106 protein-coding genes and 1 riboswitch are annotated in these 112,666 nt (G+C 64.1%); of the genes, 56 read left to right on the forward strand and 50 right to left on the reverse strand.

Going from position 1 to position 112,666, the window contains the following annotated elements; genetic code table 11:
- Positions 1–8: 8 nt before the first annotated feature.
- On the reverse strand, positions 9–2,357 hold the full coding sequence (gene treF, locus KSAC_RS09895) for an alpha,alpha-trehalase TreF (protein ID WP_243705368.1): 2,349 nt from the start codon (positions 2,355–2,357) through the stop codon (positions 9–11).
- Positions 2,358–3,162: 805 nt separating this feature from the next.
- Here treF and tldD point away from each other — a divergent pair.
- On the forward strand, positions 3,163–4,623 hold the full coding sequence (gene tldD, locus KSAC_RS09900; protein WP_132305261.1) for a metalloprotease TldD: 1,461 nt from the start codon (positions 3,163–3,165) through the stop codon (positions 4,621–4,623).
- Between the two features lie 103 nt (positions 4,624–4,726).
- Here tldD and KSAC_RS09905 read toward each other — a convergent pair whose 3' ends face one another.
- The 4 genes from KSAC_RS09905 to KSAC_RS09920 form a co-directional block, all read right to left on the reverse strand.
- The gene (locus KSAC_RS09905) at positions 4,727–5,473 is read right to left on the reverse strand and encodes a pyridoxine 5'-phosphate synthase (RefSeq protein ID WP_132305263.1); all 747 of its coding nucleotides are present in this window, start codon (positions 5,471–5,473) and stop codon (positions 4,727–4,729) included.
- The gene (gene pdxA, locus KSAC_RS09910; RefSeq protein ID WP_132305265.1) at positions 5,470–6,459 is read right to left on the reverse strand and encodes a 4-hydroxythreonine-4-phosphate dehydrogenase PdxA; all 990 of its coding nucleotides are present in this window, start codon (positions 6,457–6,459) and stop codon (positions 5,470–5,472) included. The genes KSAC_RS09905 and pdxA overlap by 4 nt, the downstream gene beginning before the upstream one ends.
- Positions 6,452–7,858: a M20/M25/M40 family metallo-hydrolase gene (locus tag KSAC_RS09915; protein ID WP_132305267.1), complete on the reverse strand. Its 1,407-nt coding sequence runs from the start codon at positions 7,856–7,858 to the stop codon at positions 6,452–6,454. The genes pdxA and KSAC_RS09915 overlap by 8 nt, the downstream gene beginning before the upstream one ends.
- Positions 7,859–7,942: 84 nt before the next feature.
- Entirely contained in the window at positions 7,943–8,227 is a 285-nt protein-coding gene (locus tag KSAC_RS09920) for a hypothetical protein (protein ID WP_102325020.1), read from the reverse strand.
- A 143-nt stretch (positions 8,228–8,370) separates the two neighbouring features.
- On the opposite strand from KSAC_RS09920, the gene KSAC_RS09925 reads away from it, so the two are divergent.
- The 3 genes from KSAC_RS09925 to KSAC_RS09935 are packed head-to-tail and all read left to right on the forward strand — an operon-like array spanning position 8,371 to position 10,200.
- Positions 8,371–8,796, forward strand: coding sequence for a LapA family protein (locus KSAC_RS09925; protein ID WP_132305269.1), 426 nt, complete (start codon positions 8,371–8,373; stop codon positions 8,794–8,796).
- 43 nt (positions 8,797–8,839) lie between these two features.
- The gene (gene pyrF / locus KSAC_RS09930) at positions 8,840–9,547 is read left to right on the forward strand and encodes an orotidine-5'-phosphate decarboxylase (RefSeq protein WP_132305271.1); all 708 of its coding nucleotides are present in this window, start codon (positions 8,840–8,842) and stop codon (positions 9,545–9,547) included.
- A gap of 23 nt (positions 9,548–9,570) precedes the next feature.
- Complete coding sequence (locus tag KSAC_RS09935) at positions 9,571–10,200, forward strand: phosphoribosylanthranilate isomerase (protein ID WP_132305273.1); 630 nt, start codon at positions 9,571–9,573, stop codon at positions 10,198–10,200.
- Here KSAC_RS09935 and KSAC_RS09940 read toward each other — a convergent pair.
- The gene (locus tag KSAC_RS09940) at positions 10,197–10,532 is read right to left on the reverse strand and encodes a hypothetical protein (RefSeq protein WP_102325024.1); all 336 of its coding nucleotides are present in this window, start codon (positions 10,530–10,532) and stop codon (positions 10,197–10,199) included. The genes KSAC_RS09935 and KSAC_RS09940 overlap by 4 nt on opposite strands.
- A gap of 194 nt (positions 10,533–10,726) precedes the next feature.
- Positions 10,727–11,233, reverse strand: a complete 507-nt coding sequence (locus KSAC_RS09945) for a DUF721 domain-containing protein (protein WP_132305275.1) — start codon at positions 11,231–11,233, stop codon at positions 10,727–10,729.
- A gap of 10 nt (positions 11,234–11,243) precedes the next feature.
- On the opposite strand from KSAC_RS09945, the gene KSAC_RS09950 reads away from it, so the two are divergent.
- The 3 genes from KSAC_RS09950 to hemH all read left to right on the forward strand — a co-directional run bounded on the left by KSAC_RS09950 (position 11,244) and on the right by hemH (position 13,645).
- Positions 11,244–12,323, forward strand: coding sequence for an A/G-specific adenine glycosylase (locus tag KSAC_RS09950; protein ID WP_165927310.1), 1,080 nt, complete (start codon positions 11,244–11,246; stop codon positions 12,321–12,323).
- Positions 12,324–12,376: 53 nt separating this feature from the next.
- Positions 12,377–12,502, forward strand: coding sequence for a hypothetical protein (locus KSAC_RS17725; RefSeq protein ID WP_257997641.1), 126 nt, complete (start codon positions 12,377–12,379; stop codon positions 12,500–12,502).
- Between the two features lie 78 nt (positions 12,503–12,580).
- A complete protein-coding gene (gene hemH / locus KSAC_RS09955; protein ID WP_102325027.1) occupies positions 12,581–13,645 on the forward strand; it encodes a ferrochelatase in 1,065 nt (354 codons plus the stop codon).
- A gap of 94 nt (positions 13,646–13,739) precedes the next feature.
- Here hemH and KSAC_RS09960 read toward each other — a convergent pair whose 3' ends face one another.
- Positions 13,740–14,141: a hypothetical protein gene (locus KSAC_RS09960; protein ID WP_243705185.1), complete on the reverse strand. Its 402-nt coding sequence runs from the start codon at positions 14,139–14,141 to the stop codon at positions 13,740–13,742.
- 35 nt (positions 14,142–14,176) lie between these two features.
- Here KSAC_RS09960 and KSAC_RS17525 point away from each other — a divergent pair, with 35 nt between their 5' ends.
- Entirely contained in the window at positions 14,177–14,344 is a 168-nt protein-coding gene (locus tag KSAC_RS17525) for a hypothetical protein (protein WP_243705186.1), read from the forward strand.
- A gap of 518 nt (positions 14,345–14,862) precedes the next feature.
- Positions 14,863–16,251, forward strand: coding sequence for a hypothetical protein (locus KSAC_RS09965; RefSeq protein ID WP_243705187.1), 1,389 nt, complete (start codon positions 14,863–14,865; stop codon positions 16,249–16,251).
- 56 nt (positions 16,252–16,307) lie between these two features.
- On the opposite strand, the gene KSAC_RS09970 is transcribed toward KSAC_RS09965, so the two are convergent.
- On the reverse strand, positions 16,308–17,348 hold the full coding sequence (locus KSAC_RS09970; RefSeq protein ID WP_174234140.1) for a COX15/CtaA family protein: 1,041 nt from the start codon (positions 17,346–17,348) through the stop codon (positions 16,308–16,310).
- Between the two features lie 144 nt (positions 17,349–17,492).
- On the opposite strand from KSAC_RS09970, the gene KSAC_RS09975 reads away from it, so the two are divergent.
- The 4 genes from KSAC_RS09975 (at position 17,493) to KSAC_RS09990 (ending at position 22,636) form a co-directional block, all read left to right on the forward strand.
- On the forward strand, positions 17,493–18,176 hold the full coding sequence (locus tag KSAC_RS09975) for a TVP38/TMEM64 family protein (RefSeq protein ID WP_132305279.1): 684 nt from the start codon (positions 17,493–17,495) through the stop codon (positions 18,174–18,176).
- 96 nt (positions 18,177–18,272) lie between these two features.
- Positions 18,273–19,562, forward strand: a complete 1,290-nt coding sequence (locus KSAC_RS09980) for a multidrug effflux MFS transporter (RefSeq protein WP_102325030.1) — start codon at positions 18,273–18,275, stop codon at positions 19,560–19,562.
- A 184-nt stretch (positions 19,563–19,746) separates the two neighbouring features.
- Positions 19,747–20,277: an adenine phosphoribosyltransferase gene (locus KSAC_RS09985; RefSeq protein ID WP_118962627.1), complete on the forward strand. Its 531-nt coding sequence runs from the start codon at positions 19,747–19,749 to the stop codon at positions 20,275–20,277.
- A gap of 124 nt (positions 20,278–20,401) precedes the next feature.
- A complete protein-coding gene (locus tag KSAC_RS09990) occupies positions 20,402–22,636 on the forward strand; it encodes an FUSC family protein (protein ID WP_102325032.1) in 2,235 nt (744 codons plus the stop codon).
- Between the two features lie 144 nt (positions 22,637–22,780).
- On the opposite strand, the gene accC is transcribed toward KSAC_RS09990, so the two are convergent.
- Genes accC through aroQ form a run of 3 tightly spaced genes read right to left on the reverse strand, consistent with a single transcriptional unit; the run spans position 22,781 to position 25,034 of the window.
- Positions 22,781–24,127, reverse strand: a complete 1,347-nt coding sequence (accC, locus tag KSAC_RS09995; protein ID WP_102325033.1) for an acetyl-CoA carboxylase biotin carboxylase subunit — start codon at positions 24,125–24,127, stop codon at positions 22,781–22,783.
- On the reverse strand, positions 24,127–24,582 hold the full coding sequence (locus KSAC_RS10000; protein WP_102325034.1) for an acetyl-CoA carboxylase biotin carboxyl carrier protein: 456 nt from the start codon (positions 24,580–24,582) through the stop codon (positions 24,127–24,129). The genes accC and KSAC_RS10000 overlap by 1 nt, the downstream gene beginning before the upstream one ends.
- Entirely contained in the window at positions 24,579–25,034 is a 456-nt protein-coding gene (aroQ, locus tag KSAC_RS10005; protein ID WP_102325035.1) for a type II 3-dehydroquinate dehydratase, read from the reverse strand. Before aroQ ends, KSAC_RS10000 begins: the two co-directional genes overlap by 4 nt.
- A 161-nt stretch (positions 25,035–25,195) precedes the next feature.
- Between aroQ and KSAC_RS10010 the strand changes: the two genes are divergently transcribed.
- Positions 25,196–25,711, forward strand: a complete 516-nt coding sequence (locus KSAC_RS10010; protein ID WP_102325036.1) for a septal ring lytic transglycosylase RlpA family protein — start codon at positions 25,196–25,198, stop codon at positions 25,709–25,711.
- Between the two features lie 236 nt (positions 25,712–25,947).
- Here the strand turns inward: KSAC_RS10010 and KSAC_RS10015 are convergent, their stop codons facing one another.
- Complete coding sequence (locus KSAC_RS10015; protein ID WP_102325282.1) at positions 25,948–26,889, reverse strand: YihY/virulence factor BrkB family protein; 942 nt, start codon at positions 26,887–26,889, stop codon at positions 25,948–25,950.
- Positions 26,890–27,283: 394 nt separating this feature from the next.
- Between KSAC_RS10015 and KSAC_RS10020 the strand changes: the two genes are divergently transcribed.
- Both KSAC_RS10020 and KSAC_RS10025 read left to right on the forward strand, forming a co-directional pair.
- Entirely contained in the window at positions 27,284–28,414 is a 1,131-nt protein-coding gene (locus KSAC_RS10020; RefSeq protein WP_102325037.1) for a type III PLP-dependent enzyme, read from the forward strand.
- 121 nt (positions 28,415–28,535) lie between these two features.
- Positions 28,536–28,934, forward strand: coding sequence for a copper resistance CopC family protein (locus KSAC_RS10025; RefSeq protein ID WP_243705188.1), 399 nt, complete (start codon positions 28,536–28,538; stop codon positions 28,932–28,934).
- Positions 28,935–28,952: 18 nt separating this feature from the next.
- Here KSAC_RS10025 and ccmB read toward each other — a convergent pair whose 3' ends face one another.
- Positions 28,953–29,606: a heme exporter protein CcmB gene (gene ccmB / locus KSAC_RS10030; protein ID WP_174234139.1), complete on the reverse strand. Its 654-nt coding sequence runs from the start codon at positions 29,604–29,606 to the stop codon at positions 28,953–28,955.
- Positions 29,607–29,629: 23 nt separating this feature from the next.
- Positions 29,630–30,274, reverse strand: a complete 645-nt coding sequence (gene ccmA, locus KSAC_RS10035; RefSeq protein ID WP_174234138.1) for a heme ABC exporter ATP-binding protein CcmA — start codon at positions 30,272–30,274, stop codon at positions 29,630–29,632.
- Positions 30,275–30,551: 277 nt separating this feature from the next.
- Between ccmA and acnA the strand changes: the two genes are divergently transcribed.
- Both acnA and KSAC_RS10045 read left to right on the forward strand, forming a co-directional pair.
- The gene (gene acnA, locus KSAC_RS10040; protein ID WP_132305283.1) at positions 30,552–33,245 is read left to right on the forward strand and encodes an aconitate hydratase AcnA; all 2,694 of its coding nucleotides are present in this window, start codon (positions 30,552–30,554) and stop codon (positions 33,243–33,245) included.
- 221 nt (positions 33,246–33,466) lie between these two features.
- The gene (locus tag KSAC_RS10045; protein WP_110546781.1) at positions 33,467–34,363 is read left to right on the forward strand and encodes a LysR family transcriptional regulator; all 897 of its coding nucleotides are present in this window, start codon (positions 33,467–33,469) and stop codon (positions 34,361–34,363) included.
- A 56-nt stretch (positions 34,364–34,419) separates the two neighbouring features.
- Here KSAC_RS10045 and KSAC_RS10050 read toward each other — a convergent pair whose 3' ends face one another.
- The 3 genes from KSAC_RS10050 to KSAC_RS10060 all read right to left on the reverse strand — a co-directional run bounded on the left by KSAC_RS10050 (position 34,420) and on the right by KSAC_RS10060 (position 37,406).
- Positions 34,420–35,379, reverse strand: a complete 960-nt coding sequence (locus KSAC_RS10050; RefSeq protein WP_102325043.1) for a hypothetical protein — start codon at positions 35,377–35,379, stop codon at positions 34,420–34,422.
- 120 nt (positions 35,380–35,499) lie between these two features.
- Positions 35,500–36,771: an AAA family ATPase gene (locus KSAC_RS10055; RefSeq protein ID WP_102325044.1), complete on the reverse strand. Its 1,272-nt coding sequence runs from the start codon at positions 36,769–36,771 to the stop codon at positions 35,500–35,502.
- Positions 36,768–37,406, reverse strand: coding sequence for a hypothetical protein (locus KSAC_RS10060; protein ID WP_243705189.1), 639 nt, complete (start codon positions 37,404–37,406; stop codon positions 36,768–36,770). The genes KSAC_RS10055 and KSAC_RS10060 overlap by 4 nt, the downstream gene beginning before the upstream one ends.
- Before the next feature lie 178 nt (positions 37,407–37,584).
- On the opposite strand from KSAC_RS10060, the gene rimP reads away from it, so the two are divergent.
- The 5 genes from rimP to rbfA are packed head-to-tail and all read left to right on the forward strand — an operon-like array spanning position 37,585 to position 43,552.
- Positions 37,585–38,190, forward strand: a complete 606-nt coding sequence (gene rimP / locus KSAC_RS10065) for a ribosome maturation factor RimP (RefSeq protein ID WP_132305285.1) — start codon at positions 37,585–37,587, stop codon at positions 38,188–38,190.
- Positions 38,191–38,210: 20 nt separating this feature from the next.
- Positions 38,211–39,746: a transcription termination factor NusA gene (gene nusA, locus KSAC_RS10070; protein WP_132305287.1), complete on the forward strand. Its 1,536-nt coding sequence runs from the start codon at positions 38,211–38,213 to the stop codon at positions 39,744–39,746.
- A gap of 34 nt (positions 39,747–39,780) precedes the next feature.
- Positions 39,781–40,413 carry an RNA-binding protein gene (locus KSAC_RS10075; RefSeq protein ID WP_243705370.1) on the forward strand — a complete coding sequence of 211 codons (633 nt, stop codon included), beginning with the start codon at positions 39,781–39,783 and terminating at the stop codon, positions 40,411–40,413.
- Entirely contained in the window at positions 40,410–43,115 is a 2,706-nt protein-coding gene (infB, locus tag KSAC_RS10080; RefSeq protein ID WP_102325047.1) for a translation initiation factor IF-2, read from the forward strand. Before KSAC_RS10075 ends, infB begins: the two co-directional genes overlap by 4 nt.
- A 23-nt stretch (positions 43,116–43,138) precedes the next feature.
- Positions 43,139–43,552, forward strand: coding sequence for a 30S ribosome-binding factor RbfA (rbfA, locus tag KSAC_RS10085; RefSeq protein ID WP_132306226.1), 414 nt, complete (start codon positions 43,139–43,141; stop codon positions 43,550–43,552).
- Positions 43,553–43,636: 84 nt separating this feature from the next.
- On the opposite strand, the gene KSAC_RS10090 is transcribed toward rbfA, so the two are convergent.
- A complete protein-coding gene (locus tag KSAC_RS10090; RefSeq protein WP_132305289.1) occupies positions 43,637–44,608 on the reverse strand; it encodes an MlaD family protein in 972 nt (323 codons plus the stop codon).
- 257 nt (positions 44,609–44,865) lie between these two features.
- Between KSAC_RS10090 and truB the strand changes: the two genes are divergently transcribed.
- The 4 genes from truB to KSAC_RS10110 all read left to right on the forward strand — a co-directional run bounded on the left by truB (position 44,866) and on the right by KSAC_RS10110 (position 50,025).
- Positions 44,866–45,786 carry a tRNA pseudouridine(55) synthase TruB gene (gene truB / locus KSAC_RS10095; protein WP_132305291.1) on the forward strand — a complete coding sequence of 307 codons (921 nt, stop codon included), beginning with the start codon at positions 44,866–44,868 and terminating at the stop codon, positions 45,784–45,786.
- A 31-nt stretch (positions 45,787–45,817) separates the two neighbouring features.
- A complete protein-coding gene (gene rpsO / locus KSAC_RS10100) occupies positions 45,818–46,087 on the forward strand; it encodes a 30S ribosomal protein S15 (RefSeq protein ID WP_034927253.1) in 270 nt (89 codons plus the stop codon).
- A gap of 298 nt (positions 46,088–46,385) precedes the next feature.
- Positions 46,386–48,524: a polyribonucleotide nucleotidyltransferase gene (gene pnp, locus KSAC_RS10105; RefSeq protein WP_132305293.1), complete on the forward strand. Its 2,139-nt coding sequence runs from the start codon at positions 46,386–46,388 to the stop codon at positions 48,522–48,524.
- A gap of 82 nt (positions 48,525–48,606) precedes the next feature.
- Positions 48,607–50,025, forward strand: coding sequence for an NAD(P)H-dependent flavin oxidoreductase (locus tag KSAC_RS10110; RefSeq protein WP_102325285.1), 1,419 nt, complete (start codon positions 48,607–48,609; stop codon positions 50,023–50,025).
- Positions 50,026–50,096: 71 nt separating this feature from the next.
- Here KSAC_RS10110 and rdgB read toward each other — a convergent pair whose 3' ends face one another.
- Both rdgB and rph read right to left on the reverse strand, forming a co-directional pair.
- On the reverse strand, positions 50,097–50,714 hold the full coding sequence (gene rdgB, locus KSAC_RS10115; RefSeq protein ID WP_132305295.1) for an RdgB/HAM1 family non-canonical purine NTP pyrophosphatase: 618 nt from the start codon (positions 50,712–50,714) through the stop codon (positions 50,097–50,099).
- Positions 50,711–51,439, reverse strand: coding sequence for a ribonuclease PH (rph, locus tag KSAC_RS10120; RefSeq protein ID WP_102325286.1), 729 nt, complete (start codon positions 51,437–51,439; stop codon positions 50,711–50,713). Before rph ends, rdgB begins: the two co-directional genes overlap by 4 nt.
- A gap of 145 nt (positions 51,440–51,584) precedes the next feature.
- On the opposite strand from rph, the gene hrcA reads away from it, so the two are divergent.
- The 13 genes from hrcA (at position 51,585) to rimI (ending at position 65,208) form a co-directional block, all read left to right on the forward strand.
- The gene (hrcA, locus tag KSAC_RS10125) at positions 51,585–52,664 is read left to right on the forward strand and encodes a heat-inducible transcriptional repressor HrcA (protein WP_371207395.1); all 1,080 of its coding nucleotides are present in this window, start codon (positions 51,585–51,587) and stop codon (positions 52,662–52,664) included.
- A 117-nt stretch (positions 52,665–52,781) separates the two neighbouring features.
- Complete coding sequence (locus KSAC_RS10130; protein ID WP_110546775.1) at positions 52,782–53,669, forward strand: aldo/keto reductase; 888 nt, start codon at positions 52,782–52,784, stop codon at positions 53,667–53,669.
- A gap of 109 nt (positions 53,670–53,778) precedes the next feature.
- Positions 53,779–56,343 (forward strand): penicillin-binding protein 1A, encoded by a 2,565-nt coding sequence (locus tag KSAC_RS10135; RefSeq protein ID WP_132305297.1) that lies wholly within the window; start codon positions 53,779–53,781, stop codon positions 56,341–56,343.
- A 68-nt stretch (positions 56,344–56,411) separates the two neighbouring features.
- Positions 56,412–57,543, forward strand: a protein-coding gene (gene prfB / locus KSAC_RS10140; RefSeq protein ID WP_102325056.1) for a peptide chain release factor 2 whose coding sequence is annotated in 2 segments (ribosomal slippage) — positions 56,412–56,480 and positions 56,482–57,543 — 1,131 coding nt in all. Because the reading frame shifts where the segments join, the coding sequence is not laid out codon by codon here.
- 222 nt (positions 57,544–57,765) lie between these two features.
- A complete protein-coding gene (locus KSAC_RS10145) occupies positions 57,766–58,116 on the forward strand; it encodes a hypothetical protein (protein ID WP_243705190.1) in 351 nt (116 codons plus the stop codon).
- 88 nt (positions 58,117–58,204) lie between these two features.
- Positions 58,205–58,972 (forward strand): MotA/TolQ/ExbB proton channel family protein, encoded by a 768-nt coding sequence (locus KSAC_RS10150; RefSeq protein WP_102325057.1) that lies wholly within the window; start codon positions 58,205–58,207, stop codon positions 58,970–58,972.
- A 112-nt stretch (positions 58,973–59,084) separates the two neighbouring features.
- Positions 59,085–60,395 (forward strand): tetratricopeptide repeat protein, encoded by a 1,311-nt coding sequence (locus KSAC_RS10155; RefSeq protein WP_132305299.1) that lies wholly within the window; start codon positions 59,085–59,087, stop codon positions 60,393–60,395.
- A gap of 183 nt (positions 60,396–60,578) precedes the next feature.
- Entirely contained in the window at positions 60,579–61,352 is a 774-nt protein-coding gene (locus tag KSAC_RS10160) for a response regulator transcription factor (protein WP_102325059.1), read from the forward strand.
- A gap of 8 nt (positions 61,353–61,360) precedes the next feature.
- Positions 61,361–62,740: an ATP-binding protein gene (locus KSAC_RS10165; RefSeq protein ID WP_102325060.1), complete on the forward strand. Its 1,380-nt coding sequence runs from the start codon at positions 61,361–61,363 to the stop codon at positions 62,738–62,740.
- A gap of 114 nt (positions 62,741–62,854) precedes the next feature.
- Entirely contained in the window at positions 62,855–63,418 is a 564-nt protein-coding gene (locus tag KSAC_RS10170) for a NifU family protein (RefSeq protein WP_102325061.1), read from the forward strand.
- Positions 63,419–63,451: 33 nt separating this feature from the next.
- Complete coding sequence (locus tag KSAC_RS10175) at positions 63,452–64,036, forward strand: malonic semialdehyde reductase (RefSeq protein ID WP_118962617.1); 585 nt, start codon at positions 63,452–63,454, stop codon at positions 64,034–64,036.
- 3 nt (positions 64,037–64,039) lie between these two features.
- Complete coding sequence (tsaB, locus tag KSAC_RS10180; RefSeq protein ID WP_132305301.1) at positions 64,040–64,753, forward strand: tRNA (adenosine(37)-N6)-threonylcarbamoyltransferase complex dimerization subunit type 1 TsaB; 714 nt, start codon at positions 64,040–64,042, stop codon at positions 64,751–64,753.
- Complete coding sequence (rimI, locus tag KSAC_RS10185; protein WP_243705192.1) at positions 64,750–65,208, forward strand: ribosomal protein S18-alanine N-acetyltransferase; 459 nt, start codon at positions 64,750–64,752, stop codon at positions 65,206–65,208. Before tsaB ends, rimI begins: the two co-directional genes overlap by 4 nt.
- Here the strand turns inward: rimI and KSAC_RS10190 are convergent.
- Positions 65,189–65,437 carry a sulfurtransferase TusA family protein gene (locus tag KSAC_RS10190; RefSeq protein WP_102325064.1) on the reverse strand — a complete coding sequence of 83 codons (249 nt, stop codon included), beginning with the start codon at positions 65,435–65,437 and terminating at the stop codon, positions 65,189–65,191. The genes rimI and KSAC_RS10190 overlap by 20 nt on opposite strands.
- A gap of 93 nt (positions 65,438–65,530) precedes the next feature.
- On the opposite strand from KSAC_RS10190, the gene KSAC_RS10195 reads away from it, so the two are divergent.
- The 5 genes from KSAC_RS10195 to KSAC_RS10215 all read left to right on the forward strand — a co-directional run bounded on the left by KSAC_RS10195 (position 65,531) and on the right by KSAC_RS10215 (position 69,642).
- On the forward strand, positions 65,531–65,935 hold the full coding sequence (locus KSAC_RS10195; protein ID WP_102325065.1) for a MucR family transcriptional regulator: 405 nt from the start codon (positions 65,531–65,533) through the stop codon (positions 65,933–65,935).
- Positions 65,936–65,993: 58 nt separating this feature from the next.
- Complete coding sequence (locus KSAC_RS10200) at positions 65,994–66,485, forward strand: Fur family transcriptional regulator (RefSeq protein ID WP_102325066.1); 492 nt, start codon at positions 65,994–65,996, stop codon at positions 66,483–66,485.
- A complete protein-coding gene (locus KSAC_RS10205; protein WP_102325067.1) occupies positions 66,482–67,327 on the forward strand; it encodes a GNAT family N-acetyltransferase in 846 nt (281 codons plus the stop codon). Before KSAC_RS10200 ends, KSAC_RS10205 begins: the two co-directional genes overlap by 4 nt.
- 39 nt (positions 67,328–67,366) lie before the next feature.
- A complete protein-coding gene (gene lnt, locus KSAC_RS10210; protein ID WP_132305303.1) occupies positions 67,367–68,905 on the forward strand; it encodes an apolipoprotein N-acyltransferase in 1,539 nt (512 codons plus the stop codon).
- A 272-nt stretch (positions 68,906–69,177) separates the two neighbouring features.
- Positions 69,178–69,642, forward strand: coding sequence for a helix-turn-helix domain-containing protein (locus KSAC_RS10215; protein WP_110546769.1), 465 nt, complete (start codon positions 69,178–69,180; stop codon positions 69,640–69,642).
- 9 nt (positions 69,643–69,651) lie between these two features.
- Here KSAC_RS10215 and KSAC_RS10220 read toward each other — a convergent pair whose 3' ends face one another.
- The 6 genes from KSAC_RS10220 to KSAC_RS10245 all read right to left on the reverse strand — a co-directional run bounded on the left by KSAC_RS10220 (position 69,652) and on the right by KSAC_RS10245 (position 75,231).
- Positions 69,652–70,314: a tyrosine-protein phosphatase gene (locus KSAC_RS10220; protein ID WP_132305305.1), complete on the reverse strand. Its 663-nt coding sequence runs from the start codon at positions 70,312–70,314 to the stop codon at positions 69,652–69,654.
- A 97-nt stretch (positions 70,315–70,411) separates the two neighbouring features.
- Positions 70,412–71,194 (reverse strand): succinate dehydrogenase iron-sulfur subunit, encoded by a 783-nt coding sequence (locus KSAC_RS10225; protein WP_102325071.1) that lies wholly within the window; start codon positions 71,192–71,194, stop codon positions 70,412–70,414.
- Positions 71,195–71,220: 26 nt separating this feature from the next.
- A complete protein-coding gene (sdhA, locus tag KSAC_RS10230) occupies positions 71,221–73,032 on the reverse strand; it encodes a succinate dehydrogenase flavoprotein subunit (protein WP_102325288.1) in 1,812 nt (603 codons plus the stop codon).
- Positions 73,033–73,131: 99 nt separating this feature from the next.
- On the reverse strand, positions 73,132–73,563 hold the full coding sequence (gene sdhD, locus KSAC_RS10235) for a succinate dehydrogenase, hydrophobic membrane anchor protein (RefSeq protein WP_102325072.1): 432 nt from the start codon (positions 73,561–73,563) through the stop codon (positions 73,132–73,134).
- Positions 73,564–73,565: 2 nt separating this feature from the next.
- The gene (gene sdhC / locus KSAC_RS10240) at positions 73,566–73,958 is read right to left on the reverse strand and encodes a succinate dehydrogenase, cytochrome b556 subunit (RefSeq protein WP_102325073.1); all 393 of its coding nucleotides are present in this window, start codon (positions 73,956–73,958) and stop codon (positions 73,566–73,568) included.
- A 253-nt stretch (positions 73,959–74,211) separates the two neighbouring features.
- The gene (locus KSAC_RS10245; protein WP_102325074.1) at positions 74,212–75,231 is read right to left on the reverse strand and encodes an aspartate-semialdehyde dehydrogenase; all 1,020 of its coding nucleotides are present in this window, start codon (positions 75,229–75,231) and stop codon (positions 74,212–74,214) included.
- Between the two features lie 281 nt (positions 75,232–75,512).
- Here KSAC_RS10245 and zwf point away from each other — a divergent pair, with 281 nt between their 5' ends.
- Positions 75,513–77,063, forward strand: coding sequence for a glucose-6-phosphate dehydrogenase (gene zwf / locus KSAC_RS10250; RefSeq protein ID WP_165927311.1), 1,551 nt, complete (start codon positions 75,513–75,515; stop codon positions 77,061–77,063).
- 121 nt (positions 77,064–77,184) lie between these two features.
- On the opposite strand, the gene KSAC_RS10255 is transcribed toward zwf, so the two are convergent.
- From KSAC_RS10255 to KSAC_RS10270, 4 genes are all read right to left on the reverse strand, one after another.
- Complete coding sequence (locus KSAC_RS10255) at positions 77,185–77,745, reverse strand: Spy/CpxP family protein refolding chaperone (RefSeq protein WP_132305307.1); 561 nt, start codon at positions 77,743–77,745, stop codon at positions 77,185–77,187.
- A 63-nt stretch (positions 77,746–77,808) separates the two neighbouring features.
- Positions 77,809–78,156: a hypothetical protein gene (locus tag KSAC_RS10260; protein WP_102325076.1), complete on the reverse strand. Its 348-nt coding sequence runs from the start codon at positions 78,154–78,156 to the stop codon at positions 77,809–77,811.
- Positions 78,157–78,269: 113 nt separating this feature from the next.
- Positions 78,270–78,914: a 2OG-Fe(II) oxygenase family protein gene (locus KSAC_RS10265; protein WP_102325290.1), complete on the reverse strand. Its 645-nt coding sequence runs from the start codon at positions 78,912–78,914 to the stop codon at positions 78,270–78,272.
- An 81-nt stretch (positions 78,915–78,995) separates the two neighbouring features.
- Positions 78,996–79,334, reverse strand: coding sequence for a carboxymuconolactone decarboxylase family protein (locus KSAC_RS10270; RefSeq protein WP_102325077.1), 339 nt, complete (start codon positions 79,332–79,334; stop codon positions 78,996–78,998).
- Between the two features lie 120 nt (positions 79,335–79,454).
- Between KSAC_RS10270 and zapE the strand changes: the two genes are divergently transcribed.
- The 4 genes from zapE to lpdA all read left to right on the forward strand — a co-directional run bounded on the left by zapE (position 79,455) and on the right by lpdA (position 87,056).
- Positions 79,455–80,657 (forward strand): cell division protein ZapE, encoded by a 1,203-nt coding sequence (zapE, locus tag KSAC_RS10275; RefSeq protein ID WP_110546765.1) that lies wholly within the window; start codon positions 79,455–79,457, stop codon positions 80,655–80,657.
- A 346-nt stretch (positions 80,658–81,003) separates the two neighbouring features.
- Positions 81,004–83,877: a 2-oxoglutarate dehydrogenase E1 component gene (locus tag KSAC_RS10280; RefSeq protein ID WP_102325079.1), complete on the forward strand. Its 2,874-nt coding sequence runs from the start codon at positions 81,004–81,006 to the stop codon at positions 83,875–83,877.
- 120 nt (positions 83,878–83,997) lie between these two features.
- The gene (gene odhB, locus KSAC_RS10285; protein ID WP_102325080.1) at positions 83,998–85,248 is read left to right on the forward strand and encodes a 2-oxoglutarate dehydrogenase complex dihydrolipoyllysine-residue succinyltransferase; all 1,251 of its coding nucleotides are present in this window, start codon (positions 83,998–84,000) and stop codon (positions 85,246–85,248) included.
- Positions 85,249–85,319: 71 nt separating this feature from the next.
- Positions 85,320–87,056: a dihydrolipoyl dehydrogenase gene (gene lpdA, locus KSAC_RS10290; RefSeq protein WP_102325081.1), complete on the forward strand. Its 1,737-nt coding sequence runs from the start codon at positions 85,320–85,322 to the stop codon at positions 87,054–87,056.
- A 76-nt stretch (positions 87,057–87,132) separates the two neighbouring features.
- Here the strand turns inward: lpdA and KSAC_RS10295 are convergent, their stop codons facing one another.
- The 6 genes from KSAC_RS10295 to KSAC_RS10320 all read right to left on the reverse strand — a co-directional run bounded on the left by KSAC_RS10295 (position 87,133) and on the right by KSAC_RS10320 (position 95,208).
- Positions 87,133–88,860 (reverse strand): putative bifunctional diguanylate cyclase/phosphodiesterase, encoded by a 1,728-nt coding sequence (locus KSAC_RS10295; protein ID WP_132305309.1) that lies wholly within the window; start codon positions 88,858–88,860, stop codon positions 87,133–87,135.
- A gap of 48 nt (positions 88,861–88,908) precedes the next feature.
- Positions 88,909–91,128 carry an EAL domain-containing protein gene (locus KSAC_RS10300; RefSeq protein ID WP_132305311.1) on the reverse strand — a complete coding sequence of 740 codons (2,220 nt, stop codon included), beginning with the start codon at positions 91,126–91,128 and terminating at the stop codon, positions 88,909–88,911.
- Positions 91,129–91,405: 277 nt separating this feature from the next.
- A complete protein-coding gene (locus KSAC_RS10305) occupies positions 91,406–91,669 on the reverse strand; it encodes a DUF6587 family protein (protein ID WP_132305313.1) in 264 nt (87 codons plus the stop codon).
- A complete protein-coding gene (feoB, locus tag KSAC_RS10310) occupies positions 91,669–93,504 on the reverse strand; it encodes a ferrous iron transport protein B (protein ID WP_132305315.1) in 1,836 nt (611 codons plus the stop codon). Before feoB ends, KSAC_RS10305 begins: the two co-directional genes overlap by 1 nt.
- Positions 93,501–93,749, reverse strand: coding sequence for a FeoA family protein (locus KSAC_RS10315; protein ID WP_132305317.1), 249 nt, complete (start codon positions 93,747–93,749; stop codon positions 93,501–93,503). The genes feoB and KSAC_RS10315 overlap by 4 nt, the downstream gene beginning before the upstream one ends.
- A 139-nt stretch (positions 93,750–93,888) precedes the next feature.
- A complete protein-coding gene (locus tag KSAC_RS10320; protein WP_243705371.1) occupies positions 93,889–95,208 on the reverse strand; it encodes a cobyrinate a,c-diamide synthase in 1,320 nt (439 codons plus the stop codon).
- A gap of 88 nt (positions 95,209–95,296) precedes the next feature.
- Here KSAC_RS10320 and KSAC_RS10325 point away from each other — a divergent pair, with 88 nt between their 5' ends.
- Entirely contained in the window at positions 95,297–96,388 is a 1,092-nt protein-coding gene (locus KSAC_RS10325) for a cobalt-precorrin-5B (C(1))-methyltransferase (protein WP_132305319.1), read from the forward strand.
- A 13-nt stretch (positions 96,389–96,401) separates the two neighbouring features.
- Here the strand turns inward: KSAC_RS10325 and cobM are convergent, their stop codons facing one another.
- From cobM to cbiE, 3 genes are read right to left on the reverse strand one after another with little or no spacing between them, the layout of a single operon-like run.
- On the reverse strand, positions 96,402–97,154 hold the full coding sequence (gene cobM, locus KSAC_RS10330) for a precorrin-4 C(11)-methyltransferase (protein WP_110548018.1): 753 nt from the start codon (positions 97,152–97,154) through the stop codon (positions 96,402–96,404).
- Positions 97,151–97,525 (reverse strand): cobalamin biosynthesis protein, encoded by a 375-nt coding sequence (locus KSAC_RS10335; RefSeq protein ID WP_132305320.1) that lies wholly within the window; start codon positions 97,523–97,525, stop codon positions 97,151–97,153. Before KSAC_RS10335 ends, cobM begins: the two co-directional genes overlap by 4 nt.
- Positions 97,522–98,772: a precorrin-6y C5,15-methyltransferase (decarboxylating) subunit CbiE gene (cbiE, locus tag KSAC_RS10340; protein ID WP_132305321.1), complete on the reverse strand. Its 1,251-nt coding sequence runs from the start codon at positions 98,770–98,772 to the stop codon at positions 97,522–97,524. Before cbiE ends, KSAC_RS10335 begins: the two co-directional genes overlap by 4 nt.
- Before the next feature lie 32 nt (positions 98,773–98,804).
- On the opposite strand from cbiE, the gene KSAC_RS10345 reads away from it, so the two are divergent.
- Complete coding sequence (locus KSAC_RS10345) at positions 98,805–99,575, forward strand: cobalt-precorrin-6A reductase (RefSeq protein WP_132305322.1); 771 nt, start codon at positions 98,805–98,807, stop codon at positions 99,573–99,575.
- Here KSAC_RS10345 and cobJ read toward each other — a convergent pair.
- The 7 genes from cobJ to KSAC_RS10380 are packed head-to-tail and all read right to left on the reverse strand — an operon-like array spanning position 99,545 to position 107,760.
- The gene (gene cobJ, locus KSAC_RS10350) at positions 99,545–100,312 is read right to left on the reverse strand and encodes a precorrin-3B C(17)-methyltransferase (RefSeq protein ID WP_132305323.1); all 768 of its coding nucleotides are present in this window, start codon (positions 100,310–100,312) and stop codon (positions 99,545–99,547) included. The two genes, KSAC_RS10345 and cobJ, sit on opposite strands and share 31 nt — an antisense overlap.
- Complete coding sequence (locus KSAC_RS10355) at positions 100,309–101,034, reverse strand: precorrin-2 C(20)-methyltransferase (RefSeq protein WP_102325092.1); 726 nt, start codon at positions 101,032–101,034, stop codon at positions 100,309–100,311. The genes cobJ and KSAC_RS10355 overlap by 4 nt, the downstream gene beginning before the upstream one ends.
- Positions 101,031–101,672: a precorrin-8X methylmutase gene (locus tag KSAC_RS10360; RefSeq protein ID WP_132305324.1), complete on the reverse strand. Its 642-nt coding sequence runs from the start codon at positions 101,670–101,672 to the stop codon at positions 101,031–101,033. The genes KSAC_RS10355 and KSAC_RS10360 overlap by 4 nt, the downstream gene beginning before the upstream one ends.
- Positions 101,669–102,904, reverse strand: coding sequence for a precorrin-3B synthase (cobG, locus tag KSAC_RS10365; RefSeq protein WP_132305325.1), 1,236 nt, complete (start codon positions 102,902–102,904; stop codon positions 101,669–101,671). The genes KSAC_RS10360 and cobG overlap by 4 nt, the downstream gene beginning before the upstream one ends.
- Positions 102,901–106,272, reverse strand: coding sequence for a cobaltochelatase subunit CobN (gene cobN / locus KSAC_RS10370; RefSeq protein WP_132305326.1), 3,372 nt, complete (start codon positions 106,270–106,272; stop codon positions 102,901–102,903). The genes cobG and cobN overlap by 4 nt, the downstream gene beginning before the upstream one ends.
- A 31-nt stretch (positions 106,273–106,303) precedes the next feature.
- Entirely contained in the window at positions 106,304–107,356 is a 1,053-nt protein-coding gene (gene cobW / locus KSAC_RS10375; RefSeq protein ID WP_102325096.1) for a cobalamin biosynthesis protein CobW, read from the reverse strand.
- Positions 107,357–107,361: 5 nt separating this feature from the next.
- On the reverse strand, positions 107,362–107,760 hold the full coding sequence (locus KSAC_RS10380) for a DUF1636 family protein (protein ID WP_102325293.1): 399 nt from the start codon (positions 107,758–107,760) through the stop codon (positions 107,362–107,364).
- Between KSAC_RS10380 and KSAC_RS17300 the strand changes: the two genes are divergently transcribed.
- Complete coding sequence (locus KSAC_RS17300) at positions 107,759–107,938, forward strand: hypothetical protein (protein ID WP_165927312.1); 180 nt, start codon at positions 107,759–107,761, stop codon at positions 107,936–107,938. The two genes, KSAC_RS10380 and KSAC_RS17300, sit on opposite strands and share 2 nt — an antisense overlap.
- A riboswitch (cobalamin riboswitch) is annotated at positions 107,923–108,156 on the reverse strand. (Overlaps the previous gene by 16 nt.)
- A gap of 55 nt (positions 108,157–108,211) precedes the next feature.
- Here KSAC_RS17300 and KSAC_RS10385 read toward each other — a convergent pair.
- Complete coding sequence (locus KSAC_RS10385) at positions 108,212–108,745, reverse strand: histidine phosphatase family protein (protein WP_132305327.1); 534 nt, start codon at positions 108,743–108,745, stop codon at positions 108,212–108,214.
- A gap of 169 nt (positions 108,746–108,914) precedes the next feature.
- Here KSAC_RS10385 and KSAC_RS10390 point away from each other — a divergent pair, with 169 nt between their 5' ends.
- The gene (locus KSAC_RS10390; RefSeq protein WP_102325294.1) at positions 108,915–109,139 is read left to right on the forward strand and encodes a CbtB domain-containing protein; all 225 of its coding nucleotides are present in this window, start codon (positions 108,915–108,917) and stop codon (positions 109,137–109,139) included.
- A gap of 92 nt (positions 109,140–109,231) precedes the next feature.
- Here the strand turns inward: KSAC_RS10390 and acuI are convergent, their stop codons facing one another.
- Complete coding sequence (gene acuI, locus KSAC_RS10395) at positions 109,232–110,212, reverse strand: acrylyl-CoA reductase (NADPH) (protein WP_132305328.1); 981 nt, start codon at positions 110,210–110,212, stop codon at positions 109,232–109,234.
- A gap of 329 nt (positions 110,213–110,541) precedes the next feature.
- Here acuI and KSAC_RS10400 point away from each other — a divergent pair, with 329 nt between their 5' ends.
- A complete protein-coding gene (locus KSAC_RS10400) occupies positions 110,542–111,408 on the forward strand; it encodes a nitroreductase family protein (RefSeq protein ID WP_132305329.1) in 867 nt (288 codons plus the stop codon).
- A gap of 143 nt (positions 111,409–111,551) precedes the next feature.
- Positions 111,552–112,643 (forward strand): branched-chain amino acid aminotransferase, encoded by a 1,092-nt coding sequence (locus KSAC_RS10405; RefSeq protein ID WP_110548009.1) that lies wholly within the window; start codon positions 111,552–111,554, stop codon positions 112,641–112,643.
- Positions 112,644–112,666 lie beyond the last annotated feature (23 nt).

The following is a 112,666-nucleotide window of genomic DNA, read 5'->3' on the forward strand; positions in this document are numbered from 1 at the left end:
CCCTTTTCTTATTTGGGCTGGGATACGTTTTCGCCTGTGGCGGGGGCGGCCTTCTGTTCCATCTGGCCTGAACCGGTATCAGGCGGGACCGGCCGGGCTGCAGGCTGCTCCACCTGCGCGGGCGCAGGTGTGGACGGTGTAGATGGCGTGGTGGTGCCCGAGGCGTTGTCGGCAGGCTGCGCCGGTGTTTCCACCTTCGGTGGCGCGGCTTGCGGTGTGGCCGCCGTGTTCTGGGTCGCCGCAGGCGCTATTGCGGCGGTATCCGTCGTCGGCGTGGATGCAGATGCAGGTGCAGGTGCCTGTTGCGGAGTTGCCGGGGTGGCCTGCGCGGCAGTGCTGCCTGCGTCCTGCTGCTGTTGTGCTGGCGTGGTCGGTGTGGCTGCCGGTGTCGCTTCGGACTGGGCAGGGGGCGATACAGGGGCGGGGGCAGGGATCTGCGTGGCCGATGTTGGGGCGCTGGCCCCCACGGTGGACATCTGCGGCAGCGCCGGGGTCGGTGCCACCGGACGTGGCGTCAGGTCCAGTGTGGGCAGGCTGTAGCGGCTCAGCGTATCCGCATCGGTCTGGACGCCATAGGCGTTCATGGGCGGAAGCGGCTGGGGTGAAGGCTGGTCAGCCGCCGGGTTGCGGTCAAGCACTACGCGGGTGTTCTGCGGGTAACGGTTCATGAAGCCCAGCAGCGTGCCATTGGTCCAGCCAAAGCCAATCTGCATCGGGTATTCGCCGCCGCCCTTGCCGCCTTTGGGATTGATGTAGGGATTGACCACATCATATTTTTCCAGAAGCACGCCGGATTTTTCGTAGGTGCCGATCACGCGCCCCATCCAGCGCGCTGCAATATCGCTGGCGAGCGTATCATAACCGTATTCGTTGAAGCCCTTTACCGCCATCCACTGTAGCGGGGCCCAGCCATTGGGGGCATCCCACTGCTGTCCGCTGGTGCGTTCGGTGGCGATCAGGCCGCCGACCTGAAGCAGGTTCTTTCTTACGGTTTCCGATACCGCCTTTGCCTGTTCCGGTGTCGCCATCTGCAGGAACAGCGGCATGACGGTCGCCCCGGACAGGATGGAGGTCGATTCGCCCTTCTTCCAGTCATAATCAATGTATGCGGCCCTGCGCTCGTCCCACAGGACGCGGCGGACCGCTTCAATGCGTTCTTCCGCCAGACGCGCATAGCGCGCTGCCGCTTCCTTGTCGCCTTTCAGCTCATAGGCATGGGCCAGTGTCTGCTGCAGGTGCGGGATCAGGCAGTTCAGTTCGACCGTAAGCAGGTCCGTCGTGTGGATGGTGGACAGGGTATGTCCGTCCGCCAGCCAGCGGGAGGAGAAATCCCACCCCGTTTCCGATCCCGCCCGCAGGTCACGGTAGACCTCTTCCTTCGGTCGGTCGGAATGGGCGGCGGTGGCCACGTCCTGCGGATAGCTTTCGTCGCGCGGGGTGTCGCGGTCATCCCAGTGGCGGTTCATGACCGTCCCGTCCGGCAAGCGCACCACGCGGCGGTAGGCTCCGCCGGGGGGCACGGAATCCTGCCCGTCCATCCAGTAATCGTATTCAGCCTGCAGTTCGGGCAGGAAGGTGGTGTAGGCCAGTTGCCCGTCATGCATGGCCAGAAGATCGACCATGAGCGAGAAGAACGGCGGTTCCGACCGGCTGAGGTAATAGGTTCGGCTACCGTTGGGAATATGGCCATACCGGTCGATCATCGCCGCCATGTCGCGCACCATGTCGCGCATGAGATCGATTTTCTGGTTTTCATACAGCCCGATCATCGTGAAGTAGCTGTCCCAGTAATAAAGTTCACTGAAACGGCCACCGGGCACGACATAGGTGTAGGGCAGCGGGAGCTGGGATGAATAGGCAACCGCCATGTCCGGCGGGCGGCTCAGCACTTCCCACATGCCGTTGATGTAGTCGCGCACGTTTTCATCCGGGCTGCGCTGGTAAGACACGGTCTTGCGTTCGGGCAGGGTGAAGTGCTGCGCCACGAAATCCTTGAGCGAGAAATCAGGACGCAGCCGCGCGATCTTGTACTCGGCCAGCAGGTCCGCCGGGGCTTCATCGGGTATGGCGTCGGCGGCGGTCTTGGCGTCGGTATAGATATGGGCCTCACCAATGGCCTGGAACAGGCCGTCCAGTGCAATGGACGGTGGACGCAGGTCCTCGACGGGGGCCAGTGGCACGCCTGCCGCGTGGGGCTGCGTGGTTGCGGCCTGTGCCGCATCCTTCGGCGCAGGGCTGGTGCTGCCTGCCTGTGCCTGACCTGCTGGCGGTGCGGCAGCCGGTTGCGCGGCGGCAGGGGCGGACGCATTGCCCGGAGCTGCCGGAACGCTATTGGCCGTAGGTCCGCTTGCCGGCATGGGCGTGGCGGGAGCAGGGGTGGCAGGCCGGGCCGCTGCTGTGGGGGCAGTGGTTGCGGACGCATCAGGGCGCGCGGGTGGCTCCACCGCCGTCGGGGCTGGTGTGGGCGCGGCAGCGGGGGGTGTGGCTGTTGTCGTGGTGTTGCCCGTACCGGACCCGTCCGCTGTGGCGGGTGACGGGGCAACGGGCGGCGTATCGGTGCTGGCGGGGCCAGCCGCCGGAGTCGTGACGGGTGATGCAGACGGCATGGTTCCGCTCCCAGACAGCGGTTCAGGCGTTGGCACCGAAGGCGTCTGTTCCCCCTGTTTCGCGGGTGTGGCCGCTGTACTGTCAGTCGGGGCGGGAACGGTGGCGGAAGGTGCCGCTGCTGTCCGTTCCGCACCGGCGGGGGGCGCGGACGGGACGGCAGCGGAGGGCTGCGCGGGGGACGTGGCCTGTTGGGCGGCAGGTTCTGTCTGGGCCAGGGCCGGGGTCCCTGCGTAAAGCAGACCGGCCAGAAGAAGCCCGGCATGACGGGGAAGGGACCGGGAGAGACTTGAACCACACAGAAGGGAAATTTTCACGAGACGCCGTTTCTTCGAACAATGGATACCCAATTCTTGCACAATGCCCTGCCTTTCCTGCCTATCACAAAGGGAAACCTTCCAGATGGAGGGAAGTTCATTTTCACGTATGGCACCGGTCACGAAGGCTCCCCAACTTTCCCATGGGGGCAAAGCGGGCTATGCTGCCCGCCCCCTGCCGGGCTGAGCGGCCTGAGCGTTTCGTGTCCCTTACCTGTTCCGCCAACCGGAGTTGCCATTCATGCCCGCATCCCTTCAGGGTCTTTCCCCGCTGGCTGCAACCGATGCCCTGTTTTTCGAGCGCGCGAGCGCCCGCCTGGGCCGCCCCGATGCCGAACGCCTTGTCCAGCAGGCGCTGGAGGGCATGGACGATGGGGAACTCTTTCTGGAATATCGTGAAAGTGAGGCCATCTCCCTTGATGAGGGCGTGATCCGTTCCGCCACCTTCGACACATCTTCCGGCTTTGGCCTGCGTGCCGTGCTGGAGGAGGAAACCGGTTTTGCCCATTCCGATGAAATAAGCGAAAGCGCCATCCGGCGCGCGGCTGAAACCGTAACCCAGATACGCGCTGGCCGCACGGGCACGCTGGCGACGGGGCCGCGTTCGACCAATCACCGCCTGTATCCGGACATCAACCCGCTGGGGGAAGGTGCGTTCGCCACCCGTGCGGCCATGCTGTCGGAACTTGATACCTATGCCCGGGGGCGGGATGCGCGCGTGGTGCAGGTGATGGCGTCCATTTCGGCGGAATGGCAGGCAATCCAGATCCTGCGCCCCGACGGGCAGCGCATGGCTGACATCCGCCCGCTGGTCCGCATGAATGTATCGGTCGTGGTGGAACAGGACGGACGGCGTGAGAGCGGCGGCCACGGACTGGGTGGCCGCTATTCCTATTCCCGGCTTCTCGCGCCGCAGGTGTGGAAGAACGCGGTGGATGAGGCGCTGCGCATGGCGCTGGTCAATCTCGATGCCCGCCCCGCCCCGGCGGGGGAGATGGAAGTGGTGCTGGGGGCCGGGTGGCCCGGCATCCTGCTGCATGAAGCCGTGGGCCACGGGCTGGAAGGCGATTTCAACCGCAAGGGTACCTCCGCCTTCGCGGGGCTTATGGGCAAGCGTGTCGCGGCCCCCGGTGTGACGGTGGTGGATGACGGCACCCTGCCCGAACGGCGCGGCAGCCTGACCATTGACGATGAAGGCACCCCCACGGGTCGCACCGTAATGATCGAGGACGGAATCCTGACCGGCTATCTGCAGGATCGTCTCAATGCCCGCCTCATGGGCGTGGCCCCCACGGGTAACGGGCGGCGGCAGTCCTACGCCCATGCGCCCATGCCGCGGATGACCAACACCATCATGCTTGGCGGTGACGCCACGACGGAAGACATGATCCGCACCACGAAGCGCGGCCTCTACGCCGTCAATTTCGGTGGGGGACAGGTGGACATCACTTCGGGAAAATTCGTGTTCGCCGCATCCGAAGCCTATCTGATCGAAGACGGCCGCATCACCGCCCCCGTGCGGGGGGCAACGCTGATCGGTAACGGTGCGGACGCCATGACCAAGGTGATCATGATCGGTGGCGAACCCGCGCTGGACCCCGGCATCGGCACCTGCGGCAAGGCCGGTCAGGGCGTGCCGGTGGGCGTGGGCCAGCCGACCCTTAAAATGACCGGCCTGACGGTAGGTGGCACGGGGGGCTGAGGCCCCCGTCAAAACCATGGAACAGGCCGCGTCGTGGTGATCGGCGTCGTGTAATGCCTTACCCTTCCGCCCCGCCGTAACCGGTGGGGGCGGAGGGCGGTGTTCAGCTACGCGCCGCCGCCATCAGCTCCTTCATGTGGCGGATGACGGCGGGCAGGCCGTCAAAAATGGCCTGACCGATCAGGAAGTGACCGATATTGAGTTCAGTCACCTGCGGCAGTGCTGCAACGGGCGTCACGTTGTCATAGGTCAGCCCGTGGCCCGCATGGACTTCCAGCCCGCATCGCGCGGCATGGGCGGCGCCCGTGGTCAGGCGGCCCAGTTCCACGGCCCTCGCCGCTTCATCCGTGGCGTCGGCATAGGCGCCGGTATGCAGTTCCACGACTGCTGCGCCCAGTTTCGCCGCCGTTTCGATCTGGGCTGCGTCCGGGTCGATGAACAGCGAGACCCGGATGCCCGCGTCCCGCATGCGCGCAATGCGCGGGGCAAGCATGGTGGCCTGCCCGCGTACATCCAGCCCGCCTTCGGTCGTGACCTCCTGCCTGCGCTCGGGCACGAGGCAGCACGCATGGGGGCGCAGGCGGGTGGCGATAGCGGTCATTTCCTCCGTCGCGGCCATTTCCATGTTCAGCGGAATGCGCAGTTCACCGCGCAGGCGCTCAAGGTCGGCATCGCGGATATGGCGGCGGTCTTCACGCAGATGGGCGGTGATGCCGTCCGCGCCCGTGTCCTGCGCCAGCAGGGCAGCGCGGACCGGGTCGGGGTGGTGGCCGCCGCGCGCGTTGCGCACGGTTGCGACGTGATCGATGTTGACCCCCAGCCGGATCGTGGCGGGACGGGATGTATTCATGACCTGTTCCTGTGTTCGGCCATCTGCATGGCCATGCGCAAGGCGGCGACAAGGCTGGACGGATCGGCTACGCCACGCCCCGCGATGTCGAAGGCGGTGCCGTGATCGGGCGATGTGCGGATGATGGGCAGGCCCAGCGTGATATTGACCCCCTGCGTCATGTCGATGGTCTTGAGCGGGATCAGCGCCTGATCGTGATACATGCACATCGCTACATCGTATCGCGCCCGTGCCGCGGGGGTGAACATGGTATCGGGGGGCCACGGGCCGCTTATATCCATGCCATCGGCACGCAGGGCCTCCAGCGCGGGGGCGATGACCGTCTGCTCCTCCGTGCCCATGCTGCCGCTTTCGCCCGCGTGGGGGTTCAGCCCGGCGATGGCGATGCGCGGGGAAGCAATGCCAAAATCCCGGCGCAGCGCCGCATGGGTGGTGCGTGTCGCGGCGATGATGCCTGCCGTATCCAGTTCATCCAGCGCGCGGCGCAGGCTGACATGGATGGTCACCGGCACTACACGCAGTTCGGGGCAGGCCAGCATCATGACCTCCGCGCCGGAGACGTCGCACAGGGCTGCGAGGTATTCCGTATGGCCCGGATAGGGGAAGCCTGCGTTTTTCAGCACGATCTTGCTGATGGGGCAGGTGACGACCGCCGCCGCCTGTCCCGTGCGGGCCAGTTCCACCGCCCGCGCGATGCTGGCGGTGATCGCCCCGGCATTGCGACTGTCCGGCTGACCGGGCGTGGGGGGCACAGGCAGGCTGACCGGCAGCACCGGCACGGCATCGGCAAACACACCGGCGGCCTGTGCGATGGTGTCGATCTCACGCACCGGCACGTCGTACTGCCCGATCGCCTGCGCATCCCCGATAACGGCGAAATGCCCCGCCCCATGGCGCATGGCCCGCCACGCACCTGCCGTGATCTCCGGCCCGATGCCCGCCGGGTCGCCCATGGTCAGGGCCAGCGGCAGTTCACCTTCATGCATCGGGGGTGGCCATGGCGTGCAGGATACGGACCCACGACCGGATGCCCTTGTGGAAGGATGTCAGTTCATACTTCTCGTTGGGGGAATGGGCGCGGTCGTCATCCAGTGCGAAACCCACCAGAAGCGCCGACATGCCCAGTATGCGCTGCATGTCCCCCGCCACGGGAATCGAGCCGCCACAGCCAATGGTCACCGCAGGCGTGCCCCATTCATCCCCCAGCGCGGCAAGCGCTGGCTGCAGGCCGAACGCCTGCTCAGGCACGGTGCAGGCAGGCGAGCCGCCGGCCTGGGCAAAGGTAACGGTGCAGTCTTCGGGCAGCATGCTGCGGACATGGCTGCAGAAAGCCTGACGGATGCGGACAGGGTCCTGCCCCGCCACCAGCCGGAACGAAACCTTGGCCACCGCCTCACCGGGCAGCACTGTCTTGAACCCTTCACCGGTGTAACCGCTGGAAATGCCGTTGATCTCGAAGCTGGGGCGGCACCATGTCTGTTCGATGGCGGTATAGCCCTTCTCCCCCGCGGGAACCGAAAGCCCGACCTCGCCAAGGAATGTGGCGTCATCCGGCGCGATTTCACGCCACCGATCACGCAGCGCCTGCGGCGGGGCCTGCACGCCCGCGTAGAATCCCGGCAGCGTCACGCGCCCCGTTTCGGGATCGCGGATGGAGGACAGGATCTGGCACAGCAGTTCCGCCGGGTTGCGCGCGGCATTGCCATAAACACCGGAATGCAGGTCGCGCCGGGCGCAGCGCAGGTGGACTTCCTCGCCCACCATGCCGCGCAGGGCGGTGGTGATGGCGGGCACGCCGGGCAGCATGGCGGTATCGCAGATCAGCCCAACATCGGCGCGCAGTTCCTCGCGATGGGCTTCCATGAAGGGAACGAGGTTGGGGCCGCCGCATTCTTCCTCCCCTTCGATCAGCAGGGAGATGCGCACCGGCATCGTGCCCTGTGTCGCGCGGATGGCGCGTATGGCCTCGATAAAGGTCATGACCTGCCCCTTATCATCCGATGCGCCACGGGCGACGATACGCTGCGTGCCGTCTTCCGCCGTGTCCATGACCGGCTCGAACGGGCCACTGTTCCACAGTTCCAGCGGATCGACGGGCTGCACGTCGTAATGGCCATAGAACAGCACATGCGGCCCTTCTGGCGGGGTGCGGTCATGGGCGATCAGGATGGGATGGCCAGCGGTTTCGCATATCCGCGCGTCAAAGCCGAGACTGTCGAGTTCGTCATGCAGCCACTTCGCCGCGCGCGCGCAGTCCGCCGCGTGTTCGGGCTGGGTGGAAATGCTGGGTATGCGCAGGAAGGCGAACAGCCGATCGACAGCGGCATCAAGCGTGCGGTCCGCCTGCTCCAGAACGGGAGAAAGGGCGGAAGGGGTATCGGTCATGGGGTCTCCGTTTGCAGTCGGCAGCCGCGCGGGCCGGATCGTGATTTTGCCCGCCAGCGGATCAAAAGCAACTTAATCCATGCCTCAGCATTGCCCGTGCAGGAACCCCAGCGCGGGCAGGGGCCGCCATGCGCGCGGCAGGTCCGCCCTGCGGTAGGGCCGGATGCTGTAATGGGGCACGGCCACGTTGTTGCGTTCCAGAAAGCCACGATAGGCCGCAACCTGCCTGCTACGCCATTCGCAGTCGGCTTCGGCCGCATTCCGCGTGGGATAGATGCTGGCGACGCGCGTGTCGCGCCCGGTGCGTGCGATCACGGCCCAGGATTCATCACGCCGCGCCGTAGTACGAAAAATGACGACCTTGCCCATTGTTTCGCCCCCGTGCCGGTCGCAACGGCGCTGTCGCGGCCTGTACCTACAGGCAACCACGGCTGCCGTGCGCGATCAAGCAGTGCGCCGGATGAATTGATTTTCTTGCAGGTCCCCGTGGTTGGCGGTAGGGAAACAGGATCATGATACGTCTTTTCATCACCCTGCCCGTGATCGTGGCGCTGATCATTTTCGCCGCCTGTAATCAGGCGCCGGTGGAACTGTCATGGCTGCAGTGGAAATGGACGTCATCGCCCGGCGTGCTGGCGCTGCTGGTCGCGGCCCTGCTCTATGCCACGGGATCGGCCAGCGTATGGATCGTGGTGCTGCGCCAGATGCGGCGCGCCCGCCGCGCCGAACAGGAAGTGCGCACCCTGCGCGCCCGTCTGGACAGCACGGATGAAACCGCTCCGCGTGCTCCCGGCCTGACGTCGGCGCCTGCCGACTCGCCCATGCTGCGGGCCTATGCGGCGCAGCCTGCGGCCCCCGTGGCGCCGCCCGCCGTAACGGAAACGCCCCCGGCCCCCGTGCCGGATGCCTCCGGCGGCACGGAACGTTCCGGTTCCTGAACCTTTTCCTTACGCCCCATAGCCTGCACCGGAGTTACCGCCAATGCGTGGACGGTCCACCCGCCTGATTGTTGCCCTCGATACCAAGGACACGGCGCAGGCCGTGCGCTGGCGGCACGAAACCGCCGGACATGCCGGGGCGGTCAAGCTGGGGCTTGAGTTTACCTATGCCTGCGGGCTGGACGCCGTGCGTGAGGCGGCGGGGGACAGTCCGCTGTTCCTTGACCTGAAACTGCACGATATCCCCAACACCGTCGCATCCGCCATTGGCAGCCTTGCCGCACTGCGTCCCGCCATGCTGACCATCCATGCGTCAGGTGGCCGGGCCATGATCGCGGCGGCTCGCGTTGCGGTGAACGAGACCTTCCCCGAAAATGTACGTCCCCTGCTGCTGGCCGTCACCGTCCTGACCAGCATGGATGCCGGTGCCCTGCATGAAACCGGGGTTGAGGGCAGCGTGGAAGCACAGGTCGTGCGGCTGGGCCGTCTGGCCATTGAATCCGGCGCGGACGGGCTTGTCTGTTCTTCGCATGAGATCGCGCCCCTGCGGCAGGCGCTGGGCGACGAGCCGGTGCTGGTCGTGCCCGGTATCCGTCCGGCAGGCAGTGCGCCGGGGGACCAGAAACGGGTCATGACCCCCACCCAGGCACGCGATGCCGGGGCGGACTGGATTGTGGTGGGTCGCCCCATTACCCGTGCATCCGATCCCGCCGCCGCCGCCGCCGCGATTGCGGCTGAACTGTCTGCCTGAACCGGGTCGAGGGCACGGGTCATATGGCGGTCAGGGTCAAGATATGCGGTATCCGTGATCGGATCGGGCTGGATGCAGCCTGTGCCGCAGGGGCGGACTGGATCGGATTCGTGTTTTTCGGCCGTTCTCCGCGCCATGTAACGCCGGATGTGGCCGGAGAGCTGGCGCGTGGCATGATGTCCGCTGGCCCGCAGCGCATCGGACTGTTTGTCCGGCCCACGGATGACGAGATCCGCACCGTGCTGGATCATGTGCCGCTTGATGGATTGCAGATCTATGATGATGGTCCCCGCGCCGCCGTTATCCGCGCGCGGTTCGGCCTGCCGGTATGGCAGGCGGCCGGGATTGCCGCTGCTGCTGACTTGCCCCGAAACTGTGCGGTGGATGGGCTGGTCATCGAATCCCGTGCGCCTGCCGGTTCCGATCGGCCCGGTGGCAATGCCCATGCCTTTGACTGGACCCTGACCAAAGGCTGGCAGGCCCCCGTCCCGTGGCTGCTGGCCGGGGGCCTGACGCCTGACAATGTACAGCGCGCCTTAGATCAGAGCGGCACGCGTGCCGTAGATGTGTCATCCGGGGTGGAGTCCGCCCCCGGCGTCAAATCCGCAGCACTGATCCACGCTTTCGTACAGGCCGCGCGGGGCGCGCCTTAACGGTAATATCCGCCGTAATAGGCCGGTGGCGGCGGTGGAGGCGGCGGCGGATAGGCATAAACCGGATAGGGCGGCGGATAACCGTAGCCATAGACCGGGTAGCGATAGCCGTAACCATAAGGTCCGTAGCGGTAAGGGGACATGGCGACACCCAGTGCGGTCCCGGCGGCGATGCCCATGCCGAAGCCACCCCAGCCCCAGCCACCACGCCAGCCGCCGCCGTGCCAGCCGGGGCCACCCCATCCGCCCCCACGCCATGCATAGGCGGAAGGTGCGGGCAACGCGCCGACCAGTCCCACGGACACGGCCAGCAACAGGGCCAATTTACGCATGTGGTCAGTTTCCTTTATCTGACATCCTGCCATCGGATATTGGTGCCTTCCGGCCAGATATCCAGCCTTGGGCACCTGTCATTATGTGACAGATCATTCACGATCATGCGTAAGGCGTTTTCATGGCAGGCATCGCCCTGTCTGTAACCGGGGCCGTTTTCCTCCGTCTGGCGGAAGGGGAGTGGTCAGGGCACCTATTGCCGGGTTTTCGGGTCGCGGGATGCGTTCAGCCAGCCGCCCAGACGGCCAAGTGCTTCCTTCAGCGGGCCATCGGGCATGTCGTCGATCTGAACGGGCGCAGGTGCCGTGCGCGGGGCGGGCCGGGCGACGGGGCGGGGCGTCATGGTCAGGTCCTGAACCATTCTCAGGCGTTTGACCACGCCCTGTCCGCATGTGGTGTTGATGCGGGCGATGACGGCGGGCGCAAGATGCTGCAGTTCCATCGCCACCGGCCCTGAACAGGCCACGGTCAGTGTCCCGGCAGCCAGTCTGCGCGGTACGGTCGTGGCGGCCAGATGGGGGCCGACTATATCAGGCCAGTCCGACATGACCTGCACGGCGGCGGGGGACTGCTTGCGAAAAACCGGCCTGCTGATATGGGGCAGAAGGGCCGCCATGCTGCGCGTGCGGAACGACCGGGGCGGCGGTTCCGTGGGGGTGGTGGCGTTCTTTCGCTTGCTGTCGGGGGGCGGGTTCGTCATAAACGGGTCCGTGTTACCTTCTGCCGCTGATCTGTTACGCTGGTATGACTGGCACCGTCGCACTCTGCCATGGCGCGCGCTGCCCGGCCAGAGCGCAGATCCCTATCGGGTCTGGCTGAGCGAGATCATGCTGCAGCAGACCACCGTTACGGCGGTCATTCCCTATTTTGAACGGTTTGTGGACGCGTTCCCCGATGTGAACGCGCTGGCCCGCGCCCCGCAGGATCAGGTCATGACCATGTGGGCCGGACTTGGCTATTACGCACGGGCACGCAACCTGCATGCCTGCGCCCGTGCAGTGGCGGCGCGGGGCGGCGTGTTTCCCGATACCGTGGCTGGGCTGCTGGAACTGCCGGGAATCGGGGCCTATACCGCTGCGGCCATAGCCGCCATTGCCTTTGGTCGTCCGGTCGTGCCGGTGGACGGGAATGTGGAACGCGTGACGGCGCGCCTGTTCGCCCTGACGGACCCGCTGCCCGGCGCGCGCAAGGCTATCGCCCGTCAGGCCATGATCCTTAACGCGGATGCCCCGGCGCAGGGCCGACCATCCGATTTCGCGCAGGCGCTGTTTGATCTGGGGGCCGGTATCTGCACCCCGCGCGCGCCGGCCTGCGCGCTGTGTCCATGGCGTGACGCCTGTGCGGGTAACCGGCAGGGAATCGCCGCCACCCTGCCGCGTCGCGCGGCGAAGGTGGCCCGTCCCGTGCGCTATGGCGTGCATTTCTGCATGATGGATGCGGCAGGCGGCATGCTGCTGGTCCGGCGGCCGGAAAAGGGCCTGCTGGGCGGCATGATGGGCCTGCCCGGCCCGGTATGGCGCGATACCCCCTGGACGGAGGGGGAGGCGATGGAGCATGCGCCCGACGCACCCCGGCTGCGCGCGAAATGGCATGGAACGGGGCAGGTGAAGCATGTCTTCACGCATTTCACATTGCTGGTGGACGTGTATGCGGCGCAAATTTCCGCCTTTCCCAACAGTATCGCGGGACAGGGTGGGGAAGTGAATTACGCGGGGGAGGAAGCCGTGGCCCTGCCATCGCTCATGCGCAAATGTGTCGCGCTGGCGCGCGCCAGTCACGTTTTTGATTGACGTGGGCATGATACGCGCTGTTGACTGACGGAAGTCCGATCAGGAAAGGGACCGTGATGCTCACCTTTGTCCAGATGCTTTCCCCTGTTGTCGCCCTGCTGGGGCTTGTCGGTATGGCGCGTTGTCTCAACGCCCCGGTCCGGGCCATGCAGCCGGTCCGGGTACGCACCCGACGCTGACTGAACTTCTGACCTGAAGGCAGGACCCCATCTCCTGTTCCTTTGCATCCATACGCGGCTTCATGTAGCAGCCGTGTCATGACATTCATTACCGTACATCGCGCGGCGCGGCAGGAAGTTGCGTCCGCGCGCGCCGGGGTGCTTCTGAGCAATCTGGGCACCCCGGATGGAACCGGTTACGCCGCTGTCCGGCGTTATCTGGCGGAATTCCTTTCGGACCGGCGTATCATCGAAGCCAGTCCCCTGATCTGGAAGCCCATCCTGTACGGCCCGGTGCTGACATTTCGCCCCCGCCGGTCGGGGGAAGCCTATCATCGCATCTGGCATCATGACCGCGATGAAAGCCCCCTTCGCACCTATACCCGCAATCAGGCTGCCGGGCTGGCCGAACGTCTGGCGGCGGATGGCGTGCCGGTGGCATGGGGCATGCGTTATGGCAGGCCCTCCATCAGGCAGGGCGTGCATGATCTGGTGCAGCAGGGATGCGACCGTATCCTGCTGGCCCCGCTCTATCCGCAGTACAGCGCTACCACGACGGCCACTGCCAACGATCAGGCCTTTCGCGCGCTTATGCGCATGCGCAACCAGCCTGCCATCCGCACCCTGCCGCCCTTTGCCGATCATCCGGCCTATATCGCCGCGCTGGCCCGTTCCATTACCGCGCGACTCCAGACACTGGATTTCAGGCCGCAGATGATCGTGGCGTCCTTTCACGGGCTGCCGAAGGTTTATGTGGAAAAGGGCGACAGCTATCAGGCGGAATGCGAACGCACCATCGCCGCCCTGCGTCAGGCGATGGGATATGACGGGCAGATGATGCCGCTGACCTTCCAGTCACGTTTTGGCCCGGCCAAATGGCTTGAACCCTATACCGCGCCCTTTATCGAATCCCTGCCCGCGCGCGGGATTACCCGGATTGCCGTGATCACGCCGGGCTTCATCGCTGACTGCATCGAAACGCTGGATGAAATCGGCAATGAAGCCGGTGCAGCCTTCGTCAAGGCGGGTGGCGAGGAACTGGCGCTGATCCCGTGCCTGAACGACTCGCCCGATGCCATCGACCTGCTTGAAACCCTTGTGCGGGAGGAACTGCAGGGCTGGGTGCCACAGCCGGGGCAGGAAAAAGCCATCGACGCACCCTGACCGGCCCGGATGAAGGGCGGCCGTAATGCCAGCCCGCTTCCGGTGGGGGGAAACATACATCCCCCCATGCCGGTTGCCCGATCCCGGTCGCCGCTTATGGCCGGTCGCAGCTTTCAGTCAGGTCATTATAGACCTGTCCCGCCGGACAGGAACGGGACGGTTTCGGCTGCGCGGGGGCCTGCGTCGGGACTGGCGCAGGCTGGGGGTTGACCAGCGTGGACAGATCCTTGTCATAGATGGTGTCGTCTTCCGGCGTGGTATTGCCCGTGCCGCTATAGACTTCCGGTGCGGCCTGATAGCTGGCCCCGGCTGCGGCGGCACCCATTGCACCCCCATGGCCATGCCGGGCCATCCCCAGCCCCAGCCGCCCCACGGGTATCCCCAGCCACCCCAGCCGACATAGGCAGGGTAGTAGCCGCCGCCCCAGCCACCATTCCAGCCCCATCCGCCCCAGCCCCAGTTGCCGCGCCAGTGGCCCGAACGCCCGCCGTCCCATCCGCCACCGCGGCCTGCATTGTTCCAGCCTCCACCATGGCCTCCGCCATAGCCACCGCCGCCCGGACCACCCCGACCGCCACCGCCGCCGCCATGTGGTTCGGCATGGGCGTGCGGAGCCACCGGCCCGCATGCGATCAGTGCCAGCATCATTCCGGTCGCCACATGTTTCAGCTTGTGCATCTTCCATTCCTGCATGTCTGAAGAGGGTTTATCGCAGAAAATAGTCCGTTCGGGAAAGGCGTGGCGCGCATCATACCGCCCGATGGTGCGATAACGCATGGCCTGCCGGATCGGATGCCCCGGCGCACCCATCGCCACCGGATCGTGCGCGGTATCCCGTTGAGGGGCTGCCTGTGGATCATAGAGGTATTTCTGCCCGCTCCGCACCAATGCGCAAGCGGGAAGGGCGCGAAAGATCCCCGGAAAACGGCCCGTGTAACATTCTGAATTATAAAGCCACATTCCGGTGTTATTCCCCGCCCGTGGGGCACGCTAGGATGCCCCGCCCGGACGGAGGCATTGACCGGGGCCGGATGGGCGTCTGATATGAAATGCAGGACCATCCGCATATCTGATCCGGGGCAGGCAGCCGTGCAGACCCCGAATAATTAAGTATTCGGAACGGAAGAAGCCGCTTTTCATATATGAATACCATACCAAGAGTATCAGGAACGATTGGCAGGTTATGGATCTGTGCCGGGATATTTCTGGCGACCTGTATGCTTGCCCCGCATATTGCGGTTATCGGGTATCATGTCTCCCTGTCCAGTAACGAGGGATGGAATGCCTATCAGGCCCGGCATGCCATGGGGATGGGGGACGCCAGCCTGTACCCGCCGCCGGGCGGCATGGTGTTCAACAACTATCCGCCCAGTTCCTTTTACGTGGTGGGTGCGCTCGGTTGGCTGCTGGGGGACATGATCCTCGCGGGGCGCATCGTCTCGTTATTCGCCATGCTTTTCTGCGCTTTTGCAACCGGCCGGATCGTCACCATCATGGGGGGCACGCGCGCCGCCGCATGGTTCGCGGGTCTGCTGGTCATATTCTACGCGGCGGTTTTCTATAGCGATTACGTGGTTATGAATGATCCGCAATGGCTGGCGGAAGCCATTATCATGGCCGGTTTTGTACTGCTGCTGGGGAACCGGGGCAATGCACGCGACGGCATGCCTGCGTGGCGGGCGTTCTGTGCCGGTCTTGTCATGGTGGCGGGACTGACCTTCAAGCACAATATCCTTGCCCTGCCGCTTGCGATCACCCTGTGGCTGCTTGTGACCGACCGGCGTGGCGGGCTGGCATGGATGCTGGGCGGGGTCGTGGGTGTGTCCGTTCTGGGCGGCCTGTTTTATGCCTGTTTCGGCCCGGATTTCATCCATGGCGTTTTCGGGCACAAGCGCATTTTCCAGATACATGGGGCCGTGAAGGGAGTGGGCAACGTGCTGGGGCTGGGGGGCATGATGGTCTCCGCGCTGCTTCTGCCCCGGCTGGGCCTGCGCAACCGGATGGGTCTGCTGCTGGGGACTTACCTGTTCTGGTCCGTCCTGTCGGTGGTGATCCAGCGCACGGGTGCTGGTGTTACACATAATGCGTGTTTTGAAGCCCTGATCGCAGCCGCGTTATGTGCCGGGCTGGCCGTATCGGGGATGGAAAGGGGTATGATCCCGCCCGACCGGGTGCCTGCGTGGATGGGTGTTGTCATGCTGGCGGGGCTGGACCTGCTGCCCATCGTGGCCTGTGCGCCGGTTTACGTGCCCTTTCTGTATCGCAGCACGGCGGAGGTCATGGCCCACGAACCCGCATGGCGCGAAACGATCGGGGCGGTCCGGCATATGGATGGCAATGTCGGGTGCGAGACGCTGGCCATCTGCTACTGGGCGGGCAAGCCCGTGGTCATGGATTTTTTCAATTATTCCCAGCATGTGGCCGTCACGCATGACGCCACGGCCCTGCGCCAGGCCCTGGACAGTCATGGTATCGTGGCCTTTGTCAGCAGTTCACGCTTCCTGCCGCCGCGTTATGTCTGGGAATATTCCAGCCTGTGGGCCATCATCCGCGACCGCTACACACATGTGCAACCGCGGGGTGTGGCCTATATCGTAACCCCCTGAATGGGGAGGCCATTCGCCCCCGGTGGCCGGTGTGCCGGGAGCGGATGGAACGTGGTTCAGGGGCGTCCGACCCCACGCAGGCGGTGCAGCGTCACAATGGCCGCCGTCAGCACAAGGGCGGCGCAGGTCTGGTGCACGGTGCCTGCCCAGACCGGCACGACCAGCAGCAGCGTGGTGATGCCCAGCGCGTATTGCAGCAGCACCAGCCAGCCCAGAACCATCAGCGCATCATGCACGTCCTTGCCCAGATTGGCCGTGCGCAGTCCCAGCACGATGGTAAGGCCGATCAGCAGCGCCGTGCCGGTCGCCAGCAGGCGGTGGTCGAACTGGACCGCCGGAATGTTCTGGAACCAGTTCAGCCAGAAGGGATGCAGCCGTGCGTAGCCACGGGGGATCAGGTGACCATCCATGAGCGGGAAGGTATTATAGGCAAATCCGGCATGCGTGCCTGCGGTAAAGCCGCCCGCAATGACGGTGATGCCCACCAGACAGCATATGGTCCATACCAGCCGGTGGATGCGCACCACTGCGGTCGTGGCCGGGATGAAGGCTGGGCGCGGCGTGCGTACCGAAAGGGCTGTCCACAGAATGGCGATATACAGCGCAAAGGCGCAGCACAGGTGCAGTACCAGCCGCACCGGGGCGACGGCGGTGCTGTCCGGATTGAACCCCGATGCCACCATGAACCACCCGATGGCCCCCTGAAGCCCGCCCAGTACGAAAAACAGGATCAGCCGCAGCATGAGCCGCCGGTCCAGCGCACCGGTGATGGAAAACCACACCAGCGGCACCAGCAGCACGAGGCCCATGAGCCGGCCCCAGAAACGGTGCGTCCATTCTGCCCAGAAAATCTGCTGGAAACCCGAAAGGCCGAAGCCGTCATGCAGGATCTTGTACTGGGGAATGGTTTTGTACAGTTCGAACTGCCGTTCCCATTCCGCATGGCTTAGCGGCGGGATCATGCCGGTAATGGGCCGCCAGTCCATGATGGACAGGCCCGACCCGGTCAGGCGCGTATAGCCGCCAAGTGCGATCATGCCGATCAGCATGAAGCAGATTGCGAACAGCCACGTGGAAATACGCTTCCTGTTGCGCATTTCCTGCGCGGAAGGCGGCGTGCGGCCCAGCAGGGAGCCATGGGGAGAATATGCGGACATAATCGGATTTAGACCGCCCTTGCAGTCCGCCGCAAGGCGATGCTAGGCGCGGTGTATATAATTACTGCCGGACGGGACGCACGCATGACATTACCGCACGCCGTACCGCCCCCGTCGTCTCCTGCGGCTTCGCTGCGCATGCTGGTGCGGCCGGTGCTGCTGCTGGCGGTTTTTGCCGTTCTGGCGGTGGCGGTCAGCCGTATGCCGGGACTGCGGCATATGCTTGCGGCGGGACCGGCACTTCATTCCGGGGTGCGGGGTGTCGTGCTGTTCGTTGCGGTGGCCAGCCTGTCCTGCGCGGTCGGGCTGCCGCGACAGATGGTGTGTTTTGCTGCTGGCGCCGCCTACGGAATCGGTGCGGGCTGCGTGCTTGCGACACTGGCGACCGTTGCCGGCGCCCTGTGCGGTTACGGCTGGGGGCGGTGGGCTGGCGGGGCACGCATGCCCGCGCGACTGGATGCAGTCATGGCGCGGCTGGATGCGTTGGTGGGGCGCGAACCCTTTGCCGCCGTGCTGATGCTGCGCCTCATGCCGGTGGGCTCGGCACTGCTGCTCAGTCTGGCGTCGGGCATGCTGGGCGTGCGGGTCGCGCCCTTCATGTTCGCCACGTTGCTGGGCAGCCTGCCGCAGACGGTCGTATTCGTGCTGGTTGGTGCGGGCACGCGGCTGGATGGAGGGCTGCGCATCGGTATCGCCACCGTCCTGTTCGGCCTGTCCGCGCTGGTGGGACTGTGGCTTATGCGGCGTATGCGAAACCGGGCGGTATAGGAATAACGAATTGCAGAAATGCCGCAATTAGGTGGTGAAAAGCAGGGCCGTGCTGGTCTACTAGTCCCGACAAGTCTTTTAATACTGGAGCGCCTCATGGGCTCATCCGCAATGGCGGGCCGTTCAGCAGAAACCCCCGCGCCGGAAACGGCTGTCCGCCCCATGGGCTGGATCGCCATCCTGCTTGGTTTCCTGACGGCGGTCGGTCCCGTATCGACCGACATATACCTGCCTGCCTTCCCCGAACTGGAACACACGCTGCACGGACGCGCCGGGTCGGCGCAGATGACGCTGGCCGTGTGGTTCGTCGGGCTGGCGATCGGCCAGATCACCATGGGGCCGCTTTCGGACCGTTTCGGACGGCGTGTGCCCATGCTGGTGGGTACGTTCGTGTATACGCTGGCATCGGTCGGGTGTGCGGTGGCGCAGGATATCTTCACCTTTTCCGCGTTTCGCCTCATTGCCTCGCTGGGGGCATCGGCCAGTCTCATCATTCCCAGCGCCTGCGTGCGCGACATGTCGCATGGCAATGAATCCGCGCGTCTCATGTCGCGGCTGGTGCTGGTGATGGGGGTCGTGCCCATTCTGGCACCCACGCTGGGTGGCATGGTGCTGTCGATCGCATCGTGGCGGTCCATCTTCTGGGCTTCTGCCGTGTATGGCCTGATCTGCATCGTGCTGATCTGGCGTGTCCTGCCCGAGACGCTGCGGCCTGCGAACCGCAGTGAGTTTTCGCCTGTAACCCTGTTCAGCCGTTATGTGATGCTGGCGCGCGATCGCGGTTTCATCACGCATGCGATGATCGCGGGGTTCGCCTGTTTCATGTCCTTCACCTACCTGTCCGCCGCCCCTTCGGTGTTCATCAACCAGTTCGGGCTGTCGCCTGCGCATTTCGGCATGATGTTCGGGGTCTTCGCGGTGTGCATGATCGGGGCGTCGCAGCTTAACGGCCTGCTGGTGGGGCGGATCGATGCGGGCCGCATCCTTGGCGTGGCGGTGGGTGTCGCGGTTGCGGGCACCATCGCCATGACGGCGATGGCCATCGTCATCGCCTTCGCCATGCAGCATGGCGGTCATCCCCCCCTGTGGATGCTGGGCTGCCTGATCCTGTCGATGATGGTTTCACTGGGCACCACGGGCATTGTCGGCCCCAACGCCACCGTTGGCGCGCTGGCGGATCATCCGCGCTTCGCGGGCAGTGCCTCGGCCTTCGTGGGCACGCTGCAATACGTGCTGGGTGCCGTGGCGGGTGCGTTCGTGGGCATGCTGCCCGCCAATTCCCCCATACCGATGGCCGGTGTCATGCTGATGGGGGCCGCAATCATGATGGTCATGGTGGTGCTGCGCCCGGCCCGTCCGCCCGCCACGGCGGAGACGGAGGAATAAAATCTCCCGTTATGACAAAACGCGCGGGGCGCATATCAAAGCATGTGCAACATGGGCCGATGGGCTTGTCCCCCCGCCGCGTGGCGGCTACAGCGGGGAGCCGTCTGCAAGGGCGACATTTTCGTGAACGGGGCACGCCTGTCCCGGATTTATATGACCACGCAACGGGGACTGCGCACCGATCATGACGACCGCCAAGATCGATCTGAAACAATACATCCGTAACATTCCGGATTTCCCCAAGCCCGGTATCCTGTTTTACGACATTTCCACCCTGATGCGCGACGCCGATGCGTGGCAGATCGCCATGGGCCGTCTGGCCGCCGCCGTCGCACCCTGGGCGCCTGACGTGCTTGCCGCCATCGAATCGCGCGGATTCCTGACCGCGGCCCCCCTGGCCAGCCGTCTGGGCTGCGGGCTGGTGATGCTGCGCAAGCCGGGCAAGCTGCCGGGTGAGACGGTGTCCTACAGCTACGATCTGGAATACGGGTCCGATTCGCTGCACATCCAGTCCGATGCGATCCAGCCCGGCCAGCGTGTGGTGGTGATGGATGACCTGCTGGCCACGGGTGGCACGCTGGTCGCCTCCATTTCCCTGCTGCGCAAGGTCGGGGCTAATGTGGTGGGGGCTGCGACCATGATCGAACTGACGGGGCTTGGTGGCCGCAACCGTCTGGATATTCCGGTCAAGACCCTCGTCTCCTACGAGGAATAGGAACTGCGCCGGGTGCGCGTGGCATGGCGTACACGCTGCCACCCGGCTGTGGCCCTGTTCGTTCGGGCCGTATGATGTAACAGTATGCGTGGATCGTGTTTGACAGGGGAGGCTGAACGCCAGGATGAAAGGTCTTGAGCTTTCCCTGATCCGCTTCCAGGATCAGGTCCGCGATTTTTTCAGGCGCCTGTGGCCGCCGGGCATGACCCCGCGGCAGGATCATCTGCGCTGGCTGTACGCACCCGGTATCTTCACATTCGGTTATGCGCTGCGCACGACCATCACCTCGCTCATCGCGCTGGGCATTGCCCTGTGGTGGGAACTGGGTAGCCCGCAATGGGCGGCGCTGACGGTATGGATGGTGGCGCAGGGCACGCGCGGCAAGAGCGTGGCCAAGGCGCGATGGCATCTGTTCGGCATGGTGGTGGGCACGATATGCGCCGTCATGCTGGTTGCGGCCTTTCCACAGGCCCCGGTCATGTTCATCCTGATGCTTGCCGCCGGGATCGGACTGTTCTGTTTCATCGGCACGCTGCTGCCCGGCCCCGCCACCATGACCAATTACCGTATCCACGGCATGCGGGCGAGCGGGTTCACCTACGCCATCATCTCGCTTGACGGGATAGCCGACCCCCAGCACATCTTCATGACGGCAATGGCGCGCGCGACCTATATCGTGCTGGGCATCGTGCTGGAGACGACCGTGTCCTCCCTGTTCCAGTTCCGGCTGGAGGAGCGCGCACAGGACCGTCTGGCCCATAATTTCCTGACAGCCATCGACGGCGCGGGCCAGACGCTGGCCGCCCTGCTGTCGGGCGATGCCCAGATCCTGCGCAAGGCGCGCGGCGTCTTTACCAATATCACCACGCTGAGCGACCAGATCGAGTTTGCCGAAGTCGAGATGGGCTCCCATCGCGGGCATGAAGGCGACCATGCGCGTGCGGCCCTTGCGCGGGTGGCGATGCTGCTGTCACGCGGGCTGGATCTTGCTGCCCTCATGAACGGGCCGGGGGGCACGCCGGGAGCCGCTTTCCGGGCGACATCGAGCAAGGTGCAGGCCTTTCTGAAGGACATGGCCCCGCAACTGGACGCCAGCGATGACATATCGCCCGTGCTGGCCCGTCTGGCCGACCTGCAGGCCGCCTGCAGGCAGAGCGTGACCGATTCCCTTGATGAGGAAATGGGTACTCCCGGCAGCCTGCCACCCGATCCGCAACTGGTGGAGATGCTGTCGCAGCAGCGCATGCTCAATCATGCGCTGGGCGTCATGCTGGACGAACTGGAACAGGCGCTGCTTCAGTTCGATGCCAGCCGCCATCCGTTGCTGCACGATCATTTCCATTACCGGCTCAAGACCTTCCGGGACTGGCAGCAGGCTTTCACCAACAGCCTGCGGGCCTCCGTCACCGTTTTCGGGTCAGGCGTCATCTGGATCACCACGTCATGGTCGGCGGGGCTGACCTTCATGATGTTCGTCTCGATCGTATGCAGCCTGTTTTCCACGCTGGAAAAGCCAGCGCTGGCCACCCGCGCCTTTCTGGGCGGGGCCATCATTGCCTCCCTCATGGCGGGTGTACTGGTGCTGTGGCGGCTGGCGTCGCCCACTACGTACGAAATTATGGCCGCATGCCTGTTCCTGCCCATGCTGGCGGGCGGGCTGGCCTTTGCCTATCCGGCGCTGGTGCTGGGTGCGGTCTCCTATAACCTGTTCCTGCCGATCCTGCTGGGACCGGGCAATCAGTCCCGGCTGGATGAAGTGGCGTTTTTCAACACCGCCATGCCGCTGATCCTTGGTCTGTGGTACGCCATGTGGGCCTTCCGGCTGATCCTGCCGTTCGATACCAATGACATGCGCTGGCAGATGCGTACCGGCATCCTGCGTGGCCTGCGCTATGTCGCGCGTGCGCGCGTGCTGCCGACTACCCTGTATGTGGTCGAGCATAATGTAGACCGCTTCGTGCGGCTGCTGACCAATGCGGAGGATACGCCCGATACGATCATCGATGCCTACCTGCAGGGCATCCTGTCCGCCATGACCATCGGGCTGAACGTAATCCGCCTGCGCACCATTCTGGAACGCCACCAGCTACCGCCAGAGGCCCAGCGCGTGGTCAGCGACATGATGGGACGCATGGCGCAGTTCAGTGGACGTTACGGTGGCCATTATGGCCGGACCGCGCGTTCCGCCAAATTCGCCATCGTCCATTTGCAGGAAATGGCGGGGAAGGCGGACAATCTGGGCGTGCGTCTGGAAATCGACCGGGCATTGAGCTGCATGTACGTGATTTCGTATGAACTGGATCACAACCAGAAGTTCTTCGATGCTTCCAGCCCCTATCTCGACCCGGTCATGGCCTGAACGGGCAGGCGCGGAAAATCCGTAACCGGGGGGGCGGTCGGGTATCCGTCTTGCATGCCGCGCATGATGTGGCGATACAGAAAAGGGGGCATATCCGCATTGGACATGCCCCCTTTCCTATGACCTGTGGCCGTGAAAGCGTTCCTAGCCCTGCTGCCGGGCCACGAAATTTTCCAGCCAGTGGATGGTGTAGTCACCCTTGCGGAACTGGGGGTCATCCAGAATCCTGCGGTGTAGCGGGATGACGGTCTTGACCCCTTCGATCACGAATTCATCCAGAGCCCGACGCATGCGTTCGATGGCTTCCAGCCGTGTCGGCGCACGCACGATCAGCTTGGCGATCATGCTGTCGTAATAGGGGGGAACGCGATAGCCCGCGTAAAGCGCGCTGTCGATTCGTACGCCCAGTCCACCCGGCGGATGATAGACGGTGATCGTGCCCGGAGTGGGCATGAAGCTCTGCGGATCTTCCGCGTTGATGCGGCATTCGATCGCATGGCCGGAGAAATGGATGTCCGACTGGCTGTAACCCATGGGTTCGCCCGCCGCGATGCGGATCTGTTCCCGCACCAGATCCACGTCGCACACCATTTCCGTCACCGGATGTTCCACCTGCAGGCGGGTATTCATCTCGATGAAGCAGAACTGTCCATCCTGATACAGGAATTCCAGCGTTCCGGCGTTGCGGTAACCCAGCCTGGTCAGGGCGGATGTCGCGATTTCCCCGATCTCGTCACGCTGCTGCGCGGTCAGGGCGGGAGACCCCGCCTCTTCGAGCAGCTTCTGGTGGCGGCGCTGGAGCGAACAGTCACGTTCGCCAAAATGCACCACGTTGCCATGCGTGTCGGCCATGATCTGGAGTTCGATATGGCGCGGCTTGTCGAGGTATTTTTCGAGATAGACCTCGTCATTGCCGAAGGCTGCGCGGGCTTCGGTGCGCGCAACGCTCCATGCCTCTTCCAGATCGGCTTCGGTGGGGGCGACCTTCATGCCACGTCCACCGCCGCCTGCCGCCGCCTTGATCAGCACGGGATACCCCACGCGGGCGGCGACTTCGCGCGCCTGCTCAAGGTTTTCCAGCGCGCCATCCGATCCGGGGACCAGCGGCACGCCCAGCGCCATCATGGTGGTCTTGGCGGTGATCTTGTCGCCCATCATGCGGATATGCTCGGCCGTCGGGCCGATGAAGGTGATGCCGTGGGCTTCCACCGTTTCCGCGAAGTCGGCATTTTCCGACAGGAAGCCGTAACCCGGATGGATGGCGTCCGCGCCGGTAATGGTGGCTGCCGACAGGATGGCCGCGACATTCAGATACGAGTCGCGGCTGGCTGGCGGCCCGATGCACACGGCTTCATCCGCCAGACGGACATGCATGGCGTCCGCATCAGCCGTGGAATGGACGGCTACGGTCGGAATGCCCAGTTCGCGGCAGGCCCGCAGGATGCGCAGGGCGATCTCGCCGCGATTGGCGATCAGGATCTTGGAAAACATTACTCTATGATGACCAGCGCTTCGCCGAACTCGACCGGGTCACCCGACTGGACCAGAATCCGGCTCAGCGTGCCCGCGCGCGGGGCCTTGATCTGATTGAAGGTTTTCATCGCCTCGATCAGCAGCAGCGTCTGGCCCGCGCTGACCTGCTGGCCTTCCGTCACGAACGGCGGGGAGGACGGGTCGGGCGCAAGATAGGCCACGCCCACCATCGGGCTGGTCACGGCGCCGGGATGCTTGGACGGGTCGGTGACGGGCGCTGGCGCCGGGGTCGCAACCGCGACCGGTGCGGCGACAGGGGCCGGGGCGGGCACGGCATGCGCCACCGGGGCGGCTGCGCGGACAACGCGGATGCGGTTGTCCTTTTCCGCGATTTCGATTTCGGTCAGGCCGGTATCGGTCAGAATTTCGGCCAATGCCCGAATGGCATCCGCATCCACGAGCAGTCGGCTCATTGATCGTCCTCGTCCAGAATCATGTCTGTCATGGCCTGAAGCGCAAGCGCATAGCCCCGTACGCCAAGCCCGCAGATAACGCCAATGGCGGCGCGGGAAACGTAGGAGTGATGACGGAAGGCTTCACGGCGGTGAATATTGGAAATGTGCACCTCGATCACCGGCAGATCAACGGCAAGCAGCGCGTCGAGCAGGGCAACGGAAGTGTGGGAGTAGGCAGCCGGGTTGATGATGATGCCGCGCGCGCGGCCCCGGCATTCCTGTATCCAGGATACGAGTTCCCCCTCGCCATTGGTCTGGCGGAAATCAATGGCGACATCCAGGCGTTCGGCAGCCTGGACGCAGACCTGTTCCACGTCATCAAGCGTGGCGTGACCATAGACCTCGGGCTGTCGCAGTCCGAGCATGTTCAGGTTGGGGCCGTTCAGCACGGCAATGAGAGGGCGCTCCATGATGCACGCGCCTAGCACGCCCGCACTCCGGTTCCAAGTCCGTTCGTGCCTGCGCGCCCGCAGGGTCCATGCCGGCGGCTTCCGCGCCATGCGGGAATCCGTCCCGCAGGGGGGAGGCGAAGATGGTAGGATATCGGTGCTGACTGTGCTATACGGCACGAATGACAGGGTATCCCGATCACCGGCGTGGTGATGAGGAGGCGAGTCACGGCGCGGCGCGGTTTGTGTGTTCGGTTGTGGTTACATGTCTTCTGTTCGTTGCGTCGGGCACCGAGCATGCTGCCTGTGCAACGACGCATGAACATGCGCGGGGCGTGGTCCGGTCGCCTGTGATGACATCCGTTCCCGAAAACTGGCACCAGCATGGCATGGCAAGCTGGTATGGTACGGGTGGAAAAATGTCCCGTGCCACGGCATCGGGTGAAACATTCGATCCTGATGCGCTGACGGCGGCGCACCCCCTGCTGCCACTCGGTACCCGTCTGCGCGTGCGTTCCATGCGGACGGGGCGTTCGGTGGTGGTCCGGGTGAATGATCGCGGGCCGTTTCATGGCCACCGCATCATTGATCTCTCACCGGAGGCTGCGCGCCAGCTTGGCATGCTGGGCGCTGGCACATCGCCCGTCGCCATAGAACCCGCACGACCTGAGGATGAAGTCGCCAGCGCACCGCGCTGAAGCGTCCGTGGTGTGCTGGTAGCGGGATTTTTCACGTTTCCTGAATGGCAGCCGGTTTTCAGGTCTGTCCTGTTCCGCTTCGTACATCACCTTCCGCTTCGTACATCACCGATTTCAGGTGGCCGGTGGGTAAGCTGGCTGCAAAGAGCCGTGGATGGACCGCGCAGGCAGATATTCCGGTCCTGCCCGGACCGGACCGGCCTGCCCCCGGCGGGTGCCGTGAAGCCGCCCGGCTGTTACAGGCGCTGGTGCTTTGTCCAGCCTTCCATCGTCTTTTCAGGTGAGCAGCGCAGCTTCAGTTCGATTTCCAGCCCCGCGTTCAGTTCCGCGCCCAGCAGCACGACATAGGCCGATACGTAAAACCACATCATGATGGCGATGAACGCCCCCAGCGGCCCATAGGTCACGCTGTAGCCCGCGATGTGGCTGACGTAATAGGAAAAACCCACCGATGACAGCAGCCACAGCACCGTCGCCCCGACCGAACCGGGCAGGATGCAGCGCCAGTAGGTATGGGGCCGGTTGGGTCCGAATCGGTACAGGACCGAACACAGCGACAGCACGAACAGCAGCATGAGGATCGGGCCACCCATCCGCACCAGCAGTTCCACCGAACCCGGCGGGGCCGCCAGATTCAGCCGCTGCGGCAGGTAATCCAGAAGGAACGGCAGCGCCACCATCAGCGCCAGTGTCAGGATGCCGCCACAGATGGAGCAGAACGTCAGCGCCATGCCCATGGCCTGGAACCGCAGGAAGCTTCGGGTTTCCGGGGTGTTGTAGGCAACATTCATCGCCATGATGAGCGAGCGCGTGGCAGCCGATGCCGACCATGTGGCGATGGTGGTCGATACGATCAGGTTGAGCGTGAGCGAGGAATGCGATTCGGCCACCAGAAGGTGGATGCGCGCGCCGATCATGTCATAGGCGGAAGGCGGCAGCAGGTTGCGCAGCACCACAAGCTGCGGTTCCACCGTCTGCGGATCGAACAGCAGCCCGTACAGCGAGATCAGCGTACTCATGGCAGGAAACAGCGAAAGCGTGGCGTAGAAGGCGCACCCCGCCGCTGCCAGCGTGATCTGGTCGGATATGATGTTGCGCAGCACCTGCCGCAGCACCTTCCTGACCTGCTGCATGGAGAAATTGGGCAGCGATGGGGCGGGCGGGGGCATGTCCGTCATATCAATCTGGGTAGAGGAGGAACCAATCAATGCGGGCTTCGTGTCCTGTATGCTGGTAATTGACCCGTCAGGCCGTGCAGGCGATCGGGTGGGTGGCGGCTGTGGAGATTGTGCCACGATCTCCCGACCCTAAATGAAAAACCTTCCATAGGAATAATTTTTCTATTGCGTCACGCGCGTATTGTCCGCATATGCGCTCCCTACGCAACAACGCACGTGCCACTGGCCCTCTGAGGTTACGCAACGACGTCAAGCGTTCTGGCAATCGGGCTGCCACGCAGGTGGGGGTCCTTATTGGTCGCTGGTCCGTTAGACCGTTTCGCAACATCTGTCCGTTTGTGCAATTCCAGAATTGTATTCATCCGGGCGGCAGAACAGAAGGGATTTGGGTGCGATGACTCCCAAAATCGCTCGTTATCTGGCTGAGCAGGCTCCTGCAACGCCATGCCTTGTCGTTGACGTTGACCGGGTGGAAGAACGCTATCGCGCGCTGCGCGAAGCGCTGCCGCTGGCCCGGATCTACTACGCCGTCAAGGCCAATCCCGCCAACGCCATCCTGCGCCGCCTCGTGGGGCTGGGGTCGGCATTCGACGCCGCTTCGTGGGAAGAGATTTCCATGTGCCTCGAAGCCGGTGCCCGCGCGGCCGACATCTCGTTCGGCAACACGGTCAAGAAGGCCAGCAACATCGCCCGCGCCTATCAGGCGGGGGTGGACATGTTCGCCTTTGACTGCGCGGAAGAACTGGACAAGCTGGCCCGCCATGCGCCGGGGTCCCGCGTCTACTGCCGCCTGATCGTGGAAAACGAGGGTGCGGACTGGCCGCTGTCACGCAAGTTCGGCACCACGCTGGACAATGCGCGCGACCTCATGCTGCGTGCCCGTGACCTTGGTCTGGACCCGTATGGCCTGTCCTTCCATGTCGGTAGCCAGCAGACGGAAACCGGTGCCTATGAAGCGGCGATCGCCCGCGTGGGCATGCTGTTTACCGACCTGAAGGCAGCCGGACTGGACCTGCGTATGGTCAATCTGGGCGGTGGATTCCCCATCCGCTACCGTGATGACGTGCCGGGCATCGACCGTTTCGCGCTGGCGATCAGCCACGCCATGACCGAGCATTTCGGCAATGACCTGCCGGAAATGATCGTGGAGCCGGGCCGTTTCATGGTGGGTGACGCGGGCGTCGTTTCCTCGGAAGTGGTGCTGGTCAGCCGTCGCGGCATGAATGACGGCGTGCGCTGGGTCTATCTCGATATCGGTCGTTTTGGCGGCCTGGCCGAGACCGAGGGCGAAGCCATCCGCTACGGTATCCGCACGTCGCATGACGGTATGGAAACCGGTCCCGTCGCCATTGCAGGCCCGACCTGTGACGGTGCGGACATCATGTATGAAAAGACCCCCTACGCCCTGCCGCTGGCGCTGGAGTCGGGGGACCGGATCGAACTGCTGTCCACCGGGGCGTATGTCTCCACCTACTGCTCGACCGGTTTCAATGGCCTGAAGCCGATTCAGGAACACTATATCTGACAGGGTTGCGACCCGTCTTAAGAACCCGCGACCATCAGGGCGGCAGGACGAAGGTCTTGCCGCCCTGCCTGTATCGGGGGGATACACACGGCAGTTCAATCCGTGCCGGAGGTGCCTGCCCATGTCTTTTTCCATAATATCGCGTGTACTGGGCCTGTCCGCCGTGATTCTGTGCGGTACGGGAGTGGTGCAGGCTATCGCAGCACCCGTGCTGGTACAGGCGCAACCGGCGGCGGGACAGAAAGTGGCGGCGGGCAATGTGGCGGTCAGGCTGTCCTTCGATGGCGTGATCGACCCGTTCCGTGCCCGACTGCTGCTGCTGGGGCCGGATGGTGCGCCGCGGCTGCTGCCCGCGTCACCCATTGATGATGAACAGCATGCCATCGCCACGACCGTGGCGCTGACGCCGGGGCATTACGTGCTGCAATGGCGCATGGCCACGCGCGGCGGCAGCGCGGGGCAGGGGACGCTGCCCTTCGATGTCGGCGGGGTTGATTCTTCCCCCACCAGACACCCGTAAAAAGGTTGCGCGACGGCCTTATTCCACCGCCGCGCGCAGCCCGGCCCCGGCCGCCAGCGGGCATAGCGGGATCGCCGCGGCAAGGAAGGCGCCCAGCAGTTCCAGATCCGGCCCCCATGACAGGCCCGTCTGCGCCGCATCCAGCGCGGCGGCGCCAAAAATAAGCGCGGGCGTGGTCAGCGGCAGCACCAGTAGCGGCAGCAGCACCCCGCCGCGCCGCGCGCCCAGCACGACGGATGCCGCCATCCCCCCGATCAGCGACAGGATGAGCGTGCCAAGGAACAGTCCCGTCAGCAGCACCACCATGCTGCCTGCGGGCATGCCCAGCATGATCGCCAGCGGTCCCGCCGCCAGCAGGAGCGGCACGCCGGTGGTCAGCCAGTGCGCGATCATCTTGGCCAGCGCGATGAGGGGGGACGGCAGCCCGGTCATGAGGAGCTGGTCAAGCGACCCATCCTCCAGCTCCGACCCGAACAGCCGGTCCAGCGGCAGCAGGGCCGCCAGCAGGGCGCAGACCCACACGATACCCGGCGCCATGCGGCGCAGCAGTTCGGGCGATGGTCCCAGCGCCAGCGGGAACAGCGCCCCGGCAAGAATAAAGAACAGCACGGCCCCCAGCGTGTCCGCCCCATGGCGCAACGCCAGGCGCAGGTCACGTTCCAGTATGGCCATGATGAGGGAGGGAATCTGGAATTTCACAGCAGGTCGTCCTCGGGGAAATCTTCCATCGGCTGTGGGATGTCGGATTCGTTCAGGCCCGGCAGCGCCAGCGTCCGGGGGTTGGGCAGGGGCAGCGGAACGTGGGTGGTTGCAATCACAATTCCGCCAGCCTGCCGGTGGGCGGCAAACAGGGTGCCAAGCAGGCCCATCGTGCTGGTATCCAGCCCCAGGCTGGGTTCATCCAGCAGCCATAAGGGGGCCTGCGCCAGCAGGACGCGCGCCAGTGCCGCGCGGCGTTTCTGCCCCGCCGACAGCATGCGCGCGGGCAGGTCGGCCAGTCCGAGAATATTGAGTGATTTCATACACGAATCAGGATCTCCGCCCCCGGATCGCGCGGCCAGTGTCAGGTTTTCGCGCAATGTCAGGCCCAGCTTCAGCGCGTCCTGATGGCCAAGATAGGCAACCCGTCCCGCATGCTGGCTGCGGTCGGCCAGGGTATCCACGCCTGACCACAGGACATGGCCGCCTTCAGGTTTGCGCAAACCCGCAAGCACCCGCAGCAGCGTCGATTTGCCCGCCCCGTTCGGACCGGTCAGAAGCAGGGCGTCGCCTGCGTCAAGCGTGAATCCGACCCGATCGAGAACCAGCCGTTCACCGCGGAAAACCGAGATATTTTCCACTTCCAGCAAGGGGCGGCCGGGGGGAGTAAAGGCAGGAATGACGGAAATCCTCCGATCAGGGGTGACAGGGCGCGGGGGCGAAAAAAACGTCTGCTCCCGCTTTCTTGTTACCGGGGCCAGCTTGTGTCGCAACCGCGTCCGGGTATGTTCTACCCCCGTTGGGAGATCAAGCCGGTTGTCCCTGACAAGGTCGCAAACCCCGTACCGCAGAACCGGATTGCGGGGACACGATCATACGGGATGATCCGTTGCTGATGCCTCGGAGGAAACAAAGCCAATGAAGACGGTTGGGCACGACTCACTGAAAACGGGCCGTACACTGAATGTGGACGGCAAGACCTATCATTATTTCTCAATCCCGGAAGCTGAAAAGACCATCGGCTCCGTAAGCCGCCTGCCGGTCAGCCTGAAAGTGCTGCTGGAGAACGTGCTGCGGTTCGAGGACGGGCATTCCTACTCGGTAGAGGACGCCAAGGCCATCGCCGAATGGCTGAAGGAAGGGCGCAGCACGAAGGAAGTTCCCTTCAAGCCCGCGCGTATCCTCATGCAGGATTTCACCGGCGTTCCCGCCGTGGTCGATCTGGCCGCGATGCGTGACGGTATCCTCAAGCTCAAGGGCGACCCGCAGAAGGTGAACCCGCTGGTTCCCGTCAATCTTGTGATCGATCACTCGGTCATGGTGGACGTGGCGGGCTCGCCCGAAGCGCTGCAGGACAACGTGACCATCGAGTTCGAGCGCAACGGCGAACGTTACGCCTTCCTGCGCTGGGGTCAGGAAGCGTTCGAAAACTTCTCCGTCGTCCCGCCGGGCACGGGTATCTGCCACCAGGTGAACCTTGAATATATCGCGCAGGCGGTATGGACGGCGAACGTGGGCGGCAAGGATTATGCCTATCCCGACACCCTGTTCGGCACCGACAGCCACACCACCATGGTGAACGGCATGGGCGTGCTGGGCTGGGGCGTTGGCGGGATCGAGGCGGAAGCCGCGATGCTGGGCCAGCCCATCGCCATGCTGATCCCCGACGTGATCGGCTTCAAGATGACGGGCAAGCTGCCCGAAGGGGCGACGGCGACCGATCTGGTGCTGACCGTGACCCAGATGCTGCGCAAGAAGGGCGTTGTCGGCAAGTTCGTCGAGTTCTTCGGCCCCGCCCTTGACCATCTGCCGGTGGCCGACCGCGCGACCATCGCCAACATGGCCCCGGAATATGGCGCGACCTGCGGCTTCTTCCCTGTTGATGACCTGACGCTGGATTACCTGCGCCAGACCGGTCGTGAAGAACACCGCATCAAGCTGACGGAAGAATACCTGAAGGCGCAGGAAATGTTCCGTCACGCCCATTCGGAACACCCCGTCTTTACCGATACGCTGGAACTGGACCTGTCCACCATCGTGCCGTCCATCGCAGGCCCCAAGCGCCCGCAGGACCGCGTCGTGCTGAAGGGTGCGGACAAGGCGTTCGAGACCGAGCTGACCGGTAGCCTTGGCGTGCCCGCAGCCGAGAAGGACAAGAAGGCGAAGGTTGCTGGCACGAATTACGAGATCGGCCATGGCGACGTGGTGATCGCGGCCATTACCTCGTGCACCAACACCTCCAACCCCGCCGTGCTGATCGCGGCTGGTCTGGTGGCGAAAAAGGCGCGTGCGCTGGGCCTGAAGCCCAAGCCGTGGGTCAAGACCTCGCTCGCACCCGGATCGCAGGTGGTGACGGATTACCTGAACCGTGCCGGCCTGCAGGATGAGCTGGACGCGATGGGCTTCAACACAGTCGGTTATGGCTGCACGACCTGTATCGGTAACTCCGGCCCGCTGGAAGATCACATCGTCGATGCGATCGAGAACAACAAGCTGGTCGCGGTTTCGGTTCTGTCCGGCAACCGTAACTTCGAAGGGCGTATCTCGCCCAACGTGCGGGCCAACTATCTGGCCAGCCCGCCGCTGGTTGTCGCCTACTCCCTGCTGGGCACGATGCGTGAGGACATCACCACCGCGCCGCTGGGCACTTCCAGGGATGGCAAGCCGGTGTACCTGAAGGACATCTGGCCGACCAACCACGAGATCGCCGCCCTGATGGGTTCCGCGATCACGCGCGAAGAGTTCATCAACCGCTACAAGCACGTAAGCCAGGGGACGAAGGAATGGCAGGCGCTGAAAGTCGCCACCGGTTCCGAGACCTACAAGTGGGATGCGTCCTCCACCTATGTGCAGGACCCGCCGTATTTCCAGGACATCACCCCCGAGCCCAAGCCGCGTGGTGACATTGTCGGTGCGCGCCTGCTGGCCCTGCTGGGTGACAACATCACGACCGACCACATCTCGCCTGCCGGCGCGATCAAGGAAAGCTCGCCTGCGGGCAAGTATCTTGAAGCCCATGGCGTGGCCAAGAAGGACTTCAACTCCTACGGTTCGCGTCGCGGCAATGACCGCGTGATGGTGCGTGGCACCTTCGCCAACATCCGCATCAAGAACGAGATGGTGCCCGGAACCGAAGGGGGCGTGTCCAAGCACTTCCCGGACGGGAAGGAAGCCTCCATCTATGATGTGGCGATGGAATACAAGAAAGAGAGCGTGCCCCTGGTCGTGATCGGCGGCAAGGAATACGGCATGGGTTCCTCGCGTGACTGGGCGGCCAAGGGCACCCTGCTGCTGGGCGTGCGCGCCGTGGTTGCGGAAAGCTTCGAGCGTATCCACCGTTCCAACCTGGTGGGCATGGGCGTGCTGCCGCTGCTGTTCCAGGAAGGCACGACGCGCAAGACGCTGGGCCTGAAGGGCGATGAAACCTTCGAAATCCGCGGTCTGGACAAGATCACGCCGCGCATGACGATGACGATGACCATCACCCGCGCCGATGGCTCCAGGCAGGACGTTCCCCTGCTGTGCCGTGTCGATACGCTGGACGAGGTGGAGTATTTCCGCAATGGCGGCATTCTCCAGACCGTGCTGCGTGGCATGACGCAGGCGGCCTGACCATCCGGCCCATTCCGGTCCCTGCCGGAATGAAGTAACAGAACGGCGGTCCGTATCATGCGGGCCGCCGTTTTTTTGTCAGAAACCATCTATGCGCGGAAAGCATAGGTACCGTTGCGTTACACACATATCCGCGGTGTCTTTTCTCTGTATTGTGTATAAATCAGATGCCGTTTAAAGCTATGTTTATGTAATAACATATCCGGATGTGATGGGGCCTCATGGATCTGCTTTCTGCTTTGCACAGCTTTGTCCGTGTAGCGGCGACGGGATCGTTCTCTGCTGTTTCGCGGGAAACTGGGGCCAGTCAGCCGACCATTTCGCGTCATATCGCCCTGCTTGAGGCCCATTACGGCGCAACGCTGTTCGCCCGCACCACGCGCAGCCTGATGATGACGGAAGACGGGCGCAGCCTGCTGCCCCATGCCTATGAAGTGCTGGAAATCCTTGAAACGGCGGAAACGGCGCTGGGCCGCCGCCGGGCTTCGGTTTCGGGGCTGGTGCGGCTGGGTGTTACAACGGCATTTGGCCTGTACCTGACCAGTCGGCTTGGCAGATTGCTGGAAGAACATCCCGACCTGTCGGTCGAACTGGTCATGCGTGACGGATTCGGTGACCTTGTGGAGGAGGGACTCGATCTTGCTGTCCGTATCGGCTCCATCGCGGAAGGGTCACTGATCGCCCGTCGTCTGGGGTCCGTGCATCGTTGCGTGATCGCTTCCACCGATTATCTGGCCCGCCGTGGCACGCCCGAACATCCGCGCGACCTGCTCAACCATCCCTGTATTGCCTACAGCTATGGCGGCACGCGCCATGACTGGCAGTTTGCGCGCAAGGGGGAAAGCGAGACCACGGTTGCGGCCAGCGGTCCCTTCCGCGCCAATAGCAGCGAAGCGGTTCTGCAGGCCGTCCGGGCGGGTCTTGGCATCGGCATGTTGCCTGCCTTCCAGGTGGAAGAAGATATTGCGGCGGGGCGGCTGAAATGCCTGCTGCCGGAATGGACGATTCCCGAACTGCCCTTTTATGCGGTGCATACCGGGCCGCGTACGCTGCCGCTGCGCACCCGCACCGTTCTGGATTTCCTGATCGAGATATCGGACGTATTGCGACAGGGCTGAGGCGGTTATTCCCACCCGGCTTCCGTCGTAACGTCGCGCCGGGCGGGTTCAGGCGATCAGTCCAGCGGGCTGCCCTGTCCGGGTAACGGGGCGGCCGGATCGCGCGACAGGCGGGCGCGCTGCGCCTCATTGGTGGCCAGCATGTCGCCATTGAAGCCATCATGCAGCACCGGTGCCCAGGCCGCGATCCATGTGTCCGTACGCTTTACGAAATCACTGGCCGCCGGTTGCTGGGCAAGGTTTTCCTTCGTCCAGCTTTCCGGTGATCGAAGCGCCTTGGTGGCGTCCGTGTTGACGGGGTTGAGGAACATCGTCACCGTCTCGACATTGACGTTATGGTCCCCGGCGGGCTGGCTGTAACTCCACCCGGTTTTCAGGAAGACCGGCGGCAGGATGAACCCTTCTTCCTTCAGGCGGTTGGCGATGACAGCCGTACGGTTGATGGAAGAGGGATAGACTGCGGCGGTGAACCAGCATTCCATGGCCGGGGGATGGGCCGAGATCACGCGGGACATGAAATTGCGGTCGTCATGACACGTTGAATCGATGTTGGTGATCGCGGATTCGGGCACGGGCTGGATATTGCCTTCCGCGCCGATCAACCCGGTCACGACATGGCCTTCGACCCGGACCAGAATATTTTCCAGCACCTCGCCATGCGGGCCGTTAACCACGCTCATGACCGGATGCCACACACCCGCCGGTAACGGCAGGACGCGCCCGGCAAACGGGATGGAGTTTGTCAGGCGATCGGTAATGGGCAGCATGGTGACCGCGCCGTCGCCACCACCGCCGTTTCCGCCGCCGCCATCGGCTGCGGCATTATCGGTTGCCGGTGGCTCATCCACCATGCCCAGATGGTTATGGATGCTGGCGGTGATCGGCTTCAGCGCGGGTAGCAGGCGGATCAGATAGGCAGGCGGAAAAATGACCGCCAGCAGCAGGAAGGGGAAGATGGTGTAAAGGCTCATCCGCCACAGGGGCGCGCGATGCCATAAACGCGAAAAAGCAGACATTCAGCAGTCCATGCCGCAGGTAGCCATGCCCGTCATCCGGTCGGGGCAGGAAAATGTTGTAAAAAGCCGACCAGCCCCATCGTCGGGTAAAGGCAACGGGCTGGACGGCGCGGGCATGGATCAGGAACTGACCCGCGCGCGCTGGCCATTGGCTTCATCGGCGATTTCGGCCGTGATCCCGTCCTCGTTTTTCACCACGCGCACCAGCTTCGCACCCTGCTGGCGGGCGGTGATGAGCGAGTCGCTTATCATGTCCTCGATGGAGCGGGCCAGATCACGCGCACTGGCGGCCGGTCCCATGCGGTCCTGCCGGCGCATGACCTCGAACAGCAGGGCCGGGTCGATGCCGCCGGTTTCCACTTTCAGCCCGTAGCTGTCGATCATCGCTTCGATCTCGAGGGCCGATACGCGCGCGATATCGAGTCCCTCCAGCGGGCGGAATACGAAAATGCGGTCCAGACGGTTCAGAACTTCGGGCGCGAACCCGGCCTGACGCAGGGCCTCCACCGATTCGGCACGCATCTTGTCCGGCTCGTCCGCCAGCCGATCCGCGATCTCGGACAGGGCATCGGTGGCGATGTTGGATGTCAGGATGAAGATGCATCGCACGGTCGAGATCTGCTGGCCCGTCGATGCCTCGGTTACGTGGCCATCATTCCATGCGGTCAGGAATTTCTTGAAAACGTCGGGATGCGCCTTCTCGATTTCATCCAGAAGCACCACCGCATCGGGCTTTTCCTTCAGCCCGCCCGTCAGCTTGCCGTAGGTGTCCGAGCCGACATATCCCTTGGGCGATCCGAAAAGCTGGGTCGCGGCATGGGGCGAACTCATCTGCGTCATGTCGAAATTGAGCAGCGGACGGTCAAGCTGGCGGGCAAGCTGCTTGGCCAGATAGGTCTTGCCCGTGCCGGGCGGCCCCGCCAGCAGGAATATCCCCACCGGCTTGCCGCGCACCTGCAGCGCCAGGCGGCGGCGTAGCTGGGTCGCCACGTCCTCGCATACCTGATCCTGCCCGATCACGCGCGCGCGCAGGCTTGCCGCCAGCTCCTCCGCGTCGATCACGGTTTCCTTCTGCTCACGCGCGAGCATTTCCTCCAGCGCGTTGCGATTGGTCAGCCTGGCCAGTACGTCCATCATCCATCCCCGTCTGCGTCGAATTCCCTTGCGGGCCAGTTTTTCGGCCCGGCTCTCGAACAACAGCCCGGCCAGCGCCAGCAAGGCGCTGCCCGCAGCCACGACCGGATATGCCGGGGCACACCATTCCATGAAATGCCGCAGGCTGGCGAGTGAAAGATGCAGCGCCATCGCCGCCTGCAGGCTGCCCAGCACCAGAAAGATGACCATGATGAACGGCACCAGCCGTTCCATCAGGGCCGGATAGAGCGGTTTCATTGTACCACAACCCCGATCACGATCTCAGTATCCCGCAGCAGTACCGGCAGTGGCGTGGGGCCGGGCACGAATACCGCCCCCGTCCGTATGCCCGTGGGACCCGGATCGGTGGCCGGGGCCACCGTCACGTTTCCCGCAATGCGGATCGGCAGGATCACGCTTTTGGGCTGCGGACCGAGATGCACCGTCTGGACCAGCCCCAGTGACTGAACGTTCACCACCGCGCCGGTTCCCGACATGTCATACATGGGCATATCCGCCAGAACGATTTCACGCCGCTTCAGCGCCGCCATGATCTCACCCTTCTGTTCGGGTGTGTAGGATGTCTGGCTCAGCATTTCTTCCGCCCTGTCGGCGGCGATCATGGGCATCTGGCCCATCATGTCCGGCCTGTTCTGGACCGGTGCATTAAGCTGGAGATGGCCGCCATTGTCCGTGCCACGTCCACCCGCTTCCGCCGCCACCGGGGGCGTGGCGCTGCCGTTCCCCCCTTCGCGTGGCGTAAGAAAACCACCGGAACCGAGGCCGCCCGCCGCCACTACGGCCGCGATCAGGCCCACCACGACCAGCCTGCGGCTGCCTGGGCGTGCGCTGCGTTCCCGTGTCGCTTCCGGCGGTGTGGGCAAGGGCGTCATGCGCGCATAATGTGGGCGATGTGAAGGATATGGCAAGATGATAAGTAGAGAGGAAATGTAACCCCGCCGCCTGCATATAGTCCTTGCGGTCAGGGGTGGCGTGACCTATGTTACGGACAATTCCTTCATTTCCGGTTTTTTTTCTTTGGGGGGTGGCCGCAGGGCTGCCTTTTTTGCATTGGACGCTGATCTGCCTTTCCTGACGGGCCTTGATGCCCGCATAGCCGCCATGATCGCGCCCGCGCTGGCCGATATGGGGTTTGAACTCGTACGGGTAGCGGTGCTGGGGCGTGAATCGCCCACGGTGCAGATCATGGCGGACCGGGCCGATGGCTCGCTTATCGCCATTGAGGACTGCGAACAGATCAGCCATGCGGTGGGCGCGATCCTGGACGTGGAAGACCCGCTGCCGGGTGCATGGACGCTGGAAGTCTCGTCGGCCGGTATCGACCGGCCGCTGACCCGCGCCAAGGACTGGGACCGTTTCGCCGGGCATCTCGCCCGCGCCGAAATGAACATGCCGATTGATGGCCGCAAGCGCTTTGCCGGTATCGTGCTGGGCGCACGGGACGGTCATGGCCTGATGCGGCTTGACGACGGGACCGAGGTTGCGCTGCCTTTTGCCGAAATGCGCAAGGCGCGCCTGGTCCTGACGGACGAACTGATCGAGGTGAGCGCCCGGATGATGCAGCCGGGCGCTGTGGCTGACGAAAACGGGCCGGCGGAGGATTCCCCGGCTGAAACGCATAAGGCCAGTGGCAAGCCGGGCCGCCGCGCCAACTGAACGATGTTGTGGAGACACTGATGGATACGTCCGTTGCCCGTCCCGAACTGCTGCTGGTGGCCGATGCCGTAGCGCGGGAAAAGTCGATCGACCGCGAGGAAGTGCTGGAAGCGATGGAGCAGGCCATCCAGAAGGCCGGTCGCGCCAAATACGGTCATGAAAAGGATATCCGCGCCACGATCGACCGCAAGACCGGGGATGTGCGTCTTTCGCGCTGGACCGAAGCGGTCGAGGCGGTGGAAAATGAAGAAACGCAGATTCCGCTGTACATCGCGCGCAAGTTCAAGCCGGAAATCCAGCTTGGCGAATACCTGATCGATCCGCTGCCGCCCATCGATTTCGGGCGTATCGCCGCCCAGACGGCAAAGCAGGTGATTGTCCAGCGCGTGCGCGAATACGAGCGTCGCCGCCAGTTCAATGACTTCAAGGACCGCGTGGGCGAAATCGTCAACGGGACCATCAAGCGCACGGAATACGGCAACCTGCTGGTCGAAATCGGTGATGCAGAAGCCCTGCTGCGCCGTGATGAGCTGATCCCGCGCGAAAGCTTCCGCAATTCCGATCGCGTCCGCGCCTATATCTACGATGTGCGCGACGAACCCCGTGGCCCGCAGGTCTTCCTGTCCCGCACGCATCCGGCATTCCTTGCCAAGCTGTTCGCGCAGGAAGTGCCCGAGATCTATGATGGCATCATCGAGATCAAGGCCGTGGCCCGCGATCCCGGTTCGCGCGCGAAAATGGCTGTCATTTCACGCGATGCCTCGATCGATCCGGTCGGCGCGTGCGTGGGTGTGCGTGGCCGCCGCGTGCAGGAAGTGGTGAAGGAACTTCAGGGCGAGAAGATCGATATCATCCCCTGGAGCCCGCAGGCCGCGACCTTCGTTGTCAACGCCCTTGCCCCGGCTGAAGTCAGCAAGGTGGTGATGGATGAGGAAGCCGGTCGTGTCGAGGTTGTAGTGCCCGATGATCAGCTCAGCCTCGCCATCGGGCGGCGCGGGCAGAACGTCCGCCTTGCCAGCCAGTTGACGCGCTGGGATATCGACATCCTGACCGAGGCCGAGGAATCGGAGCGCCGGCAGGAAGAATTCCGTCGCCGCAGCAACCTGTTTGTCGAAGCACTGGACGTTGACGATGTCATCGCCGGGCTGCTGGTGACCGAAGGCTTCCATTCCATCGAGGAACTGGCATTCGCCGATCCCGATGAACTGGCCAACATCGAAGGCTTTGACGAAGACGTGGCCGGTGAACTGGTCCGTCGCGCCGAAGGCTACCTTGCGGGGCAGGAAGAGGAACTGGACAACAAGCGCCGTGAGCTTGGCGTCACGGACGACATCGCCGTGCTGGGCGTGTTCACCAACCAGATGCTGGTGACGCTGGGTGAAAAGGGCGTGAAGACGCTTGATGACCTGGCCGACCTTGCCGGTGACGAACTGGTTGAAATCCTTGGCAGCGATGCCATTGATGAAGATGCGGCCAACGAAATCATCATGGCGGCGCGCGCGCACTGGTTCGATGGTGATGAAAACGCGGCCCCGCAGGAGACGTCCGACGTCTGAGCAGGATAACACGCACGCGCAGGACGCGGATGACATCACACAGGAAGAGCGCGGTCCGCTGCGCCGCTGTGTCGTCACCCGTGTCCGGTTGCCCAAGGAGGAAATGATCAGATTCGTCATTTCCCCCGATGGAGTCGTGATCCCTGATCTTTCCGCACGTCTGCCCGGACGGGGAATTTGGTTGAGCGCACGCGCGGATGTGTTAGAAACAGCACGCACACGTGGCGTATTCGCCCGCGCGGCACGGGGAAGGGTTGTTATTCCCCCTGACCTGACCCATCTTGTAGTAGACGGGTTGCTGCGGCGGATGATGGATGTCGCGGGGCTGGCACGGCGGGCCGGGCAGATTGTCTGCGGTTTCGCCAAGGTGCGTGAGTGGGTTGTGGGCGGTCGCGCCGGTCTGGTCATCCAGGCGGCCGATGGCAGTCCCGACGAGAGGAAGAGAGTTTTGTCCGGTGCACGGGACCTTCCGGTTACGGTTGTTCCTACGGCATCGGGTCTGGGTGCGGCATTTGGCCGTGACCATGTTGTTCATGCAGCGATGCTGCATGGTGAACTGGCACGCCGTTTCCGTATCGAGAGTGAACGTTTTGCGGGTTTGTCCGGCAGGACTGGCCCGAATTCGGCGGAGCGGTCCGCCGGACGGTGTGAACAGGCGGGTACATGAGCGAAGGCAACGATCAGGATCAGGGTAAGGGACGCTTGTCCCTGCGGCCGGCGGGCCGGAGGGAAGTCGGACGGACGGTGGATGCCGGTTCCGTGCGGCAGAGCTTCAGCCATGGTCGATCAAAGGTAGTCCAGGTCGAGGTGCGCAAGAAGCGCGGGGCCGGGGCTGCGGGTAATGGATCGGGGCCCGCTGGCGGTCGCGCCGGTGGACGGGGCGGTCGCGCCCTGACGGCGGCCGAACTGGCGACCCGCCAGCGTGTGCTGGAAGAACAGCGTCGCGAAGCTGTTCAGCGCGAGAAAGATCTGCGCGAGCAGGAAAAGATCACGATTCTCTCCGCTGCGGAAGAAGCCCGCAGGCAGGAAGAGGAAAATGCCCGCCGTGCCGAAGAAGAGGCACAGGCTCAGGCAGATGCCGCAGCGCAGGAGGAAGCCCGCAAGCGGGAAGCCCAGAGCGCGGCTAAGGCCTCGGCACCTGAAGCTGTCGAGCCTGCTGGCCCGGTCGTTTCTTCCGTGCCGATTCCCGGTGAGGTCACGCTGGCCCCGCCGATGCAGCGCCTGCGTCCTCTGGCCGAACGGGCGATCATGCCCGCACAGCCGGTGCGTCCGTCGCGTCCGGCTGGTGGTGGCGCTTCGACCGCCCGCGCCCCGGGTGCCGGAGCCGGAGCCGGTGCGGGTGAGACACTGCGCCTGCGCACCGGTCGTGCGGAAGGGGGCGAGGAAGAACGTCGTCCCAGCCGTCGTCCCGGTGGGAATGCCGTGCCGAACCGCCGTCCCTCGGGCGGCGCAAAGAAAAGCAATGACAGCCGTCGCGCCGGGCGCATTGACGTGCAGGCCGCGATCGAGGGGGATGACGACAAGACCCGCTCGCTCGCCTCGGTCCGCCGCCAGCGTGAACGTGAGCGCCGTCAGGCCGAACTGGAGCGCCTGCGTTCCGATCAGGTCCGTGTGGTGCGTGACGTGATCCTGCCCGAGACCATTACGGTGCAGGAACTGGCCAACCGTATGGCCGCCCGTCAGGGCGAGGTCATCAAGGCGCTGATGAAGATGGGCGTCATGGCGACCGTCACCCAGTCGCTTGATGCCGACACGGCGGAACTGGTCGTGCAGGAATTCGGCCATCGTGTGCGCCGTGTCGCCGATAGCGATGTCGAGATCGGAATCGAGGGTATCGAGGATCAGGCTGAAGATCTCAAGCCGCGTCCGCCGGTCGTGACCGTCATGGGTCACGTCGATCACGGCAAGACCTCGCTGCTGGATGCGCTGCGCACGACCGATGTCGCCAATGCCGAAGCCGGGGGCATCACCCAGCATATCGGTGCGTATCAGGTGTCGCTGGCCTCTGGCGCGAAGATCACCTTCATCGATACGCCGGGCCATGAAGCCTTCACCGCCATGCGTGCCCGTGGCGCCTCCGTCACCGACGTGGTGGTGCTGGTGGTTGCGGCGGATGATGGCGTGATGCCGCAGACGATCGAAGCCATAAAGCACGCCAAGGCGGCTGATGCCCCGATCATCGTGGCCATCAACAAGTGCGACAAGCCCGACGCCAATCCCGACCGGGTGCGTCAGGAACTGCTGAACCACGAAATCGTGGTGGAAAGCATGGGTGGCGACACGCAGGATGTCGAAGTCTCGGCGCTGAAGCGCACCGGGCTGGACAAGCTTGAAGAAGCGATCCTGCTGCAGGCTGAAATCCTTGACCTGAAAGCCAACCCGGACCGGGTGGCGGAAGGTTCCGTGATCGAAAGCCGTCTGGATCGTGGACGTGGTCCGGTTGCAACCGTTCTGGTCCAGAAAGGCACCCTGCGTCGTTCCGACATCGTGGTGGCCGGGGCCGAATGGGGCCGTGTGCGCGCCATGATTGACGACCGTAACCGCCAGTTGGCGGAAGCAGGTCCGTCCATGCCGGTTGAAATCCTGGGCATCACCGGGGTTCCGGGTGCGGGTGAGCCGTTCGTGGTGGTGGAAAACGAGAATCGCGCCCGCGAAATCTCCGAGTTCCGCCAGCGCGTGATCAAGGATCGCATGGCTGCGGGCCAGACTGCCGCACGCGGCACGCTGGATCAGATGCTTGCCCGTATCCAGGCAGGTGCGCAGAAGGAAGTCGCGGTCCTTATCAAGGCGGACGTGCAGGGTTCGGCTGAAGCCCTTGAGGCGACGGTGCAGAAGCTGGAGCATGAGGAAGTCAAGATCCGCGTGCTGAATGCCACGGTCGGCCAGATCACGGAAAGTGATGTGCAGCTTGCCAAGGCATCGGGTGCGGTCGTGATCGCCTTCAATGTCCGTGCCACGACGCAGGCCCGTGAACTGGCCCAGCGCGAGGGTGTGGATATCCGCTACTACTCCATCATCTATCAGGTGGCGGACGATGTGGAACAGCTTGTGCGTGGCAAGATCGCGCCGAAGCATCGCGAGAAGTTCCTTGGCTATGCCGAAATCCGCAAGGTTTTCGAAATTACCAAGGTCGGCAAGGTCGCCGGTTGCTACGTCACCGAAGGCGTGGTCAAGCGCGGCTGTGGTGTCCGTCTGCTGCGTGACAACGTCGTGATCCATGAAGGCGATCTGAGCCAGCTCAAGCGCTTCAAGGACGACGTGAAGGAAGTGGCGCGCGGTTACGAATGCGGCCTGTCCTTCGCAGGGTATAATGACCTGCGTGAGGGCGACGTTGTCGAATGTTATGAAATGGAACTCGTCCCGGCATGAGCCGTAATTCATCCAGAAAAGGGATGAGCGAGAGCGGGCCGGCAGGGAATCTTGCCGGCCATTCCGCATCAGGTCCCTCGCAGCGCCAGTTGCGCGTGGCGGAAGAAGTGCGTCGCGTACTGGCGGAAATATTTGCCCGTACCGAATTCCGCGACCCGGATCTGGCCGATGTCCATATCACCGTTACCGAAGTCCGCATCTCACCCGACCTGAAGCACGCGACGGTATTCGTAGCGCGGCTGGGGCGTAGTGACGTGGCGGAACTGCTGCCTGCCCTCAAGCGTGTAAGCCCGTTCCTGCGGACACGTCTGTCCCATGCGCTCAGGTTGCGCGGGGTGCCGGACCTGCATTTCCAGCCTGATACGGCGCTGGATTATGCGATGGAGGTCGACAGCATGCTCCGTCAGCCGGAAGTAAGGCGCGATCTGGAAGACTGATCCGTCATGCGGACTGACTGAAAAAGGCCGGTCTGGCGAAATGCCAGACCGGCCTTTTCTGTAAATGTCAGATGCGCGGGCAGGTCAGTTACGACGTCCCATAAGCAGCAGTTGCGGGTTGCGTTCCACATCGGTTGCGAAACCGCGCAGGGCCGCTGCCGCTGCGGCAAGGTCGCGCAGGGACGAATCGATATTGGAACGGTCAGCGGAACTGGGGGCCGTGATGTCGTGCAGCCCGGCCAGCGCGCCTCTGGCCTCGGTGACCGTATCATTGGAATTGACCAGAAGCGTGTGCAGTTCGCTGCCCCGCGCATCAAGCTGGGCCGTGCCCGTATTGGCCAGATGGTCGATGGAGGCCAGCGTCGTATCCATCCGGTGGTCCAGATCACGGATGGCGTCGGTTGCCGTATCGACCGTTACCCGTGTGTGGTCCGAGGTGGCACGTACGCTGTCCACCAGCGGCGGCAGGTCCTTGTCCAGCCGGTCGGCCAGCGTGCGGATGCTGACCAGCATGGTGTCGGCATTATTGGCGATGTTCTTGAGCGGCAGCGTCGTCAGCGCATCGGTCAGGCGCTGCATTTCCGATTCCCGCGCCGGGATTTCCGTATATCCGCTGAAGCCGGGATGCAGGTGCGCCGGTGTGGCGGGATCGAATGTCAGGTCGATTTCTTCCTGCCCGGTCACGAAGCTCTGCATATGCAGTTCGGCGCGCAGGCCGCGTTCGACCAGCCTGGGCAGTTCATGTGTATCGAGCGCCCTGCCATGGCTGGTCGCCATGTGCGCGCCATTGGCCTCAAGTTCCAGCGTTACGGGAATATAGGCCTGATGCGTGTCGGGATCGAACTGGACGGAAATACGTTCCACATGCCCGACCTGCACGCCGTCGAACGTGACGGGCGCACCCACACCCAGACCGTTGATGGGGCTGTCGAATACGACCACGGCGTGGCTGGTGGGGGAGAAGGGATGGAATTTCCCGAACAGCGCGATGGCCGTCACACCAAGAAGGGCGCCACCCAACACAAATGCACCGACCGTGGTCTGCCGTTCAGCCATGGTGTTCAGGTCTCCCTACACGCGGAATGAAAAAATATTCCAGGAACACGATACCCATGCGCCTGTTTGCCGCAAGATGGCACCACATCCACGCCTGGCAAAGCGGGATAGGGTGATGGCAGGCATGTGCCACCTTCGCCCTTACTATCATGTGTGTCCCTTACGGCCAGCCCCCCTGATGGAATGGGGCATTGCCGTGCCTGCGTGCCTCGTCTAAACGCACGCCTTCCCCCTGACTGGATGCAAGGTGCCGTGCAATGCGACGCAAACGTGGACGCCCGCTTGATGGCTGGCTGATAATCGACAAGCCGTCGGGCATGACATCCACGCAGGTCGTGGGCCGTGCGCGCTACCTGTTCGATGCGGCCAAGGCTGGCCATGGCGGCACGCTGGACCCGCTGGCGACCGGTCTGCTGCCGATAGCCTTCGGCAAGGCGACCAAGACCGTGCCCTATATCATGGATGGCACCAAGCGTTATCACTTCACCCTGCGCATAGGGGAGGCACGCGACAGTGACGATGCCGATGGCAACGTGACGGCAGTATCCGACGTGCGCCCCGATAACGCGGCCTTTGCGGCGGCGCTTGGGGCGTTCCGTGGCGATATCATGCAGGTGCCGCCGGTGTTTTCTGCCCTCAAGGTGGGCGGCAAGCGTTCTTATGACCTTGCGCGCGCGGGGAATGCACCCGAACTGCAGTCACGGCCCGCGCATATCGACCGTTTTGAACTGATCGCCCGGCCCGATGCCGATACGGCGGTGTTCGAGGTGGTGTCGGGCAAGGGAGTGTACATGCGTTCGCTCGCACGCGATATCGCGCAGGCCTGTGGCACGGTGGGTCATGTGGTGGCGCTGCGGCGGCTGAACGTGGGGCCTTTTGATGAATCCCATGCGATTCCACTGGACAAAATTGTCGCAAGCGCCGACAACGCGCCTGCTCCCCCGGATCTGCTGCTTCCGGTCGCGACCGCGCTGGCCGACATCCCGGCGCTGGCCCTGACCCGTGAGGAAGCGGATGCCCTGTCATACGGTCAGGCCCTGGACCTTAACCAGTTGGCGGACCGGATGCCGGACCACACCGATCCCCGCAGCGGGGTCGTGCGTGCGATGGACGGGGCGCGTGTGGTCGGGCTGTGCCGTCCCGTGGACGGCTGGCTGCGATCGGTACGCATGCTGTGAACTGAATATCTGTCTGTAATGGAGAAAGACGATGTCGATTACTGCTGAACGCCGCACGGCGCTGATTGGCGAATACCAGAACGCCGCCACGGACACGGGCTCACCGGAAGTGCAGGTTGCCCTGCTGACCGAGCGGATCGTGAACCTGACCGATCACCTCAAGACCCACGCGAAGGATTTCCATTCCCGCCGTGGTCTGCTGATGCTGGTCGGCCGCCGCCGCCGCCTGCTTGATTATGTCAAGCGCAAGGACCAGGCCCGCTACGAAACACTGATCAAGCGCCTCGGCCTGCGTCGCTGATTTGCGACATGACGGGATCGCGGTCATAATGCGTTCCCGTTCGGCCCGTCCGGGTGCGGCGCATGCATGTGCATGGCCGCGCCCGGCGGCGCCGGATATTTTCAGGTACCCATAACGGGTGCCATCAACACGCTGCCGACGCCACGGCGGAGATGTCCGGACCGGATCGCAGCGTTTCAGGCCACATGGTGTTCTGACGGCAGTGCCGTCATCACTCCATGCCGTCCGAGGCGCTGCCATCAATGTTCCAATGTCCGGCCCGCCTGCATTGCGGCAGTCAACGGACAGGGTTGTCTGGATGTTCAATTATTTTCGCAAGGAAATCGAATGGGGCGGTCGCCCGCTGGTGCTGGAAACGGGCAAGGTCGCCCGTCAGGCCGATGGCGCGGTTGTCGTAACCTATGGCGATACGGTCGTGCTCTGCACGGCTGTTGGCGCCAAGAATGTGAAGCCGGGGCAGGATTTCTTCCCGCTTACGGTCAATTATCAGGAAAAAGCCTACGCCGCGGGCAAGATCCCCGGTGGCTTCTTCAAGCGTGAAGGTCGTCCGACCGAGGCCGAGGTTCTGAACTCGCGCCTGATCGACCGTCCGATCCGCCCGCTCTTCCCCGAAAACTTCCGTAACGAGGTTCAGGTCATCGCGACCGTTCTGAGCCACGACATGGAAAACGATCCCGCCGTTGTGGCGCTGATCGGCTGCTCGGCGGCGCTGACGCTGTCCGGCATCCCGTTCTTCGGTCCGGTGGGCGCGGCGCGCGTGGGTTACAGCGATGGCAAGTACATCCTCAACCCGACAATCTCGCAGGTGCGTGAGAGCGAGCTGGATCTGGTCGTGGCCGGCACGTCCGAAGGCGTGCTGATGGTCGAGTCCGAGGCCGGGGAACTGTCCGAGGACGTGATGCTGGGCGCCGTGACGTTCGGTCACGAAGCCTTCCAGCAGGTGATCGACGCGATCATCGACCTTGCCGAAAACGCAGCCAAGGCCCCGTGGGACCTGGCCGAGCCGACGGCTGAGGAAATCAAGCTGCGCAAGAAGGTGGACAAGGTCGGTCGTGCCCTGATCGCCGAAGCCTACAAGGAACGGGCCAAGCAGGTTCGTTACAAGAAGGTTGCCGCCGCCCGTGAAGCGATCCTTGCCAAGATCGGTGAGGCCGACGCCGATGCGGCCAAGCCGATGATCAAGGATCTGGAAGCCGACGTGGTCCGCACGGAAGTGCTCGACACCGGTTACCGTATCGATGGCCGCGATCTGGAAACGATCCGTCCGATCGTGTCCGAGGTCGGCATCCTGCCGCGCGCGCATGGTTCCGCCCTGTTCACCCGTGGCGAGACGCAGGCGCTGGTGGTGGCCACCCTGGGCACCGCGCAGGACGAGCAGATCGTGGACGCGCTGGAAGGCGAATACCGCACCAACTTCATGCTGCACTACAACTTCCCGCCGTTCTCGGTTGGTGAGTGCGGGCGCATGGGTTCGCCGGGCCGTCGTGAAATCGGTCATGGCAAGCTGGCATGGCGCGCCATCCACCCGCTGCTGCCGGGCAAGGATACCTTCCCGTACACGATGCGCGTCGTGTCCGAGATCACGGAAAGCAACGGCTCTTCTTCCATGGCCACGGTATGCGGCACGTCGCTTGCGCTGATGGATGCCGGTGTTCCGCTGAAGCGCCCGGTGGCGGGCATCGCCATGGGCCTGATCAAGGAAGACGACGAATTCGCCGTGCTGTCCGACATTCTGGGTGACGAAGATCATCTGGGTGACATGGACTTCAAGGTGGCGGGCACCGAAAAGGGCGTGACCGCGCTGCAGATGGACATCAAGATCACGTCCATCACGCCGGAAATCATGAAGATCGCGCTGGGTCAGGCCCGTAACGGCCGTCTGCACATCCTGGGCGAAATGGCCAAGGCGCTGACCGAAGGCCGTTCGGATGTTTCTTCCTCCGCGCCGAAGATCACCACGATCTCCGTGCCGAAGGAAAAAATCCGCGATGTGATCGGTCAGGGCGGTAAAGTCATTCGTGAGATCGTTGAATATTCGGGTGCGAAGATCGACATCAACGATGACGGCACGATCATGATTGCCGCCACTTCCGACGAGCAGGCCGAAAAGGCCATCGAGCGGATCCGTGGTATCGTGGCTGAGCCCGAAGTGGGCCAGATCTACAACGGCAAGGTTGTGAAGACCGCCGATTTCGGTGCGTTCGTGAACTTCCTTGGCCCGCGTGACGGACTTGTCCACATCTCCGAACTGGCGCAGGGCCGCGTCTCCAAGACGACGGATGTCGTCAAGCAGGGAGACGAGGTGAAGGTGAAGGTTCTGGGCTTCGACGATCGCGGCAAGGTCAAGCTGTCCATGCGCGTGGTCGATCAGGAAACTGGTGCCGACATCACCGAGACCGTGGGCGCGAAGCCCGGTCGGGCGCCTGCCGCGCGCTAAGACGCGGAAATGACACCCCGGCGGCCGGCCACGCATCAGGCGTGGCCGCCTGCGGGGGCAGATACATGACGATGGAATGGTGATGAAGCCGATCAATGCGATCCGTATGGGCGGGACGGATATTCTGCCCCTGGTCGAAGGGGGGAAGGGCGTCTCGATCTCAACCGGCGTTTCCGCGGGGCACTGGGCCGCGGCCGGTGGGGTGGGCACGGTCTCGATCGTGAACGCCGATTCCTATGACGGGGATGGCAATGTCATCCCGCAGGACTATCACGGCAGGACGCGGCGCGAACGGCACGAGGAACTGGTCGATTACGCCATTCGTGGCGGTATCGCGCAGGCGCGCATCGCGCATGAGATCGCAGGCGGCAAGGGACGTATCCATGCCAATATCCTGTGGGAAATGGGCGGGGCGGAACGGGTCATCAACGGGGTGCTGGAAGGCGCGCCGGGACTGATCCAGGGTCTGACCTGTGGTGCGGGCATGCCGTATCGCCTGTCGGAAATCGCCGCGCGGTTCGGTATCCATTACTATCCCATCGTGTCATCCGCACGCGCGTTCAACGCGCTGTGGCGCCGGGCCTATCACAAGACGGGCGATCTGCTCGGCGCGGTCGTCTATGAAGACCCGTGGCGCGCGGGTGGTCATAATGGCCTGTCCAACACCGAAAACCCGCTGGAGCCGGAAGATCCGTTCCCCCGCGTGCTGGCGCTGCGCAAGCAGATGCGCAGCTTCGGACTGGATGATACCCCCATCATCATGGCCGGTGGCGTCTGGTGGCTGGAGGAATGGCAGGACTGGATCGACAATCCCGAACTGGGTCCGATCGCCTTTCAGTTCGGCACGCGACCGCTGCTGACGCGCGAAAGCCCGATTCCCGATTCGTGGAAGCGCCGCCTGCTGACGCTGAAGAAAGGGGACGTGTTCCTCAACCGCTTCTCGCCCACGGGTTTCTATTCATCCGCCGTCAACAACAGCTTCCTGCATGAACTGCGGGCACGCAGTGAGCGGCAGATTGCCTTCTCGCCCGAGGAACTGGGCGCGCATACCATGGCGCTGGCCATTGGCGCGCGCGGCCGGCAGGTCTTCGTCACGCCCGAAGACGGGCAGCGTGCAAAGCTGTGGATGGAAGAAGGCTATACCGAGGCCATGCGCACGCCGGACAATACGCTGGTGTTCGTGACCCCGGAAAAGGCACGCGAAATCCTTGCCGATCAGGGGGCCTGCATGGGCTGCCTGTCGGAATGCCGCTTTTCCAACTGGTCGCAACGTCCGCCCGCCTATTCCAACGGGCACAAGGCGGACCCGCGTTCCTACTGTATCCAGAAGACCCTTCAGGCCGTCGCCCATGCCCATGGGCCGGATCAGGATGAGGTGATGGATCACAACCTGATGTTCGGCGGCACCAATGCCTGGCGCTTCGCCACCGACCCGCTTTACGCCAACGGCCATGTGCCGACGGTGGCGGAACTGATGGAACGGATACTGACCGGGCGTTAAACCCGTTCATGCGGACATGAAAAAGGCTGGCATCCCCCGGGAGCCAGCCTTTTTTACTGAGACGGGACCGCTCAGTCCGTCATGGGCAGGCAGGCATCGCGGAACAGGGCGAAAGCCAGTGCGCGATGGCTTATGTCGTTCTTTTCCGCTTCCGTCATTTCGGCAAAGCTGCGGGTGCCCTTGCCGGGGGCAAAAACAGGATCGTAACCATGCCCGTTCGTGCCGCGCGGCGGCCAGACGACATGGCCATCGATCCGTCCCTCGAAGGTTTCGGTGTTTCCATCCGGCCATGCCAGGCACAGCACGGAAATGAACCATGCGCTGCGATCGGGGGTGTCGCCCATCTGTTCGTGGATGCGGCGCATGGCATCGGGATAGTCCTTTTCCGGCCCGGCCCAGCGGGCCGAGAAGATGCCCGGAGCACCGCCCAGTGCTGCGACGCAGAAGCCGGAATCATCGGCCAGAGCGGGCAGGTTGGCAGCTTTCGCCGCAGCCTGCGCCTTGAGGATGGCGTTGCCGTCAAAGCTGTCGGCCGTCTCCTCCGGTTCAGGTAGCGACAGTTCACCAGCCGAGACAACGCGGATGTCATACCCGGCCAGCAGGGCGGCGAATTCCGCAACCTTGCCCCGGTTATGGGTGGCGAGGACCAGCGTATCCCCCCGGCGCAGGCGATTGGTGTGCGTATTCATGCCCTGGTCACCTGCTCGATGGTTGCGGCCTGTATGCGGAACAGTTCCGCCGTGCCCGTGCGCGCCAGACGCATGAGGGCGTTGAACTGGTCTTCGGTAAAGGGGTCCTTTTCCGCCGTGCCCTGAATTTCAACAATGCCCCCTTCGGCGGTCAGGACGAAATTGGCGTCGGCGGCGGCGGTGCTGTCCTCATCGTAATCGAGGTCGAGCACCGCACCTTCCGCCGTCAGGCCACATGACACGGCCGCCACCTGTCCCTTGAGCGGCAGGGCGGCCAGCGTGCCGTCACGTACCAGCTTTTCCAGCGCCAGACGCAGGGCGACCCATGCGCCGGTAATGGCGGCGCAGCGCGTGCCGCCATCGGCATTCAGCACGTCGCAGTCCACGGTGATCGAGATTTCTCCCAGCGCCTTCAGATCCGTCACCGCGCGCAGGGAACGCGCGATCAGGCGCTGGATTTCCTGCGTGCGGCCGCTCTGCTTGCCTTTGGCGGCTTCGCGGTGGCCGCGGCTGTGGGTGGCGCGCGGCAGCATGCCGTATTCCGCCGTGACCCAGCCCTGTCCCTTGCCGCGCAGGAAGGGTGGTACGCGGGTTTCGACACTGGCGGCACACAGGACTTCGGTTCCCCCCATGCGGATCAGGGCGGAACCTTCCGCATGGCGGGCGAAGCCGGTCTGGATGGAGACGGGACGCAGGGCGTCAGGGGCACGGCCGGATGGACGCATGGGCATAACTCCGCAAAGTGATGGGGCGGCATAGCCTGCAATCCGCCCCCTTTTCCAGTCCCGCGTGGGCAGGGATGTGATTGATCTGCTATAATGAAGGCCATGCGGGACGCCCGCATGAACTGAGGCATGAAAGGCAGGAGGCATGGCTATGGAAACCCGATCCCACGTAGTGCCGCCGCCCCTGTTATCGGGGCTGGATGCCCGCTCCGCCGCGATCCTGCGCGAAATCGTGGAACAGTATGTCGAAACGGGCGAGCCGATGGGTTCGCGCACGCTGTCGCAGCGCCTGCCGCTGTCGCTGTCACCCGCCACGATTCGTAACGTCATGGCGGAGCTGACGGATGCGGGGCTGCTGTTTTCCCCCCATGCGTCGGCGGGACGGCTGCCCACGGAAAAGGGCGTACGGCTGTTTGTGGATGGCCTGCTCCAGTTCGGCAGCCTGAGTGATGAGGAACGCGAAAGCATCGCGGGCATGCTGGATGTGAAGGGTCGGTCGCTGGAGGATATGCTGGCGCAGGCGTCATCCATGCTGTCGGGCCTGTCCTGTGCCGCAGGCGTGGTCATGGCCCCGAAAAGCGATGGCACCGTCATCAAGCATATCGAATTCGTGGCCCTTGGTCCGGGCAGGGCGCTGGTCATTCTGGTCAGCGCGGACGGTCAGGTCGAAAACCGCGTGATCGAGACACCGTCTGGCCTGCCGCCTTCCGCACTGGTGGAGGCGGGGAATTACCTCAATGCCCATCTGTCGGGCCAGACGCTGGACCGCCTGCGCGAGACGGTCAGCACCGACATGACCGCCAACCGTACCGAACTCGATCATCTGACGGCGGAAGTGGTTGCCAGTGGCCTTGCAACGTGGAGTGGCGCTGACGAACGCGGGGGCACCCTGTTCATTCGCGGGCAGGGGCGGCTGCTGGCCGATGTGACCGAAATCGAACGCCTGACCACCATCCAGATGCTGTTCGAGCGGCTGGAAACGCAGGAAACCATGCTGCGTCTGCTTGATCTGGCGCGCGAATCGGAAGGGGTACGCATTTTCATCGGTGCCGAAAGCGGGCTGTTCGGGATGGCGGGCATGTCGGTCGTCGTCGCCCCCGCGCGCACGGACAGCAACCGGATCGTGGGTGCGATTGGCGTGATCGGGCCGACGCGCATCAATTACGCCCGTATCATTCCCGTGGTCGATTACACCGCGCGCGTGATCGGCCGCATGCTGGGCTGAAGGGTAGGGGTGTGATGCAGCCCATACATGCAACCGGACTCGCGGCCCCCCATTATGGTTACACGACAGTAACCGCGCGCCGTCTCCACGGCGTGCCGAAAGCGCAAGGAGGATGGGATGTTCACTCCCGATGCAAGGCGGTCCGGTTCGTTCATGATTGGCGGTGACCTTGAGGTCACGCGGCTGGGCTTCGGGGCCATGCGCATTACAGGTCCGGGCATATGGGGCGAACCCGCCGACAGGGCGGCGGCCCTTGCGACATTGCGCCGCCTGCCCGAACTGGGGATCAATTTCGTCGACACGGCGGATGCCTATGGTCCCTATGTCAGCGAGGACCTGATCCGCGAGGCGCTGCATCCCTATCCCGACACGGTCATCGCCACCAAGGGCGGCCATACGCGGCATGGGCCGAATATCTGGAAGCCGGTGGGCAACCCCGATTACCTGCGTCAGTGCGTGTTGATGAGCATGCGCCGGCTGGGTGTGGAACGCATCGACCTGTGGCAGTTGCACCGTGTCGGCGCGGACTGCACGCCCGAACAGCAGTTCGAGGCGATCGCCACCATGCGCGCGCAGGGGCTGATCCGCCATGTCGGCCTGTCGGAAGTGACGGTCGAGATGATCGAGCGCGCACGGCTGTATTTTCCCGTCGCCACGGTCCAGAATCGCTTCAATCTGGTCAACCGCTATTCGGAAGATGTGCTGGATTACTGCACGCGTGAAAATATCGGCTTCATCCCGTGGGCACCGCTCGCTGCGGGCGGGCTTACGCGCGGCGAGACGTTCCTGACCCGCCTTGCGACGGAAAAAGGTGTCCAGCCCGGCCAGATCGCGCTGGCATGGCTGCTGCGCCGCGCGCCGGTCATGCTGCCCATTCCCGGCACCGGCAGCCCCGAACATGTGGCCGATAACGCCGCCGCAGCAGCGATTGTGCTGAGTGATGAGGAATTCCATCAGCTTGATAACGAAGGCCGCGCCGAATGGGGCAGCCGTAACGCCGTATAGGGACCGGCGGCATCCCGGTAGATGGATCGGGGGCGACGGCGCCGCCGGACAATGCTAGACAGGGGGCTTCGACACAGAACGGCCCTTTTCTTTCCCTATTGGATACCGGATGACGCTTGCTGACGGATCAGGCCGCGATGGCCGGAGTGATGGACCTTCCCGACCGGAAACCGCCAGCCCCCGTCGGCCACGATACCGGATGGTGCGCTGGCTTGCGGGCACGACGCTGGCCATGGCCCTGCTGGGTGGCAGCGTGGGCGGGCTGGTCGTATGGCGCGAATATGCGCGCCTGAGCGAGGGGCTGCCCACCGTGGACGGCCTGCGCACCTATCAGCCGCCGGTCATGAGCCGCCTGTATTCCGGCGATGATCAGGTCATGGCCGAGCTGGCGGCAGAACGGCGCATATTCGTGCCTTACAGCGCCATACCCGAACGCGTGCGCAGCGCCTTCCTTGCCGCGGAGGACCAGAAATTCTTTACCCATGGCGGTGTCGACCCGCTGGCGATCCTGCGCGCCGGGCTGACCGACATGATGATGCATGGCACCAAGCATCGTCCCATCGGGGCTTCGACCATTACGCAGCAGGTCGCGCGGATCATGCTGCTGGGATCGAATGCTGTCTCGATCGACCGCAAGATCAAGGAAGCCCTGCTTGCCATGCGTCTGGAACAGACGCTGAGCAAGGAGCAGATCCTCGAAATCTATCTCAACGAGATCTATCTGGGCGAAGGTGCGTACGGCATTGCCGCTGCGGCCCAGACCTATTTCAACAAGCCGCTGGATCAGTTGGACAATGCGGAGGCGGCCTTCCTTGGCGCGCTGCCCAAATCGCCCACCAACTACAATCCGCACCGTTATGTGCAGGCGGCGACCACCCGGCGCAACTGGGTGCTGGACCGTATGGCGGACCTGCATGTCATCACGCCCGAGGAGGCGCATGCCGCCCAGCTTGAACCGCTGGTCCCCGCCAACTTCACCCGTCCCGGTCCGGTGCCCGGTTCCGAATGGTTTGCCGAAGAGGTGCGCCGTGAACTGATCGAACGATACGGCATCGGCACCACGATGGAAGGTGGCCTTTCGGTCCATACGTCGCTCGATTCGCATCTGCAGCAGGTCGCGACTTCGGCCCTGCGCGACGGGCTGGAGCGGTACGACCGCGCCCATGGCGGCTGGCGCGGGGCCGTGGGACATGTCGATGCCCGGAACGTGGGCGGGGAGTGGGCCAGTGAACTGGCCCATGTCACGCCCCCTGCCGGTATACTGGAGCAGTGGCGCATGGCCGTTGTCCTGTCGGCGGCGACGGGGCGTGTGGGCTGGCTGGAAGGGCGGGACCCTGTCGTGCCCCATACCGGCGACCTGCTGGCGCGTGACCGGGCATGGATGCGCACCGGAAAGGGCGTGCAGACCGGCGATGTGATACTGATCGAGCCACAGGCGGATGGCGGCGGCGTCGCCGTGCGGCAGATACCGCATGTGGAAGGCGCGCTGGCCACCATTGACGTGCATACCGGGCGCGTCATGGCCATGGTCGGGGGCTGGTCGTTCAAGGAATCACAGTTCAACCGCGCGACACAGGCGGCGCGCCAGCCGGGTTCGTCATTCAAGCCCTTCGTCTATCTCGCGGCGATGGAAAACGGTATCTCGCCATCGCAGAAATTCGACGATTCCCCGGTCAGCTACGGCGAATGGCATCCCAGCAATTATGAAAAGGATTTCTGGGGCCCCACCACGCTGCATGACGCCCTGCGCGAATCCCGCAATCTTGTCACGATCCGCCTGGCCGCCCAGATCGGCATGAAGCCTGTCGCCCAGCTTGCCCAGACGCTGGGCCTTGCCCATTCCATGCCGCTGGTACTGCCTGCGGCACTCGGGGCCGTGGAAACCACCGTGATGCGGGAGGCCGGGGCCTACGCCACCATCGCCAATGGCGGCAGGCTGGTTACGCCCACCCTGATTGACGACATCAAGGACCGCAACGGCAATGTCATGTGGCGGCCCGACGGGATCGCGTGGCAGCCCAACGCAACGCCCGCAACCGGCCCGCAGATGGCCGATACCCGCCCGCAGGTCGTTTCCGCCGCCAGCGCCAGCCAGATCGTGGCGATGATGCAGGATGTCATACGCCGTGGCACCGGCGTGCGTGCGGGTGCCGGTATCGACCGGCCCATCGCGGGCAAGACCGGCACCAGCCAGGATTTCAACGATGCCTGGTTCGCGGGCTTCTCTCCTGATCTGGTGACCGTAGTCTGGATCGGCTTCGACACCCCGCAGTCACTGGGCAAGAACGAGACGGGCGGCGTCATCGCGGGGCCGATCTGGAATCAGGTGATGAAGACGGCGCTCGCCAGCCGCCCGCGTCTGGATTTTCCGGTGCCCGATGGCGTAAGGCTGGCCCGTTACGATACGGGCATGGGCATGGCGATCGACGCCTTCAAGCCCGGTCAGGAACCGGGTATGAGCGTGGATCTGGGCGCCGGGTCCGGTACGGGCCTGACGGCTGCGGATACGGGGGCCGAGAACATGCCTGATTCCGAAAACGATATGGCCGCAACCCCGGGTAACCCCACCACCCCGGCGGAGGGCACGGCCCCGGTCGCGCACCCGGCGGCCCCTGCCGATACCGGTCCGGCCCCGTCTTCCGGGGGTGACATTGGCATGGGCGGCCTGTATTGACGCCCCTTATCGCCGGGCATGGCGGCGCGCATGCCCGCACAGTTTACTGTTGACCAAGGAGCAAGCCCATGTCTGCCGAGACAGAGGCCCTGAACGACCAGATCAAGCAGTCGGTGGCACTGCTGAGGAGGCATCTTTGACTGGGATGTCGCAATTGACCGCCTCGCGGAACTGAACAACCGGGCGGAAGACCCGGAGTTGTGGAACGACTCCGACGCCGCCCAGAAGCTCATGCGTGAACGCACGCTGCTGGCCAACCAGATCGAGGGCGTGCAGCGGCTTGAGGCCGATGTGCGTGATACGATCGAACTGGCCGAGCTTGCCGAAATGGAAGGCGATTCGGCCGTTGTGGGCGAAGCGCTGGGCGTGCTGCGCGCACTGGCCGATGAAGCCAAGCGGCGCGAGACCGAAAGCCTGCTTTCGGGCGAGGCTGACAGCAATGACTGCTACCTTGAAGTCAATGCCGGCGCAGGCGGGACGGAGGCGCAGGACTGGGCGGAAATGCTGCTGCGCATGTACACCCGCTGGGCCGAGCAGCATGGCTACAAGGTCACGATGATGGAAAGCTCGGAAGGGGAACAGGCCGGGCTGAAATCCGCGACCATCCAGGTCAGCGGACCCAACGCCTATGGCTGGCTCAAGACCGAGGCCGGTGTCCATCGCCTTGTCCGTATCTCCCCCTTCGATGCGGCGGCACGGCGGCAGACATCCTTTGCATCCGTCTGGGTCTATCCCGTGGTGGATGATTCGATCGAGATCGAGATCAATGAAGCCGACCTGCGTGTGGATACGTTCCGCGCGTCCGGCGCTGGCGGGCAGCACGTCAACAAGACGGAATCGGCCATCCGTATCACCCACATCCCCACCGGGATCGTGGTGGCGTGCCAGACCGACCGTTCCCAGCACCGTAACCGTGCCACGGCCATGACCATGCTGAAGGCGCGCATGTACGAGCAGGAACTGCAACGGCGTGAAGCCGCCGCCGCCCAGACCGAGGCGAGCAAGACCGATATCGGCTGGGGGCACCAGATCCGTTCCTACGTGCTGGCGCCCTACCAACTGGTCAAGGATCTGCGCACCAACGTCGAGAAAACCAATCCGGGTGCCATTCTCGATGGCGATCTGGATGACTTCATGGCCGCAGCCCTTGCCGCCCGCGTGGGGGCCACCCGATCGGAAGCAAGCGCGCAGGCGCAGTAACGATCCGGCACGGCCGTCGTGTTCCAGCCCCGCGGCCCCCGGCCGCGGGGTTTTTGCGTATTCGGGGCTGGAGCCTTGTTACGTAATAATAAATTTGTTTCGCCCCTGCTGCATATCCTGCTTGACACACACGCCCCGACCACGCCCAATTCATGATCTGGCAACAAATGGCGGTAAGGGCCGCGCGGGGTATGCGCGCGGTGGCCTCTGGACAGGAATGGCATGTGGTCTGACGAAGTCATGGGACTGGATTACGCTGCGCGGCAGCGGCGACGCACGCCGTACCTGCGCATCATCGGCGTGATCGTGCTTGTGCATGTCGTTGTCGTGGGCGTGCTGGCCTACGGGCTGCGGCCCAAGGCCAAACCCATGTTCCCCGAGCCATACCGCCCGCTTCCCCCCCTTGCGATAAAGATCATCCGTGAGCCGCCGCCCTTCCTTGCGGCGCCACCCCCCATGCCGCTGCCGGTCATGGTCCAGCCGGAGGTTCCGGTCATTCCGGCCCCCGTCATCGGGCGGGACAGGCGGGTGCGTCAGCCGGAAATTGTTCCGAAAACGTTACAGGTGGATTGATTTTCAGTGCCCGGACTGGTCAGATAACAGTCGTGAAATGTGTTGCAGGCCAGAACCATGGCCCTATTCGTCAGAGGATTTCAGGTAAATGACCCGACACCATCGTAATATAGCCGTCGCAGCCGCGCTGCTGACCGCACTGCCGGCGTTTGCGTACGCAAAGGGCGCTGCGGCTGAAGCCAACCCGTACGGGCTGGAAGCATTGTGGACGAACGGTGATTTCATCGCCCGCACCGTGCTGCTGATCATGGTCGTGATGTCTGTCGGGACATGGTACATCATGCTGTCCAAGTTCGTGGAACAGGCCCGCATGATGAAGGCCGCCAAGGAAGTGAAGGCAAAGTTCTGGCAGGCCTCCGATCTCCGTCAGGGCGCGGCCCTGCTCGATACGGCGTCCCCGTTCCGCTATATCGCCGATACCGGCATCAAGGCCGCCGAGCACCATGAAGGCACGATGCAGGAATCCATCGACCTGTATTCCTGGACGACCATGTCCATCCAGCGTTCCGTCGATTTCATCCAGAACCGCCTGCAGGGTGGCCTGGCCTTCCTCGGCACGGTGGGTTCGACTTCCCCGTTCGTGGGTCTGTTCGGTACCGTGTGGGGTATCTACCACGCGCTGACCGCCATCGGCATCGCGGGTCAGGCTTCGATCGACAAGGTCGCGGGCCCGGTTGGTGAATCGCTGATCATGACGGCCATCGGCCTTGGCACTGCGGTACCTGCGGTTCTGGGCTACAACATGCTGGTCCGCCGCAACAAGGGCGCGCTGGACGAAGTGCGTGATTTCGCGGCTGACGTGCAGTCCATCCTGATCGGCGGCTACCGCCATGAGTCGCATACCCCCGCCGAATAAAAACCATCCACACGTGACCTGATTTCAAGTCAGGCACGGCAGGCGCCTGTCGGGAGCCTGCCGTGCCTCCGGTCAGAGCCGATTGATTGATGGACCGTGTGGGTCCATCGTGATGCCCTGGCCGATCATTCGGGCCATGACCCGTTCATGGAAGGACATCCAGTTGAAAAACATCACATCCAAATCGCTGTTCCGGTTGCGCGGCCGCCTGCTGGCCGGTGCCATGATGGTGCTGCCCGTCGCCATGACGGTCGTGCCGCTGCACGGCGTCCATGCGGCTGATGTGCTGGGGCAGAAGGTGGGCACGTCCCTCCAGCAGGCGCAGACGGCGCTGGCTGCCCACAAATACCCGCAGGCCATGGCAGCGATTGATGCGGCGGATGCGGTTACGGGCAAGACCGAATACGAATCCTATACCATCGAACAGATGCGCGCCGCCGTTGCTGCGCAGTCGGGCAATGTGCCCGCGGCGATTTCCGCCTATGACAAGCTGATCGCATCGTCCCGCACACCTGCGGCGACGAAGGAACAGATGGCGCTGGCCGAGGGCAGCATGGCCTTCACCGCCAAGGACTATCCGCAGGCGATTGCCGTAACGGAAAAATACATCAAGGCGGGTGGCAAGAACCCGCAGATGCTCACGATCCTGATTCAGGCGTACTACCTGCAGCATGACTACGCCAATGCGGCGCGCGTGCAGCAGGGCCAGATTGACGCCACGATCAAGGCGGGCGCCAGGCCGACCGAAAACCAGCTTCAGCTTCTGGCCGCCTGCCAGTCGCAGCTTCATGACACGACGGGTCTGACCAGGACCTATGTCCAGCTCGCCACCTATTATCCCAAGCCCGATTACTGGGCGCAGGTGGTCCATTCCGTGCTGAGCAATCCCAACATGGCGCCGGGACTGCGGCTGGATATCGACCGCGTGCGGCTGGAAGCCGGGCTGGTCAAGACTTCGGCTGAATACATGGACATCACCGAACTGGCCATGCAGGCGGGCCTGCCGCAGCTTGCGCTGGATATAATCAACCAGGGTTATTCCAGTGGCGTGCTGGGGCATGACGCCACCGCGCCGCGCACGGAGAAGCTGAAGGCGCTGGTGACGCAGGGCGTGGCCGAACGCAAGGCGGGTCTTGATGCCGCGACGGCGCAGGCCACCACGGGTAACGCGCTGCTGACGGCGGGTTACAACTACGTGCTGTTCGGTCAGGCCGACAAGGGGCTGGCCGTGATGAAGCAGGGCATTGCCAAGGGGCCGACGGACATCAACATCGCCCGCCTGCATCTGGGTCTGGCACAGGCTGCTGCGGGCCAGAAGGATGCCGCCATCGCCACGCTGAACGGCGTGGAGGGGACCAATGGCGCGCGTGATATCGCGCAGTTCTGGGTGCTCAAGCTGAACGCGGCGCCTGCTGCGCACTGACCGGGCTGTTCTTCCGGGCATGCGGGGCGCTGGGTATCCAGCGCCCCGTTTCTGTTTGCGGTCCCTGTCGTGCAGACACTTTATGATAAGAATGAGAGTCTTATCCCGCCCCGGTGCGTTGGATATGGTACGGATTGTCGAAATGGCATCGTAACTGCCCTCAACCGAGACATGGCCGAGAGAATGACACAGATACCTGCCACTGCCGATCTGCCCGCCCGCATCCTTGTGGTGGAAGATGACCCTGGCATGCGCACCCTGATCGTCCGCGCCCTTCAGGGTGACGGTTATCGGGTGCGCGGCGTGCAGGGCGGACCGGAAATGTGGGACGCGCTGAAGGTGCAGTCCGCCGATCTCATCATCCTTGATGTCATGCTGCCCGGAACCAACGGGCTGGATCTGTGTCGCGGCCTGCGCGCGCATGCGGAACCCCTTGCGCCGGACGAACAGCCGCTGCGTGAGGTTCCGGTCATTATTGTTTCCGCCCGGGGGGAGGAGCTTGATCGCGTGCAGGGGCTTGAACTGGGCGCGGATGATTACGTGCCCAAACCTTTTGGCCAGAAGGAACTGCTGGCCCGCGTGCGCGCGGTGCTGCGGCGGCGTGGCGGCGGGGTCACCACCCCCATTGCCGGACGGCCACGTAAGGAAACCGTGCGCTTTTCGGGCTGGACGCTGGATCTGCGGCGGCGGGAACTGAGTGACCCGTCCGGCATGGCGGTCGAGATTTCGGGCGCGGAACACGATCTGCTCACCAGTTTTCTGGATAATCCCCAGCGCGTGATCGGGCGCGACCGCCTGCTGGAACTGTCGCGCACCCGTCTGGGCGATGTGTCGGACCGTAGCGTGGATGTGCTGGTCAGTCGCCTGCGACGCAAGCTGGGGCCGGATTCGGACGGGCTGATCCGTACCGTGCGCGGCATGGGATATATCTTCACATCAGAGGTCGAACGGGTCTGAACCCGACCATGATGCCGGGGCCAGTCCAGCCCGCACGTCAGCCAGCACCGGTCACGCGCCGCATCACGCTGTGGCCGCGCGGTCTGGTCGGGCGCGTCATGTTTGTGCTGCTGGTGGCGGTCGCGCTCGTTTTTGTCGGCAGTTCCGCTTTTTATGAGGAAGCCGAGACCTACACCATAGATGACGCCCAACTGGAGCAGGTGGGCGAGCGACTGGTGATCGACGCCCGCGTGCTGGCCGCCACCCCCACCTCCCAGCGCATGGTGCTGGCGGCCATGCTGTCCACGGGCGATCTGACGGTGGACTGGCGCACACCGGCACAGATGGGCGTGATGAAGGTGCAGCCTGCATCCCTGCGGAAGCTGCACGACCGGATGGCAGGCACGCTGAGTGCGCTGCAGGGCGATGCGCTGAACCTGTCGGGCACAATCGCGGAAACGACGGATGTGCGTGGTACGCTGCGCCTGCCCGATGGCAGCTATATGGGGTTTCTTGCCCCGGACATCCTTCAGCCCCACCACATGCGGCGCGGCATCGTCTCGGCGGCGATACTGGCGGGTGCGGTGCTGCTGGCCGCTGGCATGCTGGTGCGTGCGCTGAGCATGCCGCTGCGCGCCCTAGCCGATGTGGCGGATACGGTCGGTTCGGGCCGCTGGGTGCCGCTGGCGGACAAGGGACCAAGGGAAGTGCGCTACCTTGCCCAGGCCATCAACAAGATGCAGGACCGCATCAACCGCCTGATCGCGGACCGGACCGAGGCGCTGGCCGCCGTATCGCATGACCTGCGCACGCCCTTGGCCCGGTTGCGGTTACGCGCGGGCTTTCTGGACGATCCGGACGCGCAGAAGGAAATCGAGGCCGACGTAAGTGAAATGGAGGCCATGATCGCAGGCGTGCTGGCCTACCTGTCGGGAGAGAAAGACCCCGAACCGGCGCGGTCGGTCAACCTCGCCTCCATTCTGGCGACAAGGGTGGATGATGAGGCGGATCAGGGCCGCGATGTCACCTATGACGGGCCGGACCAGGTGCAGGCGGTCGTGCGTCCGCTGGCCATGAAGCGTGTGGTGGGCAATCTGATCGACAATGCCCTGAACTACGGGGGCAATGCGCATGTCAGCCTGAAGGTCAGTGACCAGACGCTATGCATCCGCGTGGAGGATAATGGTCCCGGCCTGCCGGAGGCCGAAATCAGCCGTGTGACCACCCCGTTTTACCGGGTGGAAAGCTCGCGTTCGCGCAGTACGGGCGGGCTGGGGCTGGGCCTTGCGATCGTCAGCCGCGAGGTGGCGCGTGATGGCGGCGCGTTCAATCTGTTCAATCGCCCCGAGGGCGGCCTGTGTGCCGAGATTGTCCTGCCCCGCAGGGCCGTGATACGGCAGGCTGGCTAAAAGCGGGCTTTGCGCCCGCATGGGGTTGGATTCGCGCTCAGGTCGATCATATAACAGGACTTGGGAAGTACTTTTGCATCTCTCCCTTTCCCGTCATGTCTGGAAGACCGAGCAATGTTCATTGAAACAGAAGACACACCCAATCCCGCCACGCTGAAATTCCTGCCGGGACGTGAAATCATGGCCGATGGGGCCACGGCCGATTTCATCAACCCCGATTCGGTAGCGGGACGTTCGCGTCTGGCGGAACTGCTGTTCGATCTGGAAGGGGTGGCGCGCGTCTTTTTTGGCAACGATTTTGTCGCCGTGACCCGTAGCGACGCAACCGGCTGGGATGAACTGCGCCCGCAGGTCCTGTCCGTTCTGGCGGATTATCTGGCCACCGGTCAGGCCGTGGTGGAAACCGATGCCCAGGTGGTCGAGGATACGGTCGCGCCGGGGGATGAGGAAATCGTGCAGCAGATCAAGGAACTGCTCGATACCCGCGTGCGTCCGGCCGTGGCCGGGGACGGGGGCGACATCGTGTTCCGTGGCTATCGGGACGGGGTGGTGCGGCTGACCATGCAGGGCGCATGCTCGGGCTGCCCGTCATCGGGGGCGACGCTGAAGCACGGGGTGGAGAACATGCTGCGCCATTACGTGCCGGAAGTGGTATCGGTGGAGCAGGTGGAGGCCTGATCGGCAGGCCGGTGTGTAATTCGGGAATGTTTCATGGCGCTTGATGACGCTGGGCTTGATCTTCTGTTTCGCAAGGCGCGCACGCCGGTTGCATGGAATGACCGGCCCGTAGGGGCCGATACGCTGCGGCAGTTGTACGAACTGGTCAGTCTGGGGCCGACTTCAGGCAACTGCTGTCCGGGGCGGTTCGTGTTCATCACCACGGAAAGCTGTCGTGAGCGGCTGCGCCCTGCCCTGTCGGCAGGGAACGTGCAGCGTGTTATGACAGCGCCCGTTACCGTGATCGTGGCGCATGATCCGCTGTTCTTCGATCATATGGAAACGCTCAGCCCCATTCCCGACATACGCCAGTGGTTCGCCGCCGATGTGGGACTGGCGGAAGAAACGGCCTTTCGCAACGGCACGCTTGAGGGCGGGTACCTGATCATGGCGGCGCGGGCGCTTGGCCTGTCCGCGCTGCCCCTGTCGGGTTTTGACGCGGCCATGGTGGAGGATGCCTTCCTTGCGCAGCAGGGATGGCAGGCCAATTTCCTGGTCAGTCTTGGCTATACGGATGGGCCGCCCCCCACGCCGCGCGCGTCCCGTCCCGCTTTCGATGATGCCTGCGTGGTCATATAGGCCATGCGGATTCTGGTAATGGATGGCGCGGCGACCGGCGCGCAGGCGCAGGCTGTCATCGCCTGCATCGTGCTGCACGGGGACAGCCTGTCCGTTCTGGCCACCCGCGTGGCGGAAGGGCGTGGTGCCGCGGAGCAGTTTCCGCTTCTGGCGACCGAACTCTTTGCCGAATGTGGCTGGACACACGGCATGCCTGAACTGGTGGGTGTTATCGTCGGGCCGGGATCGTTTACCGGGCTGCGGGCTTCGCTGGCGTTCGCGCATGGACTTGCCGCCGGTTCTGGCTGCGCCGTGGTGGGTGTAACGGCGGGAGAGGCGATGGCGGCGGCGCTGCAGGAAGCGGCCCGTCCGCTCGGGGCTTCCCCCCTGTGCTGCACCATTGCCCGGCGCGAACGCGTGTTTATCGAGACGCTGGAGGCCAGTGGCGCATCGGGCACGGTATCGGCCCATATGCGCGATACGCTTGACCTGCCCGACGGTCCGCTGATGCTGGCGGGCAACGGTGCGCAATGGGTGGCGGGCGTACTGCCGCAGCGGCACGATATCCATCAGGCCGACCTGCCTGCATCCGATCCGCTGGCCATTGCTACGGTTGCCCTGCGTCGCCTGCGCGGTGAACTGCCACCGCGTGCGGCCCAGCCGCTTTATGTCGATGCACCGGAAGCCAAACTGCCAGCGGCAGGGCTGCGACCGCCCCCGGTCATGGTCACCCCATGATGCAGGCTGGCATGGACGTGCCGCCCGCACATGCAGGGCTGGCGGCCATGCTGGCGCGTATCCACGCCCTGTCCTTTCCGCCTGCCCATCGGTGGGACGTGGCGGCAATGACGACCTTGCTGGGCATGGCGGGTGTGTCGGTGCTGGTTGCTGACGCGGCGGAGGGGCAGGACAGCGCCGGGTTCATCATGGCCCGGACCCTGTTTGACGAAGCCGAAATCCTGACATTCGCGGTTGTGCCAGCCGCCCGGCGGCAGGGGTTGGGGCGCGACCTGCTGGAACGCTGCGTGCGACAGGTGGCCGGGACCGGTGCGACAACGCTGTTTCTGGAAGTGGCGGACGATAACCGGCCTGCCATGACGTTATATCACGCGGCAGGATTTACGCAGGTGGGTCTGCGTCGGAACTATTATCCCGATGGCGCGGATGCGTGTGTCATGCTGCGGAAGCTTTAAGCACCGTCAGCCGGTGTGTCACGCCATCCGGTTCCGTGTGCATTTCTTCCACGGTATGACCAAGCAACTTCAGGCTACGTGAAACATTCTCCAGCGGGGTGGAACCACGCAGACGTACACACAGTCTTGCACCCGCCGAAAGTCTGTCCAGCGCCAGACGGGTGCGTACGAAAGTCATCGGGCATACTTCATTGGTGATATCTATTTCTGTCATATCAATATCAGACATATTACCATGGAACCTTTGTTGTAGCCGGTTGCGATCTGTCTGGAATTATTTATATAGGATGGGTCTTTATTCCAGAGTGACAGGATCAGTTTGATGGCGGATGCAGCGGCAGAAGTTGAATTGCGGGAACTGACTGCCGAAGTCGTTTCGGCATACGTATCCCGTAATGAGATTAATGCGGATACCCTTCCCGACCTGATTCACCGGGTATACGAGGCCTTTGCCTCCGTCGGGCGTGTGGAACCCGTGCCGGAAAAGCCGGTCCCGGCCGTCCCGCTCAAGAAGTCCGTCTTCCCCGATTATATTGTCTGTCTGGAAGATGGTAAGAAGCTCAAGATGCTCAAGCGCCATCTCAAGACCGCGTACAACATGACGCCGGAAGAATATCGGGAGCGCTGGGGCCTGCCGCATGACTACCCCATGGTCGCCCCCAATTACGCCAGCCATCGGTCCACCCTGGCCCGCAAGATCGGGCTTGGCACAAAACGTGAGGACTGACGCCCCTAGCGTATGGTAACGTGGACAGGCATCTGCATGATCGGCTACGCCCGTAAACATGGCAACAGACAGTAACGGACTGCAATCGCGCATCGAGCGCATGTGTATGGAACGTGGCCTGAAGATGACGGGGCAGCGGCGCGTCATCGCGCGTGTCCTGTCTGAATCCCACGATCATCCGGATGTGGAGGAACTCTACCGTCGCGCTTCGGTGCTGGATGACCGCATTTCCGTTGCCACGGTGTACCGTACCGTGCGGCTGCTGGAAGAAAACGGCATCCTTGAGCGGCGCGATTTCGGTGGGGGACGGGCCCGTTACGAAACAGCCGATGAAGGCGACCACTACCACCTGATCGATGTGGAAAGCGGGCAGGTGGTTGAATTCACCCATGCCGACCATGCGGAACTGCTGCGCCGGATCACGGCGGAGCTGGGGTTTGAACTGGTGTCGCACCGGCTGGAACTGTTTGCGCGCAGGTTGCCTGACGTGTCACAAGAGCAGACTGACCAGCAGGCACAAACAGAGCGGAAAGGCAGATCACGGCCTTGAGTATCGAGAAAACCATACAGTCCCTTTCTACTCTGGACCTGGAACGCAACGGTTTTCCTGAACTGCGGGGGGGCAATCTTGGTGTCAGGATCGCCGCGACCGAGGAAGAGCGTGAGGCCGCCCAGGCCCTGCGTTATCGCGTTTTTTATGAGGAAATGGGTGCCCGCCCCGATTCCCGCACCGCCCGCCTGCGGCGCGATGTGGATGAATTCGATGACTATGCCGATCACCTTCTGGTGATCGATCATGCCATTTCATCGGGTGCGAAAGGCGTGGTGGGCACGTACCGCCTCATGCAGGGGGACGCGGCGAAAAAGCTGGGCCGCTTCTATACCTCCAGTGAATACGATATCTCTCCGCTGACGGATTTTCCGGGGCGGCTGCTCGAAGTCGGCCGTTCCTGCGTGGACCAGCGTTATCGGGGCCGGTCGGCCATGCAGCTTCTGTGGCGCGGCATTGCCTCATATATTTTCCTGCACCGGATCGATGTGCTGTTCGGCTGCGCCAGCCTGCCCGGTACCGATCCCGATGCGGTGTCCGATGAACTGACCTATCTGTATCATAACCATCTGGCCCCGCCCGCGCTGCGCGTGCGCGCCGTGCCGGAGCGGCGGGTGGAAATGCTGCGTTCCGATCCGCAACTGCTGGATCACCGGCGTTCGCTGGCCCGCCTGCCCCCGCTGATAAAGGGGTATCTGCGGCTGGGTGGATATGTGGGCGATGGCGCGGTGATTGATGAGCAGTTCAACACCACGGATGTTGCGGTGCTGGTCAAAAGCGAACTGCTGGCCGATAAATATTATCGCCATTACGAACGCCGCCTGCGTGACGCGCTGGACTGATCCCGCAACAGACCGCAGGGGAGCGGGTTTCGGCGCTCCATGATGTTTCTGTACGACAAGTATATCAGCCTGTCCCGCCTGCACGGGTGGCGGGCGGATCTGGCCATGGTGCTGGCAGGTGGCGTGTATGCGCTGGGCTTTCCGCCCGTGCATGCGGTCATCGTGCTGCCCGTCGCTTTCTGCCTGCTGGCGCTGGCGATTGACAGCGCCCGGAGCTGGCGGGAAGCCGCGCGGCGCGGATTCATGTTCGCGATAGGGCTCCATACCGTCGGCCTTTACTGGCTGATGTATGCCATCCTGCTCCGCGCCGATGATTTCTGGTGGCTGGTGCCGCTGGCATCACCGGGCTGCGCACTGATCCTTGCCCCCCTGAGTGCGCTGACGGCGGCCCTGAGCCGACTTGTGCCCGCAGGCATGGGAAGGCTGCTGGCATTCTGTGCCCTGTGGACCATTACGGACATGGCGCGTGTGTTCGTATTCAGCGGTTTTCCATGGAATCCGCCCGGGAGCGTATGGGAGTTTCCCGGTCTGGCCGGGGATGTCATGATCCAGCCCGCCGCATGGATCGGCGTGGATGGCCTGACCCTGCTGACCTGTATTCTCTCCCTTGCGCCATTATATGGCCGCAGGGGCAGGCTGGCCTGCGCAGCACTGCTGGTGGCATGGGTGACAGGCGGGGCGCTGCGTCTGACTGGCACGCATGATACCTATGGGCATAATCCCGAGATTGTTCTGGTGCAGGGCAATGTGCCGGAAACGGAAAAGATTTCGCGTAATGCGGATATCGCGGTCTTCCGCCGCTATCTTGCCCTGACCCGGCAGGGCGTCACGCAGGGACTGCGGCAGGCGGATGGACGGCCCGTTGTGTTTGCGTGGCCTGAATCCGCCTTTCCGGGGCTGCTGCTGGAAGATGATATCGCCCGCCCCATGATCATGCAGGCAGGGCAGGGGGCGGCTGCTGGCATCATTGGTACCCTGCGCTGGATGGAAGACCAGCACTGGCGTAACAGCATGGCCGCCTTACTGCCGCCAGACGGGCAGGCGGCTGCCATTTATGACAAGGCGCATCTGGTGCCCTTTGGTGAATACCAGCCTGCTTTCCTGCCGTTTCATGTCGTGCCGGGTGAGGGCATGACGCCCGGCCCCCGGGTGCAGACATGGCATCTGCCCGGTATTGCCCCGGTGGGGCCGCTGATCTGCTACGAGGTGATTTTTTCCGGGCAGGTGACCGATCCGCATGACCGGCCTGACTGGCTCATGAACAGCACCAACGATGCCTGGTACGGAAACAGCGCAGGCCCGCGTCAGCATCTGGCTGCCGTGCGGATCCGCGCGGTGGAGGAAGGGCTTCCCGTCGCCCGCGCCGCCAATACGGGCATATCGGCCATTTTTGACGGGCGTGGGCATGAAGTGACCCGGCTTGGCTGGGATCGGCAGGGGGTGATCGTCCATGCGCTGCCCGATGCATTGCCGCCCACGCTTTTCGGGCGTTACGGGCGTACGATTCCGCTGCTTCTGGCGGTATTGACGGGGCTGGCCGGATTGTGGTGCGGCCATAAACGCAGCCGTTTCGTCTAGAAACCTGCTATTTTATCGACATGGACTTTAATTCATGTATTTAAAATGCATGAATCTTTTCCTAATCTCCTCGCGCCCGAACGGGTGCGGGGGTCTTTCTTGCCGTCCACATCCCGTGGAAAGCGAAGGGCAGATAATTACAGGTGTATCGTAGCAGACATTCCTTTAAAAAGGATTAACATCCGCGGCAGCTACCGCCTCTTGCTTCCATTTTTTAAGTTGGTCTGGGAATATCCATCCAGAAAGGTAAGGCCATCACTGTGACCGGGAAAATGTCTGTTACGTCCAATCCGATAGATGTGCATGTGGGCAATCGCATCCGCCTGCGTCGCACATTGCTGGGTATGTCCCAGGAACGGTTGGGCAACGCCTTGGGCCTGACATTTCAACAGGTCCAGAAATATGAGCGGGGACGCAATCGTGTCGGGGCATCGCGGCTGTACGATCTCGCGCGCGTACTGGATGTGCCGGTGGCTTTCTTTTTCGAAGGTCTGACCGGCCACGACACCATCCCCCCGCAGCCTGAAACGGGAAATGTCGCGGGCATGGCTGCGCCGGATGACCCGCTGGATGCCGGGGATATGGAAAAAAGTGTCCTGCCCGCAGCGCAGCCCGATGACATGTCCCTGCTGTCGCGGCGCGAAACCATTGATCTGGTGCGCGCCTATTACGGTATCGAGGATAGCGGTACGCGCCGCCGGGTGCTGGACCTTGTCCGCTCCATGGCGGCGGACTGAGCCAGACCATCATTCCCGCCGCAGGACCTTGTCGGTCATGAACGCGGCAATCCTGCCCGCGCGGAAGTCGGCACGCAGGCGGTCTTCATCATATTCGTCGCGTACCCAGTCCATGAAGGGAATGCGTCCTTCCGCTTCCGCCTGATAGCGCAGGAAGAAAGCGTCCAGCACGCCGGTGCGCGAGGTATTGAAATGCCCGTTCTTCCACGAAAGCTGGCGTAACGCCTGCCGTGCCGTGCCCCCCTCGAACAGGATGACAAGACCCGCTGCCAGTCCCGTACGGTCGGCGCCGGACTTGCAGTGCATGAGCATGGGAAAACGGATATCGCGGTAAATCCGCTCGAAGCGTTCGATGCGGTCCCTGTGCGGGGCATTACGGCTTTCGAACGCCATGTCGATATGGGTCAGGCCGATCCGGTGCGCGGCTTCACGCGACAGGGCATCGGACCCGCATTTGCGGTGGCCGCGCAGGTTGACCAGCGTCTGAAGCCCGTAGCGACGCGCGGCCAGACGCAGGCGCCATGGCGTGGGATGGTTGCAGCGATAGACGCGGCCGGGAATGACAGTGCGGAAATTGGTCCATGTCTGCCGCAGGATGGCATGGTCCACAAACAGGCTATCAATCCATGCCCGGCTTCGGCCAGCGGGGGTAGACAGGTTTCCCTCAAACACCAGCCATGTCCTTTCAGATGGAGCGGATATGAAAAAGGCGCCGGATTTTTCACATCCGGCGCCTTATCCGTCAATCATGAAAGCTTACGGCAGGGCTTTATGCCTTGCGTTCAAGCTGCAGTTCCTTGATCCGGCCAATGGCGCGGGCCGGGTTCAGACCCTTGGGGCAGGTCTGGGTGCAGTTCATGATCGTGCGGCAGGCATAGAGCTTGAGCGGATCTTCCAGTGCATCCAGCCGGTCGCCCGCATGTTCGTCACGGCTGTCCGCGATCCAGCGATAGGCGGCCAGCAGCGTTGCCGGTCCGAGGTAGCGATCACCATTCCACCAGTAGGACGGGCACGAGGTGGAGCAGCAGAAGCACAGGATGCACTCCCACATGCCATCCAGTTCGGCACGTTCCTCAATGCTCTGGCGGCGTTCGGCGTCCGGCGGCGGCAGCGTGTCGGATTTCAGCCACGGCTCGATGGAACGGAGCTGGGCATACGCCCCGTCCAGATCGGGCACCAGATCCTTGATGACCGGCATGTGCGGCAGCGGGTAGATCGCGACATCGCCCTGAATATCCCGGATGGGCTTGAGGCAGGCCAGCGTATTCTCGCCCGCGATGTTCATGGCGCAGGACCCGCAGATCCCCTCGCGGCACGAACGCCGGAATGTCAGGGTGGAATCGACATCGTTCTTGATATGGATCAGGGCGTCGAGCACCATCGGCCCGATCTTGTCCAGATCGATTTCATACGTGTCGACCACGGGGTTTTTGTCATCGTCCGGGCTCCAGCGATAGATCCGGAAGTTCTTGACATTGGTGGCGCCGGTGGGGGCCGTGAAAATGCGGCCTTTGCCCACCGTGCTGTTCTTTGGCAGTCTGAATTCGACCATCGTCTCGTTCCTTTTCCGCCGTTACGTCAGTAGACGCGCTTCTTGGGGGGGAAGACCTGCACATCGTCGGTAAGCGTTTTCATGTGCACGGGGCGGTAGCTTAGCGTGACATCGCCCGCATCGGTCATGTGGGCGACTGTGTGCTTCATCCAGTTCTTGTCGTCACGGTCTGGATAGTCGTCATGTGCCTGGGCACCCCGGCTTTCGTGGCGGGCATCAGCGCCTGCCATGGTGACGGTGGCATTGGCCAGCAGGTTCTCGAACTCCAGCGCTTCCATAAGGTCGCTGTTCCAGATCAGTGAGCGGTCATTGATCGAGATATCAGGCAGTTCGCCCCAGATTTCCTTGATCTTCTCCACACCCTGAGCCAGGCTCTCGGTGTTGCGGAACACGGCGGCATGCTTCTGCATGGTGCGCTGCAGCTTGCTGCGCATGTCGGCCACATGGGTCTTGCCCTTGGCGTAACGCAGGCGGTCGAAACGCGCGATCGCGGCTTCACCGGCGCCGGCGGGCAGCGGCGGGATCGTCTCCTCGCTCTTGATGGTGGCGGCAGCGCGCTGGGCTGCGGCACGGCCGAACACCACAAGGTCAAGCAGGGAGTTGGTGCCAAGACGGTTCGCGCCATGCACGGACACGCAGGCCGCTTCACCCACCGCCATCAGGCCGGGCACCACCGCATCGACATCATCAGCCGTGGGGCGGATGACCTCGCCATGGTAGTTGGTGGGGATGCCACCCATGTTGTAATGCACCGTCGGCAGGACCGGCACGGGTTCCTTGGTCACGTCGATACCCGCGAAGATACGCGCCGTTTCCAGAATGCCGGGCAGGCGTTCATGCAGGATTTCCGCGCCCAGATGCTCCAGATGGAGCATGATGTAGTTCTTTTCGGGGCCACAGCCGCGACCTTCGTTGATCTCGATGGTCATGGCGCGCGAAACCACGTCACGCGATGCCAGATCCTTGGCCGTGGGGGCATAGCGTTCCATGAAGCGCTCGCCCTCGGAATTGGTCAGGTAGCCACCTTCACCACGGCAGCCTTCCGTCAGCAGGCAGCCTGCGGGGAAAATGCCGGTGGGATGGAACTGCACGAATTCCATGTCCTGCATGGGAATGCCGGCACGGATCGCCATGCCGCCACCATCGCCCGTGCAGGTATGGGCGGACGTGCACGAATGATAGGCGCGGCCATACCCGCCCGTCGCCAGCACCACCTTCTGGGCGCGGAAACGGTGCAGCGTGCCGTCTTCCAGACACCATGCCATGACACCACGGCAGGCGCCGTCTTCATCCATGATCAGGTCGATGGCGAAGTATTCGACAAAGAATTCGACGTTATGCTTCAGGCACTGCTGGTACAGCGTGTGCAGGATGGCATGGCCCGTACGGTCGGCAGCAGCGCAGGCGCGGGGCACGGGGGCTTCGCCATAGTTGCGCATGTGGCCGCCGAAGGGGCGCTGGTAGATCTTGCCCTCTTCCGTGCGGGAGAAGGGCACACCCATGTGCTCCAGTTCCTGCACGGCGGGCACCGCTTCGCGGCACATGTATTCGATGGCGTCCTGATCGCCCAGCCAGTCCGATCCCTTGACGGTATCGTACATGTGCCACCGCCAGTTATCCTCGGCCATGTTGCCAAGCGATGCGCCGATGCCGCCCTGGGCTGCGACGGTATGGCTGCGGGTGGGGAAAACCTTGGTCACGCAGGCGGTCTTGAGGCCGGCGGCCCCCATGCCCAGCGTGGCCCGGAGGCCGGAGCCACCGGCGCCGACAACAACCACGTCATATGCGTGGTCGACAACCCGGTAGGAGCCGGTGAGTGGTGAAGTGGTCGCGTTCATTTCTTGGACGTGTCCCGATGCTCGTTCGGAGCGGCCGGGCAGCATTGCGGCCCGGCCGGTCCGCGAATGTCATGTTCTGTGCGGGCTGGGCGCGAAGGCTCAGCCGGCAGCGATCCGGCCACGGCTGCTGCCGGCCAGCGCCAGCTTCAGCACGGAAACCGTGCCGAACAGCCCCAGAAGGAAGACAATGCCCTTCATCAGCAGCCCGGCAGGCAGGTGCGCCTTGCCATGCACGTAGTCATCGATGATGACCTGCAGCCCAAGCTGGGTGTGATAGAAGGTCAGGATCACCAGTGACAGCATCAGGGTCGTGTTCAGGGGGCGTGCGCCCCATTTCGCGACTTCCGGCTGCGATGCGCCAGCAAGGCGGAAGACCTGGATCACGAACCAGCCCGACAGCGGCACAAGGGCCACGGCCGAAGCGCGTTCCGCCCACCAGTGGGCGACGCCGGTCTGTCCTGATCCCAGACCGCGCGCGCGCGAAAGCTGGGACCGCATGACCGTGACATGGGGCTTGTTTGGATTGCTCATGATCAGGACGCCTTCCTGCGGGAACGACAGATCGCAACGCCAAGGATACCGGCCACGAGCGCCAGCGTGGTTCCCACCGTCACGCCTACGGCCACGGGGCCATCCTCGTTTATTTCCTTCTTGTCGAAGCGGTAGCCGCTATCCCACGCAAGGTGACGGAGTCCCGCCACGAAATGGTAGACCAGCGCAAGCGCCCACCCGGCCAGCAGAAGCTGCCCCAGCGGGTTGCCGGTCACCTTCTGGACCTTGCTGAAAGATTTGGGTCCCTTGGCAGCCGCGTTGATCCAGCACAGGCCGAGTGCTGAGCCGCCAGCGGCTGCAACGCCGGCGGCGCGGTTCGCGATTGAAAGGAACATGGAAAGACGGAAGCGGTAGACCTGGAGATGCGGGGACATAGGCCGCCTGGTCAGAGTTCCGTCGCTTCGCTGCCCTACATAGAGCGCTTCACGGACATCCTGCATGGTCGTCTCGTCAATTTCCCTGTTATGGCTTCGGTTTGTTCCGTCGCCTTGTCTGAATTCGGTCCTACGCCGCGTGGGAGGCCGGGTCAACGCAGGCCCGGAACACGAGGTTGAGAGACCCCGCGCCACCCGGATGGCGGAGCAGGGGCTCCGCCATGCCGTGGGGGGCCTTACGCCCCGGTGGCCGTCAGTGACCCAGCAGGTCGAGCGCCACCATGGTTTCCGCAATCTGGACCGCGTTCAGCGCGGCGCCCTTGCGCAGGTTGTCGGCAACGCACCAGAAGCCGAGTCCGTTGGGTACAGTCGGGTCGATGCGCAGGCGCGAGACATAGGTCGCATCCTCCCCCACCACTTCCAGCGGGGTGACGTAGCCGCCATCCTCGCGCTTGTCGTGCAGCACCACGCCCGGTGCCTCACGCAGGGCTTCGCGGGCGCGTTCAATATCAACAGGTTCCTCGAATTCCACGGTGACGGCCTCGGCATGGCCGATGAACACGGGAACGCGCACGCAGGTGGCGAAGACGGCGATGTCGGGATCGAGGATCTTGCGGGTCTCGACCGTCATCTTCCACTCTTCCTTGGTCGCGCCGTCATCCATGAAACGGTCGATATGGGGAATGCAGTTGAACGCGATCTGCTTGGTGAACTGTTCCGCCTTCAGCGGGTCGCCAACCAGGCTGCCGCGCGACTGGTTGAACAGTTCGTCCATGCCGCTTTTTCCGGCACCGGCCACGGCCTGATAGGTGGCCACCACAACGCGCTTGATTGTGAACAGGTCATGCAGCGGCTTCAGCGCCACGACCATCTGGATGGTGGAGCAGTTGGGGTTGGCGATGATGCCGCGTCTGGCTTTCTTCACATCATTGGGATTGACCTCGGGCACCACCAGCGGCACGTCCGGCTCCATGCGGAAGTGGGAGGTGTTGTCGATCACGATGCAGCCCGCCTTCGCCGCGCGCGGTGCATGCACGGCCGAAACCGCCCCGCCGGGCGAAAAGAGGGCGACATCCCAGCCGGTGAAGTCGAAAGTCTCAAGGTTCTGCACCTTCAGCACCTTTTTATCGCCGAAGGAGACTTCCTTGCCCGCCGAGCGGGCGGACGCCAGAGCCACGATTTCATCCACAGGGAACTGGCGTTCGGCCAGAGTCTTGAGGATTTCGCGCCCCACAGCGCCGGTGGCACCCACCACCGCAACGCGGTAACCCATAATCTTCTTTCCTGTCCTGCCCGACCGTTCAGTGGAACGCTCGGTTCTGCTTGCGTAACTGTAGCGACACCTAGAGCCTGCGCCCGAAAGGTGCAAGCAGCACGGACCGCGCAAAACCGCGAATCGAATCGGGTACGGGCCTTTGTGTGGCATGTCCCATGCGGTGATAGCCCTTGTCGCTGCCATGTGCCGGGTGCACGCTCCCTCCGGCGCGCGATCAGGCAGGGGCGCCCACGTTCCTGCCCCGGTGCCGCGCGCAGGCAAGAACGGTTAGAGAGATCATGGCCTTATCAGCTGATATTCCCGCAACGCCAGTCGCCGCAGCCCCGCGGCCGGTTTCCCCCGCAGGCGCCCGTACGGCCCCACCGTGCACGCTGGTCATCTTCGGTGCGCACGGGGACCTGACCAAGCGGCTGCTCATGCCGGCGCTGTATAATCTTGTGGGGAGTCATCTTCTGGACGATGGCTTCCGCATCATCGGGGTGGACCGGGTGGACAGCACCGCGGCGCAGTGGCGCGACGGGCTGCGCGCCATGATGGAGTCCTTCACGCACGATCCGAACGCCGAATTCCATCCCGCCACCATCAACGCCGATCAGTGGGACTGGCTGGCCGGGCGGCTGGATTACGTGCAGGCCGACTTTACCGATGTCGACGCCATCCGCGCGCTGGGTGCGAAGATACCGGGCAACGCCATCTTCTACCTTGCCATTCCCTCGCGCTTTTTCGCCCCCGTGGTGGAAACGCTGGGCAAGGCGGGCGTGGTGACGCAGAAGGAAGGCGTCTTCCGCCGCGTGGTGATTGAAAAGCCGTTTGGTTCGGACCTTGCCAGTGCGCAGACGCTCAACCGGCAGGTGCTTTCGGTTCTGGATGAGTCGCAGGTTTTCCGTATCGACCATTTCCTTGGCAAGGAAACGGTGCAGAACATCCTCGCCATGCGGTTTGGCAACCTGATATTCGAACCGCTGTGGCGCAACGAATATGTCGATCATATCGAGATCACGGCCGCCGAGACCATCGGTGTCGAACAGCGTGGCGCGTTTTACGAACCCACCGGCGCGCTGCGTGACATGGTGCCCAATCACCTGTTCCAGCTTTTCGCCATGGTGGCGATGGAACCGCCCAACACGTTCTGCGCCGAAAGCGTGCGCAACGCCAAGGAACAGCTTTTCGAAGCCGTAACCCCCATCAGCCCGTCCGATGCGGTGCGGGGTCAGTACGCGGCCGGTACCGTCGATGGCAAACCGATGGTCGGTTACCGTGAAAGTCCGGGTGTTTCCCCCCATAGCAATACGGAAACCTATGTGGCGCTAAAACTGCATGTGGATAACTGGCGCTGGGCTGGCGTGCCGTTCTACCTGCGTACCGGCAAGGGGCTGGGGGGACGGCGGACAGAGGTTGTCGTCCAGTTCCGCAAGCCGCCGATGCTCATGTTCAGCGGGACCGAAACGGAAGACCTGCCGCCCAACCGCATCATCCTCAACATCCAGCCCGCCCAGGGGCTGACGGTGGAACTGGGTGCCAAGAAGCCGGGGCCGGAAATGGACCTGACCGACGTGCAGGCCCGTTTCCGCTACGAGGATGTGTTCACCAGATCCCCCAATGTCGGCTACGAAACCCTGCTCTATGACTGCCTGATGGGGGATCAGACCCTGTTCCAGCGCGCTGATAACATCGAAGCGGCATGGAAGGCGGTTGATCCGGTGCTTCAGGCATGGGCGAAGGATGAAACCGGGCCGGAAATCTACGAAGCCGGTTCATCGGGGCCGAAGGGGGCAGAAGAACTGCTCCGGCGTGACGGGCGGACCTGGTACCCGCTCAACGGGGCCTGAAGGCCCGCTGACAGTCAGGGGGCAGGCAGCCGCTCCTCCCCGCATGGCAATACGCAAACAAAAACCCGCACCGGATTGCCCGGTGCGGGTTTTTTCTTCGCGTCTGGCAGGTGCCGCTGCGTTACTGGGCGGCAGCGCCACCCGTAGCCGGGGCGGAGGTGGTGGATGTCGCCTGTTCGGCGGCTTCAGGGGCCTGCCCCTTTTCAGCGTGTTCGCTGTCACCCTGCTGGAACAGGGCATCGGCATGCTTGCGCTGCTTTTTGGAGAAGCTTTCATACAGCGGCGCGAAGGCGGAATTCAGCGTCTGCATATCCTGCGCGCGTTCGACCGTCAGTTCGGCATAGGACTGCATGTTCTCCAGCGCATTCATGCCCGGCAGCTTCTCGCGCCGGTTTTCGATGGAGTCGTGCAGGCGCTGCGCATTATCGCGCATGTCCTGCGCGAAGGGTGTCCACAGGGCTTCCTGCTTCTTGGTGATGGCCAACTGGTCGTGCAGCGCCTTGATATGGGCTTCCACCTGTTCGGGTGCCGGCGCATGGGGCGTATGGGCCAGCGATGCGGTGGGGCTGCGCTGGGTGGCCGACTGCGCGGCGGGTGCGGCGGCGGGCTGCTGGTCGGCGGCCATGGCCATGCCCGGAAGCAGCACGAACGCGGCGGCGGGCAGTAAGCGGCGGAACATCATGTTGTCTCTTTTCCTTCGCAATGGTGCTTGTCAGATGCGTGGGATGTGTCAGGCGCTATGCGCTCAGTAACCACCGCCGTACGGATAATAGGCCGGAGGGGGCGGTGACGGCGGCTGGGCGGGATAATAGGCCGGTGGCGGCGGGGCGGCGTTCCGTTCCGCAAGGGCGCTGCCAAGCATGGCGCCGACCGCCAGTCCGGCAATGCCGCTACCTACGGCCAGTCCCGCACCCCCACCACGGCCACCACCATGCCAGCCGCGGCCCGGCGGCGGACCACGGTGCCAGCCTGGTCCCCCTGGTCCACCCGGCCCGCGCCACGGCTGGGCCTGCGCAGCCGGTACGGCCGATATCAGGATTCCCAGTGCAAGGCTGCCGGACAGCAGGGATGTAGCAAATTTACGCAGATACATGGACTTGGAAAACCTCGACATATCATGAAGTCGGAAGACTGAGGTTTTATGACCCCCACTCGTGTCGAAACAATGGCCGGAAATTGCCATGGTCCCGGTTCGGGGGACACATCTCAGGCAACCCATGGCAGACGCTTTGTCAGGGCAGATAACCGATGGCGGCGCAATTCGTTGCGCGCGCTGGCGTCATTGGCCATGTAATTAAGCTGGATGGTATGGCGCGGACCCACATACTGACGGTGGCCATGCCATGTGTCCGGCCCGTTGGGAAAGATGACCAGCGTGCCGTTGACCGGGGCGATCTCGGCGGCGAAATCCTCCAGATCATGCCCGTTGCGCAGCAGCCGCAGGCATCCTTCGTGCCGTGACCATGCCGCGTTATCGGCGGCGTTGAGATAGAGCAGGACCGTCACCCGCTTGCATGCGGAGTCGCGGTGGATGCGGCCATCCTTTGCGCGCGTGCGCCCGCGCAGGGTCAGCATGGTGGGCGCGTCATCCAGATCCAGCCCGAATTTCGTGGCGATGATGCCGCGCAGGCGGGGCTGCTGCAGTTCATCGACCAGTTGCGCCATAAGCGGCGTAAGGCCCAGCGCCTGCGGCGGGAAGGACCCGCCGGAGCGGATGACGGGCAGGCTTGCCGCAAGGGCGCGCAGGTCGTCGGCCCGGATGAAGTCCGGCACCACTGCATGCGCGAACGGTTCGGTCGAGACCGTTGCGGCCTCCAGCGCGGCATAGTCGGGAATAACGGGTTGGATCATGCCATCCTGCATGTTGTCTGGGTGAACCGGGCCAAGATTAGGCCCGGTTTCCTCCCGTCGCAAGCAGCGACCCCGGCGGGCTTACGTCTTCACGGTATCCACCGCATCCAGCACGCGGCTGGAATAGACCAGCGCCGCACCCGCGTTCAGCGCGATGGCGACGCCCAGGGCTTCGGCTATTTCCTCCTTCGTTGCGCCCGCTTTCACCGCGGCTTCGGAATGGACGGATATGCAGCCGTCGCACCGTGTGGTCACCGCCACGGCCAGCGCGATCAGTTCGCGCGTCTTGGCATCCAGCCTGCCGGTGCGTGCGGCGGCGTGGTCCAGTGTCTGGATTCCCTTCATCGTGTCGGGAGCAAGGGTGGCGAATGCCGTTACGGACTGGCCCAGATGGGCGCGGTAGGCGTTCCAGTCGGTCATCACAAGTTCTCCATTTGGCCGGGTTTCAGTTCACCAGATGGAGAGAACGCCTGTCATGACACAGTTTGGCGAGATTGTGCCCTTGAAGGCCGTATTTTTACGGACTATCGGCGGAATATCATGGACACAGACATCGCCCCCGCCCGCCCGTCCGCTGCGGCGCTGCCCGCAGGCACAGGCCCCTTCGCCGCCTATGAGGCCCGCGTGGCTTCAGGCTGTCTTGATCGCGACCCCGAGCAGGAAAAGGCTGCCCGCAGGCTTGACCGCCTGTGGCGGGAACTGCGCGACTACCATCCGGTCATTCCGTCTTCCACGCCGTCGTCCGGCGGCTGGCTCGGGGGGCTCAAGGCGCGCCTTGGCCTGTCGGGCCGCGCCGCCCAGACCCCGGACCGCCCGCGCGGCGTGTACATGGTGGGACAGGTAGGGCGTGGGAAGACCATGCTCATGGACCTGTTCTTCAGTCTGGCCCCGGTGGAACACAAGCGCCGGGTGCATTTCCACCGTTTCATGCAGGACGTGCACCAGCGCCTGCATGACATGAAGGCCGCCGATCCCGACCTGACCGACCCCATTCCCCCACTGGCGCGCCAGATCGCGCAGGAAGCGTGGCTGCTCTGTTTCGATGAATTCCAGGTCAATGACATTGCCGATGCGATGATCCTCGGCCGCCTGTTCGACTACCTGTTCGCGGATGGGGTGGTGGTGGTCGCCACGTCCAACACCCGGCCCGAGGACCTGTTTCAGGACCGTCCCGGCGCGGATGCCTTCCGTCCCTTCATCGCCGTGATGCTGAAGGAGGTCGATACCGTCATACTCGATTCCCCGCGCGATTACCGCCGTGGCAACGCGCCGGGCATGCAGACATGGATCACGCCTGCGGATCATGCCGCGCGCTGCGCGCTCGACTCGATCTTTACACGGCTGGCTGATGGCGCGCCGGTGCGGGCGGTTACGCTGGATGTCATGGGCCGCAGCCTGAAGGTGGAACAGGCGGCAGGCCCCGTCGCACGCTTCAGCTTTGCCGATCTGTGCGGCAGGCCGCTGGGGGCGGGTGACTATCTGGCGCTGGCCACGCGCTTTCCAAACCTTGTGCTGGATGACGTGCCCTGCATGGGACCGGACAATTTTGACGAAGCGCGGCGTTTTATCGTGCTGATCGACACATTGTACGAACAGAACGTCAAGCTGTTCGCCTCCGCTGCGGTGGGGCCGGACGCCCTGTATGCGAAAGGGCAGGGGGCGACCGCGTTCGAGCGCACCGCTTCCCGTCTGGAGGAGATGCAGAGTGCGGCGTACATGCTGCTGCCGCATCTCAACGCATAAGGAGCGGAATGGCCGCAGGGTCACGCCATCGTGACGGTTATGGCGGTGGTGTGACTGATGGGGCGGTAGGCAAGCGGCACCGTCTTTGCTTGGGTATGGACCAGATCGCATCAGCAGGAACGCGGCCGTGAAACGGGATGTTTTCCTGCCCCTCAGTCCCCGGAAGCAGGGGCGGGCACGAAAATGTCAGTATGCGCGGCAAGCAGACCTGATCCTGATGATTGATGGCGGCATCCGGGCAAGGGTGCGGCTAGGGTAGCGATACAAATCGGGCCGGTGACACACCAAGCGCCGGACCTGAAAATAGCGCGGCCACAAAGGCCGCCAGCGAGGAGATGTCTTCAATATGGCGGGCGTAGATATTCTTTCGACCGCATTCAGCGGTGCCAATACGGCCTATCTGGCTGAATTGTATGCACGCTGGGCGGCCGATCCCAACAGCGTCGATCCTTCCTTTGCCTCTCTGTTCGCGGAGATGCATGAACAGGACGCGGAAATCGTTCAGGATGCGGAAGGCGCATCATGGGCCCCGCGCCCGCCCATGATCACGGGCGACGAACCCGCTCCCCTGCCCAACGGCAAGGCGGCTGGCGTCACGGCCGAGAGCCTGCGCGCGGCAGCGGATGACAGCCTGCGGGCGACCCAGCTTATCCGGGCGTTCCGCGTTCGTGGCCATCTTGAGGCCCGGCTGGACCCGCTGGGCCTGCAGGTGCCCAAGCCGCATGCGGATCTGGACCCGGCCACCTACGGTTTCGGCCCGAAGGATCTGGACCGCCCGATCTATCTGGGTCGCGTGGTCGCCCGCCTGATCGGGTCCGATACCGGCACGATCAACCAGGTGCTTGATGCGCTGCGTTCGGTTTATTGCGGGCCGATCGGTGCTGAATTCATGCACATTCAGGACCCCGAGCAGCGCATGTGGGTGCAGGCGCGGCTGGAAGGCGACAACTGGCGCAAGGGTGCAAGCCCCGAGCAGAAGAAGGTCATCCTGCAGCAGCTGACCGAGGCGGAAGGCTTCGAATCCTTCTGTCAGAAGCGCTATGTCGGCACCAAGCGCTTCGGCCTTGAGGGCGAGGATGTCACCATCCCGGCCCTGCATGCGATCATCGATCAGGCGGCGCTGGGTGGTGTGCGCTCGGTGGCGATCGGCATGCCGCATCGCGGGCGTCTGAACACGCTCGTCAACATCGTGCGCAAGCCCTACACCGCGATCTTCAGCGAATTCGCGGGCGCGTCCTTCAAGCCGGACGACGTGCAGGGTTCGGGCGATGTGAAATACCATCTGGGCACCTCCACCGATGTGGAGATCGGCGGCACGCCGGTCCATATCTCGCTCCAGCCCAACCCCTCGCATCTGGAAGCGGTTGATCCGGTTGTGATCGGCAAGGTCCGCGCGACGCAGGATGACGACGATCCCACCCAGCGGGGCCGCCATATGGGCGTCCTGCTGCATGGTGACGCGGCCTTTGCCGGTCAGGGCATCGTGTATGAAACGCTGGCGATGTCGCAGCTCATCGGCTACCGCACGGGCGGCACGATCCATGTGGTCGTCAATAACCAGATCGGCTTTACCACCGTATCCGTCCATTCCTTCTCCGGGCTGTACTGCACGGACGTGGCCAAGGCGGTGCAGGCCCCGATCCTGCATGTGAATGGCGACGAGCCGGAAGCGGTGATCTACTGTTCGCGTCTGGCTGCCGAGTTCCGCCAGAAATTCGCGGCGGATGTGGTGCTGGATATCGTGGGCTACCGTCGCCACGGACATAACGAGTCCGATGAGCCGTCCTTCACCCAGCCGATCATGTACAAGGCGATCGCGGCCCGCCCGACGGTGCGCAAGCTGTATTCCGACCGTCTGGTGCGCGAAGGCGTCGTGACCGAAGATCAGGTCACCAGTGAATGGGACGGCTTCCACAACAGGCTGGAACAGGCCTATCAGGCGGCGCAGGGCTACAAGCCCAACAAGGCCGACTGGCTGGAAGGCGCGTGGAAGGGCCTCAAGCCGCCGCCGGTGGATACGACCCGCCCCGCGCCGGAAACCGGCGTTTCCATCGAACGGCTCAAGGAAGTGGGCACGGCGCTTGCGCGTGTGCCTGACGATTTCAACGTCAATTCCAAGATCGCCCGCCAGCTCAAGGCCAAGGCCGCGATGTTTGAAAGTGGCGAGGGGATCGACTGGGCCACGGGTGAAGCCCTTGGTTTCGGCACGCTGCTGCTGGACAAGCACAAGGTCCGCCTGTCGGGTGAGGACTGCCAGCGTGGGACGTTCAGCCAGCGTCATGCGGTGCTGATCGATCAGGTGAACCAGAACACCTATATCCCGCTGAACAATATCGCTCCCGAACAGGCGGCGATCGAGATTTACAACTCGCTCCTGTCCGAATTCGGCGTGCTGGGCTTTGAATACGGCTACTCGCTGGCGGACCCCAACGCGCTGGTGCTGTGGGAAGCGCAGTTCGGTGACTTTGCCAACGGCGCGCAGGTCATCATCGATCAGTTCATCGCATCGGGTGAGACCAAGTGGCTGCGTATGTCCGGTCTCGTGATGCTGCTGCCACACGGGTATGAGGGGCAGGGGCCGGAACATTCTTCCGCCCGTCTGGAACGCTATCTCCAGCTCTGCGCCGAAAACAACATGCGCGTGTGCAACCTGACCACGCCGGCGAACTACTTCCACGCGCTGCGTCGCCAGCTTTTCCTTGATTACCGCAAGCCGCTCATCATCATGACGCCGAAATCCCTGCTGCGTCACAAGCTGGCGGTGTCGGAAGTGAAGGATTTCGGGCCGGGCACCCGCTTCCTGCCGGTGATTGGTGAAATCGACCCGATCGTCGATCCGGGGAAAGTCGAACGCGTGGTGATCTGCTCGGGCAAGGTCTATTATGATCTGCTGGCTGAACGACGCGAGCGCAAGCTGGACAATGTCGCCATCCTGCGCCTTGAGCAGTTCTATCCCTTCCCGGACAAGATGCTGGCCGAGGAACTGGCCCGTTACCCGCAGGCCAAGGTCATCTGGTGCCAGGAAGAACCCGAAAACATGGGTGGCTGGAACTTTGTCGATCGCCTGATCGAAGGCGTGCTGGCTTCCGTTGGCCACAAGAGCACCCGCCCGGAATATGTCGGGCGCATCGCTGCCGCCAGCCCCGCGACCGGTCTGGCCAAGGTCCATATTGCCGAACAGACCGCGCTGGTGAACAAGGCGCTGGGTGTCGGGGCCTGACGGAACGGGTTGGAATACGCGTAATCGGGGGCGGCAGGCTGGTCGCCCCCATAAATAATGATAAGGCCCGACCGGTGTCGCGCTGACGCGCCGGACGGGCAAGGGATTGGGAAATAAAAAATGTCTGCCGAGATCAAGGTACCGACTCTGGGTGAAAGTGTTACCACCGCAACCGTTGCAAAATGGCTGAAACAGCCGGGCGATGCCGTGAACGCGGATGACCCGGTGGCCGAACTGGAAACCGACAAGGTCAGCGTGGAAGTCCCCGCCCCGCAGGCAGGCGTGCTTGGCCCGCTTCTGGTGCCCGAAGGTTCTGAAGTGGAAGTCGGCACCGTGCTGTCCACGGTCGAAGCCGGCAGCGGCGCCGCCCCCAAGCCTGCGGCACCCGCCCCGGTGACCGCGCCCGCTGGCGTGCAGGCCCAGCCCGTGGCCAGCGGCCCGGTTGCCCGTCCCGCTACCCCGCCGTCCGATGTGGTGGCGCAGGGTGCGGCTGCGGTGGCGTTCCCCGCCGCGCGCAAGATCATGGCGGAGCAGGGCGTATCGGCCGCGCAGGTCGGCACCGGCACGGGCAAGGATGGCCGGATCACCAAGGGTGACGTGCAGACATTCCTGTCCCAGCCGCGCGTGGCCCAGCCCGCGGCGGCACCCCGCCCGCCCCGGCAGGATGATCCGCGTGAAGAACGCGTGAAGATGACCCGCCTGCGCCGCACCATCGCGCGCCGCCTGAAGGATGCGCAGAACACCGCCGCCCTGCTGACCACCTTCAATGAGGTGGACATGTCGGCCGTGATGCAGATGCGCACGGAATACAAGGACCTGTTCATCAAGAAGCATAACGGCGTGAAGCTGGGCTTCATGTCCATCTTCAGCCGCGCGGTCATCGCGGCGTTGCAGGAATTCCCCGCCATCAACGCTGAAATCGACGGCGATGACGTGATCTACCGCGAATTCGTCAATCTCGGCATTGCCGTGGGCGGTCCGAACGGTCTGGTCGTGCCGGTGATCCGCGATGCGGACAAGATGAACTTCGCCCAGATCGAAGGGGCGATCGCGGGCTTTGGCAAGAAGGCGCGCGAAGGCACGCTGAAGATTGATGAACTGTCGGGTGGCACGTTCTCCATCACCAATGGCGGCATCTATGGTTCGCTCATGTCCACGCCCATCATCAATGCGCCGCAGTCGGCCATTCTGGGCATGCATGCCATTCAGGACCGTCCGGTCGCGGTGAACGGTCAGGTCGTGATCCGTCCCATGATGTATATCGCGCTGACCTATGACCACCGTATCGTGGATGGCAAGGAAGCGGTCAGCTTCCTTGTGCGGGTCAAGCAGAACGTGGAAGATCCGCGCCGTCTGCTGCTGCAGGTCTGACGCCTGCCGGGGCCGCGTGCAGGCGCGGCCCGTACGCGCAACCGCTGTATCGCAAGCAGGACTGAAGAGACATGACAATCGACATCAAGGTGCCCACGCTGGGCGAAAGTGTGACCACGGCTACGGTCAGCAAATGGCTGAAACAGCCGGGGGATGCCGTAAACGCGGATGACCCGATAGCCGAACTGGAAACCGACAAGGTCAGCGTGGAAGTGCCCGCGCCGCAGGCGGGCGTGCTGGGCGCGCATGCCGTAAAGGAAGGCGACGAAGTTGAGGTCGGCACCGTTCTGACCACGCTTACCCCCGGCGCGGGTGGCCAGAAGGCGGCCCCGGCTGCCACCAGCCCGGCAAAGCCCGCACCGGCTGCCACGGCCCCTGCCGCCGCACCCGCACCCAAGGCTGCCGCTGAAGCCCCGGCCGAGACGGATTACGATGTGATCGTGATCGGTGCGGGACCGGGTGGTTATGTCTGCGCCATTCGCGCCGCCCAGCTTGGTTTCAAGGTGGCGTGCGTGGAAAAGCGCGCGACCCTTGGCGGCACCTGCCTCAATGTGGGCTGTATCCCGTCCAAGGCGCTGTTGCAGCAGTCCGAAAACTTTCATGCCGCCAAGGATGAATATGCCGATATGGGCATCATCATCGACAGCGTGAAGCTGGACCTGGCGAAGATGATGGCGCGCAAGCAGTCCGTTGTCGAAGCCAACGTGAAGGGCGTGGAGTTCCTGTTCAAGAAGAACAAGGTCACCTGGCTCAAGGGCACCGGCAAGGTCGAAGGCACGGGCCGCATCACGGTCGATGGCAAGCCGGTCACGGCAAAGCATATCGTCATTGCCAGTGGCAGTGACAGCGCGGGCCTGCCGGGCGTTGAAGTGGACGAGAAGCAGATCGTCACCTCCACCGGCGCGCTGGAACTGTCTGCCGTGCCCAGGAAGCTGGTCGTGATCGGCGGTGGCGTGATCGGGCTGGAACTGGGTAGCGTATGGCACCGGCTGGGCGCGGATGTGACGGTGATCGAATATCTCGACCGTCTGGTTCCGGGCACGGATAACGAGGTCGCCAAGACCTTCCAGCGCATCCTGACCAAGCAGGGCCTGAAGATGAAGCTGGGCCACAAGGTGACCAGGGCGGAAAAGAACGCCAAGGGTGTCACCCTGACCGTGGAACCCGCCAAAGGCGGTGCTGCGGAGACGCTGGAAGCCGATGTGGTGCTGCTGGCCATTGGCCGTACGGCGGCGAGCAAGGGCTTCGGGCTGGAAGAAGCGGGCATTGAACTGGACAAGCGCGGCCGCATCGTGACCGATGCGCATTACGCGACCAGCGTGCCGGGCATCTACGCCATTGGCGATGTGATCGCAGGCCCGATGCTGGCCCACAAGGCCGAGGAAGAAGGCGTTGCCGTGGCCGAACTTCTGGCAGGGCAGGCGGGTCATGTGAATTACGGCGCGATCCCCGCCGTAGTCTATACATGGCCGGAGGTCGCGACCGTCGGCAAGACCGAAGAAAACCTGAAGGAAGAAGGTGTCAGCTACAAGGTTGGCAAATTCCCCTTCACCGCCAACGGTCGCGCGCGCGCCATCGGCATGACCGACGGGTTCGTCAAGGTTCTGGCGGATGCCACCACCGATCAGGTGCTGGGCGTTCACATCATTGGCCCGATGGCGGGCGAACTGATTGCCGAATGCACCATGGCGATCGAGTTCGGGGCATCGTCCGAAGACATCGCCCGCACCTGCCATGCCCATCCCACGCTGAGCGAAGCGGTGAAGGAAGCCGCACTTGATGTGGACAAGCGCGCCATCCACATCTGACACGCCGGAATGAAAAAACCCACACGGCAGTATCCCTGTCGTGTGGGTTTTTCGTATCCTTCTGCCGGGTGTGAGATCAGGCGGGCAGCGGGCTCCATACCTTCTGGTACGTAAGGTGGATCAGTTCCGCGGCGGAGACAGCCGGCGCGATGTAGAAGCCCTGCACATAATCCACGCCCAGATCACGCACGGCATCGAACTCCTCGTGCGTTTCCACGCCTTCCACCGTTACGGTCAGGCCATAGCCATGACCGATATTGATGAGGGAGGCGAGCAGGCTGCGGGCTTTCTCATCGGTTGCCATGTTGCGCACGACGCAGCGGTCGATCTTGAGTGACTGCCACGGCAGTTCTCCCAGCGTGGACAGGCGCACCGTGCCATAACCGAAATTGTCCACGGCCAGCCCGAATCCTTCCTGTGCCAGTTCCCGCAGGCGCAGGGCGCTTTTTTCCGCGCGGCGGCCCTGTAGCATCTGCTCGGTCACTTCCAGAATGAAACTGCGCGGATCAAGGCTATGCCGCTGGATTTCGCTGAACAGGTTGGTCTGCTGTTCAAGGTTCAGCAGGTCCAGATGGGACAGGTTGACCGCCAGTCGCAGGCTGGACAGGCCCGCTGCGTGCCATTTGCGGATATCGTCGTGAAAGGACTGGACCAGATGCGCTTCCATGATCTGCGCCAGTGTTGAATCCGTAAAGACATCCGCGAACACACCTGCGGACAGCAGCCCACGCACCGGGTGATGCCAGCGCATCAGGGCTTCCGCCTGTTCGATACGGCCCGTGCGCGTGTTCACGATGGGCTGGTAGTAAACCTCGAACTGGTTTTCCTGTACGCCCAGTCGGGCTTCGGCCAGAAGCTTTGCGCGCTTTATCGTGCTCTTGTGCAGGCCCGGTGTGAACATGCGCACCTGTTTCCCGCCTGCCTGCTTGGCGGCATAAACCGCGACATCGGCGTTTTTCTGCAACCCTTCCAGCGTTTCGTCGCCGGTGATGCGGGTGGTGCCGATACTGCCGGAAATGCGCACTGTCGCGCTGTCCAGCATGATGGGTTCTTCCAGCAGGTTCTGCAGTTTCTTCAGGATCGTCTCAAGCGGGGACGTTTTCAGGCTTTTATGCAGGATCAGGGCGAATTCATCCCCGCCCAGACGGCTGACGGGATCTTCGCCACCCACCAGTTCGATCAGGCGCGTGGCAATGGTCCTGAGCACTTCATCCCCTGCATGGTGCCCGTGGATATCATTGACGGGTTTGAATCCGTCAAGGTCGAACATGACCAGAACCCTGGGTTCGGCATTGCGGCGCTTGCTGGCTTCCAGTGCGGCGATAAGGTGGGTATTGAAGCCCCCGCGATTGAGCAGCCCGGTCAGTATGTCGGTCGCCGCCTGCTTTCTCAGCCGCATCTTGGCGTTCATAAGCTCGGTAATTTCAAAGCGCGCGGCGACGAAACCGTTGATTTTCCCATCGTTGTTACGGTGGGGAATGATGGTGGTTGCGACCCAGTAATGACTGCCATCCTTGGCACGGTTACACAGGTTGCCATGCCATGTACGACCGGTAAAAAGCGTTCTGTACATGCTGCGGAAGAATGCCCGGTCATGCTGGCCGGAATTCAGCATGCTGTGGGTCCGGCCCAGAAGTTCCTCGCGGGAATACTGGCTGATCTCGCAAAATTTGTCGTTTACGTACGTAATCGTCCCGTTTCGGTCCGTTACGGCTACAATCAGGACATTATCGACAACATCAGCCCAGAAGTCGGCATCGTCATGCGTAAGGGCGCGAAGCCTGTTATCATGTTGTGCGGCCATGCTGGTACCTCGAATACGGGCTGAACCGGGGGTGTGGCGTAAATTGATTTAGGACGGCTTCCCGCTTGGTGGAACATCTCTGGCGGTCTGCAATGTTGTTACCGCATCCCCCACTGTCCTGTGCTGGCGTACCCACTGCGCCAGTTCCCCCGGGGCCTGCGGACGTGCAAACAGGTAACCCTGCATCACGTCACAGTCCAGTTCTTCCAGCAGCGCGCGCTGTTCCGCCGTCTCGACCCCTTCGCCAACCACGGTCATGCCCAGCCGCCGCCCGATACCGATGACCGCCATGGTCACGGCCTGCACGTTGGTATCGTGTTCAAAATTATGGATGAAGCTGCGGTCCATCTTGATTTCGGTAAGCGGCAGCCGTGTCAGGCGCGACAGCGACGAATACCCCGTGCCGAAATCATCCATCGACAGCCCGCAGCCCAGCGCGCGCACGGCATGCAGCACGCTTTCGGTCTCGTGGCTGCTGTCCATCGTCACACTTTCGGTAATTTCCACCGTCAGCCGCGCGGGGCTGAGGCCGTGGTCCTTCAGCAGCGCGTCGATATAGGCGGGCAGCGTCTGGTTGCGAAAATGCACGGCGGACAGGTTCACGGCCACCGTGGGCACATGGATGCCGTCGCGGTCCCATTTCACGATCTGGCGGCATGCTTCAAGCAGCGCCCACTGGCCGATGGCCTCGATCTGGCCGGTTTCCTCCGCCACCGCGATGAAGCGGGAGGGAAAGATGTTGCCAAGGCGCGGATGATGCCACCGCGCCAGTGCCTCCACCCCCGTCAGTTCCAGCGTATTGATGCGGACCTGTGGCTGGTAATGCAGCTTCAGCATGCCTTCGGCCAGCGAGTCCCGTAGCGCCGAACCAAGGACAAGCCGGTCCTGCGCAAGCTGGCTTTTTGCCGGGCTGGCGAAGCGGAATGCCCCGCGCCGATCCGTGCGGGCCCGTCGCATGGCGGCATTGGCGGTGCTGAGCAGCGATTCACTGTCCGGCCCGTTGGTGGGGAAGATGCTGATGCCGATACTGCATGAAATGGTCAGGGTATTCTGGCCAACCCGCATCGGCCGCGCGATGGTGTCCAGCAGCAGACGGGCGAAATCGGTGGCGTCCTCGTTCGTGCAGTCGGGTGCGATCACCACGAATTCGTTGCCGTTCGAACGGCTGATGATGTCGCCGTCTTTTACGATCGAGCGCAGGCGCTGGGCGATTTCCACCAGAAACTGGTCGGCGTAGATATGGCCCAGCGCATCGTTGATGTCGCGGAAGCGGTCGATATCAAGCATGAAGACCGCAAGCTGCCGGTTGCCTTCCTGCCTGGCGATCAGTTTCTCGATTTCCCGGTGTACGGCGGTGCGGTTGAGCAGGCCGGTCAGCGGGTCAAAATTGGCGAGGTGGGAAATATGTTCCTGCGCCGCGTTCTTTTCAAAGGCCAGCGCGCAGAACGGCACGCAGGCATCGACCACGCGCTGCGCCCATGTATTGGCGCCCTGTTCCACGCGGGTATAAAGGGCAAAAATGCCTTTTACCTGCCCTTCGCCACAATGCACGGGCATGCTGAAACACTGCTGAAGCCCCAGTGAAATGCCAAGGGAGCGGTAGCTGTCCCATACCATATGCGTGGCATGGCGGGCGTCCGCGCGCAGCTTTTCCATTTCCGGGCCGGAAACCGGCAGGCTTTCCAGTGCGCTCCGGTAACGGTTGGGCAGGGTGGGGCTGGCCAGCACGAGCAATGACCCGTCCGGCTCGATCAGCAGGAAGGCCGCCACCGCGTCGGGCACAAAACTTTCCACCCGGCGGCACATGAGGTCGGCCACATCCTGCATGAGCGTGTTGCTGGCCAGAGCGCGTAACACGTCATTCTGTAAAATCAGGATCTTGTGCTGCTGGCACGCGCTGGTGACATTCTTCATCACCCCCGTGTAAAAACAGCGCCCCGTATCCGCATTGACGCGCGACAGGGAAAGTTCACCGCAGATGTTCATCCCGTCGCTGCGGGTAAAGGCCACTTCATGTGTAGCGTCGCCCTCGGCTACCGTGCTGTCACTGCTGCGATTGATGAAAGCTTCATAGCGGCTGCGATGCGGTTGCGGCAGCAGCGTGTCCATCGACTGGCCCAGCACGTCCTGCCTGTCGAGGCCCCACAGTTTTTCCGCAGCCCTGTTGAACAGGATCACCCGGCCTGCGTCATCAATGATAATGGTTGCATCAGCGGCCTGCTCCAGTGCCAAAATCAGGACTTCGGCACTCAGTTTAGGCTTTGGCATTGATCTACCTCGCACAAGGGGTAAGGGCGATCCGCCATCACGCGCCAACGCACGGGGTCGCGCAGTCTCAAATGGTCAGGACGGGTATGGTCCCGTCCCATATTCTCAATATGGCCAGTATACAGGATTGGCGGCAATGGTGCATGGGTATCACATGTGGATGGCACAGACATCACATACCAGTTTAGATAATACTTATTCTATACTTGTATAATTTATCGCCATATCCTGCCCGCAATGGCACTGTAGCTGTCAGTTGGATCAGCAGTGAACCGGATTACCTGTCAGGTCCGGCGCCAGGCGTGCAGTTTCTGTCCGCACAACCCGAACAGCCGCCACATCCTGTCCGGTTGCGGGGCCGGCTGCGGCGGTCGGCATAATGGATCATGGCCGCCGGTGCATGCAGCCCGCGCAGGATGGCTGTCATGCTGCTCCATCCCCTGCGGCTGGCGGCAGGAAACAGTCGCCCGGCCCAGTACAGCCCACAGGCCAGCACCATCGCGCAGGCCAGCACTGTCTGGATGATGTGGTGGGGCCCCATCAGAACATCCGGGCGATGTGATAGGTCAGGAACGATGCGGCGTAGGCAAGGGCGAACAGGTAACCCGCGGCGATGGCGACCACCCGCCACGATGCGGTTTCGCGCCGGATGACGGCCAGTGTCGCGACACATTGCGGTGCGTAGACATACCATGCCAGCAGGGACAGGGCGGTTGGCACGCCCCAGTGCGTGGGCAGCATCTGGCCAAGCTGAAGTGCCGCCTGATCCGTATCGGTGCCCGAGCCAAGGGAATAGACGGTGGCCAGCGCGCCTACCGCCACCTCACGCGCGGCGAGACCGGGGATCAGCGCGACGCAGATCTGCCAGTTGAAACCCAGCGGGGCGAAAACCGGCAGCATAAGATGGCCGATCCTGCCCGCGAAGCTCCAGTCGATTGCCGGACCCTGCGCGCCTGCGGGCGGGGCGGGAAAGCTGGAAAGCCCCCACAGCATGACGGTAAGCGAGACAATGGTCGTGCCTACGCGCAAAAGGAATATGCGCGCCCGTTCCCACAGCCCCAGCGCCAGATCGCGGGGGTTGGGTACCCGGTAGGCGGGCAGTTCCATAAGCAGCGTGGCTTCCTGCCGGTCGGCATTGCGCCAGCGCAGTACGCGCGCGACCACCAGGGCGGAAGCAATGGCTACTGCGTACAGGCCGAACAGGACCAGCCCCTGAAGGTTCAGGAAATGGGCGATGTTACGATGCGGTATGAAGGCCCCGATCAGCAGCGTATAGACCGGCAGGCGCGCCGAACACGTCATGAGCGGGGCGATCAGGATCGTGACCAGCCGGTCGCGCGGATTCTGGATCGTGCGCGTGGACATGATGCCTGGTACCGCGCAGGCGAAGCTGGACAGCAGCGGAATGAAGGATCGCCCGCTCAGCCCGGCAAAGGACATGAGCCGGTCGAGCAGGAAGGCCGCGCGGGGCAGGTACCCCGATTCCTCCAGCACCAGTATCCATGCGAACAGGATCAGGATCTGTGGCAGGAATGTCACCACGCTGCCCGCGCCCGCGATCACGCCATCCACGATCAGGCTGCGCAGGACGCCATCGGGCATGAGCGTGCCGATCTTCTGCCCCAGCATCCCCATGCCCGCATCGATTGCATCCATAAGGGGCTGTGCCCAGGCAAATACCGCCTGAAACATGAAGAACAGCAGCACGATCAGGATGACCGGCCCCCACACCGGATGCAGCACCCAGCGGTCAAGCCGTTCCTCGATCCGGTCGGACAGGGGGGAAGACTGCGTCACGCAGTCCGACAGGATCTGGCGCACCAGCGCGTGCAGGTCCGTGCCTTCGGGCAGTGGCGCGGGTACGGGGGGTGGCGTCCCGTCCAGTTCCGCCAACAGTTCGCGCGCGCCGTCGCGCCGGACGCCGATCGTGGGGATCACCACCATGCCCAGTTCCGCCTGCAGGCGCGGCAGGTCGATTTCCATGCCGTTGCGTCTGGCGGCGTCGATCATGTTCAGCGCCAGCACAAGGGGACGGCCCATGGCCCGCATTTCCAGCACGAAACGCAGGTGCAGCCGCAGGTTGGTGGCGTCCGCCACGCAGACCAGCAGGTCGGGTGCGGCCTCCCCGCGATAGGTCCCAGCACAGACATCGCGCGTTACCGCTTCATCGGGGCTGGTGGCGTTCAGGCTGTACGCGCCAGGCAGGTCCAGCAGCCGGATACGGCGGCCCCCGGGTGTGGTAAACCAGCCTTCCTTGCGTTCGACCGTCGCGCCGGCATAGTTCGCCACTTTCTGCCGGCTGCCGGTCAGCAGGTTGAACAGGGCGGTCTTGCCACAGTTCGGATTGCCGACCAGCGCGATGTTCAGGGTGGTCATGCCAGTTCTTTCACCGGGTGGATAACCACGCGGTCCGCTTCCGTGCGACGCAGGGCGAAGCGGGTAAACCCGATGCGCACCGCCAGCGGATCGCCCCCCAGCGGGGCGGTTGCGACCACCCGCACCGGTTCACCCGGCACGAATCCCAGTTCCCGCAGGCGCCGCGCGACGGGGTCGGTTTTGGCATGATCGTCCACGTGGTCGATTATGGCATCGGTGCCACGTGGCAGGTCGCTCAGTCGCATTGGCGGGTTTAATCCGGACAATATAAGTAAGTAATAATAATTATTATTAAATATGAACCGTAATGGTGTCCATCATCTTTGTCCCGATCCCTGTGCTGCCACCATTACGGGTATGTTTACCCTGCATGCGCCGCCATGTTCATGATGGACACGCCGCCAGCACGTGAAAGAACGTGCCCGATACATAACCACGTCGCCCACCACCCGCGCCGCGTTCCACACCATAGCCATCGCGCATGTCGGCCAGTGCCTCGTCATGGCCGGGGTCAGTCACCGTGGCATAGTGGAATTCGTGCCCGCGTAGCGTATCTCCCGCCCGGCCTATGGCGCAGTCATGGCGCAGTGTGGCGGCACGGTAGCCAAGGTTCATGCGACGGGTGGCGAAGGACGTGGCATGACCCAGCAGGCCGGTCATGCGATGGGTCTGGCCGGTTTTATCGGTCAGACTCTGGCCCAGCACCATGAAGCCCCCGCATTCCCCATGCACGGGCCGGGTGGCGGCGAAACGGGACAGCACACCCCGGAAGTTTTCCGCTGCCGCCAGTTGGCCCGCATGCAGTTCGGGATAGCCACCGGGCAGCCAGCAGGCATCGCAGTCATCCGCCGGGCCTTCGTCATTCAGGGGGGAAAAGGAATGCAGTTCCGCCCCCGCCGCGCGCCAGCTTGCGGCGATATGGCCATACAGAAAGGAAAAGGCGGCATCATCCGCCACCGCAATCCGCTGGCCCGGCGGGGATAGCGCGACGGTGGCGCCCCCCATCGGGGCGATGCGCGGGGGTGCTGCGCATGCGATGATGGCGTCAAGGTCCAGATCGCGCCGGGCCTGCGCGGCCAGACGTGCGGCCAGTTGATGCAGCCCGTCATGTTCGCGCGCCTGTACCAGTCCCAGATGCCGTTCGGGCATCTGCAACTGCGCATCCCGCCCGAACGCGCCCAGAACGGGGATGCCGGTTGCGGTAATGGCCTGTGTCGCCATCGCGGCATGACGGGGGGAGCCAACACGGTTCAGGATGACGCCCGCCACCCGCACCGCCGGGTCCAGCGTTGCAAAACCCAGCGCCGTCGCCGCCGCCGACTGGCCCTGACCGGAAATGTCCAGCACCAGCACCACCGGCAGGCCGTAGCGCGCGGCGATGTCCGCGGGCGCTCCCCGGGCGCCATCCGGCCCCAGCAGCCCGTCAAACAGCCCCATGGAGGCTTCCGTTACCAGCATGTCGCAGCCGGACAGGCTGCGCGCCATCACATTGTCCAGCAGGGCAGGCGGCATGGCCCAGCTATCGAGATTGAGGCTGGCATGACCTGTCAGGGCCTCATGGAACGCAGGGTCGATATAGTCCGGTCCCGTCTTTGCCCCGCGCACGGCCACGCCGCGGTCCCGCAGGGCGGCAAGCAGGGCCAGCGTCAGGGTCGTCTTGCCACCGCCCGAACGTGGGGCGGCTATCATCAGGCCTCGTGTCATCATGTCCGTTCCTGCTAGACCGTGGCGACGGAACCCATGCCGTTGCCTGCCATCCTAGTTATCCGTATCGGAAAAGAAGGTCATCCCGATGGAGCGTTCCCATACCAGCCTGCGTCGGGGCTGGACTACAGGCAGTTGCGCCACTGCTGCCGCCCGTGCCGCGTGGGGCGGCCTGTGCGGGCCCGGTTTTCCAGACCCCGTAACCATAACGCTTCCGGGCGGCCAGCATGTCGCCTTTGCCCTTGCCGCCCATGGATATGAGGGGGATAGCGCATGGGCGGAGGTGGTCAAGGACGCGGGCGACGATCCGGACGTGACCCATGGCGCACATGTGCGCGCTACCGTCCGTCATGCGCCACCGGGCAGCGGGGTGGTATTTCGCGCGGGCGAGGGGGTGGGCACCGTCACCCTGCCGGGCCTGCCGCTACCGCCGGGGGAGCCTGCCATCAATCCCGTCCCGCGCCACATGATCCGCACGGCATTGAGTGCCGTGAGCGGGTATGAGCCGGATGTGGAAGTCACCGTCTCCATCCCCGGCGGGCAGGATATGGCGCGGCATACGCTTAATGGCCGTCTGGGTATTGTGGGGGGACTGTCGGTCCTGGGCACGACGGGCATCGTGGTGCCATTTTCCTGCGCCGCGTGGATTGACAGCATCCATCGTGGCGTGGACGTGGCGCGCGCGCTCGGGCTGCGGCATGTGGCGGGCTGCACGGGCGATGTGTCGGAACGGGCGACACAGGCGCTGTATGGCCTGCCGCCCGAAGCCATGCTGGAAATGGGTGATTTTGCCGGGGGGCTGCTCAAATACCTGCGCCGCCACCCCGTGGACCACATTACGGTGGCGGGGGGCGTGGCCAAGATGACCAAGCTGGCGCAGGGTTTTCTGGACCTGCATTCCCGCCGGGGACAGGCCGATATGGGACGTGTGGCGGATCTTGCCCGCGCACAGGGTGCGACGGCAGGTGTGGTGGCGGACATTGCGCGCTCCCATTCCGTCGCGGCGGCCTTTGCCCTTGCGATCGAAGCGGGGGTGCCCCTTGGCCCGGTCGTGGCGCGGGCTGCGTGGCAGACTGCATGCGATGTGCTGGCGGGCGCGGACTGCATGCTGGATGTGCTGTTGTTCGATCGCGCGGGCCAGATGGTGGCCCGCCATGGCCCGCATCCCGTTACGCGGTAACCGGCCTGCTGGCTCAGGAACGGAAGCGGCGGTGATAGTCGGGGTTGTAGAGCGCGCTTTCGCGGAAATCATGCGTGCCCAGCGCGCGCCCGACCAGAACGAGCGCCGTGCGCTCGATGGGATTTTCGGCAAGCTGTTCGCTTATGTCGCCCAATGTGCCGCGTAACACCAACTGGTCCGGCCATGTCGCCCGCGCCACGATGGCGACCGGACAGTCCGCGCCATAAAACGGGATCAGGTCGGCTACGATCTGGTCCAGCACATGGATGGCCAGATGGATCGCAAGCGTTGCTCCCGTTGCGCCAAAGGCGGCCAGTTTTTCACGTTCCGGCATGGCGGAGGCCCGGCCGCTGACACGCGTCAGCACCACGCTCTGCGCGACTTCCGGCACGGTCAGTTCACGTCCCAGCACGGAGGCGGCGGCGGCAAACGCCGGTACGCCCGGTGTCATGGTCCACGGGATGTTATTGCGGTCCAGCCTGCGGATCTGTTCGGCCACGGCGCTGTAGACCGACAGGTCGCCCGAATGCAGGCGCGCCACGTCCTGTCCCGCCGCATGGGCGCGGATATATTCCTGCTCGATCAGGTCCAGCGTCAGCGGGGCGGTATCCACCAGCCGCGCATCGTCCGGGCAGTGTTCCAGCATTTCCACGGGTACGATCGAACCCGCGTACAGACAGACCGGGCATTTCGCCAGAAGGTCGCGCCCGCGCAGGGTCAGCAGGTCGGCAGCGCCTGGCCCGGCGCCGATGAAGTGTACGGTCATGCATCCTCTCCCTGTGCCATGGCACATGTTGCGTGGGTGCCGGTCAGGCGCGGCACGACAAGTCTCGATCGCGGTCCCGCCACCGCAAGGGCGCACCCTTCCGCAACGGAAGCTACGCCAGTAGCCGCCAGCGCCCGGGCGGAATGGCTGATGCAGCGGGGCTGCGCGGCCAGCAACTGCGCCCGTGTCACCCCGCGCAGCATCAGGCCCAGATGGGCGACGGCGGCCCGCAGGCCGGGCTCGTCGTACCGGAAGGCGGGCACGGCCACAAGGTCCGCCTGCCTGCCGCAGCACTCCTGCGCCGCATGGAGCAGGTCAAGGATCACCTGCCTGTCACACCCGCTGCGCAGGCCCAGTCCGGCCACGATCATGCGCGCGCGCCATCAGGACGCTGCGCGGCATATAGCGTGACGGTCATGCCGGGCCGGAAACCGTGGAAACGTCCGATCTGTTCCAGTCGCTCGACCTGCATGCGCGTCAGCGTGCCGCCCCAACGTGCATGGGCGGCGGCCAATGCCGTCTCGCTTTCCAGCGTCACGGCATTGGCGACCAGCCTGCCACCGGGGCGCAGCGCCTGCCACGCCGCCTCCAGCATGCCCGGATTGCTGGTGCCGCCACCGATGAAAATGGCGTCGGGCGCGTCCACACCGTCGGCCAGCATCTGTGTGAGGACAGCCGGGGCCTCGCCTGCAACGACGCGCAGGGCGGGCACGCCCAGGCTGAGCGCGTTGCGTGCGATGCGCGCGCCGCGCGTGGCCGATTTTTCAATGGCGATGGCCCGGTTGGCGGGGTGGCGCAGCATCCATTCGATGCCGATCGAACCCGATCCACCGCCAATATCCCACAGCATTTCCCCCCGCCGGGGTGCAAGGGCGGACAGGGTGGCGGCACGGATTTCACGCTTCGTAATCTGCCCGTCATGCTCGAACAGTTCATCCGGCAGCCCGCAGGCCAGCGGAATGACATGCGCGTCCCGCTCCGCCACGATTTCCAGCGCCATAAGGTTCAGCCGGGGGATGGATGCTGCCCTGTCGCCTGCCAGCGCGGCAACCGTCAGGACCTCATGCGTCTGCTCCGCTCCGCCCAGCGCGCCAAGGATATGAAGCGTGGAAGCCCCAAAACCGCGCTGGTCCAGCCACCGTGCGAAGGCAGCGGGCGTATGTTCATCGGCGGACAGGACAACCAGCCGCGCGCTGGGCTGGAGGGAGGGCGCGCAGGCTTCCATCGGGCGACCGCATAGCGACAGCACGGCCACGTCCTGTTCCGCCCAGCCCAGCAGGTTGCACGCCAGCGCGACCGAGGACGGAGCGGGCAGGCAGACCATTTCACCCATCGGGACATGGCGGCGCAGCGTGACCCCGACGCCGAACAGGAACGGATCGCCCGATGCCAGCACACAGACCGTCCTGCCGCGCCATGTCAGCAGTTCCGCTACACCCGCGGCAAAGGGATGCGGCCACGGCAGCATGCGTCCCGTAATAAGGGATTCGGCCAGTTCCAGATGACGCGCGCCGCCCGCCACCAGTTCCGCACCGGCGATCAGCGCACGGCTGGCGGCGGACAGCCCCTCGACACCGTCTTCCCCAATGCCGATAACGTGCAGCCATGGCGTGTTCATGCGGCACCCATCGCGCATGCAGGAGGATAGGGATGCGGGTTCTGGTTCTGGGCGGCACTACGGAGGCACGTGCGCTTTACGGCCTGCTGGAAGCACGGACCGGGCGCTTTCAGGCTACCGTTTCCCTTGCCGGGGCGACGCGCGCGCCGGTGCTGCCCGCGCTGGATGTACGCATCGGCGGGTTCGGCGGCATGGCGGGACTGCGGGCATGGCTGGAAACCCATGGTATCGAGGCGGTCATTGACGCCACCCATCCCTTTGCCGCGCAGATCAGTGGCAATGCGGTACAGGCCTGTACGCAGGCGGGCGTGCCGCTGCTGCGGGTGGAGCGGCCCGGCTGGACACCCGTTGCGGGCGATGACTGGACCCTCGTGCCCGACATGCAGGCCGCAGCCTGTGCGCTGGGCACGGTGCCCCGGCGCGTGCTGCTGACGGTCGGGCGCAAGGATCTGCTGCCCTTTGCCACGATGGACCGGCATGACTGGCTGCTGCGTAGCGTGGACCGGCCCGATTCCGCCCTGCTGCCGCCGGGCGCGCGGGTGCTGCAGGCGCGTGGTCCCTTTGATGAGGCGGCGGAGGAAACCCTGCTGCGCACCGAACGGATTGACGTGATCGTCACCAAGAATTCCGGTGGCATGGCCACGGCGGGCAAACTTGTCGCCGCGCGCAGGCTGGGGGTGGCGGTAATCATGGTCGCCCGGCCCGTTCTTGCCCCGGCCCCGGTCGTGCCCGACGCCACGGCCGCCATGGCATGGCTGGACGCCCTGCATGATCACGGCGCGTCCACCCTGCGTGACGTGTAAAGCCACTGGCCCCCATCCGCCCGGTTGATGACATGGGTCAGCGGGCAGCCGATCAGCACCAGCGTGCTCATGTCCACCTGTTCGGGGTCGGCACTGGCGATGTCGGTCAGGATAACGCGTTCATCGGGCCTGCCGATGGCACGGGCGAAGGCGACCGGCACGGTGGGGGGCAGGATGGTGCGCAGCAGGTCCAGTGCTTCGCCGAGCTGGTCGGGTCGTGCGCGGGAGCGGGGATTATAGAGCGCGATGACCAGCCCCGCCTGTGCCGCCGCCGCCAGCCTGCGATGGACGACCTCACGCGGCTTGAGGTTGTCGGACAGGGAAATGACGCAGAAATCCCCCCCCAGCGGCGCACCCAGCCGTGCCGCCGCCGCCAGTACGGCGGAAATGCCGGGAATGACGGTTACCTCAACCCCGCGCCATGCGGCGGGGCCGTGGTCGATGGCCTCGAACACGGCGCTGGCCATGCCGAATACGCCCGCATCACCACCCGATACGACCGCCACGACCCGCCCCGCCAGCGCCAGTTCCACGGCATGGCGGGCACGATCCAGTTCCACGCGGTTGTCGCTTGCATGCCGTATCACTTCCGGCCCGGCCTGAACGCGGGCGACGTAGGGTGCGTAACCGATCAGGTCGGTTGCCTGCGCCAGCGCCGCATCGGCCTGCGGCGTGCGCTGCGCCAGTGCGCCGGGTCCCAGCCCGACGACAAGGATGCGACCCCGGTTTTCCGTCATCGTGCGTCCTCCCGACCGGGCACGAGGATAATGGAAAAATAGGGGGCAGGCCCCTGCATTTCGGTCAGCTTCATGCAGCGTTGCTGCGGCTGGGTGGCGCGTTCCACGTAGATCGCCCGTTCCTCCCGCCCGGTCTGGCGCAGGGCGGTGCGGATCTTTTCAAGATTGCGGCCCAGTTTCATGATGACGGCGGCATCGGCCTGTTCCAGCCGCGTGGTCAGGGATACGGCATCCAGCGTGCCGGGAATGACGCACAGCACGTCATCGCCATGTACCATCGGGGCCTGCGCCACCGACCAGCATCCGGCCATGGCGGTAATGCCCGGCACGATGGTGCAGGGGAAACGGTCATGCAGGCGGTCGAATACATACATGGCCGATCCGAACAGGAACGGATCGCCCTCGCACAGCAGGGCGACATCCTGCCCGTCACGCAGGCAGGTTGCGATCCGCCCGGCGCAGTCATCGTAGAATCGTGCCATGCGCACCAGATAGGCGGGATCGCTGACCGGGATTTCCGTGGTGAAGGGATAGGCGAAGCGCAGCGTCGTGGCGGTGGGGGAGACCAGATCCCCCGCGATCTCACGGGCATGGCCGGGGCGGTCATGGCGGCAGAACCATGCGACGACCGGGCTTTCGCGCAGCAGGCGCGCGGCCTTCAGGGTCATGAGTTCGGGATCACCCGGTCCCATGCCCAGAATGGACAGGTGGCCAGTGGTCATTCCGCCTCGCTCGCCAGTGCGTTGACGGTCGCCGCCGCCATGGCGCTGCCGCCCAGACGACCACGCACGATGATGAAGGGCAGGTCGCCGAATTCGGCCAGCGCCTCTTTCGATTCGGCGGCCCCGACGAAACCGACCGGCATGCCGATCACCGCCGCGGGCCGTGGCGCGCCTGCCCGGATCATTTCCAGCAGGTGGAACAGTGCTGTCGGTGCATTGCCGATGGCGACGACTGCCCCCGCCAGATCATCGCCCCACAGGTCCATCGCGGCGGCGGAACGGGTATTGCCGATCGTCCGGGCCAGTTCGGGTGTGCGCGGATCGCGCAGCGTGCAGATGACCGGGTTATCGGCGGGCAGGCGCGCACGGGTCACGCCATGGGCGACCATGTTCGCATCACACAGGACCGGCCTGGCCGCCAGCAGGGCGGCGCGTGCGCTGCTGACGAAATCGGGTGACATGCGGACGGCCTGCGCCACGTCCACCATGCCGCAGGCATGGATGATGCGTACGACCACGCGGGCTTCCGCCTCATTCAGGCCGCTGAGGTCCGCTTCGGACCGGATGATGGCAAAGGAACGGGCATAGATCGCCGCCCCGTCATGGATGTAGTCGTACGGTTCCGTTTGCGCGGTCATGCCGGTCCAGTTCTCCCGTTCTGTGGCGAGGCATCGCCCTGTTGCGGGGACCAGCCCCGCACGATGGGATGTATCTGTGCCAGCGAAAGCCCGATGTCTACAGGCGTATCGTCCGCCCGGCCATGCGGACACAGGGCATAGCCATCCTGTCCGGCGACCAGCGTGATGTCGGCGGGGGCCGGATGGGCGCATCCCTTGGTGCAGCCCGATACGTGCAGGCTCACGCCCGGTGGCAGGTCGGGGGCCAGACAGGCCGCATCCGCAATGACGTCGCGCGGCGCACAGCCACAGCCGCGCATGCCGATACAGGCCGATATGCGCAGGCGCGGATCATCGGGTGTGGCGATCAGGCCGGGCACTGGCGGTGGCGCAGCACAGTCTTCCAGTATGATCGCGCGCCACGGGGCAATGCGCATATGGCCGTTGCCTGCGGTTTCGGACCAGTCCGCCACGGCTTCCAGTATGTCGGCGTCAATCGGGCCGGAGGGCAGGACCGCGCCCATGGCATTGCCGGGCAGCGGACCGGCCAGTTGCGGTGTCGCCCCGGTTGCGGCTGGGATTTCCACCGTATCGGCCAGCAGGCCAGACTGCGCAAAGGCCGCGCGTCCCAGTCCCGCATCACGCAGGGGACGGCTACGTGCGCCGGTGGCAGCCAGCGCATGGGCCAGTGCAAGAACCGTGGCGGGAACCCGTGCGCCGGTACAGGGCAGGCCCCGCGCGCCGCATATGACCAGCCAGCCGGTGGGGCAGGCGCGGACAACGATATCGGCGCGCAATGTGCCCGCCGGGATATGGCCGCCGCAGTCAACGGCGATCAGGAATTTGGCAGGCAGTCCGCACAGGGTATCGGCGGTGGCCAGCGCGGCATCAAGCGCACATATGACGGCAGGCGCGTCAGCCGCTGCGTGCGGGTCCAGCCCCGCCAGTGGGGAGAGCAGCAGCCCGCGCCGGGCCTCCGTCGCCGCATCCGCGCTGGCCAGACCGGCGGCGTGCATGTCACGGGCGAAAGCACGCGTGCTGTCGGGTGTCAGGCCGCGCAGTTGCAGGTTGCCCCGGCTGGTCAGTTCGATCAGGCCATTGCCATGCCGCCGCGCCGCCTGCGCGATCTGGCGTGCCTGAAGCGCGGACAGGCGGCCAAGGGGCGGGCGCACGCGTACCAGCCAGCCATCGGCGGCTTCCATGGGGGTATGCAGGCCGGGGCACCAGCCGCGCACGCTGGGGGCGATGGTCATGAAGCATCATCCAGCAGCAGCCCGGCGCTGTTGCTGCGCGGTCGCCACAGGTCGCGCCGCATCGCATCGGCCAGCAGCCGACGGATGGCGGCATGGGCATCGGGATTGGCTTCGCGCAGGAAAGCCTCCATTTCCGGATCGTCCAGCAGCGCGCCGAAAGTCAGGTCGAACTGCCGGTCGAAGCGTGTGGGCAAAGTCGCGGCAAAGCCATGCAGGGCTTCCATGCCGCGCGCGATTTCGGCTGCGCCCCGGTAGCCATGGCGGCGCATGCCCGCAAGCCAGGCCGGGTTGACCAGACGACCGCGCGTCACGCGGGCCACTTCCTGCGCCGTGGCGCGCAGGCGGGGCGTATCCGGGCGGGACGTATCGCCATGCAGCAGGCGCGGCGCATTGCCCAGCATGCCTGCCGCCGCCGCCATGCCGCCTTCATGTGTGGCGATGTCCACGCTTTCCAGAATATCGGTTTCCGCGTTGTCCTGTACATGCAGCATGACTGCCGCCTGCGCCATGCGCTGCGCCAGTGCGGCCGGGTCCTGCCCGCCTTCACGCTGGCCGCCATAGGTCCATGCCGAGCCTGCCAGCCATGCCTGCCCCAGTTCATCGCGTCCGGTCCATGCCCCCCCGGCCAGCAGGTCTTCCACCCCGCTGCCATAGGAACCGGGCGCGGCGCCGAACATGCGCGCGGTGGCGGCGTGGCGGGCCGGGCCGTCCAGTCCGGTGACACTGGCGGCCAGCGGGTTGAGGTCCGGGGCTTCGAAATCGCGCCCCGCAATGGCCTGCACCGCCTGTTCAAACAGGGCGATCTGACCCGGAAAGGCATCGCGGAACAGGCCCGACAGCCGTAGCGTGACATCCACGCGCGGACGGCCCAGTTCGGCCATGGGGACGATCTCGATCCCGGTGATACGGCCCGATGCGTCATCCCATACCGGCCTGACCCCCATAAGCAGCAGCGCAAGGGCCAGATCCTCGCCCCCCGTGCGCAGGCTGGCCGAACCCCACAGGTCGATCACAAGGCTGCGCAGCGGTTCGCCCTGATCCTGAAGATGCCCTTCAATCAGTATGGCGGCGGTGCGTTCGGCCAGCACCAGCGCCGAACGGGTGGGGATGGCGCGCGGGTCCATGGCATACAGGTTGCGTCCCGTGGGCAGCACATCGGCACGCCCGCGCGTGGGCGCGCCAGCCGGGCCTGCGGGAACGAACCGGCCATCCAGCGCGGCCAGCAGCGCATTGCTTTCCGCCTGTCCGCATGCGTGCAGGCGGGTGGCGATTTCCTCGCCATCGGTCATGTTGCACGAATGCGCGATGGCCCGCGCCAGTTCATCCGCCCGTGGCGGCGGGTGGCCAAAGACATGCAGCCCGTCGCGGATCTGCAGGTCCTTCACATCGCACAGATAGGCATCCAGCCGGGCGAGGGCTTCATCCTCATCCCCGTCACGGGCCGCGCCGCTTTCTCCCAGCAGGCCCAGACTGTCCGCGCGTTGCAGGATTTCCCCGCGCAGTATGGCCCCGCGCCTGCGGTCCAGACCATCAGCCGCCGCATATTCATCGATCAGGCGTTCCAGTTCGCCCGTATCGGTCCCGCTGGTGCCGACCGGCACGATGGGGGGCGTCATGTGGCCGATGGTGACGGCCCCCAGCCTGCGCCGGGCGGCGGCGGCCTCGCCGGGGTTATTGACAATGAAGGGATAGATCACCGGCAGCCCGTCCACCAGTAATGACGGCCAGCAGGTGGCGCTGGGCGCAGCAGCCTTGCCCGGCAGCCATTCCAGCGTGCCATGCGTGCCCAGATGCACCATGGCGTCCAGCCCCGCTTCATGGCGCAGCCACAGATAGAAGGCGACATAGGCATGCCGGGGCGGGGTATCGGGATCATGATAGCCCCCGTGCCGGTCGCCCGGTGCGCCCCGGTCGGGCTGCAGCGCCATCAGGATGTTTCCCGCCCGCATGTGGCGCAGGTGAAACATCCCGTCCCGGCAGGCCGGGTCTTCTTCCGGCGTGCCCCAGCAGGTCGTGAGCGCTGCGCGTGATTCCGCAGGCAGGCCGTCAAACCAGCGTTGGTAGGTGGCGATAGAGACAAAGGGCCGCGCGGATGCACGGGCCAGTGCATCCGTAAGCTGCCGTGCGGTAGGCAGCGGGGCCGCACCCGTATCGTATCCGGCGGCGTGCAGCAGGTACACGATGTGTTCGAGGCTTGCGAAACTGTCCAGTCCCACGGCGTGGGCAGCCTGTCCCGTGGGCGCGCCCTGCGCGCCGGGATAGTCGGACAGGATGATGCCCACGTGCCGCGCGTCGGGCCGCGTGTGTCCCAGCCGTGCCCACCCGGCGGCGCGGGCGCATGTCAGCGCGATGCCATCGGGGTAGGGCACATGACGCGCGGGCAGCCCGGGCGCGGCTTCTTCCTTGAAGGAAATGGGACAGGCGGGAATCCGCCCGTCGAGTTCCGGCAGCACCACCTGCATCGCAAGGTCCGCCTGTGACAGGCCGCGCACGCTGTCGCGCCATGTGGCGTAGGGTATACCCGGCTGCTGCACCTGCAGCACCGGCACGCCCGCCATATCCAGCGGACTGTGGCCATCATCGCTGCCCCGCGTGGAAAAGAAGGTGGCGTTGAGGATGATGTCGGGCGGGGCTGCGGCAATCCGGTCCGTCACCACCCGCGCCGACGCGGCATCTTTCAGGGAGGTGACATAAAGCAGGTCAGCCCCGATGCCGTGTCCGGCCAGAGCGGAGGCCAGTTCCATGATGGGGGCGATATCCGCCGCCAGCAGATGCGTGCGGTAGAACACCACCATTGCACGTAGCGGCAGGGCGGGGTCGGCTGCGTGCAGCAGTTCCGCCGGGGGCAGGGGAATGGTGGGCGTATCCACATCCGGCCCGCATCCGGCCAGATGCGCCATGACCCGCAGGGCGGTTGCCATGTTGGCGCTGCCGCCCGTGCGCATGAGGGCATCAAGCCGCGCGCGCGTGGCGTCCCCCACGGTGGAAAGCCGCGCCAGGCGCGGGTCATCGCGCCCATCCCCGGACAGGAAGGCCAGCGGGATATTCGCCTGACCGCATGCGCGCGCCAGTTCTTCCGCCCCGTAACGCCAGTAATCCAGACCCCCCAGCAGCCGCACCACCACGCAGCGCGAATCCGTGATGGTATCGGCTACATACAGGTCGATCGACATCGGGTGCAGCAGCCGCGACAGGGTGACGGTGCACAGGCTGGCAGCCGGAGCGTCCGCCGCCGCATGGGCGGCGTTCAGGCACAGCAGGTCGCTGTCCGAAAAGGACAGGAACACGATATCCGCCGGGGCATGCCCCAGATCTTCCGCCTGATCGCCGTCGTCGAGCGTGCGGACCTCGCGTGCCAGCAGATGCATGGTGCCTGTCCCGTCCTGCTGCCGTTGTCCCCTAGACCTGCGCCAGCGCGTGCGCGATGGCGGACTGGTCCATGCCCTTCTGCCCGATCACCACCAGATCGCCCGTGCGCGGCGCATCACTGGCAAGGGGGCGGTCGAACTGGTGGCGGAAGCGGCTGCCGACGCCCTGTACCGCAAGGCGCATGGGTTTGCCCTGCACGCAGGCATAGCCTTTCATGCGCAGGATGTCGTGCTGTTCGGCCAGTGTTTTCAGCCGGTCGATGAAACCGTCCACGCTGCCCTGTTCGGGAATGGCCAGCACGAAGCTTTCAAAATCATCATGCTCGTGCTCGCCGCCTTCCGCATCGTGGTGGGACGGGCGCGCTGCAAGGTCGTCTTCCGCCGCCGCGTCCAGACCAAGCAGCACCGCCGGGTCAACCTGCCCGTCTGTTGCGCGCACCACCTTGACCGCGCGGGGGATTTCGGCGCGGATCGCGGCTTCCACCGCATCGGCCTGCTGCGCCGTCATCAGGTCAGACTTGTTCAGCACCACCAGATCGGCCGACAGGAGCTGGTCTTCGTAGACTTCGGCCAGCGGGTTGTCATGATCGAGCGACGGGTCGGCCGCCTGCTGGCGGGCGACCTCCTCCGGGTCGTCGGCGAAGCGGCCAGCGGCGACGGCGGGGCCGTCCACCACCGTAACCACGCCGTCCACCGTCATGCGGGTGCGGATGGTGGGCCAGCCAAAGGCCTTGAGCAGCGGCTTGGGCAGCGCCAGACCGGAGGTCTCGATCACGATATGGTCCGGCGGGCTTGCGCGGTCGAGCAGGGCTTCCATGGTCGGCAGGAAATCATCCGCAACCGTGCAGCACAGGCAGCCATTGGTCAGTTCGACAATATCCTCGTCACGGCATCCTTCCACACCGCAGGCGCGCAGCGTGTCGCCATCAATGCCCAGCGTGCCGAATTCATTGACCACGATGGCAATGCGCCTGCCCTTCGCATTGGCCAGCACATGGCGCAGCAGCGTGGTCTTGCCCGCGCCCAGAAAGCCGGTGATGACGGTAACGGGTACCCTGGCACGTGCCGTGGTGGTGGGGGTCATGGCGATCAGGCTCCAGAAAAAAGGGATGCGGGAAAACGGCCACGCACCATGTCCGACAGGCTGGCGGGCCTGCGCGATGGCATGACGGTGCCGCTGCGCGATGCGGCGTAGGCCGTAAGATAGGTCATCAGGTCCTGTGCCTTCTCCGGGCCGAGCCGGGCGAGGAGCCAGCCCCATTTGCCCGGCGTGGCCACCACGGCGGCACAGCCGCTGTCACATGCGGCAAGGCAGGAGACCTCATGAATGACAAGGCCGGGCGTGTCCGCCGCCAGCGCCACCATGGCGTCATGAAGCTGGCGTCCCTGCGGATTGTCGGATGCGGGCAGGCCCCGGCGGCAGGTCACGCATACATGCAGATGCACGGGGGGCGTATTTCCGGATTCCGGCTGCGGCTGTGCGGTCATGTCGGTCCGTGCCCTTTCGCGGCATGGCTGCGCGGCGCAGCCTGAAGGCGGGGTGCACGGTTACGACCCCGCACCCGCGCGGGGCGGGGACGGTGGCCCATCGCGTGCCGGGCACCCCGCCGGCCATGCGATTGAAATCGGTCTCATCCGGGTCGCATGGCTGCGGCGCGGCATATGATGGCAGGTCTCCTGGCTTGTGGCGGAGGGGGTGATCCCTCCCTTCCGGCTGCCTTCCCGGTCCCGCTGGTAAGGGACCAGTGACAATGCCGCGTTCCCTGACAGGTCACGCGGGCCGGAAACAGCCACCTACAGTTGCGGGGGCAGCGACGGCCTTGCCCATGGGCGCACCGTCTTCCCTATTCTCCCCAATGGGGAACCATCAGGACCGGATTTAGACGATTGCGGACCGCGCTGTCAAAGAAACCACGGTAATGCTGGATATGTCCCGCCTTCATGACAGCGGCGCGCCGGTCATGCGCACGCGCCATGCCGTATGCCGCGTCAGCACCGTATGGCTGCATGGTGCGATATCCAGCCGCGACAGCATGCCCGCATCCCCGCCAAGGGCTGCGATGACGATGGCCTTTATGACCGTGGCATCGGCCATCACCCGGATGCGCGGCGGTGTTGTGGGCAGGGCCGTCAGCCAGGGGGTGATGCGGTGCAGGAGGTCCGCGCGGCTTTCCCCGCCGGGCGGGGCGAACGTGGCATCCGCAGTCCAGCGGGCCAGACCGGCAGGGGGCAGATCCTTCAGTGCAGCGCCCTGCCATGCGCCCATTTCCACCATGCGCAGCGCGGGCACATGGTGGCAGGCACAATCTGGCGGTGGTTCCATTGACGGCGGGATCAGGGTCAGGTCGGCATCATCGGACAGGCTGCCTGGAAAATCCGGGGGCAGGGCGATGGCATCGTCCGTGCGGGGGATCATGCCCGGGCGCAGGCTGTCCGCCGGGGGAAGGGCAATGCAGGTCAGGATCTGGTTCATGGGTCACTGTCCCGCGCATGGGGAAAGGGTGGGTCAAGCAATGGATGATTGACCTTCCATGCCAATTTTGGAAACATGCGGCCAGATCCGGTTATGGAACGGGCGGCAGATCAGGCCGTGTTTCATGCATACTGCTCCGGGTCGTGCGTGATCCATGGAGTTTCCCAGTATGAGCCAAGGTACAACTGTCCTGTCCACCGGTAGCGTTGCCGCGCCGCAGGTTTCCATCCCGGTCCGCGACCTGCTGCCGTGGGGTGTGTTCGGGCTGGTACTGGCATCGCTGCTGCTGTATTTCGTCGGGGCGGAGCAGGGGGCGACCGCGCTCATTTCCGGTCACTACGTGCATGAATTCGTGCATGACGGACGCCATCTGCTGGGCTTCCCCTGCCACTGATCCAGTAGGGGCGCGGGTTCGTCCCGCCTGTTCCGGTCCCGTGACCGGGTATGTGCTGAACGGCATTTCCATCGGGAATGCCGTTTTTGCGTTCAGGCCATGCTGATGACCGTCCGGCCCCGGACGTGACCCGCCAGAATGCGCGGCGCGATGGTGATGGCATCGGCCAGCGGTGCATCGTGCAGCATGCTTTCCAGAAGCGTATGGTCGATGTCGCGCGCCAGACGCGCCCATGCCGCCATCCGGCGCGGGCGGGGACACATGACGCTGTCCACGCCCTGCAGGCGCACGTTGCGCAGGATGAAGGGCGCGACCGTCAGGGGCAGGGCCATGCTTTCCGCCAGTCCGCAGGCCGCCACCGTGCCACCGTACTGGATGGATGCGCACATCGTGGCCAGCGTATCCCCGCCCACCACATCGATACCCCCGGCCCACCGGATTTTTTCCAGTGGCCTGCCCGTGGGGGCCAGCGCCTCACGCGGTACGATTTCGCTTGCGCCCAGACGGGTCAGATAGGCATGAAGCTGCGGGCGGCCGGTTACGGCTGTGACCTGATAGCCCAGTTGCGCCAGAAGCATGATGGCCATGCCACCCACGCCACCGCCCGACCCGGTTATGATGACCGGTCCGCTGGCCGGGGTCAGCCCCCCTTCTTCAAGGCTCATGATGCACAGCATGGCGGTAAAGCCCGCCGTGCCGATTCCCATCACCTGCCGCGAGGACAGGCCCGCAGGCTGTGGCAGCAGCCACCGTCCCGACAGGCGGGCCATGCGTGACAGGCCGCCCCAGTGCGTCTCCCCCAGTCCCCAGCCGGTGGCGAGCACCCGGTCGCCTGCGCGATAGAGTGGGTCTTCCGATTCGATGACGCGACCGGCAAGGTCGATGCCCGGTACCATCGGAAACCGCCGCACCACCGGCGCGCCACGGGTAATGGCCAGTGCGTCCTTGTAATTGAGGCTGGAATGATCCACCGCGACCGTTACATCGCCTGCGGGCAGGGATGCGGGATCGACCTGTTCCACGCGGGTCGTGACCGCATCGTCGGTGCGGGAGATCATCAGGGCCTCGAACATGCTGGCGGACTTCCTTTATGGGCAGGGGAAAACGCGCGGCCGGAGCGGCGTGACTGTAACTTTCATGCAGGATTCAGGTATGGTTTCCTATTTACAGCCCTGTGACATCGCAGCAACGTGAAGAAAAGTGCATCCTGAAAAAAACAAGATTTTCAAAGGATCTTTTTAAAGACCATCCGGTCGGTCCATGACCGGATGGTGGTGCATGGCCGTCCTGCGCCATGATGCGAAAATGTGCAGGGCAGGTGTGATTTTCCCACGCTTCCCGCCAGACAGGCAGTGTGGTGTGCTTATTATCCAGCCACCATTGCACAGGCAGGAGGCATTTCATGTCCGACAGTCTTGTTTCGTCCTTTCCGGCCCTTTCTTCCATGGCCGCGCTGTGGCGGGCGCGGTACGGCACCCAGCCGCCCGCAGCCCCCGCATTGCCCGAAAGCCCGGTGGCGCGTGGTCTCATGACGCACCGCTCCGTGCGGGGATTCAGTGCCAGCGCCCTGCCTGATGGGGTGCTGGAGGCCGCCGTGGCCGCGGCGCAGTCGGCGTCCACGTCATCCAACCTGCAGGGATGGAGCGTCATTGCCGTGCGCGACGCCGACCGGCGCGCGCGGCTTGCGAAGATAGCGGGGGATCAGGATTTCATCGCGCAGGCGCCGCTGTTCCTTGCATGGGTTGCCGACCTGTCGCGGCTGGACCATGTGGGGCAGGCGCATGGCCGTGACCTGCCGGGGGTGGACTGCCTCGATACCTTTCTGGCCGCCGTCATGGATACGGCTTTCGCCGCGCAGAATGCCGCTGCCGCGTTTGAATCCTACGGGCTGGGAATCGTGTATGTCGGCGCGGTGCGTAACCGGCCCGAAGCGATTGCCGCCGAACTTGGCTTGCCCGCGCGTACGGTTGCGCTGTTCGGCATGAGTGTCGGCTACCCCGACCGCCAGCGTCTCACCGCCATCAAGCCCCGCCTGCCGCAGCATGCCGTGCTGCATGCCGAACGGTATGACAGTGCTGCCGCGAACGACCCGGCTGTCATCGCGGCCTATGATGAACGGCTGCGTGCCGCCCGTACCGCTCAGGGATCGCCGGGGCGTAGCTGGAGCGAAAGCGTGCTGGCGCGTCTGGGGGATGTCAGTGCGCTTCATGGGCGTGAACGCCTGCCTGAAGCACTGCGCGGGCTTGGTTTTGTGCTGGGTCAGGCGTGAAAGCAGGGTGTTTAGGTGCAGGGTGGGGTTGACCGGCGAAATGTTCTGGTGAACTTCTGCTAGCGATGCCCGCGCCTGACGGCGGGCATGAGCGCGCGCCTTGCGTATCGCGCCAGCGTCATGATGAAAGAGAAACAACGGCTATGGACAGCGCCACTTCCCTTCCCTTCACGCTTTCCCCCAATGCGTCGCCGGTTTCGGCGCAGCGCCGGGCGGAGATTCTGGCCAATCCCGGTTTCGGGCGTGTCTTTACCGATAACATGGTCGTTATCCGCTATGAGGAAGGCAAGGGATGGCATGACGCGCGCGTACAGCCCTACGCATCTCTGACACTGGACCCGGCGGCAGCCGTGCTGCACTACGCACAGGAAATTTTCGAAGGGATGAAAGCCTACCGCACGGCGGAAGGCGGGATCACCCTATTCCGGCCCTATGCCAATGCCGCGCGTTTCCGCAAGTCAGCCGAGCGCATGGCCATGGCGCAGGTGCCCGAGGAACTGTTTGTCGAAGCCGTGCGCCAGCTTGTGCGCGTGGACCACGCATGGGTGCCGGGCAATCCCGACGAGAGCCTGTATATCCGTCCCTTCATGATCGCGAGCGAGACGTTCCTTGGCGTGCGGCCCGCGGGTGAATACCTGTTCATGGTCATTGCTTCCCCCGTCGGCGCCTATTTCGGGGCCGAGGCGGTCAGTGTGTGGGTATCCGATTTCTGCCGCGCGGCCCCCGGTGGTACGGGTGAGGCCAAATGCGGGGGCAATTATGCCGCAAGCCTCATGGCCCAGCAGGAAGCCAAGACGCACGGCTGCGCGCAGGTGCTGTTCCTTGATGCGGTCGAACGCCGCTGGATCGAGGAAATGGGCGGCATGAACGTGTTTTTCGTGTTCGATGACGGTTCGGTCTCCACGCCTGCCCTGACCGGCACGATCCTGCGGGGCATCACGCGCGACTCGCTGCTGACCCTGGCGCGGGAGATGGGCCTGACGGTACGTGAAGAACGCTATGGCATCGACCAGCTTTACGCTGATGCCGCCTCTGGCCGTCTGAAGGAAGTCTTTGCCTGCGGCACGGCGGCGGTTGTTTCGCCCATTGGCCGTTTCTGTGGCCGTAACGGTGACGCGGTGATTGGCGATGGCGCGGGGATCGGCCCGGTTACGGAAAAGCTGCGCAATGCCCTGATCGGCATCCAGCGCGGTACGGCGGCCGATCCGCATGGCTGGGTGGAAAAGGTTATCTGATTTTCCCGCATGATCCGGCCAGT

This window comes from Komagataeibacter saccharivorans (genome assembly GCF_004348195.1).
GTDB lineage: Bacteria > Pseudomonadota > Alphaproteobacteria > Acetobacterales > Acetobacteraceae > Komagataeibacter > Komagataeibacter saccharivorans.

Bases quoted from the DNA above. Each gene is read 5' to 3' on its own strand.
- treF (WP_243705368.1), bottom strand. From the start codon at position 2,357: ATGCCGGCAAGCGGACCTACGGCCAATAGCGTTCCGGCAGCTCCGGGC.
- tldD (WP_132305261.1), top strand. From the start codon at position 3,163: ATGCCCGCATCCCTTCAGGGTCTTTCCCCGCTGGCTGCAACCGATGCC.
- KSAC_RS09905 (WP_132305263.1), bottom strand. From the start codon at position 5,473: ATGAATACATCCCGTCCCGCCACGATCCGGCTGGGGGTCAACATCGAT.
- pdxA (WP_132305265.1), bottom strand. From the start codon at position 6,459: ATGCATGAAGGTGAACTGCCGCTGGCCCTGACCATGGGCGACCCGGCG.
- KSAC_RS09915 (WP_132305267.1), bottom strand. From the start codon at position 7,858: ATGACCGATACCCCTTCCGCCCTTTCTCCCGTTCTGGAGCAGGCGGAC.
- KSAC_RS09920 (WP_102325020.1), bottom strand. From the start codon at position 8,227: ATGGGCAAGGTCGTCATTTTTCGTACTACGGCGCGGCGTGATGAATCC.
- KSAC_RS09925 (WP_132305269.1), top strand. From the start codon at position 8,371: ATGATACGTCTTTTCATCACCCTGCCCGTGATCGTGGCGCTGATCATT.
- pyrF (WP_132305271.1), top strand. From the start codon at position 8,840: ATGCGTGGACGGTCCACCCGCCTGATTGTTGCCCTCGATACCAAGGAC.
- KSAC_RS09935 (WP_132305273.1), top strand. From the start codon at position 9,571: ATGGCGGTCAGGGTCAAGATATGCGGTATCCGTGATCGGATCGGGCTG.
- KSAC_RS09940 (WP_102325024.1), bottom strand. From the start codon at position 10,532: ATGCGTAAATTGGCCCTGTTGCTGGCCGTGTCCGTGGGACTGGTCGGC.
- KSAC_RS09945 (WP_132305275.1), bottom strand. From the start codon at position 11,233: ATGACGAACCCGCCCCCCGACAGCAAGCGAAAGAACGCCACCACCCCC.
- hemH (WP_102325027.1), top strand. From the start codon at position 12,581: ATGACATTCATTACCGTACATCGCGCGGCGCGGCAGGAAGTTGCGTCC.
- KSAC_RS09960 (WP_243705185.1), bottom strand. From the start codon at position 14,141: ATGGGACGGCGGGCGTTCGGGCCACTGGCGCGGCAACTGGGGCTGGGG.
- KSAC_RS17525 (WP_243705186.1), top strand. From the start codon at position 14,177: ATGGCCTCCGCCATAGCCACCGCCGCCCGGACCACCCCGACCGCCACC.
- KSAC_RS09965 (WP_243705187.1), top strand. From the start codon at position 14,863: ATGCTTGCCCCGCATATTGCGGTTATCGGGTATCATGTCTCCCTGTCC.
- KSAC_RS09970 (WP_174234140.1), bottom strand. From the start codon at position 17,348: ATGCGCAACAGGAAGCGTATTTCCACGTGGCTGTTCGCAATCTGCTTC.
- KSAC_RS09975 (WP_132305279.1), top strand. From the start codon at position 17,493: ATGACATTACCGCACGCCGTACCGCCCCCGTCGTCTCCTGCGGCTTCG.
- KSAC_RS09980 (WP_102325030.1), top strand. From the start codon at position 18,273: ATGGGCTCATCCGCAATGGCGGGCCGTTCAGCAGAAACCCCCGCGCCG.
- KSAC_RS09985 (WP_118962627.1), top strand. From the start codon at position 19,747: ATGACGACCGCCAAGATCGATCTGAAACAATACATCCGTAACATTCCG.
- KSAC_RS09990 (WP_102325032.1), top strand. From the start codon at position 20,402: ATGAAAGGTCTTGAGCTTTCCCTGATCCGCTTCCAGGATCAGGTCCGC.
- accC (WP_102325033.1), bottom strand. From the start codon at position 24,127: ATGTTTTCCAAGATCCTGATCGCCAATCGCGGCGAGATCGCCCTGCGC.
- KSAC_RS10000 (WP_102325034.1), bottom strand. From the start codon at position 24,582: ATGAGCCGACTGCTCGTGGATGCGGATGCCATTCGGGCATTGGCCGAA.
- aroQ (WP_102325035.1), bottom strand. From the start codon at position 25,034: ATGGAGCGCCCTCTCATTGCCGTGCTGAACGGCCCCAACCTGAACATG.
- KSAC_RS10010 (WP_102325036.1), top strand. From the start codon at position 25,196: ATGACAGGGTATCCCGATCACCGGCGTGGTGATGAGGAGGCGAGTCAC.
- KSAC_RS10015 (WP_102325282.1), bottom strand. From the start codon at position 26,889: ATGACGGACATGCCCCCGCCCGCCCCATCGCTGCCCAATTTCTCCATG.
- KSAC_RS10020 (WP_102325037.1), top strand. From the start codon at position 27,284: ATGACTCCCAAAATCGCTCGTTATCTGGCTGAGCAGGCTCCTGCAACG.
- KSAC_RS10025 (WP_243705188.1), top strand. From the start codon at position 28,536: ATGTCTTTTTCCATAATATCGCGTGTACTGGGCCTGTCCGCCGTGATT.
- ccmB (WP_174234139.1), bottom strand. From the start codon at position 29,606: ATGGCCATACTGGAACGTGACCTGCGCCTGGCGTTGCGCCATGGGGCG.
- acnA (WP_132305283.1), top strand. From the start codon at position 30,552: ATGAAGACGGTTGGGCACGACTCACTGAAAACGGGCCGTACACTGAAT.
- KSAC_RS10045 (WP_110546781.1), top strand. From the start codon at position 33,467: ATGGATCTGCTTTCTGCTTTGCACAGCTTTGTCCGTGTAGCGGCGACG.
- KSAC_RS10050 (WP_102325043.1), bottom strand. From the start codon at position 35,379: ATGTCTGCTTTTTCGCGTTTATGGCATCGCGCGCCCCTGTGGCGGATG.
- KSAC_RS10055 (WP_102325044.1), bottom strand. From the start codon at position 36,771: ATGAAACCGCTCTATCCGGCCCTGATGGAACGGCTGGTGCCGTTCATC.
- KSAC_RS10060 (WP_243705189.1), bottom strand. From the start codon at position 37,406: ATGACGCCCTTGCCCACACCGCCGGAAGCGACACGGGAACGCAGCGCA.
- nusA (WP_132305287.1), top strand. From the start codon at position 38,211: ATGGATACGTCCGTTGCCCGTCCCGAACTGCTGCTGGTGGCCGATGCC.
- infB (WP_102325047.1), top strand. From the start codon at position 40,410: ATGAGCGAAGGCAACGATCAGGATCAGGGTAAGGGACGCTTGTCCCTG.
- rbfA (WP_132306226.1), top strand. From the start codon at position 43,139: ATGAGCGAGAGCGGGCCGGCAGGGAATCTTGCCGGCCATTCCGCATCA.
- KSAC_RS10090 (WP_132305289.1), bottom strand. From the start codon at position 44,608: ATGGCTGAACGGCAGACCACGGTCGGTGCATTTGTGTTGGGTGGCGCC.
- truB (WP_132305291.1), top strand. From the start codon at position 44,866: ATGCGACGCAAACGTGGACGCCCGCTTGATGGCTGGCTGATAATCGAC.
- rpsO (WP_034927253.1), top strand. From the start codon at position 45,818: ATGTCGATTACTGCTGAACGCCGCACGGCGCTGATTGGCGAATACCAG.
- pnp (WP_132305293.1), top strand. From the start codon at position 46,386: ATGTTCAATTATTTTCGCAAGGAAATCGAATGGGGCGGTCGCCCGCTG.
- KSAC_RS10110 (WP_102325285.1), top strand. From the start codon at position 48,607: ATGAAGCCGATCAATGCGATCCGTATGGGCGGGACGGATATTCTGCCC.
- rdgB (WP_132305295.1), bottom strand. From the start codon at position 50,714: ATGAATACGCACACCAATCGCCTGCGCCGGGGGGATACGCTGGTCCTC.
- rph (WP_102325286.1), bottom strand. From the start codon at position 51,439: ATGCGTCCATCCGGCCGTGCCCCTGACGCCCTGCGTCCCGTCTCCATC.
- hrcA (WP_371207395.1), top strand. From the start codon at position 51,585: ATGGCTATGGAAACCCGATCCCACGTAGTGCCGCCGCCCCTGTTATCG.
- KSAC_RS10130 (WP_110546775.1), top strand. From the start codon at position 52,782: ATGTTCACTCCCGATGCAAGGCGGTCCGGTTCGTTCATGATTGGCGGT.
- KSAC_RS10135 (WP_132305297.1), top strand. From the start codon at position 53,779: ATGACGCTTGCTGACGGATCAGGCCGCGATGGCCGGAGTGATGGACCT.
- KSAC_RS10145 (WP_243705190.1), top strand. From the start codon at position 57,766: ATGTGGTCTGACGAAGTCATGGGACTGGATTACGCTGCGCGGCAGCGG.
- KSAC_RS10150 (WP_102325057.1), top strand. From the start codon at position 58,205: ATGACCCGACACCATCGTAATATAGCCGTCGCAGCCGCGCTGCTGACC.
- KSAC_RS10155 (WP_132305299.1), top strand. From the start codon at position 59,085: ATGCCCTGGCCGATCATTCGGGCCATGACCCGTTCATGGAAGGACATC.
- KSAC_RS10160 (WP_102325059.1), top strand. From the start codon at position 60,579: ATGACACAGATACCTGCCACTGCCGATCTGCCCGCCCGCATCCTTGTG.
- KSAC_RS10165 (WP_102325060.1), top strand. From the start codon at position 61,361: ATGATGCCGGGGCCAGTCCAGCCCGCACGTCAGCCAGCACCGGTCACG.
- KSAC_RS10170 (WP_102325061.1), top strand. From the start codon at position 62,855: ATGTTCATTGAAACAGAAGACACACCCAATCCCGCCACGCTGAAATTC.
- KSAC_RS10175 (WP_118962617.1), top strand. From the start codon at position 63,452: ATGGCGCTTGATGACGCTGGGCTTGATCTTCTGTTTCGCAAGGCGCGC.
- tsaB (WP_132305301.1), top strand. From the start codon at position 64,040: ATGCGGATTCTGGTAATGGATGGCGCGGCGACCGGCGCGCAGGCGCAG.
- rimI (WP_243705192.1), top strand. From the start codon at position 64,750: ATGATGCAGGCTGGCATGGACGTGCCGCCCGCACATGCAGGGCTGGCG.
- KSAC_RS10190 (WP_102325064.1), bottom strand. From the start codon at position 65,437: ATGTCTGATATTGATATGACAGAAATAGATATCACCAATGAAGTATGC.
- KSAC_RS10195 (WP_102325065.1), top strand. From the start codon at position 65,531: ATGGCGGATGCAGCGGCAGAAGTTGAATTGCGGGAACTGACTGCCGAA.
- KSAC_RS10200 (WP_102325066.1), top strand. From the start codon at position 65,994: ATGGCAACAGACAGTAACGGACTGCAATCGCGCATCGAGCGCATGTGT.
- lnt (WP_132305303.1), top strand. From the start codon at position 67,367: ATGATGTTTCTGTACGACAAGTATATCAGCCTGTCCCGCCTGCACGGG.
- KSAC_RS10215 (WP_110546769.1), top strand. From the start codon at position 69,178: ATGTCTGTTACGTCCAATCCGATAGATGTGCATGTGGGCAATCGCATC.
- KSAC_RS10225 (WP_102325071.1), bottom strand. From the start codon at position 71,194: ATGGTCGAATTCAGACTGCCAAAGAACAGCACGGTGGGCAAAGGCCGC.
- sdhA (WP_102325288.1), bottom strand. From the start codon at position 73,032: ATGAACGCGACCACTTCACCACTCACCGGCTCCTACCGGGTTGTCGAC.
- sdhD (WP_102325072.1), bottom strand. From the start codon at position 73,563: ATGAGCAATCCAAACAAGCCCCATGTCACGGTCATGCGGTCCCAGCTT.
- sdhC (WP_102325073.1), bottom strand. From the start codon at position 73,958: ATGTCCCCGCATCTCCAGGTCTACCGCTTCCGTCTTTCCATGTTCCTT.
- KSAC_RS10245 (WP_102325074.1), bottom strand. From the start codon at position 75,231: ATGGGTTACCGCGTTGCGGTGGTGGGTGCCACCGGCGCTGTGGGGCGC.
- zwf (WP_165927311.1), top strand. From the start codon at position 75,513: ATGGCCTTATCAGCTGATATTCCCGCAACGCCAGTCGCCGCAGCCCCG.
- KSAC_RS10255 (WP_132305307.1), bottom strand. From the start codon at position 77,745: ATGATGTTCCGCCGCTTACTGCCCGCCGCCGCGTTCGTGCTGCTTCCG.
- KSAC_RS10260 (WP_102325076.1), bottom strand. From the start codon at position 78,156: ATGTATCTGCGTAAATTTGCTACATCCCTGCTGTCCGGCAGCCTTGCA.
- KSAC_RS10265 (WP_102325290.1), bottom strand. From the start codon at position 78,914: ATGATCCAACCCGTTATTCCCGACTATGCCGCGCTGGAGGCCGCAACG.
- KSAC_RS10270 (WP_102325077.1), bottom strand. From the start codon at position 79,334: ATGACCGACTGGAACGCCTACCGCGCCCATCTGGGCCAGTCCGTAACG.
- zapE (WP_110546765.1), top strand. From the start codon at position 79,455: ATGGACACAGACATCGCCCCCGCCCGCCCGTCCGCTGCGGCGCTGCCC.
- KSAC_RS10280 (WP_102325079.1), top strand. From the start codon at position 81,004: ATGGCGGGCGTAGATATTCTTTCGACCGCATTCAGCGGTGCCAATACG.
- odhB (WP_102325080.1), top strand. From the start codon at position 83,998: ATGTCTGCCGAGATCAAGGTACCGACTCTGGGTGAAAGTGTTACCACC.
- lpdA (WP_102325081.1), top strand. From the start codon at position 85,320: ATGACAATCGACATCAAGGTGCCCACGCTGGGCGAAAGTGTGACCACG.
- KSAC_RS10295 (WP_132305309.1), bottom strand. From the start codon at position 88,860: ATGGCCGCACAACATGATAACAGGCTTCGCGCCCTTACGCATGACGAT.
- KSAC_RS10300 (WP_132305311.1), bottom strand. From the start codon at position 91,128: ATGCCAAAGCCTAAACTGAGTGCCGAAGTCCTGATTTTGGCACTGGAG.
- KSAC_RS10305 (WP_132305313.1), bottom strand. From the start codon at position 91,669: ATGGGGCCCCACCACATCATCCAGACAGTGCTGGCCTGCGCGATGGTG.
- feoB (WP_132305315.1), bottom strand. From the start codon at position 93,504: ATGACCACCCTGAACATCGCGCTGGTCGGCAATCCGAACTGTGGCAAG.
- KSAC_RS10315 (WP_132305317.1), bottom strand. From the start codon at position 93,749: ATGCGACTGAGCGACCTGCCACGTGGCACCGATGCCATAATCGACCAC.
- KSAC_RS10320 (WP_243705371.1), bottom strand. From the start codon at position 95,208: ATGACACGAGGCCTGATGATAGCCGCCCCACGTTCGGGCGGTGGCAAG.
- KSAC_RS10325 (WP_132305319.1), top strand. From the start codon at position 95,297: ATGGAGCGTTCCCATACCAGCCTGCGTCGGGGCTGGACTACAGGCAGT.
- cobM (WP_110548018.1), bottom strand. From the start codon at position 97,154: ATGACCGTACACTTCATCGGCGCCGGGCCAGGCGCTGCCGACCTGCTG.
- KSAC_RS10335 (WP_132305320.1), bottom strand. From the start codon at position 97,525: ATGATCGTGGCCGGACTGGGCCTGCGCAGCGGGTGTGACAGGCAGGTG.
- cbiE (WP_132305321.1), bottom strand. From the start codon at position 98,772: ATGAACACGCCATGGCTGCACGTTATCGGCATTGGGGAAGACGGTGTC.
- KSAC_RS10345 (WP_132305322.1), top strand. From the start codon at position 98,805: ATGCGGGTTCTGGTTCTGGGCGGCACTACGGAGGCACGTGCGCTTTAC.
- cobJ (WP_132305323.1), bottom strand. From the start codon at position 100,312: ATGACGGAAAACCGGGGTCGCATCCTTGTCGTCGGGCTGGGACCCGGC.
- KSAC_RS10355 (WP_102325092.1), bottom strand. From the start codon at position 101,034: ATGACCACTGGCCACCTGTCCATTCTGGGCATGGGACCGGGTGATCCC.
- KSAC_RS10360 (WP_132305324.1), bottom strand. From the start codon at position 101,672: ATGACCGCGCAAACGGAACCGTACGACTACATCCATGACGGGGCGGCG.
- cobG (WP_132305325.1), bottom strand. From the start codon at position 102,904: ATGACCATCGCCCCCAGCGTGCGCGGCTGGTGCCCCGGCCTGCATACC.
- cobN (WP_132305326.1), bottom strand. From the start codon at position 106,272: ATGCATCTGCTGGCACGCGAGGTCCGCACGCTCGACGACGGCGATCAG.
- cobW (WP_102325096.1), bottom strand. From the start codon at position 107,356: ATGACCCCCACCACCACGGCACGTGCCAGGGTACCCGTTACCGTCATC.
- KSAC_RS17300 (WP_165927312.1), top strand. From the start codon at position 107,759: ATGTCGGTCCGTGCCCTTTCGCGGCATGGCTGCGCGGCGCAGCCTGAA.
- KSAC_RS10380 (WP_102325293.1), bottom strand. From the start codon at position 107,760: ATGACCGCACAGCCGCAGCCGGAATCCGGAAATACGCCCCCCGTGCAT.
- KSAC_RS10385 (WP_132305327.1), bottom strand. From the start codon at position 108,745: ATGAACCAGATCCTGACCTGCATTGCCCTTCCCCCGGCGGACAGCCTG.
- KSAC_RS10390 (WP_102325294.1), top strand. From the start codon at position 108,915: ATGAGCCAAGGTACAACTGTCCTGTCCACCGGTAGCGTTGCCGCGCCG.
- acuI (WP_132305328.1), bottom strand. From the start codon at position 110,212: ATGTTCGAGGCCCTGATGATCTCCCGCACCGACGATGCGGTCACGACC.
- KSAC_RS10400 (WP_132305329.1), top strand. From the start codon at position 110,542: ATGTCCGACAGTCTTGTTTCGTCCTTTCCGGCCCTTTCTTCCATGGCC.
- KSAC_RS10405 (WP_110548009.1), top strand. From the start codon at position 111,552: ATGGACAGCGCCACTTCCCTTCCCTTCACGCTTTCCCCCAATGCGTCG.